Below are 110,479 nucleotides of genomic sequence, written 5' to 3'. Positions count from 1 at the left end.
CGGACGTCGGCCTGGCCGCCCAGCTTGCCCTCGGTGCCCACCTCACGGGCCACCCGGGTCACCTCGTCGGCGAACGACGACAACTGGTCCACCATCGTGTTCACGGTCCGCCCGATGCGCAGGTACTCACCGCGCAGCGGCCGACCGTCGATCTCCAACGCCATGTGCTGGGACAGGTCACCGTCGGCGACCGCCACGATCACCCGCGCGATCTCGGTGGTGGGTCGGCCCAGGTCGTCGATCAACGAGTTGATCGCCCGCTGGCCCTCCGCCCAGGAGCCGTCCAGCCCTTCGTCGTCGAGCCGCTCGGTGAGCCGGCCGTCGCGACCGACGATCCGACTGATCCGCCGCAGGTCGAGGTACTGCCGTTCCTGGAGCGAGACCACCTCGTTGAAGGCGTCCGCCACCTCGCCGGCCGCGCCGGCGCGGCGGGGAAGCCGCACCTTCAGATCGCCGCGACCGATCCGTCGCAGGGCCTCGGTCAACTCACCGAGGAGCGCCTCGTGGTCGGGCGCGGACGGATCCGCCACCGACTGCTTCGCCGTGGTCATCATTCCTCGCTCAACTCGGGGGCGACGGTCCGTACGGACACACCGGCACCCCATATTGTGCCCGCGCGCGCCGTAGTGCCAGGGTGCGCGACCCGCCAGCTTGCATCGATCGCCCGCCGACCCGCCCGATCGGCCCCGGCCGGCACGGCGCATCGCAAACCTCGCCTCGGCTCCCGGACCGGTCGTTTCGCCACGTCGGCCCGCGCGCTGCCTGAGCGACGCGACAGCTTGCGATGCGTGATCGGCTTGGCACCCGGCAGGGGGACGGTGGAGGATACGGGGGTGTCAGCCGAGGCGGGGCCCGCGACGGCCGGGGCCCGGGACGGGGCCGTCCGGCGTGTCCGGCTGCCCGCCGACCGCCGCACGCCGGCCGCCGCCCGCGCCGTGGTCCGCTCGGTGTTGACCGAGTCACACCTGGACGAACTGGCCAACGAGGCGCTGCTGCTCACCACCGAGCTGACCACCAACGCCGTCGAACACGCCGGCACCGAGTTGGACATCGAGGTCGTCGCCGACGAAATCGGGCTGACCGTCACCGTCTCCGACTTCGCCCCCGGCTCGGGCGACGAGCTGACCGTCGGCGACCGCAACGACTCCACCGAGATCAACGAGATCTCCGTGCGCGGCCGGGGCCTGCTGCTGGTCGACCACTTCGCCAGCCGCTGGGGCACGACGTACCTGCCCACCGGGAAGGGCGTCTGGTTCCGGCTCGACCGCCCCGGCGTCGACCCGCCCTCCGCAGGCACCGTCGGCGAGTCGACACCGGCCAGCGCCGGCCCGCAACCCGGCACCGACCGGTCCGCGCCGAGCGCCAGCGCGATGAGCGAACTCATGCAGACCGCCCCCGACCTGTACGGGGACGACCCGCTGCCCGACTTCGCCACCAGCCTGCTCAGCCGGGTCGCCGAGATGGTGGGCGCGGCCGGCGGCGCGATCCGCCTGGACCGGGGCGACGGCCAGGGCCCCCAGGTGCTGGCCCGCTTCGGTCGCCCACCTCGCCCCGGCAGCGAACTCCTCCGGGTGCCGCTGACGGTGCACCGCCCGTACGCCGGGGAGTTGGAGTTGGACGCCGCGCCGTCGGCGTACGCCCGACCGTTGGCGGTGCTCACCGCCGAGCGGCTGTCGCTGCACCTGGAGAACGACCGGTTGCGCCGGGCGGACGTCCGTCGACAGGTGTGGCTGACGTTCCTGGCCGAGGCGAGCGAGCTGCTGGCCCAGTCGTTGGACGTCGACCTGACCATGGCGCTGGTGCCGCAGTTGGTGGTGCCGCGACTCGGTCAGTGGTGCGCGGTGCACACCACCGACGAGTGGGGCCGGCTCCGGCTGGCGGCGGCCAGCCACGCCGACGAGTCGATGCTTCCGCAGTTGCACAAGGTGCTGGCGGAGACCGGCCCGGATTCGATCCAGGCCCGCCTGCGCGAGGCGTCGCGCAGCGCGGCGCAGATCCCGCTGGGCGGGCCGATGGAGGGTTTCGCGGTCCCGCTGATCGCCCGTGGGCAGCGGCTCGGAACCTTGGCGGTGGGGCGCCACCAGCGCCACCGGCACGACCCGGACGAGGTGGCCGTGCTGGAGGACGTGGCCCGGCGGGCCGCCCTGGCCATCGAGAACGCCCGCATCCACGCCGAACGCCGCCGCGTCGCGCAGACGCTCCAGCAGTCTCTGCTGCCGCCGGTGCTGCCGCTGGTGGACGGGATCGGCTTCGCCGCCGAGTACGTCCCGACCGGCGACGACGCCGAGGTGGGGGGCGACTTCTACGACGTGGTGCCGCTGCCCGACGGGCGCTGGCTGGTGGTGATCGGTGATGTCTCCGGCAAGGGTGTCCAGGCGGCAGCGGTGACCGGGCTGGTCCGGGACGTGATCCGGGTGCTGGTCGGCGACGGCAAGCCGTTGCCGGAGGCGTTGGCGCGGCTCAACGAGACACTTGTCGAGCGCGGCGGCGGCCGGTACTGCACGCTGGCGCTGGCGGCGGTGGATCCGGGCGAGGGCGACCAGTTGCACGTCTCGCTGCACCTTGCCGGGCACGACCGGCCGGTGCTGCTGGCCGGGGCGGGCGGCGCCGAGTTCGTCGGCACCGGCGGCACCGCGCTCGGTCTGCTCGACACGATCACGTCGCCGACTGCGGAGATCACGCTCGCCCGTGGCGATTCGCTGATCTTCTACACCGATGGCGTCACCGAACGCCGACGCGGCCGGGAGTTGTTCGGCACCGACCGGCTTCGGGACGCCGCCGCACCGCTGGCGGGCTACTCCGCCGACGTGGTGGCCGCCCGGCTGCGCGCCGCGGCGATCAACTTCTCGGTCGAGCCGCCCCGGGACGACATCGCCGTCCTGGTGCTCCGCAACGACGCGACCTGACCGCCGCGCGGCACCCGCATCTCGGGGCAGCTGAGTAGATTGACGGCCATGTCGAGCGTCGCGCAGGTCTCGTCGTACTCCCGGCCGTTTGTCCGCGCCCTGGTCGTCGCGCAGCTCGCGGCCATCGGCGGGTTCCTCGCCGTGCTTCTGCTCTACCTGGGTCGGATGGCGACCGCCGGCGTCGGCCCGGCCGAGATGCTGACCGGCGCGTACGACCCGAAGGACATTGCCGTCTTCGGGGTGCTGCACCCCGTGGTGGCGGTCCTCTACCTGGCGGGTGCGGTGCTCGGGCTGCCGTTGGCGATCGTCGCGGCGGCGGTGGCCGCCCGGGAGCGCGAGGCCCTGCCGCGGGCGACGAGGACACTGCTGCTGGGCGGGGCGGTTGGCGGCCTGCTGGTGCTGGTGGCCCGTTTCACCCCGCCGCTGCTGGACATGCACCGGTGGTGGATGGACTGACCGCGACCCGGCCTCACAGGCCGCCGGGGAGCCGGCCGGGCGCGAGCCGGTGCTCCGGGTCCAGGTGCCGCTTCGCGGCTCGCAGCTGGGCCAGGCCGGCCAGCTCACCCCAGAGGTCGACCGCCTGGCGGACCGCCGCCGGAGCGGAGACCACCACGCAGCGGCCCTGCCGGGCCAGCAGCACCCCTCGGACGGCGGCCAGGATGGACGCCACCCGGTCGGGTGCCAACGCTCCGGGCAGTGCCGCGTGCACCATGCCCAGCCCGGCGGACCCGCGCACCGGCACCGGCGCGCCGGCGGCGTCGCGCAGCGCGTAGACGGCGGCGTGCAGGTCACTGATCGGCACTTCCAGGCGCAGGGCCGTGTCGCCGGGCGCGAACGGGTAGCGGCGCCACCAGGTCGGCGCGGAGTGGGCGATTGTCGCCTCCCCGTGCAGCAGGCCGACCAGCCGCTCGGCCCGCTCGGTGACCTCGGCGGGGCCGCCCTCCAGCAGCACCACCAGGCTGCCGGCCCGGGACGGGGCACCAGCCCGGCCGGACATCGACGGGTGGCGTTCCCGGGCGGTGGCCGCCGGGTGGCCGGGCGGGTACGGCGTACGGGGGCGGGGGGTGCCTCCGGGCAGGTCCAGCTCGATGGCCGCCGGCTCCAGCCGAGCGGCGAGGATCGTCCGGACCAGGTCGTGCACCTCCAACGGGGTCCACACCGGGCGGGACACCCAGAGCCTGCTCGCCGGCACCGGCTGCACCCTCAGGCTCGCCGACACCAGCACGCCGAGCGCGCCCTGGGAACCGCAGAGCAGGCGGGCCAGGTCGAGCCCGGGCGCGCCGCCGCCGACGCTGATCAGCTCGCCGTCGGCGGCGAGGTAACGCACGCCGAGCAGTTGGTCGCAGGGGCTGCCGTGACGGTGCCGCAGCGGCCCGGCCTCGCCGGCGGCGAGCACGCCACCCAGGGTCGCCCCGGGTGACGGGGCGTCCATCGCGAGCCGCTGCCCGGCGCGTTCCAGGGTGGCCTGCACCGCCCGCAGTGGAGTGCCGGCCCCCACGTCGGCCACCAGCGCGCCGGCCGGCTCGTGACCGATGCCGGCCAGCCGGCCGGTGTCGAGCAGGATGTCGACCTGAACGGGCGTGGCACCCCAGTCGATCTTCGTGCCCGCCCCTCGGGGCACCACCGCCAGGTCGTGTCGGGCGGCCAACCGCAGCACCTCGGCGGCGGCGTGCGGACCACCCGGAACGGCCACCCAACGCGCCGGCCGCCCCGCCACCTCATCGGCGGGACCGGCCAGCCGCGAGAAGGGTGAACCGCAGATCGCCGACAACCGCCGGGTGATCTCAAGGGCGCCGGACCGACCGAGGGAACTCGCTGCTGCCGCCATGTCGGCCATCGTACATGTGTTCGAAAGAGGTGGTGGCGACTATCGGGATGCCGCTGGTCCGGCGCACCGCGGCTGCCGGCCGGTAACGTGGCCGCCGTGACCACCGAGACTGCCCCGCCCGCGGCGAAGCGGGTGCCCAGCGAACGCACCCACCACGGCGACACCGTCATCGACGAGTACGCCTGGCTCGCCGCCAAGGACGACCCGGAGACGATCGCCTACCTGACCGCCGAGAACGCGTACACCGAGGCGCGTACGGCCCACCTGGCCGAGCTGCGCGCCGACCTGTTCGAGGAGACTCGCCGACGCACCCAGGAGACCGACCTGTCCGTGCCGACCCGCAAGGGCGGGCACTGGTACTACACCCGGACGGTCGAGGGGCAGCAGTACGGGGTGCACTGCCGCCGGGCGGTCCGCGACGGCGAGACCAAGCCTCCGGTCAGCGCGGACGGTGCTCCGCTCGACGGCGAGGAGGTGCTGCTCGACGGCAACCTGCTGGCCGAAGGGCACGACTTCTTCTCGCTCGGCGCGTTCGACGTCAGTCCGGACGGCCGCTGGCTGGCCTACTCCACCGACTTCTCCGGTGACGAGCGATTCACCCTGCGCGTGAAGGACCTGACCACCGGCGAGCTGCTGCCCGACGAGGTGCCGGACACCTTCTACGGCACCGCCTGGTCAACCGACGCCTCGGTGCTGTTCTACGTGACGGTCGACGACGCCTGGCGACCGAACCGGGTCTGGCGGCACACCATCGGCTCCCCCGCCGCCGACGACGTGGTGGTCCACCAGGAGGACGACGAGCGGTTCTGGGTGGGGGTGGAGCTCACCCGGTCGGAGAAGTTCATCCTCATCGACGTGCACAGCAAGATCACCAGCGAGGTGCTGGTGATCCCCGCCGGCAACCCGACCGGCGCGCCGGCCGTGATCGCGCCCCGCCGGCAGGGCGTCGAATACACGGTGGAGCACCACGGGCACCGCTTCCTGATCCTGCACAACGAAAACGCCGAGGACTTCGCACTGGCGTTCACCTCGGCGGACGTACCGGGCGACTGGGTGCCGCTGATCGAGCACACCCCCGGCACCCGGCTGGAGGCCGTCGACGCCTTCGCCAACCACCTGGTGGTGTCGCTGCGCACCGACGGGCTCACCGGGCTGCGGGTGCTGCCGGTGGGCAGCGACGACGGGTACGACATCGACTTCCCCGAGCCGCTGTACAGCGTCGGGTTGGACGCCAACCCGGAATACCGCACCGGCCGGGTCCGGCTGCGCTACTCCTCCCTGATCACCCCCGACTCGGTGTACGACTACGACCTGGTCACCCGGCAGATGGTGCTGCTCAAGCAGAAGCCGGTGCTGCCCGGGCCGGACGGCCGACCGTACGACCCGGCCGAGTACGAGCAGCACCGCGACTGGGCGCTCGCCGACGACGGCACCCGCGTGCCGATCTCGCTGGTCTGCCGCGTCGGCACCCCCCGGGACGGCTCGGCACCCTGCGAGCTGTACGGCTACGGCTCGTACGAGGCCAGCATGGACCCGTGGTTCTCGGTGGCCCGGCTGTCCCTGCTGGACCGGGGCGTGGTCTTCGCGGTGGCGCACATCCGGGGCGGCGGTGAACTGGGCCGACGGTGGTACGACCAGGGCAAGCTGCTGGCCAAGAAGAACACCTTCACCGACTTCGTGGCGTGCGCCCGGCACCTGGTCAAGGCCGGCTGGACGGCCAACGACCGACTGGTCGCCCGGGGCGCCTCGGCCGGTGGCCTGCTGATGGGTGCGGTGGCCAACCTCGCGCCGGACGCATTCACCGGCATCGTGGCTCAGGTCCCGTTCGTGGACGCGCTCACGTCGATCCTCGACCCGTCGCTGCCGCTGACCGTCACCGAGTGGGAGGAGTGGGGCAACCCGCTCGACGACCCCGAGGTGTACGCGTACATGAAGTCCTACACGCCGTACGAGAACGTGGCGGCCGTGGACTATCCGGCGATCCTCGCGGTGACCAGCCTCAACGACACCCGGGTGCTCTACTCGGAGCCGGCGAAGTGGATCGCCCGGCTGCGGGCGGTCGCCCCGGGCGGCGACTACCTGCTGAAGACCGAGATGGGTGCCGGGCACGGCGGCCCGAGCGGTCGCTACGACTCCTGGCGCGAGGAGGCGTTCATCAACGCCTGGATCCTGGACCGCCTCGGTCGCGCGTGAGCCACCGACCGAGCATGGCGGCGGTGGCGCGGGATCGCCGGGTCTGGCTGATCCTCGCGCTCGTCGCCGGCCTCCTGGTCTGCTGCTGTTCGGCGGTGGTCGGCGCGCTCATCGCGCTCTCGTCCGGCCTGCTCACCGCCTGAACGCGCCGGGTCGACCTGGGCCGGGGGTGGCCCCCGGGCTCAGGTCGTCCGCAGCTCGTCCATGGCGGTGCTGGCGCGCAGGAAGAGCAGACCGACGCCGATCGTCAGGAGCACCGCGACCACCGCGCCAGCACCGAGCCAGGCCAGGTGCTCCAGAGGCACCGGAACGGCGCGCTGCACGTCGGGGCTGTACACGATCCGGGTGTACTGGTCACGGGTGGCCGGGTCGTCGCAGAGCGCCGCTGTGGCCTCGCAGACACCAGTCGACGAGACCCCCGTCGACACCGTCTCACCGCCGAGCCCTCGGCCGAGCACCGTGCCCACGCTGAGCGCCAGCAGGATCGCCGGCACGGCCGGTGCCAACGCCTGCCAGGCCACCGAACGGCCCAGCGTGGCGCGGGGCACCCCGGTGGCGACCAACGCGGCGTAGGCACGCCGACGGGCGACGATCCCCTCGACCAGCGCGACGATCAGCCCGCCCGCCGCGATCAGGATGGCCACCGCCACCGCGCCGTCGACCAGATCCATCGTGGACAGGTAGAAGGGGTTGCCGCCGAAGTCCGCACCGAGGAGTCGGCTCTGCTCCCGTTCGATCTCGTCCTTGGTGGCGAAGTAGGCGCGCTGTGCGGCTGCGCCCCCGCCGAAGATCAGGGCGGCGAGCAGCGCGGCGAAGGTGCGACTGCCCGCCCACGGGTCGGCCATCAGCCGGCCCGCCGCGAGCAGGGCCGCCGGACGGCGGGCATACCGGCGCAACAACCGCCCACAGTGGTACGAAATCCAGCCGGTGCCGATCACCACCCCGACCATCGCCACCAACGCGCCCACCACGAACAGCATCGGCAGCAGCCACGCCAGCTCTCCGTTGCTGTCCAACCGAAACGCCACCGAGCGGACCATCGCGAACGACACCACGCCGAACCCGATCAGGAGCCCGGCCCACGGGCCTGGACCACGTTCACGGGCCGCCTTGCGGGTCACCCCGAGCGGGCTGGTGGTGACCGTACGCAGCATCAGGGCGGTGGCCAGCGCCGCGACGACCGGCAGACCGAGCACCACGCCGGCCAGCGCGCCGGTCGACGGCAGCACGTCGGTGGGCAGGGCCAGTTGACCTCGCGCGTCCGGGCGGTGCAGCAGATCGCGGCCGACCAGGTAGACACCCAGCCCGGCGAGCGTGCCCAACAGAGCGGCCACGCCGGTCTCCAGCACCACCAACCGGGTGACCTGCCCCGGAGTCGCGCCGGCCAACCGGAGCGCGGCCAACCGACGGTCCCGGGCCGGCGCGCCGAGCCGAGCACACTGACCGGCCAACGCCAGCACCGGGACCATCAGCATCAGCAACGCGAACGCCGTACCGCCGCGCAGGCCGGGCTCCCGCAGCAACGCGTTGCGGTACTGCTCGGACTGCGCCCAGGCGTCACCGGCGGGCTTCTCGATGGCCAGCACGGTGAGCGCCGCGAGCCCGGCCAGCGTCGCCAGCAGGGCGCTGAGCGCGGTGAGCACCACCCGGGCGGTGTCGGTGCGGGTGCCGGCGAGCGCGAGGCGGACCAGCGTCGCCGGTCTCACCGGGCACCGCCGGCCAGCGGCACGTCGAGCCCCAGGCCGGTGTGGTCCACCAGGCCGTCGCGCAGCACGACCTCCCGATCGGCGTACGCGGCGATCCGCGGCTCGTGGGTGACCAGCACGACGGCGGTGCGCTGCTCACGGGCGAGCCGGACCAGTTGGGTGAGGACCTGCTCACCGGTGAGCGTGTCCAGCGCGCCGGTCGGCTCGTCGGCGAAGAGCACCCGAGGTTCGGTCACCAGCGCCCGAGCGGTGGCGCATCGTTGCTGCTGCCCGCCGGACATCTCACCCGGCCGGACGTCGGCCACCTCGGCCACACCGAACCGGTCCAGCCAGGTGAGCGCCGCCGTCCGTGCCTCTCGCCGCCCCGTGCCGGCGAGGAGCAGGGGCAGGGCGACGTTCTCGGCGGCGGTCAGCTCCGCCACCAGTTGCCCGAACTGGAACAGCACCCCGAACTCGGTGCGCCGCAACCGGGACCGGGCCGCCTCCGACCAGGTGTCGATGCGGTGCCCGCGCCAGGTGACCTCGCCGGCATCCGGCCGGAGGATCCCGGCCAGACAGTGCAGCAGGGTCGACTTGCCGCAGCCACTCGGCCCGGTGACGGCGACGATCTCACCCTCGCCCACCTCGAGCGTCACGCCGCGCAGCGCGGGCGTCGGACCGTACGCCCGAACCACGCCGCGAGCCTGGAGTTGCGTCACGGATGCACCTCCCGGTGCCAGTCGGCGACCCGGCCCAGGGTGGCGTGCAGCCACCGCAGATCCGCGTCGAGGTGGGCGATCGCGAAATCGGCCGCGACCACATCACTGAGGGTGGCGTCCGGGTCGGCCTTGACCGTGGTCAGCTCACGCAGCCGTGCGGTATGCGCGGCCCGCTGGGCGACCAGGTAGGACCGGGCCCGATCGACGTCGGCGACCAGCAACGCCACCACGACCTTGGCGAAGAGCGTGCTCGCCACGTACGGCATGGGTGGCTCCACCGTGGAAAGCCACTGGTCCAGCGCGTTGCGCCCCTGGTCGGTCAGCGCGTACGCCGTGCGATCCGGCCCGGCGACGCGGTCCTGCCCGGCGGTCTCCACCAGCCCGTCTCGTTCGAGGCGACCGAGAGTGGCGTAGACCTGCCCGAAGGCCAGCGGTCGCGCCCGCGGCAGCCGCTCATCGTGCGCACGCTTCAGCTCATACCCGTGCCGGCTGCCCCTAGCGAGCAACCCGAGCAGAACATGCGGCGTGGACACCCCGCCCACTATTCACCCAGCGAATACCCAAGTCAACACCCCCACCCCAGACCCCCTCCCCCTGGTGATCAAGAAGTTTGCGTCACCAGCGCGCCGAAACTTGACGCAAACTTCTTGATCACCGAGGGCGCAGGCAGGGGGTGGGTGGGGGTGGGTGGGTGGGGGTGGGTGGGGGTGGGGGTGGGGTTAGGGGGTTTGGGGCCAGGTGGGGGTTCGGCCGGTTTGGGTTAGCAGGTGGGCCAGGTCGGGGACGGGTGCCTCGGTGGGGGTGGGTGGTGGGTCGGCGAAGACGCCCATCTTGCGGGCGGTCGGGCCCAATCGCTCCACCAGCCCGTGCAGCTCGGCCACCGCCTCCGGGGCCGGGTGGTACGGCTGGCCGGTGGCGACCGCGAGATCCCAGCCGTGCACGGTCAGGTCCAGCAGGGCCATCCCGCCGACGACGGGCTGCGGCAGGCCCATCCCCGGTGACACGCCGTCCAGGGTGGACGGGTCCGACCAGGCAACGACCAACCGGTCGGTCTCCACCTCGAACCGGTCCCGCCAGCCGTCGCCCAGGTGGTCGGGCTTGTCGACCCACTCCACCTGTCGCTTGTCGGCCAGCCCCTGAAAGTTGACCACCACCTGGAAGAGGTGGTTGAGCAGATCACGGACCAGGTAGTCGTCGCACGGCGTGGGCAGGTCGAGCTGGTCGTCGGAGATGCCACGCACCACGGCGACGGTTCGCGGCGCGGCGGCGGCCAGCAGATCGCTAGTCTGAGTGGACATAGGGCCAGCGTATGAGGGTGGTCTTGAACAAATGCGACAGCGACCGCGGGGCGACAGCCGGGGAATTCTCGATCCCGGGCACCTGCTGCGCGAGGTGCGCTTCCGGCGACACCTGCCGGCGGAGTCGCTGCGCCCGTGGGTCGAGCACTACTGGTTGATCGACTGGGCGGTGCGTACGCCGTTCGAGCAGCGGGTCGTGCCACACCCGGCGGTGAACGTGGTGTTCCAACGCAACGGCGACGGGCCCGAGTCCGGCGAGGTGGCCGGGGTCGGCAACGATCTGTTTCGGATCACGATCAACGGCACCGGCCGGGTCTGCGGGGTGCAGTTCCGCCCCGGCGGCTTCCACCCCTTCTGGCAGCGCCCGGTCAACGAGCTGACCGGACGTCGGGTGCCGCTGCCCGCCGGCCGACTGGCGGTGCCGGACAGGATGGTGTGCGCGAGCGACGACGATGAGCGCTGCAGGGCGCTGGACACCCTGCTCACCGCCTGGCGGCCGGAACCGGAGCCGGCGGCCGAGGAGGCCGTCCGGCTGGCCGAGGCGATCCGTACCGACCGGACCGTGCGGCGCGTCGACGACTTCGCCGCGCGGCACGACGTCTCGGTCCGCCGGTTGCAGCGGCTCTTCCTGGAGTACGTGGGGGTCGGGCCGAAGTGGGTGATTCGCCGCTACCGGCTCCAGGAGGCTGTCGAACAGGCCGCCGGTGGCCCGTTGAGCTGGGCCGACCTCGCCGCCGACCTCGGCTACAGCGACCAGGCCCACCTGGTTCGTGACTTCACCGCCGTGGCCGGGGTGTCCCCCGCCGCGTACGCCCGCTCGGTGCGCTGAGCAAGCCGACAGCGCTCGGTCAGCGGCGACGCAGCACGACCACGGCGACGTCGTCCTGGATCTCCGGTGGGGCCAGTTCCACCAGCAGCCGGGCGCAGAACTGGTCCAGGTCACCGTCGACCGTCGCGGCGGCCGCGGCCAGCGCGGCCAACCCCTCGTCGATGGTGGCGTCCCGTCGTTCGATCAGCCCGTCGGTGTAGAAGACCAGCGTGCCCCCGGCCGGCACCACGAACTCCAGGTCGGCCGGGCGGGGGGCGCGGACGCCGAGCAGCGGCGCGGAGTGCTGTACGAACTCGACCTCACCGCCCCTGATCAGCAGCGGCGGAAGGTGCCCGGCACTGGCCAGCCGGACCCGTCCGGTCGGCGGGTGCAGCAGCAGGACGCAGAGCGTCGCCAACTCGTTCGGCAGCAGGGTCCGCATCAGCTCGTTGACCCGGTGCAGGATCTCGCCGGGCTGATGCCCCTCGACCGCGTACGCCCGCACCGCGTGCCGCAGCTCGGCCATCACGGTCGCCGCGTGCAGCGAGTGGCCGGCGACGTCGCCGATCGCCAGCAGCAGGTGCCCGTCGAGCATCACCAGCTCGTAGAAGTCGCCACCCACCTCGGTCTGCGCGCTGGCCGGCTCGTAGCGCACCGCGAGGTCGAGGCCGGCGACGGTGGGCAGCCCGCGCGGGAGCAGGCTGCGTTGGAGGGTGACGGCGATCCGGTGTTCCTCGTCGAACGAGCGTTGCGCCTCGACGGCCGCCGCCACGGCCTGGGCCAACTGCTTGAGTACCGGGGTCCGGGCGGTCTGGGTGGCGGTCGGGACCACCACGTACAGCGGGGCCCGGTCCTCGCGCAGCCGGGCGGCGGCGACGGTCACCGTGTCGTCCGTCGGCCAGTCGACGAGCGCCCAGTTCGCCGGGGGCTCCACCCGGACCGTGGCGCCGGTCGGCACCCCGGCGTCGTCGACGACCCACGGCACCACGGCGGCCACCGCGCCGGGACCGGCGCAGATTCCCGCGAGACAGTCACCGTCGAAGGTCTCGGCGATCACTGCGGCCGGGCTCTTGAAGATCTGCGCGGCGCCCTCGGCGGCGGCCTCCAGCAGGCGCGCGAAGGTCGGCGCGGCGTGTACGGCCACCGTCGTGTCGGCCAGCCCGAGCAGCCGCTCGGCGAGCAGTTCGGCGCGCTGCCGGGCCTGGTAGTAGCGCAGCACCGCCCGGGTGGTGGCGATCAACTCTTCCGGTTCGATGGGCTCGGTCAGGTAGGCGTCCGCACCCCGGGTCAGCCCTTGGGCGCGGTCGGCGACGTCCACCGCGTGCGCCGACACGTGGATCACCGGCATCGCCGGGTGCCGCGCCTTGATCTGTTCACAGACCTCGTAGCCGCTGACGTCGGGCAGGCGGACGTCGAGGACCACCAGGTCGATCCGGTCCGCCTCGACCCGCGTCAGCGCCTCGGCGCCGTTCTCGGCCTCCAGCACGCTGAACCCGGCCCGGGTCAGCCAGCTGACCAGCAGGTAGCGCTTGGTACGACTGTCATCGACCACCAGGATGGTCGCCGGCATGCCGTCCACGCCGTCACGCCCTGCCGGCGGGCAGGGAGACGGTGAATGTGCTGCCCTGACCGGGCGCGCTGGTCAGCTCCAGCGTGCCGCCGAGCAGCGTCACCAACCGCCGGGCGTACGGCAGACCGAGGCCGGTGCCACCGACCCGGGTGGCGCCCGGCACCTGGTAGAACTCCTCGAAGATCCGGTCTTGCAGCTCGGGCGCGATGCCCGGCCCGGTGTCGCTGACCTCGAACTGCCAACGGTCGCCGTGCTGGCCGGCGCGCAGTCGCACCTTGCCGTGCTCGGTGAACTTCAAGCCGTTGTGCAGCAGGTTGCGGAGCACCTGGCCGAGCAGCACCTCGTCGGTGCGCAGCAGGGCCGGCGCGGCCGGCTCCTCCACGACCAGCTCCACGTCCGGGCGGGTGGCCAGGGCGCGCAGGGTGCCGCGCAGTTGGCCGAAGACCGGGCGCAGGTCGACGTCGGTCAGGTCCAGCTCGATCCGGCCGGATTCCGCCTTGGCCAGGTCGAGTAGTTCGTTGACGAGGTTGAGCAGGTCCGCGGCGGACGAGCGGATCAGGTCGACCTGACGGCCCTGTTCGTCGGTGAGCGGGTCGGAGGCGGAGTCGGTGAGCAGCCGTCCCAGGCCGATGATCGCGGTGACCGGGGCGCGCAGCTCGTGGCTCACGTTGGCCAGGAACCGGCTCTTCGACTCACTCGCCGCGCGGAGCTGGGCGGACTTCTCGTCCAACTCGGCGTAGAGGGCGACGACACCCCGGTTGGTCTCCTCCAACTCCTCGGTGAGCTGGTTGTAGAGCGCCATCACACCGCGGTTCGTCTCGGCCAGTTCCTCGTTCAGCACGGCCAGCTCGTCGCGTTGACTGCGTACCTCGTCGAGCGCGGCGATGAGCTGCCCGTTCTGCACGGTCAGCTCGTCCAGCGCACTGGCCGGCGCGGTACCGCCGAGTTCCGTACGGAACTCGGCGAGCCGCTGCGGGGTCGGCGTCGGCGCGCTGGCCGGGACTCGTCGGGACATCCTCACGACCGTAACCCCCTCGACGGTCGTCACGCTCAGTGTGTCGACCAGTCGCGAGACCGCGCCGGACTGCGGCTGGTAGCGGCCGTCCGGGAGCGGGGACACCGGGGCCAGGTCGGCGCGCAGGTGGAACCGGCCGTCGACGCCGGTGTCGACGTGGAAGGAGACGTCGGCACCACCGACCGTCCGCAGCAGGTCCCGGGCGACCTCGCTGAGCGCGGTGGCGATCCGCACCTGGTCCTGGTGTTCGAGGCCGACCACCGCGGCCACCTCACGCCCCCGCTGACGGATCACGAAGATGTCCTGCTCGACCCGGAGCGCCATCTGCAGCAGCGGCAGCCCGGCCGCCTCGTCGGTCATTCCCAGGACCTCGCGACCAGCACGCAGGCGTCGTCCCGTCGCACCCCGGCGTCGCGCAGGAGGGTCGCCGCCATGACCAGCGGGGATCGCTCCTCCAGACCGGGGTAGTCGGCCAACCGCCATCGGTCGGCCACCCCGTCGCTGTGCATCACCAGCCGGGCGCCGGGGCGGAACGGGTAGTCGTACTCCCGGATCGTCGGCCGCTGGTGGCCGGCGATGCCGGGCAGCGACACCAGCCCTCGGCGGTGGCCGTCGCCCTCGACGACCAAGCCGGAGATGTTGCCCAAACCGGCGTAGTGCAGCACGCCGGCCGTCGGCGCCAGCTCGGCGACCGCGAGCGCGGCGCCACGGGTGTGCGACATGCTCCGGTGCAGGTGGCCGACGACCGTCGCCGGCGGGCCGGCGGGGGCGTCGCGGAACGCGGCCAGCGCCGCGTCGGTGGCGGCCCCGGCCAGCGGCCCGTGCCCCAACCCGTCGCTGACCAGCACCTGGTGCCGGCCGTCGGCGACCCGGACGGCGTACCCGTCGCCGCTGACCGTCTCGCCGGTCAGCGGTCGGGTGAGGGCCCCGGCCCAGGACGGCCGTGCTGTCTCCGCCGGCCAGACCTGCACGGCGAGGACGGTGCCCCGGCCGGGCAGCGAGTATCCGTCGAACCAGCTGGCCTGCCGGACGATGGCACCCAGACCGATGCCGAGGGTGCCGGTGGTGGAGTGCCCGTCCTGGGACGAGACGGTCAGGTCGGCCATGCCGGGCCCGGAGTCGATGGCCACCAGCTCCACCCCGGCCTGCCCGGCGCGGCGTACCGGCCGGAGCAGCAGGACGCCGTCGTCGGCGTGCTTGACCAGGTTGCTGGTCAGCTCGGCGGCGACGATGGCGAGGTCGGCGATGCGCGCCTCGCCCATCTCCAGCTGCGCGCCGAGACGCTCGGCGGCGCGCCGGACGGCGCTCGCCGCGCTGCTGGCCTCGACCCGAAACCAGATGCCACTGTCAGTGACCGGCTCGGCGCTCACCGCGACCACTTGGTGACCGTGACGCGCGTGCCGCTCTCCGCTGACGTCTCGATCTGGAACTCGTCGACCAGGCGTCGGGCACCACTGAGCCCGAGGCCGAGGCCGCCGCCGGTGGTGTAACCGTCGGTGAGGGCCAGCTCCAGGTCGGGGATGCCCGGCCCGGAGTCGGCGAACACGATCTGCACGCCCTTGCGTCGGCCGTTGTCCACGGTCGTCACCTCGACCGCACCGCCGCCGCCGTACACCAGGGTGTTGCGGGCCAACTCGCTCGCCGCGGTGACCACCTTGGTCTGGTCGACGAGGGACAGCTTGACGGCCACCGCCACGGCACGGACCAGTTGCCGGACGCGCACCACGTCCTCGTCGCTCCGGATCGCCTGCGCCTGCGGGTGGCCCAGGTCGATGCCCGCGGTCACGGCGTGGCCGTCTCGGCGTCCGGATCGTCGTCGAGCTGGAGATCGAGCTCGTCGGCGCGGGCCGCCGCGATCAGCTCCATGCCGCGCTCGACGTTCAGCGCGGTACGGATGCCGTTGAGCGACAGCCCCAGTTCGACAAGGGTGATGGCGACGGCCGGGCGCATCCCGACGACCACCGTCTCCGCGTCGAGCACCTTGGAGATCGACGCGATGGTGGAGAGCATCCGCCCCACGAAGGAGTCGACGATGTCCAGCGCCGTGATGTCGATGATGACGCCGTGGCAACCGGTTGCCACGATCCGCTCGGCGAGATCCTCCTGGAGCTGGACCGCCGTCTGGTCGGACATGTCCAGTTGGATGGAGACGAGCAGGATGTCACCGATCTTGAGGATCGGCACGCGTTCCATCAGGCGTCCCTGCGCGGCTGGCGGCGGGCGGTCTCCACCCCGGTGAGCCGGAGCACGTGGCGCAGCGCGTCGGCGAGGCTCGCCTTGGTGGCGATGTCGCCGAACTCGATGCCGAGCGCCACGATGGTCTGCGCGATCTGCGGGCGGATGCCGGAGATGATGCAGTCGGCGCCCATCAGCCGGGCGGCCACCACGGTCTTCAGGATGTGCTGGGCGACCTGGGTGTCCACCGCCGGCACGCCGGTGATGTCGATGATCGCGTACGGCGAGCTGGTGTCGACCAGGGTCTGCAGCAGCCGCTCCATGACGACCTGGGCCCGGGCCGAGTCCAGGGTGCCGACCAGCGGCACGGCGACGACGCCCTCCCAGAGCTTGACCACCGGCGTGGAGAGTTCCAGCAGCTGCTCGGCCTGGTCGGCGATCAGGCTCTCCCGGGTACGGACGAAGGTCTCGAAGGTGAACAGGCCCAGCTCGTCGACGAGCTTCGAGAAGGCGACGTAGTCGTGCAGCGCGTCCGCGCCGCCGGCCTCCTGCATCAGCTCGGCCAGCACGTCCTTGAGCGCGAAGATGCTGATCGTGGTCTCGGTGGCGGAGAAGCCCTGTCGGGCCCGACCCCGGGACAGTTCGGAGAGCGCGGCGCGCAGTTCGGCGGCGCTGTCGGCGGACAGGTCGATGACGCCCTGCTCGCTGGTGGTGACGATGGCGCGGTGCAGGTCCTGGACCTGTCGGCGCAGCTCTGCCTGGCTCAGTCGGCCCCGCAACGAACTGGTGACGATCTCGGTCCACCGAGTCGTGACCCGTTCGTCCTGCCCGCTGAGCAGCGCGGCGAGCCGACCACTTTCTTCGGTGCTCAACGCCATTTCGAACCCCCTTGACCTGGACCGGGCGGACTCTATCACCGGGGTCTGATCAACTACTTGCCCCGTAGCAACGGAATGACGAGGGCCACCGGATCACGGCTCCCGTTCTGCGTTCGAGCATGGTCGTGGGATACCGTTCCCCCGATAACAGGAGGTCTGGCGAATGTCGTTGACGGTGCACACGGAACAACGCGGTGACGTGGTCGTCGTGTCGGTCGCGGGCGAGCTGGACATGGCCACCGCGCCGCAGCTACAGGACCAGATCACCGACCTGCTCGACAAGGGCCGCAACCGGCTGGTGTTCGACCTGGCGGAGGTCTCGTTCTGCGACTCGACCGGCCTGTCGGTCTTCGTCCGCGCCAAGAACAGCTGCGACGATTCCGGCGGTGTGGTCCGGTTGGCCGCCCCGCAGCGCGGCGTGTTGCGCATCCTTGAGGTGAGCGGGCTGGTCGAGGTGCTGCACACCTACCCGACGGTGGATGAGGCAGTCGCCGGCGAGTCGACGCCGGCTTCCTCCTGACCGCTGCGGTTCGTCACTCGTCCTCGACGTAACGGGGACGAGCGATCGCCATGCCTGCGGTCGTCTGCACGGCGAGGGCGCCCAGCAGGAACCCGAGCGGTGCGGTCCAGCCGCCGGTGGCCTCGTAGAGGATGCCGACCATCAGCGGGCCGAGGGCGGCAATCACGTACCCGGTGCTCTGCGCGAACGCGGAGAGCGCGACCGTCCCCTCCGCGGTACGGGCGCGCAGGCCGATGGCGGTCAGGATCATCGGGAAAGCGCCCTGACCGATCGCCAACAGGGCGACCCAGAGCAGCGCGGCACCGTGCGGTGCGAGCGCCAACCCCAGGTAGGCCAGCGTCGACGCGGTGGTCAGCCCGAGCACCAGCGGACGCAGGCTGCGCAGCCGACCGGCCAGGGTGGGCATCAGCAGCGCGATCGGCACGCCGAGCGCGGTCACCCCGGCGAGCAGCAGCCCGGCCGACTCCGGCTGGTAACCGGCGTCACGGAACAACTGGGCCAGCCAACCCATGATCGCGTACCCGCTGAGCGACTGCGCCCCGAAGTAGATGGCCATCGCCCAGCCGAGCCGGGTCCGCGCCGGCCGGACCCGGGGCGGCGCGGCGGCGACCGCCGTCGGGGTCGCCCGCCGTGCCGCGGCGCGGGTCCGCAGCGCCAGCGGCACCCACGGGAGTACGGCCACCGCGGCCATCGCGGCCCAGATGCCGAGCCCGGCCCGCCACGACCCGAAGGCGTGGGCGATCGGCACCGCGGTGGCGGCGGCCACCGTCGTGCCCACTGTCAACGCCATCGTGTACGCCCCGGTGACCAGGCCGGTGCGGTGCGGGAAGTGCTGCTTGACGAGCATCGGCAGCAGAATGTTGGCGACCGCGATGCCGGACAGCGCCAGCGCGCTGGTGAGCACGAAGATCCAGGCCGAGTCGGTGGCGACCCGGAGCACCTGGCCGACGGCGAGGGCGATCATGGCGACCACCAGCACCCGGGCCGGCGCTACCCGGCGGACCAGCCACGGGGTGAGCGCGCCGAGGCCGGCGAACGCGATGGTCGGCAGGGTGGTGACCAGTCCGGCGGTGACGCCGGAGAGGCCGAGCCCGTCGCGGACCTCGTCGAGCAGCGCGCCGAGGCTCGTCACCACGGCACGCAGGTTGAGTGCGACCAGCAGCATCCCGACCAGCACCAGTGCGCCACCGGTCACCGGGGGCGTCCGCCGGCCGGCGCCGGGGTCCCGCGTCGGGCGGGGGTCGGCGGCGACGGGGGCGGGCGACGCCGGAGCGGCGGTTGGTGGCGGGGTCATGACCGCTAACCTACAATCATGGGATGAATTCGGGACCGGTGATGTAACCAGTGCCACCGTCGGTTGAATTCCCGTCCGCGCCGCCAGTGCCGCCCGGCGACCAGCCGGCCGTGCCGCCGCGCGGCCACCGGGTTCGGCAGACCACCGAGCAGCTCCGCGCCCGGATCCTCGGCGGCGAATGGCCCGTCGGCGGGCGCATCCCCACCGAGCCACAACTGGTCGCCGCGCTGGGCGTCGGACGCAACACGGTCCGCGAGGCGGTCCGCGCCCTGGTGCACGCCGGGGTTCTGGAGTGCCGGCAGGGCTCCGGCACCTACGTGGTGTCCACCGACGAACTGGCACCGGTGGTCGCCCGCCGCCTCGGCGACGACCGGATGACCGAGGTCATCGAGGTACGCCGCGCCTTCGAGGTGGAGGCCGCCCGGCTCGCCGCGCTGCGGCGTACACCGGAGGACCTGGCGGCGCTCGACGGCGCGCTCGCCCGGCGCGAGGCCGCCTGGCACGGGGGCCGGGTCGACGCGTTCGTCGAGGCCGACGCGGCACTGCACACGGCGGTGGTCGCCGCCGCGCACAACAGCATGCTCGCCGAGCTGTACGCCTCGGTCGGCACCGCCCTGCGCAACACGGTCGCCCAGGCCATGGGCGGGTCGCTCACCCCCGAGCGTTACGTCGACCACACCCGGCTGGTCGAGGCGATCCGGGCCGGCGATCCGGGCCGGGCGGCGATCGAAGCTGGCGCATTTCTGGAGCCCGCCGAAGGGGCATAGGTTGTCCCCGACGGAAAAGCGGACACCTCGGGAGTACGAATGCTCAAGGGCTTCAAAGACTTCATCATGCGCGGCAACGTCGTCGACCTGGCGGTCGGTGTCGTCATCGGCGCCGCGTTCACGGGCGTGGTCACCCAGCTCACCAAGTCGTTCCTCGACCCGCTGATCCGGGTCTTCGTGCTGCTCATCACCGGCAGCGACAAGGGCCTGGCCGGCACGGCACCGAAGTTCCGTGGCATCGCGTTCGACTGGATCGCCTTCGTCAACGCGGTGATCACCTTCCTGCTCACCGCGGCGGCGCTCTACTTCCTGGTCGTCTACCCGATGAACCGGCTCGCCGAGCGGCGCAAGCGGGGCGAGGAGCCGCCGCCGGCCGCGCCGAGCGAGGAGGTCAAGCTGCTCACCGAGATCCGCGACGCGCTGGTCTCCGCCGGCCACACCACCCCGGGCCAGCAGCGCGGAGCGCTGGACGACGTGTTGGGCCGCCGTACCGAGCCGCCGACGCAGCGCTGACCCGAACGGAATGCACATCGGCCCCTGTGGGATTCCCGCAGGGGCCGCACCTTCTCGTACGTGTGTTCGATAGAGTCCCGCCATGGAGCAGCGAAAGCACTGGTGGAACGGGAAGTGGGGGCGGCTGGCCCGGCGGGATGTTTTCCTGCGCGTGGACGCCGACCGGTGGCACGTCGAGCAGCGGGCCGGCGGCGCCGAGGGCATCTCTCGTTTCTACGAGTACGGCAGTGCGGACGAGGCCGAGGAGACCGTCCGGGCTCTCCTCGACGGGCCGGACACCTGGCGGGAACTGTCCCCCCGCCCGCCCAGCGGCTGGACCCTTCCGAACACCTGAATGGGCTGCGTGCCGCTGGCGTGGCGGCACGTCGCCCGCCACCTTACGCGGGCCGTGGAGGCGGTATTGCTTTCGACAGTGATGACTCTGAGGCATATTGATGCCGCAGAGTCATCAGGCTCTTCAGGCCCATTGCCTCCCGGCCCATCGCCTCCAGGTCGCTGCCGTAGTTGCTGAGCATCGGACGGATGGGTGGGCGGCGGCGTTTAGTGGCATACCGCCCTGGGAACCGCAGCGGGATGGAGCAGCAGGCGACCATTTCGCGGATCACCACCGGGATGCCGGTGATCGACTCGGCCGGCACCGAGGTCGGGACGGTGGACCTCGTCCAGCGGGGCGACCCGAACGCGGTGACCGTCCAGACACCGACCGCCGACCCGGGCAGCAGTCTGGACGAGCTGATCGAGGCGACCGCTGTCGAGGAGCCGGACGTCCCGGCCGATCTGGCGGCACGGTTGCTGCACACCGGCTACCTGAAGGTCTCGACCGAGCTGACCCGCACCGGCGCGGTCTACGTACCGGCCGACCAGATCGGGTCGGTGGCCGACGGCCGGGTCCTGCTGGCCGTCGGGGTGGCCGACCTGCCGCCCGAGGAGTAGCCCCACGCACTCCCGTCCCCGGCCTCCCGTCCCCGGCCTCCCGTCCCACCGGCCTCCCGTAGTGATCGACTCGGGTTCATGAAAATCGGGGCGTCCGGGGCTCCGGGACAGCCCGACTTCATGAAACCCGAGTGGATCTCCCCAACCCGGCCGGCGCGGGCTGGTCCGACGCGGGGGCGGGCTGGTCCGAGGCGGCCCGCTCGGGCTGGTCCGGCGCGGGGGCGGGCTGGGCCGGCGCAGCCGGCGCGGGGGCGGGCTGGCGGCGGTGGAAGAGCAGCAGCATCAGGCACCCGGCGACCAGGCCCCAGAACGCGCCGCCCACGCCGATCAACGTCACCCCGGACGCGGTCACCACGAAGGTGACCACGGCCGCCTCGCGGGTCGCCGGGTCGGTCACCGCTGAGGCGAGGGCGGTGGCGAGGGCACCCAGTAGGGCCAGCCCGGCGACCGCCTCGATGAGGATCGGTGGGGCGACCGCGACCAGTGTGGTGGCCACCCCGGCCCCCAGGCCGAGCACGGCCAGCCCAGCGCCGGCGGTGACCGAGGCGATCCACCGGCGCTCCGGGTCCGGGTGCGCGTCGGGGCCGGCGGCCAGTGCGGCGGTGATCGCCGCGAGGTTCACCGCGTGCCCGCCGGCCGGGGCGGCGAGCAGGCTGGCCAGGCCGGTGGTTCGCAGCGCGGCGCCGAACGGCGGCCGGTAGCCGTAGCCGACCAGCACCGCCATGCCGGGCACGTTCTGCGCGGCCATGGTGACCAGGAACAGTGGCAGGGCCAGCCCGACCAGGGCGGACACGTTCCAGGCCGGCACGGTCACCGTGACCGACGGGATCAGTGCGGCCCCGGTCAGGCCGGCCGGCGGCGCGGTCAGCGCGATCGCCGCGACCGCCACCACCAGCGCACCGGGCACCGCCCAGCGGCGGGCGAACCGGTGCAGCAGCAACCAGCCGATCACCACCGGCCCGGCCACCACCGGCAGTTCGACGAGCGCGCGGACCGGGGCGGTGCACAGCGGCAGCAGGACCCCGGCGAGCATCGCGCCGGCCACCGGCTTGGGGATGGCGGCCACCGCACGGGCGAGTGGCGGGAACAGCCCGGCCGCGACGATCAGCAGTCCGGAGATGAGGAACGCGCCCACCGCCACCCGCCATCCGCCCGGTGGCGGTCCGGTGGCCACCAGCAGCGCCGCGCCCGGGGTGGACCAGGCCGCGCTCATCGGTATCCGGTACCGCCAGCCCAGCCAGGCGGCGACGAGCCCGCTCGCCACGCAGAGGGCGAGCAGACCGGAGGCGGCCTGCGCGTCCGACGCGCCCGCCGCTCGGAGCCCGGCCAGTACGACGGTGAACGAACTGGCGAAGCCCACCAGCGCGGTCACCACACCCGCCAGCACTGGTTGCACGCGTCCGGCCACGCCACCCCTCCCAACTGTTCCGTTTACGGAACGGAAGCGTGTAGCACGATAGCTGGGTGCCGCATCCACCACCAGCACCACGCCCGGGCCTCGATGTGGATCCCGCCGTCGTCGGACGCCGGGTCCGCGCCCTGCGCGAGGAACAGGGGATCTCGCTGTCCACACTCGCCCGACTCGCCGGCGTCGGGAAGGCCACCCTCTCCGGCCTGGAGAACGGCACGCGCAACCCGACCCTGGAGACACTCTGGTCGGTCACCGCCCAGCTCGGCGTACCGTTCACCGCCCTGCTGGCCGAACCGACGGCCGAGCCCACCGTGCACGGCACCGCGGTCACCGCCACCCTGCTGGAGGTGTTCACCGACACCGACGCGACCTACGAGCTGTACCGGATGCGGGTCGCGCCCGGCGTCGTGCAGCTCTCCCCCGCTCACGCGTCGGGAGTCACCGAACACATCACCGTCTTCGCCGGGGTGCTGCGCGCCGGGCCGGCCGACGCGCCGCTGACCGCCTCGGCCGGTGGTCACCTCCGCTGGGTGTCGGACGTCTCACACAGCTACGCCGCGGTGGGTGACGAGGAGGTCGCGGCCAGCCTGCTGCTGCGCTATCCGCGCCGCTGAGCCCCGCCCGATCGGGCCCGGATCGCCGGCCCGGCGACGAAAATCGCAATCATTTCTCGACCGAGGTAGGAGGCGTAGAGACGAATGCGGGTTGTTCTTGGCAAGCTTGACCCCATGACGCTGATCCTCCGCTCGGTCATCCTCAACGACATCGGCTTGGTGCGCACCAACAACGAGGACTCCGCCCTCGCCGGTGACCGCCTGATCGCGGTCGCCGACGGTATGGGCGGGCTGCCTGCGGGCGAGGTGGCGAGCGAGATCGTGATCCGGATTCTGGACGAGCTGGCTCCGCCGACCGACCCCGACGGCGCCGCCGACGCTCTGCGGGCGGTGGTCAGCACCGCCAACCAGCGCATCCACGCCGCGATCACCGTCGACCCGAGCCGGGACGGCATGGGTACGACGCTCACCGCCGCGCTGCTGGCCGGGGAGACGCTGGTGCTGGCCCAGGTGGGCGACTCCCGCTGCTACCTGCTGCGCGACGGGGAGCTGACCCAGCTCACCCGGGACGACACGTTCGTGCAGGCGCTGGTCGATCAGGGCACGCTCTCTCCCGAGCAGGCCCGCCACCACCCGCAGCGGTCCCTGGTGACCCGGGCCGTGCAGGGTGCCGACACCCCACCCGCGGTCGGTGTGCTCACCGTGGTCCCCGGCGACCGGCTGCTGCTGTGCAGCGACGGGCTCTCCGACTACGTCGAGGACGAGGCCATCGCCGCCGCCCTGGGCATGTACGCCGACCGTCAGCAGTGCGGTGAGCAGTTGGTGAAGCTGGCCCACCACGCCGGCGCACCGGACAACGTCACCGTCGTGGTCTCCGACGTCGTCACCCGCTGACCCACCCGTACGGCCACCCGTAAGGCTCGCCCGGACCGGCCGGTTCGGGCGCTGCCGCCTCAGTAGGTGGTTGTGCCATCTAGCTTGCACCGCTACTGTCCGACCCTGTGGATTCCGACCGACGTGGGCAGTGGCTGCGGGGGGTGCTCGACATCTGCGTCCTGGCCCTGCTGTCCGAAGGCGAGTCCTACGGCTACCAGCTGGCCCAGGCGCTCGACGCGGCGGGCGTCGGGCCGATCCAGGGCGGCACGCTCTATCCCGTGCTGCTGCGTCTACAGAAGACCGGCCTGGTGACCGCGCAGTGGCGGGAGGGCAGCGCCGGCCCGGCCCGCAAGTACTACCGGCTCACCGACGACGGGCACGCCGCGCTCGGCACCGACGGCAGCGCCTGGCTCACCTTCGTCCAGCCGGTGAACGACATCGTCACGAAGGGGGTCACCCGGTGAACGCCGACGATTGGCTGCGGACGCTCACGGTCGAGCTGCACCAGCGCCGGGTCGCGGCGGACGCCGCCCGGCACGTGGTCGCCGAGGCCGCCACCCACCTGCGGGAGGGCGGTGGCGACCCCTGGGTCGTCTTCGGTCCACCCCAGCAGTACGCGGGTGCGGTCGTGGAGAGCATCGGCACCGCGCCCGGGCCGCGCCCCGGGCCGGTCCGGCTGCACGCGTCGGGCCTCACCAAGAGGTACGGCCGGCGCACCGTGCTGCGCGACGCCACGCTGACCGTCCGGGCCGGACAGATCGCCGCCGTCGTCGGCGCGAACGGCTGCGGCAAGAGCACCTTCCTGCGCATCTGCGCCGGGCTGATGTCACCGGACGCCGGCGAGGTGACCGTCTCCGGGCGGCTCGGCTACTGCCCGCAGTCCGGCGGCACTGCCGACTTCCTGCTCGCCGACGAGCACTTCGTGCTGGTCGGCGCCGGTCAGGGCGTGGCCCGTGGGCCGGCCCGCCGCGCCGGTCGGGCGGCGGCCCGTCAGCTCGGTTGGGAAGCGGGCGGGGACGTGCAGGCCCGCCACCTGTCCGGCGGCACCCGGCAGAAGCTCAACCTGACCATGTCCACCCTCAGCGCCCCGGACGTGCTGCTGCTCGACGAGCCGTACCAGGGCTTCGACCAGGGCACGTACGTCAACTTCTGGGATCAGCTGAGCAGGTTGCGCGATGCGGGCACCGCCATCGTCGTGGTCACCCACCTGCTCAACCACCTCGACCGGGTGGACATCGTGCTCGACCTGACCCCGGCCGGAGAGACCGGGTGGCGCGCGCCCGACAACCAGGGAGGTCGCCGGTGAACCGGCTCGTCACCGTCGCCGAGATGACAGTGCGGGAGTTGCTGCGGCGTCGGGGCGTACTCCTGCTGTTGTTGTTGATGCCGTTGACCTTCTACCTGATCCGGCGGGACGCCTACCTCGGGCAGTCGGTGCGTTCGCTGCTGCTCGGCGTGGGTTGGGCGGTGAGCACCGCCGCGCTGTTCGCCACGACCGCGGCGCGGGAGTTGGAGCCGAGGCTGCGGCTGGCCGGCTACCGGCCGCACCACCTCTATCTCGGTCGGATGCTCGGCCTGTGGACGGTGGGGGTGGTCATCTCCGTACCGTTCTTCCTGCTCCCGATGGTCGACGACGCGGACCTGCGGTACGGCGGCCTGGCGGCGGCGATGCTCTGTTCCGTCGCGGTGGCGGCACCGTTCGGGATGCTGATCGGTGCGCTGCTGCCCCGCGAGTTGGAGGGCACGCTGCTGCTGCTCACCGTGGTGACGGTGCAGATGCTGATCGACCCGGCCGGGTCCGGGGCGAGGTTGACGCCGTTCTGGTCGAGCCGGGAGATCGCCACCTGGACGGTGGACCACACCGACCAGGGCTACCTCTCCCGTGGCCTGGTGCACGGGCTCGTCGTCACCGTCCTGCTGGCCCTGGGCGTGGCCGCGGTGTCCAGCGTCCGCCTGCGCCGCCGCCGGCACCTGCGGCACCTGCCGGTCGGCTGACCGCCGCACCAACCGGTGCCGCGGATCGGGCGAATCCGGTTGCTGCAACCCTCGCGGCGGGTTGAGATGGGCGAATGACCATCCGCCGGGTGACCGACGACGACCGTCTCACCACCAGCTTCCCGCTGGCCGCGTACGCCTTCGAGTCCTCGCCGATCAGCGCAACCCGGGCTGCGGAGTTCCGCGACTACCTGCCCTACAACCAGGGCAACCGGACGCTGATCGCCGAGGAGGGCGGCACCACGTTGGCCGCCGTCACGGCCATTCCGATGCGACAGAACCTGCGCGGGACGGTGCTGCCGATGGCCGGTGTCGCCGGGGTGGCGACCCATCCGCTGGCCCGCCGGCAGGGGCACGTCCGGACGTTGCTGCACCAACTCCTCGACGAGATGCGCGACGAGGGTCATTCGCTCAGCGCGCTCTATCCGTTCCGGCCCAGCTTCTACGCCCGGTTCGGTTACGTCGGGCTGCCCAAGCCACGACGGGTCACCTTCACTCCGGCCAACCTGGGCGCGCTGCTTCGGGTGGACCTGCCCGGTGAGGTGGGCTGGGAACGCATCGCCGCCGGCTATCCGGCGTGGCGGGCGTTCACCGAGCGTAACCTCCAGGAACGGCACGGCTTCTCGATCTTCCCGGAGCACCGGGCGGTCGGCATGCGCGACCGAGACGAGTTCTGGCTGCTCACCGCCCGGGTGGGCGGGGAGGTCACCGGCGCGGTGACGTACCGGATCGACGAGCACGGGGGCACCCTGCACGGCAACGAACTTCTGGTCAACGATCCGCTCTCGCGGACGCTGCTGTTGCAGTTCTTCGCCCGGCACGTCGACCAGATCGAGCGGATCACCGTCCAGGTTCCGCCGGACGAATTGCCCGAGCTGTGGCTGACCGACCTGGACGTGCACGTCGAGGCCCGCACGGCCGTGCCGGGTTCGTCCGCGCCGATGGCCCGGCTGCTGTCCCTGGACGCGTTGCGTGGGCTGCCCGCCGGCCCGGGGCGGGTGCGGATCGAACTGACCGGGGACCGTTGGCTGACCGGCACCCACCTGCTCGACGGCACGACCGGCGCGCTGGAACTGGTCGACGACAGCACCGGCCGCGTGCCGACCGCCACGCTCACCGCCGCCGGGCTCTCCGCCCTCGCGTACGGGGTGCTCGACCCGGCCGAGCTGCCGCTACGCGGTCTGGGTGAGGTGCCGGTGGACGCCGCCACCGAGCTGCGCGGCCTCTTCCCCCGCCGGGTGCCGTACCTCTTCGCCGACTTCTGAGCCCGACTCGGGATGGCGTCTTAGCACTGCATTAAACCGGCTCGGCGGATTCGTCGTGGCGCCCTCGCGGCTCCTAGCATCACGGGGTGCGCATGACGTCGCTTGCCGCTCTCCTCGTCCTCGGTGTCGCCACCGCGGCTCTGCCCGCCTGCGCGCCCGACGACCCGGACCCCGCCTTCGAGGTCGGCACGTCCGCGTCGCCGACGCCGCCACCGGCCGCCGGTGCGGCGGAGACGCCGGGGGCGCGCGACGGCCTCGGTGGCCCAGGGGCCAGCGCGAGCCCGAAGCCCGCCAACAAGGTGCTGGCGGCCGGCAACCCGAACGGCAAGGCCACCGTGCCGGCCGAGGCGCGGGCGGTGGACACCTCGAAGCCGACCCGGACCATCGGCACCGGCACCCCGGCGAGCTGCACCTCCGCGGCGGTCGTGAAGGCCGTCGCGGCCGGCGGCGTCATCACGTTCAACTGTGGACCGGCCCCGGTGACGATCAAGATGACCGCCACCGCGAAGGTCCGCAACGCCAACGGGCCGAAGATCGTGCTGGACGGCGGCGGCACCGTCACGTTGAGCGGCCAGGGGCAGCGCCGCATCCTCTACATGAACACCTGCGACGAGGCCCAGGGCTTCACCACCTCGCACTGCCAGAACCAGGACCACCCGCAGCTCACCGTGCAGAACCTGACCTTCGCCGACGGCAACTCCACCGCCCAGAAGGTCGAGGGTGGCGGCGGTGGAGCGATCTTCGTACGCGGCGGGCGGCTGAAGGTGGTCAACTCGCGCTTCGTCCGCAACCGCTGCGACCGCACCGGCCCGGACCTGGGTGGCGCGGCCATCCGGGTGCTCAGCCAGTACGAGAACAAGCCGGTGTACGTGGTGGGCAGCACCTTCGACGGCGGTTCCTGCTCCAACGGGGGTGCGCTGAGCAGCATCGGCGTGTCGTGGGTGGTGCTGAACAGCGTGCTCAGGAACAACGAGGCGATCGGCAACGGGGCCAACCCGGCCAAGTCCGGCACGCCCGGCGGCGGCAGCGGCGGCGCGATCTACTGCGACGGCAACGAGTTCACCGTACGGCTCGCCGGCACGATCATCGAGAACAACAAGGCCAACGAGGGTGGCGGCGCGATCTTCTTCGTGAGCAACAACCGCACCGGCACGATGCGGATCGAGAACTCGACCCTGCGCCGCAACCCCAGCGGCAAGTTCGAGACGCGTGGCTTCCCCGGCATCTTCTTCCTGGGCGCCCGCAACCCCACGGTGACGGGCTCCAAGCTGAGCTGAGGCCGCGTACCTCAGTAGGGGTTTCCCTTGCCCGGCGCTCGGGCGTGCAGGAGGGCGGCGGGGCGGCCCGGCAGGTCCCGCGCACCGGACATCGGTGGGCTGGCCGTGTGGGCGCCGTCGGCCATTCCGGCGAAGAGTTCCCGCAGCGCCGTCAGCGCGCTGATCTTGGGCTGCCAGCCCAGCTCGGTCTCCGCGCGCTCGCTGGACATCAGCGGAGCGTGCAGACCCAGCTGCACCCAGCCCGGGTCGACCGGTTGCAGCCGCGCCCGCCAGGTCAGCGCCGCCGCCGCCCGTAGCACCGGCGCGGCGACCGGCACCGTCCAACCATGGAAGTGCCGGGCCACCAGCTCCGGAGTGAGCACCGGGTCCGCGGCGACATTGAAGGCGCCGCGCACGTCACCCAACACCGCCCGGGTGTACGCGTCAGCCACGTCATCGGCGTGCACCGCCTGCATACGCAACCGGCGGTTCGTGGGCACCAGCGGGATCCGTCCGAAACGCAGCAGCCGCACCGGCGCGAGCGGGCCGAGGAAGTAACGGGTGATCTCCGTACCGGCGACCCGCTGGAAGATCAACCCGGGTCGCATCCGTACCACCCGCAGCGTCGGATGGTCCCGTTCGACGCTGTCCAGCAGCGCCTCCACCTCCGCCTTGTGTTCGCTGTACGACGAACCGGGCACCCCGGTGGCCGGCCACCGCTCACTGATCGGGTGGTCCTTCGGGCCGGGCGCGTAGGTGCCGACCGACGAGGCGTACACCAGGGCCGGCACCCCGGCCTGGAGCACCGCGTTGATCACCGCCCGGCTGCCGTCGACGTTGGTCCGGCGCAACACCCGCTGGTCGTGGCTGGGCTGGATCTGCCAGGCCAGGTGCACCACCGCGTCCGCACCCGCGAACACCTCCGCGAGCTGCCCTGTCGCGCCCGGCGCGCCAATGTCGCACGAGTGCCACTCCACCTGGTCGTACGGCTCGCCGGCCGCCGGACCCGGCAACCGTCGGACCACCCCGGCCAACTCCACGCCCCGCTCCCGGCGCAGCCGCCGCAGCAGCGCCGTACCGACGTTGCCACTCGCCCCCACCACCACGATCCGCATGCCCGACCCCGTACCCGCCCAGCGGCCCGTCAACCGCCCCCGCCGCGCGGGGGCGCGGGCCGGGGCGGGGGCGGGGCGCGCGCGGCGTTGATCGACTCGGGTTCCTGAAAGTCGGGGCCTCCGAGCGCGCCGGACCGCCCGACTTTCAGAACCCCGAGTCGATCAAGGAGGAGTTTCGTCAGGTCCGTGTCGGTGCCGTTGAGCGGTGTCCGCAGGTCGGGCACGCGTCGTCGAGCACCCGTCGACGTACGGTCTGGTGCCGTGCGGCCTGGCCGGCGAGGGCCGCTGCCAGCAGGGCCGCGCCGACCAGCAGGATCGACGCGGTCGTGGTGGCGTACGCCATCGGGGTTGGTCCGCCTCCCTGGCTGCCCCAGATCCCCTGGCTGAGCTGGTCGGCGCCGAACAGGCCGGCCGGCGTGGCGAGCAGCAGGGTCGCCCAGAGGCCGGCGTCGTCGGCTCGCAGCGCCCCGCCGAGCCCGACGAGCAGGACCAGCGCGAACAGCAAACCCCCGGCCATCGCCAGCAGTTCGGGGGTCGAGCCGTACGTGGTGAACATGTTTCCGCCGTTCTCGGCGGCGCTGAATGCCACGGATGCGGCCGTCACACAGCCGGCCGTGAGCAGCGGCAGGCCACGCGCGACCCAACCGGGATGCGACGGCAGCGCGAGCGTGGCCAGGCCGAGCGCGACAGCGGGGACCAGCACGAACAACGGCGGCCCCGGTTGCCCGAGAACGGCGGCCACAGGCGGCACGGCGACAGTCAGCAGCAGACCACCGGCCGCGGCGGTCCGGGCCCAGGACCCCGGCAGCGTCGTGGCGGCGAGACCGACGACCAGCCAGCCCAACCAGATCACCGCGCCGAGGGTCTGGAACGGACCGACCGGGTCCAGCCCCGCGAAGCGCGGGTCTTCGAACTCGACCTGCAAGAGCAGGAAAACGGAGACCGCGACGAGGGCGCTCAACGCGGCGGTCGCGGCCAGCGGGAGGGCCGCGACCAGCCCAAGGGCGCCGTACCCACGCAGTCGCTCCCGAAGCCCGGCGCCGAGCAGGTCGACGGCGTCGTGTGGGGACGGCCAGCGCCGCCCCGGGCCGACGGTGTCGAGGTACGTCCCGACGATCTCGTCGCCCCGCTCGGCCTGATAGTCGCCCGGGTAGGCCCACAGCAGCCGCCGGTAGCGGGACTCCAACGGTGACCCGGCCTGATGCTGCGCGGGGTTGGGCTGGTTCATGCCAGATCTCCGGTCGGTTTCATGCCAGGCCTCCGGTCAGTCGAAGGACGGGGTGGGCGGCCGTACCCGGGATGGTGAGAGGGCCGCGCGCGGTGCCGCCGGCGGTGCGGGTGCCCGCAGGTCGCGCTTGTAACCGCTGCGTGGCCGCCTCGACGTTGCGGCGCAGCCGTTCGGTCTCGGCGGTGAGCACGGACCGGCCCGTTTCGGTGAGCCGGTAGTAGCGGCGCAGCCGCCCCTCGACGACCTCCTCGTGGTCCCGCTCGACCAAGCCCTCGTCGGTGAGGCGGTCGAGTGCGCCGTAGAGGGTGCCGGGCCGCAGCGCCAGCCGCCCACCGGAGAGGGCCGCGACGTCGCTGATGATGCCGTAGCCGTGCATGGGCTCCCGGGCGAGAGCGGTGAGGATCAGAAAGGTGGGTTCCCGCAGTGGCGTGGGTGTGGCCATGGCCTCAATATATCGGTGATGAAGCTATACCGGTGGCAAAGCGGTGCAGAAGTTTTGCAGCGGCGGGGCGTAGATCGGCATCGCTCCGCCAGACCGGGGGCGGACATCAGCCGCTGTGCGGACGGTCGGGTAACCTGAGCGCGCGGGCCGCTAGCTCAATGGCAGAGCTGTGGACTTTTAATCCATAGGTTCAGGGTTCGAGTCCCTGGCGGCCCACTCTCTAGCCCGCCTGAGCTGCAAAAACGCCAGGCAAAGATCATCGGGCACAACCAGGGCACAACCTAGATCCGATCTTGGCCGGTGGAGGGTTCCCGCCGCTGGCCGTCTGCCTGCCGCAGGAGGTTGCCCACCAAGCCGCGCGGGCGGTCCTTTTTCGGCAGCCAATGAACGTAGGTCTCCAGCGTGATCCGCAGGTTCGCGTGCCGTAGCGCCTTCTGCACCTCTTGCGGCTCGACGCCGTTGCTCATCAGCGTGGTGGCGAAGAAGTGGCGCAGGGAATGGAACGTGCCTTCCTTCGGCCATCCGGCCGCCTCGCGCCAGTCCGCCCACAACTCCGACCAGTAGGTGTCGGTCAGTAGCTTCCCCCGGGCCGAGGTGAACAGGACGGCCACCGGACGAGTCAGCCGCTCCCCGGTGGTGATGTCGGGAAGGTCGAACTCGACCGGGCCGACTTCGCTGAGATGTGCGGTCAGTTCCTCGGCGACCACCGCGTCCAGGTCCACGGTGCCAGTGGAACCGCTCTTGGGCGTCGAGAGGTAGAAGCCGCCGAAGTGCTCCGGCGAGTGCCGTAGCTGCTGGACGACGTGCAGCTCTCCACGTTCATAATCGGCGCAGCGCGACCCGGCCTCCATGCCCAAAACCTCACCGAGGCGAAGCCCCTCCCCTGCCCCCAACCACACAGCGGCCCGGAATCGGCGCGGCACCACCTCGGCGAGCTTGAGCACCTGGTCGCCGGTGGGAACCCACTTCGGTGCCCGCGACAAACCACGCAGGATCTGCGCGAGCTTCACCCCGTTGCAGGGGTTGTCCGGAATCACCTTGTCGATAACGGCGGCGTTCATGATGGTCTTGAACAGGCCGAAGTACAGACTGACCGACGACTTCGGCGTGCCGTCATCGAGTAGCCGGCTCAGCCACGCCAGCACGTCAGTCAAGTTGATAGAGCGGATGGCCTTCTCGCCGAAGACGGGCAGGAGATGCTTTCGCAGGTTCTGCGGAATGCGCCGCCGCGTCTCGGTTGCCCAACCGGATTCCCGGGCTTCCCTCCACCGCTGCGCGTACTCGGCGAAGGTCAGTCGAGCTGCTTCCCGCTTCACCCGAACCTCGGGCGCTGCCCCTGAACGGCACTCCAGGTCGAAGGTGTCCGCGTCGCGCTTGAGATGGAATAGCTTCTCGCGGTCTTCGTTGTCGGCGTCGGTGTAGCGAACCCGCCAGCGCTTGCCTCGGCCGTGCCGCTTCGAGGGGATGAACTTCTTGGTGTCCGGGTTGCGTTTTTTCAGGTACCACAGGTCGTCGATTGCCATGTCAGGCCGCCTGGTCTTCCAGCCAGGCCCGGACGTCGGCCGGGTTGTAGCGCAGGTGTCGGCCGACTTTGGAGGCACGTGGTCCGGTTCGGCGGTGCCGCCATTGGTAGAGGGTGCCGACGGGGATGCGGAGGAACGCGGCCGTCTCTGTGATCGACCACAGTTCCGGCGGCGAGGTAGGGGTGGGTGCGGTCATCGTGGCTCCTTTCGGGTGATGGTGATGTAGGTGCGGCTTTCGCCGCTGTAGCCGGCGGGTCGGGTGCTGGTGCGGCAGGTGACCCGGTCGCGGCCGTAGTGGGCGGTGAGCTGAGCGGCGATGGTGGCGGCGTGGGCGGTGACGGTGGCGGTCGGGCCGATGAGTCGGACCGCCACCAGGGGGCGGGGACGTGTGGGCACGGCGTGCTCCTTCCGGTGTCGGTTGGGTGGGTGGGTGGGTTGTTGCGTGCGCTGTGGAGTTGTCAAGGAACGGCTTCACTGGTGTTGACACGTACGTGTCAAGCGGCCAGGGGTTGGACCGCGTGAGCGGCGGTGAGTTCGTCGGCCAGGGCGTCGATGCCGGCGAGGTGTTGTGCGCGGGCCATGGCGGCGGCGGTGTTGGCGAGTAGGGCGTCTCCGGTGGTGATCCACCCGGTGGCTTGGTAGCCGAGTTCGTAGATGACCCGTTCGGTCTGTTCGTCGTCCCAGGTGTGGGGGTGGCCTTCGGTGCGTCGCCAGATGGTGCGTTGGAGGCGCAGGAAGCCGAGGGTGACGGAGAAGGCGCGGCTCTTGGTGGCGATGTGTCCGCCGTAGCCGAACTGGTGCGCCCACCGGCGAAGCCGGTCGTAGTGGGGGTGCTCCCCGAGGTCCCAGCAGGCGCGGATGAGCCGGCCGAGGTGGGTGCCGGGGTCGCCGTGGATCTGGACGGAGAGGTCGTCGACGCGGCGCAGGCTCAGGCCGGTTACCTCGGTGCTCTTGGTGACGTACTTGGCGATGTAGCCGGTGATCTGGGCGAGGTTGACCTCGGTGCCGGGGGCGTTGACGTGCTTGAGGTCCAGGCCCTTGTCGCCCCACGCGATGTGCCAGCCCTGCCGCCCGTTGGCGGGGTGCGGGGCGGAGGTGTAGGCGGTCTTGACGAACGCAGCCCGGACGGCTTGCTCGAACATGTCCCGGGTGATGGCGCGGGGCGGCGGGACGATGGCCTCGGGGCAGTCGGGGTTGTACCCGTCGAGGCGGATCAGAGCGTGGTAGTGGATGACGCCGCGTACCTGGAATTCGTAGACCTTGATGTAGCGACGGCGTAGGTCCACGCCGTGGGTGCGGCCGAGGCGGCGTAGTTCCCGGTCGGCTTGTTGGATGGTGCGGCGCCACAGTTCGGGTGCTTCGTGGTTCCAGACGACTTGGCCGGTGTGGTTGTAGCAGTCCAGGCATAGCGGCTGGCCGAGGTGGGTGTCTGCTGCCTTGTGGCGTTGCCCGCAGCGCAGCTCGACGCCGTGCGGGCAGGTGCGGCCGAAGGGGTGGCAGACCGAGGGCCGGCAGGTGCAGCCGTCCTTCTTGCGGCAGTCCGCCGCGTGAACTTTCACCACCCGGTGGTGCACCGGGCCGAACGATGGTGCGGTGGCGGTCAGGAAGATGGCGATGTGTTCGTTGAGCGGGGGTAGTCCCCATCGGTCGCCTTGGAGGCCGGCTTTGATGAGGTGGTAGGTGTCGCGGCGGTACAGCTCGGCGCAGGACGGGCAGACGGCGGCGCGGCGGTTGCCGCAGGGGGTGTAGATCGCGCCGTCGGGCATGTCCTCGGTGTCGACGGTGGCCATGCGGTTGCCGTCGGCGTCGTTGACGTGGATCTGCCCGGCGAGGCGGATGGGGTGCTTGCAGGCCGACGCGGCGCGGACGTGGCCGAGCCATTCCGGGTAGTCGGGGTCTTGGGCGCGGGCGCGGCCGGACGCGACGGTGCGCGGGTCGTGGCCGCGTACCCACCCGTCGGCGGCGGGGTTGCGCGGGCCGGTGGTGGGGGTGGCCCAGGGCCAGTAGTCGGCGGACTCAGCGCAGGCTCCCGTGCCCGAAACCGTGGTGGTTTCGGGCACGAGAGGCAACGTCGAGGACGTCACGCGGTGGCTCCCACAGGGGTGCCGTTGTGTGCCTTGTCGTTGGTGCTCGATTGGGTGTTGAGGGCCGTCAGGATGTCGGCGGCCGTGGCGGTGGGAATGCGCAGTCGCACAGCGAGCTGGCCGGGGGTGATGGGTTCACCGTGGGCTTTCTCGTGGGCGCTGGCGACGATCCGGGCTCCGGAGAGCAGCGCGGGCGCAGGGCCAGCAGCTACCGCAGGCGCGGCGGGTGCCGGGGTCGGGTCCTTGTCGGTGGTGGCCGGGGTGGGCTCGACCGTCGTCGGGGTGTCGGTGTCCTCGCCAGAGGTGGGCAGGGTTGTGGGTTCGTGGGCAGGTGCGGGGATCGCTTCGGGTGCGGGGTTGGTGGCCGGGGTCGCGGCGGCCGGGCGGACCGTCGGCGAGGCGGGGATGTCGAGTGACGACGCCTCGGCGAGGGTGGCCGACGCAGGTGCCGTGACAGTTTCGGTGGGCCGGATTTTGCGGTTTCCGGTGGCGAGTAGCGCGGCGGTGGCCATGAGCATCAGGCCATCGACGGCGAGGGGACCGAACCAGACGACGAGGGTTTCCTCGTTGTAGTGGTCGAGTAGTCCGGACAGGTGCCGGTAGGACACGAACGCGGCGACCAGGGCGACGGGCGGGAGCCCGACCCAGCGCAGCACGTTCCAACCCCAGCCGGTCGGCCAGGGCGTGCGGGCAAGGATCTCGATGGCGATGAACAGGAACAGTGGCCACACGATCGCGGAGATGACCGCGCCAGGTTCCGGGCTCCAGTTCTGCGGAGCGTCTTTCGGGGCGATGAACGAGTGAGCGATGTTTGCGGCGACGGAGACGGTGCCGCCGGACAGTGCGCCGATGTAGGCGTAGACGCGGCCGTTCTTCGAGGTGGTCATGACGCCGCCTGCGAGGTGGGGGCGGGGTCAGCGAGGGGAGAGAAGGCGATGACGGTGACGTTGGTGCGGCCCCAGCCGCGAATCATCGTGGTGAGCTTGTCGATGTCGTCGTAGCCGGCGATGGGGTCGGCGGGCTGGTACTCGAAGAATTCGAGGGTGTCGCCGTTGGCGGTGGTGTGGGTGAAGGTGACGTAGTAGCGCATGGGCGTGTCCTTTCGGGTTAGCCGCAGTCGAGGCAGGTGCCGGTACGGCGGGGGATGTAGTAGGGCTTGACCTGGCCGCAATCGGGGCAGGTACGCCGCGCGGTAAGCGCCTTGTCGATGGCCGCGCGTTGGGCGGCGGTGGCGGTGCGCTTGGGCATCGCCAGGTCGAGGCGGAACAGGTAGGCGACGCGCTTACCGCGACGCCACATGATTTGCGCGGCGGGGTCTTGGCCGCCAGGGCGCAGCTGTCGGGCGCGAAGCTGACGGCGGGTCAGCAGCCCGTCGGGGGCGAACTTGAACGGGTAGGTCGGCAGGCCGTAGCGCTCGCCGGTCGGGTCGTAGAACACCATCGGGTCCTCCGAGTCGTCGTCGGCCTGGCCGTCGTCACCGGCAGGGGTGCCGGTGGCGAAGGTGGGGTGTTCGTAGGTGTCGCGGTCGATGTCCTCGGGCAGGAACGCCGCCGAGCAGACCGCGCAGACGATCGGGCCTTCCTCGAAGGCGGCCTTGGAGATGCGCAGCTTGCGGGGGCACTCGCATTCGCAGGAGACGCCGTTGTTGTTGTTCGTGCGGGTTTTGCCTTCCCCGGTCGGTTCGGGGTGGCGGTAGAACCGCAGCGCCACGGAGAGGCCGGCGATGGTGGCCTTATAGCGGGCGCGGGTGAGGTCGGTCAGGGTGCAGGGCGAGTAGCCGAGCTTGTCGTCCTTGGTCGTGGACAGGCCGAGTTCGGCCGCGAGGGTGGCGAACTTCTTGTTGTGCCAGCGACCCTGCCGAGAGGTGTCTTGGACGCCTCGCACATCAGCGAGGGCGTGGGTTGCTTCGTGCAGGAGCGTGGTGAACACGGCTTCCGGTTCGCGGGAGAGCCCTTCACCGGAGATGAGGATTTCGGGTAGCTGCTGCTCGCCGGCTTGCCAGCGAAGGGCGGCGAAGTGGCCCCACTTCATGCCCTGACTGGGCTTGGTGGGTGAGCCGGAGCCGACCACGAGAACAGCGGCCGGAACTTCGGTGTGCTGGGCGCGGATGGCCGACCAGGCGGCTTCAAGCGCGCCGACGAGGGCGGCGGTGGAGACGGAGTCTTGACACGTACGTGTCATGTCGGTGATCTGGGCGGCGGTGCTCATGCGGCCCTCCGGATGGTGTGTCGGCGGTAGGCGATGGCGGCGGCGCACAGCGCCTCGATGACGTCGGCCGGTTTGCGGCCGGGCAGGGTTTCCCAGTCGAAGACCGGGGCGTGCAGGCCGGCGTGGCCGACCGCGATGAGGTAGGTGTTGAACCACTCGACGGCGGCGCTGTAGGCGTGCTGGTCGGCGTCGGTGATGCCGGTCAGGTACCAGCGGGGGCGGCCGAACACGGCGGCCCGGATCGCGCCGAGGATCGACGCCGGGTAGGTGCCGGTGCGGTGACAGGCGCACTTGGCGGGGCAGGCGTCGTGGGTGTCGTACAGGTTGGTGGGGGTCCAGCCGTAGCGGCCCAGGTAGAGGGCGGCGCGGTCGAGGACGGCGTGAACGTTGCCGGTCGGCAGAGCGGAGACGGTGCTCATCGGGCGGCCCGCCAGGCGAGGAACCCAGCGCGGGTGGGGTGCTTCTCAGCCCACACGCAGGCGTCGGCGTAGGTTTCGAGGTCGTCCTCGGTGGCGTGGGTCCAGTCGTAGTCGTCGGCGGCATCGCGGACGATGTCGAGGACATCGGCCAGGGTGTGGCCGGCGTGGTCGTTGAAGTCGGCGACGATCTCCCGGTCGGAGGAGCACAGCGCGCCGTAGTAGTTGTGCTCAGGGGTGCGACCGTCGCGCCATAGGTAGTCGGCCAGGTGCCGGAAGGTGCTGTCGCATTCGGCGGTTTCGCCGAGCAGTACGGCCATGCGGTCGCCGTAGACAGCCATCCCGATAGCGCCGGTCACGCAGGCCGGCGGGAAGGCGGTTTCGGTGGTGCAGTCGTAGTAGCTGCCCTGGGTCCAGCCTCGGATTTCGAGGTAGCGGGCGGCGCAGCGCAGGATGTCGGCCGGAGTCAGGTCGGCCAGCGCGCCAGGGATGGTGGGCTGATTTTGGGTAGGGTTCATGGCGGCCACGTCCTTTCGTGGGCGTTGGTTGGTGGCCGGCAGATCGGGCAGCTTTCCTAGGGCAGATCCCGGTCTGTCGGCCGTTCCTCTATCGGTGGTGCAGGTGGAGCCGAAGAGTCACCCGTTGCCGGCCGTCGCTGGCGGCGGTGGGTGCGGAGCGGAAGACGAGCGCGCCAGCGTGGCGGGCGATGGCGGTGAGTGCGGCGATGTCTTCGCCGTCACCGATGAGCACGAGGTCCAGGACCCGAGTCGTCACAGCGGTCCGGGTCTTCATGCCGCGACCTTCGAGGCGGACTCGGCGGGGGCGGCGAGGCCGCTGCGGCGGCGGGTCCAGGTGGCGTAGTCGGCAACGCGGATGATGTCGGCGTCGGTCATGTAGGCGGCCTTCACGCGGTTGGGGATGCCGCCTTCGGCGATGAGGTAGCCCTCGCCCTGGTTGTTCGGGTCGATGCTGTTGGAGGAGAAGCCGCGGGCGTACCAGCCGTGTCCGAGCACGATGTCCGAGGACACGTCGTTGGTGCAGCGGCCGGCGAAGCGCCACGCGAACAGGTCCCGCAGCGACGGCGGGATGATGTCCGACGACGGGCGCTGAGTCGCGGCGGCGACGATGATGCCGACAGCGCGGCCACGGGCGACGATGTCGCGCAGCAGCGCGGCGAACAGATCCTGGTCCTTCTTGTCCCCGGCGGTGGCGGAGAAGTAGGCGATCTCGTCGCAGGCCACGAGGATCTGACCGAACAGGTCGTTGGGGCCGATCTTCCGGCGACGCCGGGCCAGCAGGAACGAGTACCGGTTGTCCATCACCGTCTGCACCCGGCGCAGGGTGCGGATGGCGTGGTCCATGTCCGGGCCGACGAACACGTCGGCGGCGTCCTTCCACAAACCCAGCTCGACCTGCTTCCCGTCAAGCAGGCACAACCGGACGTCCGGGCACAGCGCCGCGTGACCGACGATGGTGTTCAACAGGCTGGACTTGCCCGCGCCGGGCTCGCCGCCGATGAGGATGTTGCGGTAGATCATCGGCAGGTAGGCCGGGTGGCCGAACTCGTCGATGCCGAGGAAGACCGGGTCGAAGATGGACAGGCCCGCGCCGACCGGCACCGTCTGCGGCGCGTTGGGCTGCGGGGGCAGTTCGATGGTGTCCGTGAGGTCCATGGATGGCTCCCGGGGTCGGTTGACACGTACGTGTCAAAGCGGGTGGGGGATGGGAGGGGCGCGGACGCTTGACCCGTCAGGGGTGCGTGGTCCGCGCCGTCCCGGTGCTTAGGCGTAGTCGGAAGGGTCGAACCCGTTCGGGCTCGCGGTGTTGGTGGTGGGGTTGCGCGGCTTGCGCTGGCGGGGAGTGTCGGCCGGCGAAGTGGCCGGCTGGTCCGGCACGTCGGGCAGGTCCAGGCCGACAGGCGGCATGCCCGGTGAGGTGGGAGCGTTCGACGGCACGTCGGTGGGGACGTAGTCCGGCAGTGGCGACACGACGGTGTGTGCCAGGGGTTCGCGGCGGGTGATGTCCAGCCGGATGAACGCGGCGTACTTGCGGCCGGCGCGCATGACGCGGACCTCGTTGGCCCAGCACGCCACCGCGAGTTTCTGCACCTGGCCGTCCTGCTCCAGATCGCGGAGAGACAGGCCGGGGCGTAGCCACACCCAGACCCGTTCGCCGGCCGGGGTCGGCTTGGCGAGCAGGATCAGCGGGAGCGAGCCGTGCCGGTTGGTGGCGATGAACGCCGCGAAGCACAACCGCAGCCGGTGCCGCACGATCAGGCACCACACCCAGGCCATGACCCGCGAACGGATCGGCTTGATGGCGGCGGGGACGCCGACGACCAGGGCGACGATGAGCAGCGAACCCCACAGCGGGGTCGACTGCATCAGCGTGGTCCAGCCGTAGACGGCGGCCAGGCCGAGCAGGATCTCTGGCAGCCAGTGCCAGAACACGCGCAGGACCGGCCACGCCACGATCAGCGCGAACAGCACCGCTCCGAGCACAGCGCCGAGGACGACGCCGAGCAGACCACCCAGGATCGGGTGCATGTACTCAGAGGCCACCGTGGCGGCCAGAAGGCCGACCACACCGAGGGTGACCCAGAACGCGATGATGGCCCGACGACGGTACGAGCGGGCAACCGGCGCTTCGATGACAGTGACTTGACCCCCACGGTTCGACCAGCCGAACGGGGACCTCTGGCTAGACTTGGACACGACAAGTCCTCCCTACCTAGGGACCTTGTTGGACAGGACGCGGGGTCGCAGACGACGCCAATCAACGGCGACCCCGTGTCCACCTCTCGCTTCTGTGGAGCCGAACAGGAACACCGGCCGCTAGACGGCGGCGGTCTCCATCGCGGTCAGCGCCGACGCCCGGAACGCGACACCGGAGCGGACCTTGCCGTCGCGGTCGTTGACCCAGGGCAGCGCCTCCAGGTCCATCGGAACCACCGGCTGACGAACAGCCACCGCCGGCATCACCGGGCTGACCACCGTCACGTTGATGACCTCCGCGCTTCCCTCCGACAGGGCGTAGAGCTGCACCGCCCACATCGGCTGCTTCGTCTCCCGGTCGAACTTCTGCTGACCCGTCTGGTCCAGCTTCGGAACCGGGTTCACCGCGACCTCGTACGACACCCGCGAGGTGTCCAGCAGCAGACGTCCCATGACTGACTCCTTCCGACTGGGGCTCGCTCACCTTGAGCGATTGCCCGTGTTCTATGGGATCAGCCTAGCCCGTACAAAAGTACGTGTCTAGTACTTGAGTACGGGCCATCGACCAGAATCTTGGCACGAAGAAGGGCGCCCCGCTGTGGGACGCCCTTCGGTGCAGTTCGGAACGGGTGACGCTAGCTAGGCCACTCCTACGCGGCGCGCCAAGGCTGCGAGTCGGTCAGAAGGGGTGAGCTCCATCCGTAGAAGGTCGGAAACCATGGTCTCGACCACCGGGTGTCCCTTGACCTGCTCCGGGGTCAGCGCCTCGGCCTGCTCAAGCGCATCGACCGCCTCCGAGACCCTGCGGCGTTGAGTCCAGGCTTGTGCCACGTACATGAGGAGCCGAGCCTGTCGCTCAGACGATAGGACGGACGGGTCGATCCGCTCCGCCGTCCGGAGCGCAGACCCGGCGTCGCCGAGTTCGACTGCCACCGCGACCTCGTGTAGCTGGACATTGGTGGGGCCGAACTCGGTCTCGTAATCGTTGCGGTCGACCCCTAGGAGCTGGGCTGCCTCTCGCGCAACTGCAAGATACTCCTGAGCCCTTTGGTCGTCTCCCATCCGTGCAGAGGCCACAGCCAGTTGCAGGTTCAGTGCGCCGAACAGCGACACGGCCGCCGGCTTGTCCGCCGATGCCTCGGGCTCAAGCGCTGCCGCGGACGACGATGCAGCGCTTATAACCTGTTCGAATTGCCGTCCGCCCTGAAACACCAGGGCGAGGCGGAACGTTCCAGCGGCGACCAATAGCGGGTCTCCGACCTGCTCGGCAACGAGCAGCGCTCGATCGGTTGCGACCCAGGCCGCTTCATGCTGGCCAAGCTTCGATAGTGCGGCTGAGAGGGCGTGGTATGCCGACGCCAGCTCGGTGAGGTACGTCTTTCGCACCTCGCCTGTGGCGGATCGTGTTGCTCTCTCCAAATCCGGCAGGAGGCCCCGCAGCAGCTCGGCTAGGTCTTCGTAACGGGCGGCGTGTGCGTACGTCCAGCACAGCTCGGCTCGCTCGGCCGTCTGGGGCAGGGGAAGCTCTCGGTCCTTGCCGAGGATCGCGGCCATGAGGTAGCTGGTGCTTAGCACCGAACGTAGGGCGGCAGCCGCCGAGGGGACCTCGGCGTTCTCCGGATCCGCAGTGCCCGGGGCTAGTTCGGCCATTGGGATGCCGAGCGCACCCGCAATCCGCTCCAAGATGGAGACCCGATCGATCGAACGTACCCCACGCTCGACCTGCGAAAGCCAAGCCTCAGACCGTCCGATCATCTCGGCGAACTCACGCTGAGAAAGCCCACGCTTCTGCCGCCGCGTAGCTATAAGTCGACCTTGCTCGTTGCTGTCAGGCATTCAGTGAACCGAGGCCCTTGCTAGGCCCGGGCGTTAGGAACTCAACCCGCGCGTCCTGCGTGTACGGTTCGCGCTCCTTGTGGAAGCGGATCACGTGATGCTGCACCTCGTGCGCCTCGAATGCTTCTCGGTCGGCGTAGCACTCGTAGAAGACTCGGGCGAGCGGCGCACCCTCGACAGAATGCGTGGCGTAGATCAGCGTCCCCGGTTCTTGAGCACGGATCTGAATCCCAGTCTCGGCGACAAGCGCGTCAAACGCTTGAGCGCTCTCCTCGTCTTTGAGATCGAATCGCACCACTAGGGCAAACATGCAGCCAACCTTTCTGATCAACCGAGAGTCACGACTCATGTACGCAACTCTAGCCGTACTTCTTTTTGGCCACCCGTATTCTATTACGGATCAGCGTGCCGAGGTAGCCGGCGACAGGGTAAGGTCTGCCCCAAGTGGTACCTCTGTGAGAACTTTCTGTACGAGATCAAGGCGGCCCGCTTCGCAGGCCGCTCGCACCGCCGACCAGGGGCCGACCCAAACGGGCCGCCGATCGGGGACCCCGCGCCCTTAGCGCAAGCGCACGGGCGCACCCCGAACGGTTGCAGCCCCGCCGGCGGTGCGAAACACGAAGAAGCCCCGGGCCGCCACGAGTGAGTGGCAGATCCGGGGCTTCAATGTCGAAGGCGGCGACCAGGCCGTGCCTCCGGCGGGGCGCTCAGACGCTCTGGGATGGCGGTGTCATCCCGACAACCTTCGTCCGGGCAAAGCCGAGCAGCTGGGGCCTGTCTGGCCAAGGTCGTTCAGACAGTGGGGTGCTCCACCTTGGCCAGACAGGCCCCACCCACTCCACGTAGGTGCGGACGAAGGCCGACGGGATGACTAAAGACAGGCAGTGTCACCGTGAACCTACTGACCCAACATCTCGGGATCCTCTTCATCGTCCTGAGGCTTATCATGACGCATCTCAAGTTGCCGCATCTCGCTGCCCCAGTAGTGTTTGATCAACGGAGCCGACACCCCAATTAGTCGCGCCGCTTGCTGCACATAAACGCGAAGATAAGGCATTGTTGCCGGCAAGCCGGCCTCGTGAGCAAACTCATCAAGAACCTCGTTAGGCGGTCTGCTGATCTCCTCAGCTACTTCGAAAATCGCTGCGACGTCACTTCTTATTATTGCCCGCTCGCTACGGATCTCGATTCGAGCGCGGAACGTGAAACCCTCGTCCGATATCCCCTGCTGCACGTGCAGATCCGAGAAACCGTCATCAACGGGGACTTCCTCCGTGTCGAAACCGTCACGCCGCCGCGCCGACACCTCATACACGCGCACGTTTTTAAGGCTGAGTAGAGTGATGAACTCAGCGAAACTGGAGACAGTTTTTGAGGTCATGACGCCAGTTCAATTACGGGACACAGCTCCGTCGGACTGTCCGTTTCATCTATGTCACTGTCGACCGGAGAGGGAATGTGGAAGCTCGCCTCCCAGGACGCGGCGGGGCGGGTCACCTCCACCATCATCCGCAGTCGACCGCCGGTTGCCCTCGCATAGCGCTGGACGGTCGAAAGTCGCGGATCTCCACCCGATCGTTCAAATCTCGATACGGCTGATTGCGTTGTTTCCATCTCGCTGGCCACATCGGCCTGGGTGAGGCCCTGGCGAACCCTCAGGCCAACAAGTGTGTCGACCAGGCGTTCGACACCCTTAGCGTCTTCGAGCATAGCCCGAACGCGAGGATTGTCCGGATCCAGTCCGAGAAGATCGAAAAGTTCGTTCCCCATGTCTTGGCTCCCCTTGGTTGGCCGCTAGCGTATCGCCTATAAGCGATAATCGCACTACCCGCCGTGTCGTGACTTCCAGTCACGAAAACGATCTACAGCGACCTCGACGTGGCGGCTCTCGTTCTGCTGCTGCTTCTGGAAGAAGTGGAGCGCCAGGAGGACGAGGCTGTCCGTCCCCTCCGCAAACGCCAGCCTGAGGCGGCGGTCACCCACCCGGATACGCACCTCAAGCACACCGTCGCGCAGCGGCTTGACATCGCCGGGGCGAGTGCGCCCCTCAGCCACTCGGTCCATGATGGCTTGGACCTTGGCAGCCTCAGCCTTCGTAAGTCTTGATTTGAGGATCTCCTTACGCACAGGGTCTCCCCCTCCAGCGGCCCGGTAAAAGTCCCACTTCCGGGTCATGATCCAACTTCCCGAGGGGCGCAGGACCGGACCTGAGGGCGTGAGCTAGACCACGGCCGAGGCATAACTGACAGCTTGGTCGATGAGACGCTGAGTGTCCAACCCCATGCTGCTGATGGCCTAGACAGCCGAAAGACTCAGCCGAGTAGGCCAAGGCGTGTCCCTACTAGTTGATGCAGTCGATCGGACAAGATGGCTAGCGGATCTTTATGGATGAGAGCTGCACCCACGGCTAGAGGATCGTCTAGTTCATATGGCGCGCGCCCTGAACCGGCAAGCCCTGTCGGACCTGACGGCGACCGTGCCTGGCACCGTTGGTCTCGACAGGTAGCCAGGCGAACTCCGTCGACCGCAGCCGACCGGCACCGCAGTTCAGGGCTTGGGCCACCGTCGGACAGCCTGGAGGCAGGACAACGACGAGTCCGAGGACATGATCGTCCGGCACAGATCCGGCACATCTGAGGCCGAGAAGAGCTGTAAACGGCTGTCAGACATCGGAAGACTTCGCCCAGGTCAGAGTGTCGATCCGCCCGATTCGCCATGATCAATCCGGCACGGGAGGGGTTCAGGGTTCGAGTCCCTGGCGGCCCACTCTCTTGCAGCTCGGCGGCCCCTTGTAGGGCCGCTGTTTTTGTCAGCACGGCGCGTACAGCAGCGAGATGCGGCATCGGTCACGAGTGGGGCAACGGCGCCCGCCCGAGGTACAGTTTTCTGTACCTGACCTGGAGGTCGTCATGCGGACCGTGAACTTCACCCAACTACGCCAGAACCTGGCCGCCGAACTCGACAGCGTCATCAACGACGCGGAGGAAGTGGTGGTGACCCGGTCGGGCCACGAACCGGTGGTCATTGTCCCGCTTGCCGAGTACGAGGCGATGAAGGAAACCGAGTATCTCCTGCGCAACCCGGCCAACGCCGCAGCCCTACGCCGATCGATCGCCGAGCTTGAGGACGGTGACGCGGCCGAGCGGGACCTGATCGACCCGGCCACCGTGCGGGACGTCGCGTGAGGCTCGTCTTCACCGCGACGGCCTGGAGCCAGTACCTCAGCCACACCGACCGAAAGCTGGTCAAGCGCATCAACGATCTCATCGCTGACGTGATGCGCAACGGATACGAGGGCATCGGCAAGCCGGAACCCCTGCGGGGAGAGCTGGCCGGCTTCTGGTCCCGCCGGATCGATCGTGAACACCGGCTGGTGTATCGGATCACCAAGGACGACGTCGAAATCGTCGCCTGCCGGTACCACTACGGCGACCGGTAGTCGGACCGGCGCTGAGCCAGCAGCGCCGACGGTTCCGAGCAGTACGGCGACCTCGGCGGGCAAGTACCAACGCGGGGTGTGGTTTCGGCTCATGCGGCCACCCCCAGCCACGCCTCGTGGGCAAGTTCTTCTCGACCGACGCGCCTGCTCTCGCGTCGCTGCCTCGCGGCGGTGTTGGCTAGCAGTGCGTCACCTTCGGTCAGGCAGCCGAACCCGATGTAGGTGAGAGCGCCAACGGTGATCGTGTCTGACGGTCCGTCGTCCTCTTCGCGTCGATGGGTAGTGCGGGTGTCGCGGAGCAGGCCGAAGATAAGTGAGTAGCGGCGGGATAGCAGGCGAGCCGTGTACTGGCTAGAGGCCGCGCAGGGCCTCGTAAAGGTCCTCGCCGTAGTATGCCCAACAGGACAGAGAACCATCAGCATTAATGCTGCCCATGTACCAGCCGTCATCGGCTACATGAGCGAGGCAAAGACCGCTGAAGCCTAGTACGAGGTCCGGCAAGATCGGGTTGAAGCCCGAGCCTGGCCGCCAGACTGCCGCAGGTTGGTTTGCTGGTAAAACGACGGCAGTTTTGGACCCAGATACATGGCGGATGCGCTCCAAGGTCCAGCCATGAGGGAGGGGCAGAGTCATGCCTCATGATCGCAGTCCTTGCGGAGGTGCAGGCTGGTCCTGCGCCCGCCAGACGTTGGCGGAGTGGCTGACCCGTCGGGGATGCGCGACGCCCCGGTCGCAGTCGTAGGGGTCTGCCAACAGGGGACGCGCGCTCCGGGCATGCCGACCCCAGAGCGCCTCACCAGGACGGCCACACCCCACCGCTTCCGACTGCTGCAGCCCGCTTGACCTTCGGCGGAACTGCACCAGAATCAACCGCCGCGAGTTCGGGACGAAGGGTCAAGCCAGTCCAGGGAGTGGCCGTGAGGTCTCGTCGGCCAACTTGCCCGGACCAAGTCAGATCTCGTCATCAACGTGTGGCGCGCTTTTGTAGACCGCGTAGGCGAACCAGGCGGCATCGCGGGCAACCATGGGGCTCTCACTGGAGATCTTGGTAAATCCGTTCGAGCACTCACCAGTGGTAGCGGAGACGACGAAACAGGTGACGTTCGGCCACCCCGCTTGATTGCAAAAAACGCCGATGTCCTCCAAGATCGCGCCGGTCGCCAGCGGCGCGAGGCCGGGCTGCAACTTCTCGGCGAAGACTGCGTACGTGATCGGCTGGTCGCCCTTAGCTGCGATCTCCTGCAGGACACGCAATCCGTTGACCATGCGGCGCGAACGGGCCTCGTCAAAGCCGGCCCGCTTCACATACTCACTCAGTACGGGGTGCATCGTTTCCTCCAACTCGGCGTGACAGGCGCTTCGTCCGGAGGGCGACCCGGGCTTACCGCGGAAGCGGGTTGGCGACGTAGACGCCCTTGCCTTGCCGCCCGTCGATCAAGCCCTCAGCTTTGAGCACGAGCATGGAGGCGCGGATCACCGTGTTGCTGACTTCGTAGTGCTCGCACAAGGCGGCGAACGAGGGCAACTTGTCACCCGGCTTCAGTTGGCCGGAGCTGATCTGCTCGCGGATATCTCGGGCGACCTGTAGGTACGCAGCTTCAGACATAGGTGGTGCTCCCAGCTTGGCGGCTGGTGCAAGCAGACCACATCCCAGGCTCGACTTACAACGCTATGTGTTGCCAGTCGTTGACTATGCGCACATTGCGTCCTACGTTGCTTGTGGGGTTACCCAGCTTGGCGGCCGGGTCACCCCGCCGTGGGTGCCCTGTCTCCGGACACGGCTGACCGGGTGCCCACGGAACCCCCAGGCGTCGGCGGGAGGCATGGTGACCAGACCAAACGATGCAACTGCCTCAACCGCAGGTGCCGGCCGTGCGAACGGGGATTCCGGACATTGGCAACGGAGGTCGGAGAGTACTCAGCGGCGCGTGACCTACGACGAGTACGTCATCGCAGTGGCGCTCACCCTGGCTCGCCGCCACCGTCCGATCTGGTCCTGGCGGCACTGGCGACGCGTCTGCCGCTGCGGAGTCGACCTGCCATGCCGGAGCCGCCACCGCATCCCGATCAACCGTGGCCACTGGCCAAATCAGGATGGCCCGCAATGACCGCCCACCTCCCGATCACGCCGGCCTGGACCTGCGGTGGCTGCGGCGGCGACTGGCCCTGCCACACCCGCCGTCGGGAGCTGCGAGCCGAGTACGACCGCGCTCCCGTGTCGCTGGCCCTCTACCTGGCGGCGCAACTCGTCGACGCCGCCCAAGACCTGACCCACGTCCCCGCAGGCCACCTGCACCACCGCTTCCTCGGCTGGACCCGATGAGCATCCTGCGACCCGGCGACGAGAAGTTCCACTACAGCGACGGCTCCCACAAGTGGATCCCGCCGGACCCGGACTACGACCAGGAGGTCTGGGACGAGCAGGTCCGCCAGCACAAGCAAGGCCACCTCAAGAACGAGCGCCCGAAGATCCGCATCCAGCGCCTCGTCTGACGCCAGCAATACAGCAGCGAAGTACAGCAGCCGTGCCAGCCGCACCCGGCCGAGAAGCGCGCCAGCAGGCCGGATGACCTCGAACCACACCGCAGAAGACCGGCTCGCCGGCAATCCATAAGTTCAGCGCTCGAAGGCTTGGCGGCCACCGAAGGGACGCCCAGGCCAGATGACCGTGGCTGGTTCTGAACGCATCGTGCGCAGCGTTTTCAGATCACCCGTCGCTAGATCTTCTCGCGCGGCTGCGGGTCGGCGGCCGCGTCGATCGTTCGGCAGGGGCCGTCAGAGTGGGTCGAGGCGACGCTTGAGCAAGCAGAACTCGTTGCCTTCTGGGTCGGCGAGGACGTGCCAGGACGCATCCGCGGGCTGACCGATGTCGACGGGCTTCGCCCCGACGGCCAGGAGGCGCTCAAGCTCGGCGTCCTGATCGCGGTCGGTGGGGTTGACGTCGATGTGCAGCCGGGCATGCCCGTTCTTCGGTTCGTCGCTGCGGATGAGGAAGATCGTCGGCTGCGGGCCGCCGAACCCTTCGCGCGGGCCTATCTCGATGTAGACGCCCTCTTCGCGATCGAGCACTACGAAGTCCAGGATCTCGCACCAGAACCGCGCCAGCACCTCGGGGTCGCGGCACTTGAGCACGAGCTCACCGATACGGCATGCCATTGGCGAAACCTACTCTCAGCGGGGGAGCTGCCAGTGCGGCCGCACGCGGATCACATGGACTCCCGGCAGTGCCGACAAGCTCGCGATCGTACCGGGCGAGGCGAGCAGGGCCGGACGAGGGTGCCCGGCGGGCTGAGCCCTGACGGTCGGCAATCAGCAGGATGCCAGCAAGCATCCGGTCCGTGGCGGCGGCATGGCGCGGCCCAGCTGGGGAATGGTGCAGCAGGTGAGGTCGGCGAGAGGGGACCGCCATGCACGAAATCACCTCACGAGAACAGGACCAGATGCTCAGGTTCATGCGTCGGCACCGAAAGCGGCTGATGTCGTTCCCGAACGCCCGATCTGTTGACATCGGCTTCGAGTTCAAACGCAGGCGCCCTTCGGACCGGCTGGCGATCCGGGTTCACGTCACCCGCAAAATGGCGGACCGGAGTCTCACCCCGTCCGAGCGACTCCCGGACGAGATCGAGGGGGTTCCGGTCGACGTCATCGAGAGCAATCCCGTGCCGAATGCGAGTGTCCGGCATGCCCGGCGCGATCCTGTTGTCGGCGGCATCAACGTCGGAAACCTCAAGGTAGGGGGCCCCGGCACCGGGGATCCGGGGACGCTGGGGTCCATCGTGTTCGAACGGGGGACGCTGCGGCCCATGGCGTTGACGAACTGGCACGTAGCGGTCGCCAGTCCGCCGGTTCCGATGGATCCGATCATCCAACCCGACCCGGTTGCGCCCGACCCGGAACCGCCGAACAACTTCCTCGGTCGCCTGCTGCGGTGGGACCAGGGCCTGGATGCCGCCGTCATCTCGATCGGCGAGCAGGACGGCACCCGCAGCCGAAACGTTTCCACCGACATCGAAGGGCTGCCACTGCCGGCGGCCGGTAGCAAACCGCACGTGGTCGGCCTCAAGGTGCTCAAATCCGGGCTGCGGACCGGAGTCACCGGCGGCACCATCGACGGCACCGACGGCGTCGAGTTCTCGGTCGTTCCCGACGACTTCGAGCTGCCTCAGGGGGTGCTCAGCGATCACGGCGACTCGGGGGCACTGTGGCTGGACCGGAACACCTTCACGGCGGTCGGACTGCACTTCATGAGTATCAGCAGCCCGGAGGTCCGCGCCTGGGGGAGGTCGTTGTCCAGGATCTGCGACACGTTGAACATCTTCGTGTTGGACGTCGCCGCCATCGGCACCCCGTGGATCGGTGGGCACTGCCGGGTGCTCGCCTCCACCCGCGCCCATGCCCCCTGCAACCTACGGATCGTCTATCCCAGCGGACGCACCAGCCACGCCCGAGGGCTGGGTGCGGCAACGGCCGATGCCCAGGGGTTGGTCAGGTGGCAGTGGCGCATCGGGTCGAGCACCAGGCGCAGGCCGGGTGTCCAGATGAGCGCGCATCTGACCCTGGACGGTGAGGGGCATCTCCTCTCCGCTGACCTCGAAGGCGCCACGGACCTCACGGGATGAATGGGTGGGCGGTGGCCGGGGTGAGCCGAGCAGACCACCGCCGACCCGCGTCCGAACGTGCGTCAAGGTCCGCCTGACGTGGCGGGCCGGGCGGCTACGCGCTCCTGCGGGTCAAGCGGACTTGGCCTGCAAGATCGTCGTCGGATGCGCGTCGGCGAGCTTACGGAGCACGGCGCTTTGAAGTCCCGGGCTGCTCCGCTCGCCGTCGGATGGCAAGCTCATGCCTCATGATCCATGACTTCGCCACGGACTATCTGCACCGCCAGCTCAGGTCGAGACGTCAGGCGCTGATCTGGAAGCTCGGTGGGGACGCCGTGAGAAGTCCGGATCGCGTGGAGGTTCGCCCGTGAGGGCGGTCATCGTCGCGGCCGCGGTCGCGTTCATCATCTCCCTGTTCGGCACGCCGGTGGCGATTCGCGTCTTCACCGCGCTCAAGGCAGGCCAGCCGATCCGATCCATCGGGCTCGCCAGCAATCACGGCAAAAAGGGCACACCCACGATGGGTGGCGTCGTCTTCATCGTGGCGACCGTCTTCGCCTACGTCGCCGGGCACATCGCCCTGACCACCCTGCCCGAGCGGCAGATCGCGCAGGAGGGCCCGACAATGACGGCCCTGGTGCTACTCGGCCTGTTCGTCTTCTGCGGCGCGGTCGGCTTCTTCGACGACTTCCTCAAGGTGCGCCAGCGCAACTCCGACGGGCTGTCCGCCAAAGGCAAGTTGCTCGGCCAGGCCATCGTCAGCGCAGGCTTCGGCATCGCCGCGCTCTACGTGCCGAGCACCAACGGCCAGACCGTGGCCAGCGAGCACATCTCGCTCATCCGCGACATCAGCTGGCTCGACGTCGGCAAGGTCGGCGCGGTCATGGTCATCGTCTTCGTGATTACGGCGATGTCGAACGGCGTGAACCTCACTGACGGCCTCGACGGCCTGGCCACTGGCGCGTCGATCCTGGTGCTCGGCGCGTACGCGCTGATCGGCTTCTGGCAGTACCGGCACTGGTGCGCCGACGAGGCGTACGGCCGCGCGAACGACTACTGCTACCAGGTCCGGGATCCCCTGGAGATCGCCATAATCGCGGCGGCGGCGGCCGCCGCCTGCGTGGGCTTCCTGTGGTGGAACACGTCCCCGGCGCGGATCTTCATGGGTGACGTCGGCGCGCTCGGACTCGGCGGCCTGATCGGCGGGCTCGCGGTGGTAACCCGCACCACGCTGCTGTCGATCCTGATCGGCGGCCTCTTCGTCATCATCACGGTCACCTGGGTGATCCAGATCGTCTCCTACCGGACCACCGGTAGACGCGTCTTCCGGATGGTGCCGTTGCACCACCACTTCGAGCTGGCCGGATGGAGCGAGGTCAACATTGTGGTCCGCTTCTGGATCGTGGCCGGCGTCTGCGTGGCGATCGGACTGGGCGTGTTCTACTCGGATTTTCTGGCGGTCATTGGATAAGACCACGCGACAAGCCTTGCCGCGCCACCGACGGTGATCCACCTGGCAGCCGGGCTCCCCACCCGGTTGCCAGCTGATCATTCGTGCATGTCAGCGGCCGTGAGCTACGCGGAATTTCGGGGTGGCTGTGACCGAAGCTGTTCGGGTACCTCTTGCCTCCGGCGTTCCCGCCCGCCGGTCACCCAACTCCCATCGGTGATGAATCTGGCACCTGGCGCTGCGGGCGGACGTAGATATCCTCTTCAGGTGCTGGCCCGTGTGGAGATCGTTGACACGGGTTCGGCACTGCGAAGGGACTATTCGACATGCCCCGTGTGGTACCGGCGGTCAACCGCGCGCTCGACGTTCTCGAACTGTTCCTGGACTGCCCCCAGCTGTCGGCCCGCCAGGTGATGGAGCGGCTCGACCTGCCCCGCACCACGGTCCACGAGCTGCTCGTCACGCTTGAGGCTCGCTCGTACCTGATCTCGGTGCCGGGCCAGCCGGTGCACTATCGGCTGGGCATGCCGTTGTTCCAGTTGGGCGCGGCGTTCGCCGGCCGGCTTGATCTGGTCCGGGAGGCGCAGTGCGTGGCGCGGGACGTGGCCGCCAAGTGTGACGAGGCGGTCCATGTGGCGGTGCTCGACGGCGCCGATGTCATCTACCTGGTGAAGTTTGACAGCACCCACCCTGTTCGGATGGTTTCCGGTGTGGGGTTGCGGCTGCCCGCCCACTGCACGGCCGTCGGCAAGGTGCTGCTGTCTGCCCTGGATCAGGCGGATCTGGACGCCGTCTTGTTGAAGGATCCTCTGCCGGGCATGACTCCGGACAGCATCACCGACCCGGACCGGCTGCGCGAGCACCTCGATCGCGTCCGGGCGGAGAACGTCGCGGTGGACATCGGCGAGTCGGACAGCGCCATGCGCTGTGTCGCCGCGGCGATCCGCGATCATTCCGGTGCCACCATCGCCGCGATGAGCCTGTCCGCGCCGATCATCCGCTGGACGCCACAGGCGCAGGCGGAGTGGACCGGGTTGGTTCGCGAGGGCGCGGCCGTGCTGTCGACTCGGATGGGCTACCGGGCGCGGCCCTGATAGTCCGCCTCCCGTTTTCGGTTCGAAACAACATCGAAACATTGACATTCCTGACGAGGCTGGCCTAGCGTCGCGTCCACTCGATACGAAATCTCGAACTCAGTTCGAAATCTCGAACGGTGGTGGTCCCGTGGCCCGACCGAACTGGAACGTCAGCACTGCTTCCTCGGCCCGGTCGCCGATCACCGCACCCCTCATCGCGCTACCCGGCGAGTGGCACGCGGATTCTCTCGCGCGACCCACTCGGTCGCCAAGGCAGCGCGACGGTGAACGACGGCACGAGCGTGCCCGTCGCCACCGCGGCAAGCCCACGCACTTCGGCAACGAGTAGTACGCGCACGCGCTGATCGATGCGGGCGACAGGTCGGCGGTCGCCCGCACAGGGATACCCGAAGCACACGCACGCCTTCGGTGTGCGGTGGCACGGGGACTTGAAGGAGGCGAATGTCCATGGAGATCAAACCGGTGTCACGGCGCGGCTTTCTGGGGTTGGGGGTGGGAGTGCTCGGCGCGGCCAGTCTGGCCGCGTGCGGGGGCGACTCCGACCCGCCGACCAAGGTGCAGCCGGAAGTTCCGCAGGAGCTCATCGACGCCGCGGCGGCGATGAAGGGCTCCTCGATGGGGATGCTGTCGCAGAAGCTCTACTCGACGGCGGCGAACGACGCCCTCGACAGTTCGATCAAGAAGTTCGCCGACACCACCGGCACGAAGATCGAGAACAGCCTGGTCCAGGCCGACGCCGGTGACGTGGTGGCCAAGATCGACGCCGAGGTCAAGGGTGGGGTGGCCCGCGATCTGGCGTTCATGACCGACTCGCGGTTCGTCGCACAGTTCCACGCGCTGGGCGACCTGGAGGACGTGACGGACGTCGTCCAGGCGCTGACCGCCAAGTACGGCGAACCCTGCGCGGAGGCCAAGAACTTCTGCGTCTTCGACGGCAGGTGGTTCGCGATCCCGTACCACTTCATCGGAATCGGGTCGTTCCTGCGCAAGGACTGGATGCAGGACAAGGGCATCACGCCCAAGGACATCTACAGCTGGGAAGAGCTGCGGGACGTCTGCCTGGAGATCTCCGATCCGGCCAAGCGCCGGTTCGGCTGGGGCATGACGGTGAATCGGTCCGGTGACGGCAACGGCATGATCGAGGCGCTGATCAACGCCTACGGTGGGTCGATCGCCTCGAACGATGGCACCAAGGTCACGTTCAACTCCCCCGAGACGGTGCAGGCGGTGACGTTCCTGGGCGACATCTACACCAATCCCAAGTACAAGCCGATGCTGCCGCCCGGGGTGGCCAGTTGGACCGACACCAGCAACAACGAGAACTGGCTCGCCGGGGTCCTGGGCTACACCCGCAACCAGTTCAGTGTCTACGCGGACTCCCGGACCAAGAAGAACCCGGTGCACGCGAACACCCACGTGTTCTCCGACTGCATCGGGCCGGCGACCGACACTCCCCTGCTGCTCGGCCAGTCGCAGGGCTTCGTCGTCTTCAAGGGTGCTAAGAACCCGGCGCTCGCCAAGCTCCTCGCGCAGTACCTGGTCAGCGCGCCCGCGCTGCTCGGGGTGGCGAAGGAAGCCCCCGGCCTGGTGATGCCCGCCTGGGAGAAGGTCTGGGACGCCGACCCGTTCTTCACCAGCGGCGACGCGGCGTTCCCCATGCTGCGCAAGATCACCGAGCTGTCGCTGCCGCTGAACACGAAGAACGGCCTGGCCTTCCCGCAGAAGGCCAGCGCGGGCCAGCAGGCGGTGGGGTCGGCCTACGTGCTCACCGACATGATGCAGCAGGTCGTCCAGGGCACGGCGCCGGCGCAGGCCGTGACAGCCGCTCACGCGAAGATGGTGCAGATCTTCAACCAGCAGGGGCTGCGGCAGTGAGATCGGTCCGTCCTGCGCGGGTCCCGACGGCGCGGAGATCCTCCCCGCCGTCGGGGCCCGGCTCTCTCACCGCGATCCAGCGGCGGCTGGGTCGTGACTGGCGGCTGGCGGCGCTGTTCCTGACGCCCATGGCCGTGCTGGTCGGCACGCTCGTGCTCGTGCCGATCGGCCGGTCGATGATCACCAGCACCACCGAACGGCACGGGCAGGACACCGTCTTCGTCGGCCTGGACAACTACCTCGCGCTCGTCGGCGACGACCAGTTCCACACGGGCGTGGTGAATTCGTTCGTCTTCACCGCGTACGCCGAGGTGTTCAAGGTGGTGCTGGGGTTGGCCGCGGCCCTGCTGCTGCACCACCGGGTTCGTGGGCGGGCCCTGCTGGCCGGGCTGCTCCTGGTGCCGTGGGTGGTGCCGACGGTGGTGACGGCGTTCAGCTGGCGTTCGCTGCTCGACCCGATCTTCGGCAGCGTCAACACGCTGCTCACCGCCACCGGGATCGGGCCGCTGCTGGCCAGCGTGCACCTGGTCGACAGTTGGCCGGCGGGCTGGCTGTCCGACCCGAATCTGGCCATGCCGTCGGTGATCCTCGTGAACGTCTGGAAGGGTGTGCCGTTCTTCACCGTGTGTTTCCTGGCCGGGTTGAAGGCCATCCCCACGGACCTCTACGAGGCGGCGACCATCGACGGCGCTTCGCCGTGGCAACGGTTCGCCAACGTGACGCTGCCCGGACTGCGCCATGTGATCACCGTGACGGTGACCCTGTCGTCGATCTGGACGTTCAACAACTTCGACCTCATCTGGTTGCTGACCCAGGGCGGTCCGGGCGACGTGACGGCGCCGTACGTGCTCATCGCGTACTCGAAGGCGATCTTGCAATTGCAGTACGGAGCCGGCGCGGCGGTCACACTCGTCATGCTGCCCATCATCGGCGGGTTGGTGTTCGTGCTGGTCCGCCTGCTGCGCCAGGACGGCACCATCAAGCTGCCCCGGCGACGCCGGGTAGCGCGGTGGATCGGGGCGCAGTGGTGGACCGGGACGGGCCGCAAGGCGCTTCCATGGATCGTCACCGCGGTGGTCACCGGTCTGCTCTTCTGGGCGTCGCCACAGATCTTCTGGAAGGCGGCGGTCGTCCTCGCGGTGATTCTGCTGATCGCCGCAGGGGTCGGCCGGGTGGTCTCGGCGCTGCAGTCCCGAGGTGGTCGTCGGGCGTCGTCCGTGGTGTCCGGTCTGGGGTCCGGTGCCGTGCTGGCCGGATTGCTCTTCTTCGCGCTGGGCCCGCTGTACTGGATCGCCGTCACCGCCTTCAAGTCCGAGGGCCAGGTCGTCATGCGCACCGACGACCTGTGGCCAACGCCGTGGACTTTGGAGCAGTTCGGCGCGCTCTTCGACAACCAGCCGTTCGGTCGTTGGTACCTCAACACGCTGCTGGTGTCGGCCGCGTCCACCGCGGTGGCGCTGGTCTGCGCAGCCCTGGCGGGCTACGCGCTGGCCCGGCTGCGGTTCCGCGGGGCGCAGGGCTTCACCGTCACGGTGCTGCTCACCTACGTGATGCCGGGCGCGCTGCTGTTCATCCCGCTGTACCAGATGCTCATCGGCACCCGGCTCAGCGACTCGTTGTGGTCTCTGGTGGTGACGTACCCGACCTTCACGCTGCCGTTCGCCACCTGGCTGCTGGTGGGGTACTTCTCGTCGATCCCCATCGAGCTGGAGGAGGCCGCGCTGGTCGACGGCTGCACCCGGCTCCAGGCGTTCGGCCGGGTGGTGCTGCCCCTCGCGAAGCCAGGGTTGCTGGCGGTCGCGCTCTTCACCCTGACCAACGCCTGGAACGAGTTCCTGTTCGCGTTCGTGTTCATCACGAAGGACGAGTACAAGACGCTTCCGGTGGGGATGCAGTCGATGATCGCCGGAGACGTGGTGCCACAGGGACAACTCGCCGCGGCGTCGCTGCTCGTCAGCATCCCCGTGGTGGTCATGTACGCCCTCGGGCAGCGCTTCCTGACCGAAGGGCTCACCGCGGGGGCGGTGAAGGGCTGATCGGCGCTACCAGGCACCTCAGGTAGGCGATCACCGGGTGGGGGGACGACGAACCCGACGGGTTCGTCGTCCCGGCCCGCCCCAGGGTGCGGATCGCTACGGCGGGGCACGCAGGTCAGCGCCCCGCCGTCACCGACCGATGCGCTTCTCGAACCAGTGGTGGGCGTAGCGCTCGGTGTTGTACGCCTCGATCTCCCGGTAACCGGTCGCCCGGTACAGCGCGATCGCCTCGGTGAGGTTGCGGTTGGTGTCCAGCCGGACGGCTGTCGCACCCCGCTCGGCGGCGTACCGTTCCAGCTCGCCCAGCAGCCGCCGGCCGACGCCGAGCCCGCGTACGGTGTCGGCCACCCACACGCGTTTGATCTCGGCGGGCGCGCCGGGGTGGAGTTTGACCGCGCCGCAGCCGATCGGTTCGCTGTTGAGGGTGGCGAGCAGGAGCACCCCGTTGGGCGGGACGAGCGCGTCGTCGTGGACCGGCTTGCTCAGTGCGGGGTCGAATCCGCCCTCGAACCGTCGCGCGATGTCCCGGACGTACGCCCGCAGGCAGGCGCGGGCCCGCGGGTCGCTCGGCGGGCACGGTTCGATGACCACCATCGACCCGATGAGCAGCCGTTCGACCTCGGCCATCGCGGCAACGAGTCGTTCGCGGCGGGGTTCGCTGAGCGGTTCGAGGATCGAGGCGGCGAGGTCGTCCGACCGCTGATCGAGGTCGGCCCACTGGGTTCGACCGGCGTCGGTGAGCGTGGCGACGCGTACGCGGCCGTCAGCACCGGCCTGGTCGGTCGGCGCCACCTCGATGAGGCCGTCGTTTTCCAGGGTGCGCAGAAGTCGGCTGAGGTGTCCGGAGTCCAGGCCGAGCCGGGCCCGCAGCGCGGCGACCTCGGCACCGGCGGGGCCGATCTCCCAGAGCAGCCGAGCCTGCCCCAATGGACGCCCCTGGGCCATGTACTCGTCGTCGAGCGCACCCACCCGTTGCGTGACCGTCCGGTTGAACCGCCGCACGGCGGCGATGAGAGCCGAGTCCATCTACCTGACTTTAGTCAGGCTTCTCGGCTACGCGCCAGGGGGTGGGCGGTAGGACCGGATGCCGGCGTGGTCCAGCACGACCACCGCGAGCGCCACCCCGGCGGCGACCGCGCTGACCGCCAGCAGCGGCAGTCGCAGCACGGCCGCCGCACCGGCCAGCACGAACAGGGCGACGACCCGAGGCCAGGAGAGTCGCCGGTGGATCGCCGCCGAGAAGAGGATCCGCCCCACCAGGAACAGCGTCGGGCCGCCCAGGATGACCAGGACCGCCGTCAGGTCACCGGTACGCAGGGGATCCGCGATGCTCAGTTCGCCGCCGACGGCGGTGACCACCAACCCGGCGATCATCAGCAGGTGCAGGTAACCGGTGATGACCCCGAGCCAGGACGGGTCGGCGTGCTCGATGGCCGGGCCGAGGCGTTGACCGGCGGGCGTGACGTAGAGCAGACCGATCAGCACCGCGGTGGCGAAGACCAGCAGGAACGCTGCGGTCTGCGCGAGGGCGAGGTCGCTGTCGGCGTACGAGAGACCGGCGACCAGGACCACCTCACCGAGCGCGATGATCATGATTTGCTGGTACCGCTCGGCGAAGTGCTCACCAGCGAGGTGCAGCTCCTGCCGCCCGATCCGGCCCATCCCCGGCGTGGGCCACCCGATGCGCGGGCCGGTGAGGTCGATGGCGAGGGCTAGCAGCCACAGCGGCACCCGCCACTGCGGCAGGAACCCGCCGACCAGCCACGGTACGGCGGAGACGCTGAACCAGCAGAGGATGCGCAGCGCCCGGCTCTGCCGGGGGTGACCGCGTAGCGCGAAGGCGGTGACCGCGCCCCGGGCCAGGTGCACCGAGACGTACGCGCCGGCGAAGAGCAGGCCCCGCCCGTCCAACGCGTGTGGGATCGCCACCCCGGTCAGCAGGCTGCCCAGCGCGGCACCCACCAGCAGCCACCGCACCGCCGGACTCTGCGGGTCGTACCAGTCGGCGAACCAGGTGGTGGTCACCCAGATCCACCAGACACCGGCCAACAGCAGGGCGGTACGCAGTGCGCCGACCACTGTGAGGTCGTGCAGCAGGTGATCGGCCAGCTGGCTGAGCGCGAGCACGAACGCCAGATCGAAGAACAGCTCCAGGAACGAGGCGCTCAGCGGCGAGCCGCCGCCCCGCAGCAACCGTTCGGGTCTGCTCGCCATCGGCCGCTCCTCCCGGTGGCGCGCGCCCTCCGTCCGTCGTACCACCCGGGGTCGGCTACCGGAGGCGAAAGCGGTCAGCTGCGGAAGGGACGACCCACGCGCCCCTCGTGTCGTTGATCCGGCTGCGCCCATGGTCACCGCTGACCACGGTGGGGGCACCCACTCAACGAGGAGGGACGCGCCGATGACCGCTCAACGCGAGACCGTGCAGGTCGACCACGATCTGTTCCGCGCCGTGTACGACTCGCCCGCAGCACTGCCCGGCCAACACCGGTGGACCACCCCGGAGTCGGACGTCCGCCGGCTGGAGAAACTGCTCGGCATACCGGCGCGCAGCATCGGCGCCCCGCTCTGGGTCAGCGGCGACGAACCCGACTGCCCGAAGTGCCGCCGACGCATCACCTGGTACGACATCGTCTCGTCGGCGCTCTCCGGCCTGCACGACAAGGCCATGATCGCCACGGTCATCCTGGGTGAGCGCAAGTACGTCAACACCGAGATCCCGGATGCCATCGCCGGGGTGCGCTGCTCCGACTGTCACACCGCGATCGACGGTCTGCGCAGCTTCAAGTGCCACAACTGGGCGTACGCCTTCGAGGCGCTGGAGGCCGTCCGCGAGCGGATGGCCGGCGGCCCCGCGGCGATCTGAGCCACCGAAAGTCGGAAAGACCACCTGACCTTCGACAGCGGCGGTGCCCTCTGCCGCGTTCCTAGGGTGTCCACGAGGTGACCGGGGTATGAACATGTAGTGAGGTGATGCATGGTCGACTACACCAGCATGGACGTTCCAGAGATCAGCGCCGAGTGGTACAGCGACGTCGTAGACGCCGCCGCCGGCAGCCCCGAGCCGGTGCAGTGGTTCGTCGGGCACGCCACCGAGGGGGTGATCCTGCTGCTCGGCGCGCTGCTGCTGATGGCCGCGCTGAGCCGCCGCTCCGATGGCCCGCACGGCCGGGCGCTCGCCCTGATCGCGCCAGCGCCGGCCCTGCTGGCGTACGTGGGCAGTGAGTTCCTCAAGACCGTGGTGGACGAGGAACGCCCCTGCCGCACCATCGGCCGGGCGATCATCGCGGGCGCCTGTCCACCCCCGGGCGACTGGTCGTTCCCCAGCAACCACGCCACCGTGGCCGGCGCGCTGGCGGTCACCACGTTGCTGCTCTCCCGCCGACTCGGCCTGGTCGCGCTGCCCCTGGCCGCGCTCGCGGCGTTCTCCCGGGTGTTCGTGGGCGTGCACTACCCGCACGACGTGATCGCGGGTGTGCTGTTCGGCGCCCTGGTCGCCGTGGTGGCCACCCCGTTGCTGGCCCGCCCGACCGGCGAGGTGCTCCGCCGCCGGGCCGACCGCGCCGACAGCCCGGCGCCCAAACTGGCCAGCCGCTCCCGCCCCTGACCAGCCGCGCGACGGGTCAGGCCGCCAGCAGGAGGGCAGCCGTGGTGCCGAGCAGCAGGAACGGACCGAACGGCAGGTGGGTGCTCCAGGTGGCCCGGCGCGCGGCCAGCAGGCCCAGACTCACCAGGGCGGAGAGCGCGAAGGTGAGCAGCAGCCCGAACAGCAGCACCGGCCAGCCGTACCAGCCGAGCAGTGCCCCGACGCTGAGCGCCAGCTTCGCGTCGCCCAGCCCGAAACCGCGGCGGCCGAGCAGCAGCGCGGTGCTGGCGAAGAACAGCGCCAGCCCGCTGCCGCCGAGGACGGCCCGCAGCCAGTGCCCCGGGTCGGCGTCGAGCGCGGCCACGCCGAGCAGCAGCCAGGTCCCGGCCGCCGCGGGCAGGGTGAGCCGATCCGGTAGCCGGTGCACGGCCAGGTCGACGAGGATCGCCGGGATCGTCCAGCCCAGCCACCAGATCAACGCCGGCAGCGCCCCGTCGGATGGACCAGCGAACACCAGCAGCACCGCCGTCGCGAGCACGATCAGCTCGACGGTGCCCGGCGGTGGGCCGACCCGGGCGCGGCAGTGGCCGCACCGGGCCGCCGGGCCCAGCGCCGGCCAGGGGCGGGTCAGGCCGACCGGCGCGCCGCAGGCGTCGCAGCCGGTCCGGCTGGGCAGGCCCGGGGGTACGGCGTAGCGCAGCGCGGCCAGGCGCATCAGCGGGCTCACCGCGAGGATCGCCAACACGGTGGAGACCCGGGCGCGGACCACCGGCGTGTCGTGGCCCGCTGGTCGTTCGGGTGGCGGAGCGGGCGTTGCCCGCTGGGCGGGTGTCTCGGTCGTTCCGCCGGATGGTGGGGGCGCCGGGCGCCGATCGGGCTGGTCTTCCCGACCGGGGACGGCCTCGGGGGGACCGGTCAGCGCCATGTCGCCTCCTGTGCGGCCAGGCGTTGGCCCCCGCTGGCGAACACGGATCGTGATTGACAGTTCGCTGTGGTGTAGCGGATGGCGCAGAAAGCGACGTGCCCACCCGGGCTTGCGCGGGTGGTTTCGACAGCTTCCGCAGGGGTCGCCGCGCCGGACGAACTGGCCCGCCAAACCGCCGACCGGACCGTTCGAATGCCGGGATGAGGCCGCGATGTCCACTCGCGCGAACCGTAGCGGGACCTCGGTGAGCGCATTCGACCCGGCGACGCCCCATCAATAACGACCTTTCGCTCGATCATTGCTCGGGGCGGGGTGTGGACACCCATCGCCACCACCTGTCATAACTCAGAGTGTTCAGTTGAATTGCCTCTGTTGCATCGGCGAGCGTCAGCCTATGCTCGCCCCTTGGGTGTGACGCAAGCCTCACCTTCACCATCGGACGACACAGGACCCCGGCATTTGTAAAAGATCCGTAACGGTGAATGCAGAAGCGCGATCAACGCTCCGGATGTGCTGATCCGGGCGCGCTTCCGCATGCCCGACGGCGGTGGACCGTCACCGCACCGGGCGACCACGAGGAGGCTCGACGGTGCGCGGACGGCAGCTCAGACGAGCGGCAATCTGCCTGCTGGCGGTCATCGCGGCGATGCCGCTCACCGCCTGCGCGAGCGGACGGGAAACGGTCGAACGGCCGACGGCAGTCCGCGACAACGAACAGCGGACCGATCCCGACGTCGAACGGCGAGCTGCCGAGAAATCGGCGCTCGACGCGTACTCCGGTTATCTCACGGCCTCGCGCGCGGCGGGCCTGCGCAGTGATCCACGCGCGCCGGAGCTGTCGCGGTTTCTGGGCGACCCACTGCTGACCCGAGTCCGAGTGTCCATTCGCCAGGCTAAGGAGCACGGCGCCATGCGTACCGGGACGCTGAAATCCGACCCGACCGTGACCGCCGTCAGCCTGGACGCGAAGCCGGCCACCGTGGACATCCAGGACTGCCTGGACACGACCGGCTACCGACTGGTCTACGCCAAGGACAAACGCCCGGTCCCGGGCAGCGGCGGCGGCAGACACCTCTCCACCGCCACCGCGACCCGGTATCCGGACGGCCGCTGGTTGATCAACTACGGCGCGACGCACCGGGACCAGCCGTGCTGAGCCGGTCCGCGACGACCCGACGGGCGCTCGCCGGGATCGGCCTCGCGCTCCTGCTGGTGGTCGGTGCGACAGTGCCGGCCGCCGCCCGCCGGGCCGACCCGGGAGCGGGCTGCCCGCCCGACCAACCCGACTGCAGCGTCTGGGACGACGAGCCCGGCAAGCCGGGCGACGGTGGGGGCGGGGGCGACGGTGGGGGCGGCGACGGCGGCGGCGGTGGGGGCGGCGGCGTCTGCCAGTGGAACGAACGCACCGTCCCCTGCTACGACGAGGACCTTGGCTGGTTCAACAACGGCGACGGCTGCTACTACAAGCTGACCGAGGGACCGGAAGACCCGCCCGAGGGTCACCAGTGGTATCTGCAGACCTGCAACGGCGGCGACCTGGGCGCCCAGGACCTGGTCACGCTGGCCGAGCCGCCACCCGGCTTCGGCGCGCCACCCAACCCGGAGGAGCTGGCCCGGCGCGCCCTGGCGTCGATCAAACTGCTGCCAGCCCCGTTGGGCGTCGCGCCCCGCAAGCGCGTCGGCCCCGGCCTGGTCGGCCTGCCGGTGTGGATGTGGTCCGAGAAGAACACGAGCTACTTCGGCCCGATATACGCCGACGAAACCGACCGCGGCCTGCGGGTCGAGATCACTGCCAAGGTCACCGAGATCGTCTGGGACATGGGCAACGGGGACAAGGTCTCCTGCCCCGATGAAGGCACCAGGTACGAGTCGAAGGGCAAGTGGGCGGGCGAACCCTCCCCGGACTGCGGCTACGACAAGGGCTACCAGAAGGCCGGCACCTACCGGGTCACCGCCACCACGTACTGGACGGTGACCTGGAGCGGCGGCGGCGAGAGCGGAGTGATCCCGGTGACCCGGAACAGCGGCACGGTACCGATCCAGATCAACGAACTTCAGGTGGTGACCCGATGAGCCTCGCGACCCGCAACGGGAGCGGATCCGTGGACGCGCCCGTCAACCCGCCCACGGTGGTCCGCCAGCGCCGGGTCCGCCCCGGGCTGCTCGGGCTCGCCGTCCTGCTGATCGCCCTGGGCGGGCTGGGCGCGGCGTTCGCGGTCACCTCCGTCCGGGCCACCGGCAGCTACCTGGCGGTGGCCCGGCCGGTGGAGGTGGGCCGCGAGATCAGCGCCGGTGACCTGGTCACCGTGCAGGTCGCCGGCGGTCAGGGGCTGCGCCCGGTGCCCGCCGGGCGACTCGACGAGGTGGTCGGCAAACGGGCCGCGGTCGCCCTGGTGCCGGGCACGCTGCTCACCCTGGGACAGGTCACCGACGACCCGCTGCTCGGCCCCGGGCAGCAGCAGATCGCACTCGGCCTGAAGACCGCCCAGGTGCCGGCCCGCGAACTGCACCCCGGCGACAAGGTCCTGCTGGTCAGCACCCCGGACAAGAACGCCGACGACAACACCGCCGCCGCCACCCGGTTCACCGCCACCGTCATCGACATGGTCAGCCCGGCCAACGACAACCGGGTCCTGTACCTGGCGCTGCTCACCCGCGACGTACCGGCCGTGGTGGCGCTCGCCTCCCAGGAACGGCTCGCCGTCGTGCTGACCGAGGCGGCCTGAGCATGGCGATCATCGCGCTGGTGTCCGCGAAGGGTTCGCCCGGCGTCACGACCTCGGCGCTGGCCTGCGCGCTGGCCTGGCACCGGCGGCTGGTGGTCGCCGAATGCGACCCGGCCGGCGGGTCGATCCTCGCCGGATACCTCGGTGGCCAACTGGACGGCCCGCGCGGCATCGGCGAGTTGGCCGTCGGGGAGTTGCGCGACGGCAACCTCGAAACCGCGTTCTGGTCGCAGCTGGTCGACCTGGACGCGCCCCGCCGGGAACGACTGCTCCTGCCCGGCCTCGTCGACCCGGCTCAGAGTGGCAGCGTCACCCCGCTCTGGCAGCGCTTCGCCGACTACTTCGACGCCCTCGACCGGGGCACCCCCGGCTACGACGTCCTCGTCGACTGTGGCCGGCTGCACGTGACCGGGCCGCCGTGGCCGGTGCTGCGGGCCGCCTCGGTGGTGCTGTTGGTGACCCGGGCGCACCTGCCGGACCTGTCCGGCACCCGGGCGGTGGTCACCGCGATCGAACGGGACTTCGTCGAGCACCGGGTGCCTCCGGGCACCCTGCGACTGCTGCTGGTCGGCGACGGGCACGGGCGGGCCGAGATCAGCCGCGCCCTGAAACTGCCGGTCATCGCGCGGCTGCCGCACGATCCGCGTACCGCCGGGGTGCTCGCCCTGGGCGGGACCGTACGGGCCGGACGGCCACTGATGCGCGCGGCGGCCGCGCTGGAGGTCCCGGTCGGTGCGCTCGTGGAGCGGCGGCGGGCCCGGTTGGCGTGGCCCGTGCAGCAGGGGGTGCCGGATGCGGTTTGAGCCGGTCTCCACCGATCCGCGCCAACAGCCACCGGGCGTGACCTCCACCGCGCCACCCCTGACCGGGCCGAACGGCCGGCACCACCAGTCCGTGCCGCTGCCGCAGCCGACGCCAGCGGTCACCCCACCGCCGGAGTCGTCGCCTCGACCCCGGGTGGACTTCCAGGTGGTCCGGGAGCTGCGCCGGGAACTCACCGAACGGCTCACCCTCTGGCAGCGCGGCCGGGAGTTCACCGTCGACGAGGAGGACACCGAGCGGGCCCGACTCGCCGTCGCGGTGGTCGCCGCGTACGCGGACTCGGTGCGCCGGGCCGGCACGCCGATGGCCGCCGGTGAGGAACGCCTGCTGCTCGACCAGGTGACCGCCGAGTTGGTCGGGCTCGGCCGGCTACAGACCCTGCTGGTCGACGACACCATCGAGGAGGTGCACATCCTCGGCTGCGACCAGGTACGCATCACCCGGCACGGCGGTGGGGTGGACTGGGCCGAGCCGATCGCCGACAGCGACGCCGAACTGGTGGAGATCCTCCAGGCGGCGGCCCGTCGGGCGGGCGCGACCGAGCGGTCCCTCTCCACGGTGAAGCCCACCCTCGATCTGCAACTGCCCGACGGCAGCCGGCTGGCCGCGGTGTTCCTGGTCAGCCACCGCCCCTACGCGGTTATCCGCAAGCACAACACCCTGGACGTGAGCCTCGACGACCTCGCCGGCGCCCGAGGCGACCTGGACGAGATGATCGACCCGCTGCTGCGCGACTTCCTCCGCGCGGCGATGCGCGCCGGTCTGAACATCATGGTCGCCGGCTTGGCCGGGGCCGGAAAGACCACTGTCATCCGGGCGTTGATGAACGAGATCCCGCCCGACGAGCCGTACGTGCTGCTGGAGGAGAGTCGGGAGCTGCTCCCGGCCCGCCGCCGGGAACGGCACCGGGCGGTGATGAGCTTCGAGGCCCGGGAGGGCCACGGCGAGCGCGGCTTCGACGGCCGTCCCGCCGGTGAGGTGACCATCGCCGACCTGATTCCGCTGTCGCTGCGGATGGGCGTCCTGCGGATCATCGTGGGCGAGGTGCGGTCCCGGGAGATCGTGCCGATGCTCCAGGCGATGACCACCAGTCGAGGGTCGATGTGCACCATCCACGCCCGTACCGCTTCCGGAGTGGGTGAACGGATCGTCGAGCTGGCGTTGGCGCACGGCCGCGAGATGACCGTCGACCAGGCCCGCCGGATGGCCGGCAACGCGCTCGACCTGATCGTCTACGTCACCGTCGAGGACGAGACCGCGATCGGTGGGCGCAAACACCGGTTCGTCTCGCACGTGGAGGAGGTGATCGGAGCCGGTGAAGCCGGTCGGATCACCACCACCACGGTCTTCGGGCCCGGCCCGGACGGTCGTGCGGTCCCCCGGCACCTGCCGGAACGGGTCCGCGACCAGTTGCTGCGGGTGGGGTACGACGCGCGGTTGCTGACCCGGTGGGTCGAGGCCGGTGCCGGTGCCTGGCGGCGACCTCGGCAGACCCGACTGGCCCGGCGGTGATGTGATGCCCGCCAGCCTGGAGTTGATCGCGGTGGTCTCCGGGGCCGCCTGCGTGGCCGGGCTGCTGCTGGCCGTGGTCGCGCTGGTCGGCACCCGCCGACCTCCGGGGCCGGGGCCGGGCAGCGGGCCGGGGATCGCCCGACTGTGGCGCGGGCCGGGGAGCACCCCGGCCGAGCAGCGGGCCCACCAGGCGCTGCTCGTCGCCGCGCTGGTCGCCGGTGCGTTGGCGTTCCTGGTGACCGGGCTGCCGGTGGTGGGGCTGCTGGTGGCGGTGGCGGTGCCCGGCACCCCGTGGCTGTTCGGGGTGGGCAAGGCCGAACAGCGGGCGATCGCCCGGATCGAGGCGGTCGGCGAGTGGACCCGCCGGCTCAAGGACGTCTCCGGCACCGGGCAGGGCCTCCAGCAGTCGATCATCGGCACGATCGGCAGCGTGCCACCCGGCATCGAGGACGAGGTACGGCTGCTCGCCGCCCGTCTACAGGCCGGCTGGATGGCCCGCTCCGCGCTGCTGGCGTTCGCCGACGAGATCGCCGACCCGGTCTGCGACCAGGTGGTCGCGGCGCTGATCCTGCACCTGTCGGACCGGGGCGAGCGGCTGGGTGACGTACTCGGGTCGATCGCCGGCGCGGCGTCGTCCGAGGTGGCGACCCGTCGGGAGATCGAGGCCAAGCGCACCCAGCCCCGGTTCGCGGTCCGCTTCCTCACCGGAATGACCCTGGCGACCCTGGCGTACGGGCTGGTCAACACCGAGTACATCGAGCCGTACGGCACCCCGGTCGGGCAGGTGATCATGGCTGTTCTCGGTGCCACCTTCATCGGCCTGCTGGCCTGGGTGCGGTCGATGAGTCAGCCGCAACGGCCGGCCCGCTTCCTGCCGGTGCCCGACCCGAGCGAGGCGATCGCGTGAGCGAGAGGCGGCTCCCATGATCGTCAACTGGCAGTTGGTCGTGGCGGTCTGCGGTGGCGCCGGCATCGGGTTCGGGGTGTTCCTGGTGATCCGGGAGTTGGTGCCGGCGACTCCGGCGCTGGGCCCGGCGCTGCGCCGGCTGCATCAGCCACCGGGCACCGGCCGCCTCGCCGCGCCCGCGTCCCGGCGACTCGACTGGCTGACCGGGTTGTCCCGCTGGCTGCGCCCGCCGCACCAGCAGTTGGCCCTGATCGGTCAGACCTCCGAGCAGTACACGCTGTCGGTGCTGCTCTCGACCCTGTTCGGGCTGGCCCTGCCGACCCTGCTCGGGGTGGCGCTGTGGGTGCTCGGCATCCCGTTCCCGTTCGTCGTCCCGGTGCTCGGCAGCCTCGGACTGGCGCTGCTGGCCGGCCTGTTGGCGCACCGGGCGGTGCTGACCAAGGCCGCCGCCGCCCGCGACGAGTTCCGCCAGGCGGTCTGCACCTACCTCGACCTGGTGGCGTTGCAGCTCTCCGCGGCGCACGGGCCGGTGCAGTCGCTGGAACGGGCCGCGGCGGTCTGCGACGGCTGGGTGTTCGACCGGCTCCAGGAGTCGCTGCGGATCGCCCAGATGCAGATGCACGCGCCCTGGGACGAGCTGCGCGACCTCGCCGACAAGATCGGTATCCCCGAGCTGGGTGACGTCGGCGCGATCATGCGCTCCTCCGGCAGCGAGGGAGCGCAGGTGCACGAGACCCTGCGCAGCCGGGCCGACTCGCTGCGCGACCAGATCCGTACCGACAACCTCGCTCGCGCCGAGGCGGTGACCAGCAAGCTCGACATCCCGGGCGCGCTGCTCGTCTTCGTGTTGCTCGGGTTCGTCCTCTATCCGTTCGTCGCCCGTCTCTGACCCCCGAAGGAGAACACCATGCCCATCCTCAGCTACCTGCACGTCGTGCTGACGACGCGCCTGGCCGAGCTGCGCCGCGACGGTGAGCGCGGCGACAGCCCGGTGCCCACCGCGGTGATCATCGCCGGCCTGGTCGTGGTCGCCATGGCCGTCACCACGCTGGCCCTGGCCAAGGCCAACAACTGGATGAACGGCATCCCGGACCACACCGACCCGAAGTAGCCGGGATGCGCCGAGCCGTGCTCCCGAGGTGGCACCGGGTGGCAACCGCCGCCCGGCGCCGCCTCGCGGCCGGTGACAGCGAGCGGGGTGCGAACCCGGTGGAGTTGGCCGTGCTGATGCCGCTGATCCTGGTGCTGCTCTTCGCCTCGATCCAGGTCGCGGCCGTCTTCCTCGCCCGGTCGACCGCGTTGAACGCCGCGCAGAGTGGCGTCAACGCGCAGCGGACGTACCAGGCGCGCGACGGCGCCGGGGTGGAGAGCGCCTCCCGCTTCCTACGAGCCGCCGGCGGATGGCTGGTGGGCTGGGACAAGGCCGGCCCGACCTGCGTGACCACCCCGACCGACGTGCCCACCCCGACCGAGGTGACCTGCACGGTGAGCGGACGGTCCCTGTCCGTGGTGCCGGGCGTGGACTTCGCGGTACGGCAGACCGCCCACGGGACCGTGGAGAGGGTGACGACGCCATGACCCGCAGCACCGAGCGCGGCTCGGTCTCCATCGAGGTGGCGGTGCTCGCGCCCGCGTTCATCGCGCTGATGGTGCTCGCCGGTGTGGTCGGGCGCAACGCGGTGGCGGCGGAGGCGCTCGACGCGGCCGCGCACGACGCCGCCCGGGCGGCCTCGATCTCCCGGGATTCCGCCACCGCACAGCAAAAGGCGCTGGAGGCGGCCCAGAAGCAGCTGGACTGGCACGGCCTGGCCTGCGCCAACGACCTGGAACCCACGTTCACCGGCTGGAAGGGTGGCGGCCCAGCCAGCTTCGACGCCGCATTCCGCAGCGACCCGGGTACGGACGCCTCGGTGACGGTGACGATCAGCTGCCTGGTGTCCTTCCGGGACATCACGCTCGGCATCCTGCCCGGGATGATGAGCCAGCGGGAGATCACCGGAGAGTTCACCTCCCCCCTGGACCGTTACCGGAGTCGGCAATGACCACCACCACGCCGGCTGCCAACTCCGCCCCGGCAGGTGAGCACGGCCGGGTGAGCATCTTCCTCGCGGTGACGATGATCGGCGTACTGGCCATTATCGGCCTCTCCTTCGACGCCGCCGGGCAGCTCCGCACCCTGCAACGTGCCCAGAACCTGGCCTCCGAGGCGGCTCGGGCCGGCGGTCAGGCCATCGACCGGGCCACCGCCATCGAGGGCGGGCCGAAGCGGATCGACGAGCCGGAGGCGCGCGTAGCGGTCGCCAGGTACCTGGCCGCCGTGGGCACCTCCGGCCACACCGTGAACTTTCCCCAGGTCGACGGGGAAACCCTGATCCGGGTGACCGTCTCCATCACCTACCACCGCTCGATGCTCGGACCGTTCGTCCGGGCCAGGACGGTCACCGTCACCGGCGAGGCGACCGCGCGTGCCATCACCGCAGGACCGTAGGAAGGAAGGCAGCCATGCCCCTATCGGGTGGGTCCGTCGTACGGCGGACCGGACGGATCCTCACCGGCATCGGCGCGCTGGCCGTGCTCCTGGTGCTGCTGCTCGGCGCGCCGATCGCGCTGCTCGCCTTCGCCGGCAACCCCCTCCCCGATCACCTCCCCACCATCAGCGCGGTGGGCACCGCGCTGACCAGCCGGGACGACGGTCAGCTCTTCCTGCGGGCACTGGCGGTGGCCGGTTGGTTCGGCTGGGCCACGTTCGCCCTCTCCGTCCTCGTCGAGTTGGGCGCGCAGATGCTGCGCCGGCCGGCGCCGAAGCTGCCCGGGATGGGCCGCCAGCAGAGGGCCGCCGCCGCGCTGGTCGGTTCGGTCGCGCTGATCCTGGTCGCCAGCCCGGCCGCCGCCAGCGCCGCGGCGATCTACGGTGCCCCGGCGTACGCGAGTCCGAGCGCACCGGTCGCCACCACGATGGCCGCCCCACCCCGGGTGACGACGACGCCGGACACGGCCGCTCCGGTGTACCGGGTGGCGCGGGGCGACTACCTCGGGGAGGTGGCCGAGCGGTACCTGGACGAGTTCGGCGACTACCGACAGCTCGCCAAGCTGAACAAGCTCGACGACCCGGACCGGATCCGCCCTGGTCAACTGCTCCGACTCCCCTCGGAGGCCACCGACCAGGGGGCCCGGCGGCACGCCACCGGCCGGCTCGTCGACCGGCCCGCAGCGCCGAAGCCGCCCGCACCCCGGCCGGCGCCCGAACCTGCCGCACCGCCGCGGGTGGCCCCGGCACCACCCAGCGGTACGGAGTCAGCGGGCCAGCCACCGGCGATGACTGTCGGTGCGGCCCGGGTCGGTGCGGCCGATCGGGTGAACCGGCCGCTGGCGGTCTCCGCCGTACTGGCGGTGGCGAGCATCGTCGGCGCGCAGATCGGCGCGGTCCTGGGGCTGCGCCGCCGACCGGCCACCGCAGCCGGCGCTCCCCGGCTGGCCGGGAGCGGGGCCGCGTGGGCTGCCAGCCGGGCGGCGGCCATCGAGGGCCCCTCGACACCGGTCGGCGGCGCGACACCGGTCGGCGGCGCGGCACCGGGCGGCGGCGCGGCACCGGGCGGCGGCGCGGCACCGGGCGGCGGCGCGGCACCGGTCGGCGGCGGAATGGGTACCGACAGCCCTGGCGAGTGGAGTGGCGACGACGGCTGGGTCGGCGGCGGCGCGGAAGGCGGGCTGTTCAACGGTGGGCACGGCTTGGACTCCGTACCGGACGGACCGCCGGTCGGCCGCCACCGACGCAGCTGAGGCGATCGACCGGCGCGACGCTGTCGCACGGCTGGCCCTGTTCAGGCTCCGCGTCTGGTGCGGTGGTGTGCCGCCTGTCCGCGGTGACGGCGGCCGGCCAGCACACGGCGACGGTCTGGTCACCCGGCCGCAGCGGAAGCAATTCCTCGGGAAGCGTTGATGCCTGTGAGTCATCAAGATGACCCACAGGCATCAACGTCGAGCGTGTCATTGCCTCCGGGGTCGCCACGGAGCGTTACCGGGCGGGCGGTCAGGGCAGGCGGTCAGGGCAGGCGGGTCTGGAGCACGCCGTTCTGGATCCGGGTGGGCAGGATCTGCTGGTCGTTGCCGGACGGCCCCTGCACGACCTCGCCGCCGTTGAGTCGGAACGCGCTGCCGTGCCACGGGCAGACGACGCAGGCGTGGCCGTCGATCTCCCGCACCTCGCCCTCACCGAGCGGCCCACTCTGATGCGGGCAACGCTCCAACATCACCGTCACCTCGTCACCGTGGCGGTAGAGGATCACCGAGATGTCGTCGTCCACCTCTCGGGTGATCAGGGTGCGTTGCGGCAACGTCGCCATGTCGGCCAGCGAGTGCCAGCCGTCGGTCATCCGGTGCAGCTCGGAGACGCTCTGGTTGACCTGCGCCCCCTGCTTGTACGCCAGGTGACCCCCGATGTACGCCCCGAGACTCACGGTGGAGAGTCCGAAGAGCCCGAGGGCACGGCCCATCGCGTGTCGGCCGGACAGCCGCGCGGCCAACGAGCCGGCGTAGAGCGCCACGCCGACGGTGTTCGCGGCGGCGTGCACGAGGCCGACCCGGCGCTGGTCCCGGGACAGTGCCGCCCAGTCGTTCAGACCGGCGATCGCCGCCGGCACCGCGCTGACGGTGCCCAGCCCGACCAGCACGGTGGCGGGCCGGCGCTGCCCGGGCATGAGGTCCAGGACGGCGGCGCTGATCCACGCGCCGACCGGCACCTGCACCATCGCCGGGTGCAGCGGATGACCGAGGGTCACCCCGTGCAGCAGGTCGCGCAGCCGGCGCGGACGCAGCGTGCCCAGGACCACCTTCTGCAACCGGTCACCCGCGCGGTCCAGCCGGGAGTCCTGCTCAACTTTCGTCAGAAACGCTCGCACGAGTACCGACTTCCCGGCGATCGGCGTCGCAAACCGGTCGGTGGAGACAAACCTGCCCCGGGCCGGCCCACGGCTGCAAGATCGACGGGGATTGTCGGGGTGGGGTGGGGCGGGCATGCTGGCGGGATGGGTGTGCGGGTGGAACGGGCCGGGGCGGTTACCACGGTGGTCCTCGACCGGCCGGCCGCGCGCAACGCCGTCGACGGGCCGACGGCGCGGGCGCTGGCCGACGTCTTTCGGGCCTTCGAGGCCGACCCGGACGCGGCGGTGGCCGTGCTCTGGGGTGCCGGTGGCACGTTCTGCGCCGGCGCCGACCTCAAGGCGATCGGCACGCCGAGCGGCAACCGGGTCGAGCCGGAGGGGGACGGGCCGATGGGTCCGACCCGGATGGTGCTCAGCAAACCGGTGATCGCGGCGATCTCCGGGTACGCGGTCGCCGGCGGGCTCGAACTGGCGCTCTGGTGTGACCTGCGGATCGCCGAGTCCGACGCGACACTCGGGGTGTTCTGCCGCCGCTGGGGAGTGCCGTTGATCGACGGCGGTACCGTCCGGCTGCCCCGGTTGATCGGGGAGAGCCGGGCCATGGACCTGATCCTCACCGGCCGCCCGGTGTCGGCGGACGAGGCGTACACGATGGGGTTGGTCAACCGGTTGGTGCCACCCGGCCAGGCGCGGGCGGCGGCCGAGGAGTTGGCGGCCGAGATCGCCCGGCACCCGCAGACCTGCCTGCGCAACGACCGGGCGGCGCTGCTGGCCGGCGCGGGACGGCCCGAGCCGGAGGCGCTGGCGACCGAGTTGGCGTACGGGATGAACTCGCTGGCCACGGACGCGGTGGCCGGCGCGGCCCGGTTCGCCGCAGGTGCGGGCCGGCACGGCACGACGCCGCCGGAAGAGGGGACCCTCCCGACGGCGTCGACCAGGCGCTAGCTCAGTTGCGGTTGATGGTGAAGGTTGTCGTGGTGTTGCGGATGTCCTGGTAGTTGTTGGTCAACCGCAGGTTGTTGAAGGTGACCGAGCCGACCGCCGGGCCCTGACCGGGTTCCGGCATCTCGTTGGCCCAGACCGCGAAGCCGGACTTCGCGTCGTACGCGTCACCGCTCTTACGGACGCCACTGATCGAGATGTTGGTGAAGACCGTGTCGGTGATCGGGTTCTCCGGCTGCGACCCGTTGTACTTGGTCTGGAACATGATCCCGGTGTACGTCGGGTCGACGATGTCCACGTCGGACACCCGGATGCCCCGGAACTCCTTCGAGGCGGAGAAGACCCAGATCGCCGGGAAGGTCTGGGAGCCCCAGAAATGCCCGCCCGCCCGGATCAGCGAGATGTTCTGGAACTGGGTCGGCGGGCTGGCCCCGAACCCGATGAACGGGTAACCGAAGTCCAACGAGCTGATGGTGATGCCCGAGTACGTCAACATGTCCGCGATGTACAGGTTGCGGAAGATGTTGTTGTAGCCGCCGTAGACCGCCAAACCGGCGGCCCGCCAGGTCAGCGTGGCCGTCAGGTTCTCGAACACGTTGCCGTTGTTGCCGACCGACGCGCCCTGGTCGGTCGCCGAGAAGAGGGCGAACGCGTCATCGCCGTTCGACCGGCCCTCGGAGTTGGTGACCAGGTTGTTGGTGCTGCCGTTGGTAAGGTTCACGGCGTCGGCGAAGGTGTTGCGGAAGCGGCTGTTGCGGATGGTCAGCCCGCTGACGCTCACCCCCCAGTACGCACAGACGGTGTGCTCGACCCAGACGCTGTCCAGCGTCATGTTGTCGACGTCCTTCAGCTCACCCCAGACCTTGCCCGGCCCGTCGATCCGGTTGGTGTAGTTGCCGAAGAACGCCAGGTGCGAGAAGGACGACCCGCTGGCCGAGGACTCCACCCGGAAGCCCGCGTCGGTGTTCTGTTGACCGGTCGGCGTCTGGAAGCGGGTGTACCACATGCCCGCGCCGACAACCGTTACCGGCTTGCCGTACACCTGGAACTTCTGCGCGGTCTCGTACGTGCCGGCCGGCAGGTAGACGCCGACCAGGTTGCCGGTGGTGTCCATCCGGACCGCGTCCAGCGCGTTCTGCACGTCCTGGTGGCTGAAGCCGGACGGCACCCGGTAACGGGCCGGGTCCGGGTTGGCACGCGGTGCGACCAGCTCCAGGTTGATGAAGTCGATCGCGTACGTGGTGGTGTTCGCCGGGTCCTTCTGCAAACGGATCGTGCTGCCGGCCGGAATGGTCGAGTTCAGCATCACGTTCGCCTCGTCGTACAGGTGGCGGGGCGGGCCGGCGCTCGGCGAGTCACTCGGGCTGGCCTCCGAGCCGTACAACCAGATGTGCTTGGAGGTCAGGTTGATCGGCTTGTGCAGGGTGCCGTTGACGTAGATGTTCAGCGTCGAGTCGATGCCTCCGCCACCCGCCGAGTCGGGGATGGAGAAGCGGGTGACCAGGGTGTTGGTCGCCGCCCGGGTGGTCCACTCGACGTACGCGCCGGTGGTGTTCAGGGTCACCGCCCGCCGTCCGGACGCCTCACCGCCGAGGTTGCCGATGTCCCGGTTCGGCCCGACCTGCCCGGCACCGCCGCCGGTCGTGCCGTCCTCGGCCTCGTACATGTCGTACCCGAGGTTGGCGCCGCGCCCCACGAAGAGCGGCCGGTCGGTGGTGTTGTTGGTCTGCTTGACCGGCAGTTCGTTGCCGTCCACGGCGAGCACCACCCGGACGGTGTACTTGCCGTTCGCGGCGGTCCAGGTGCCCAGGTTGACCGGGCCGACCGTCGCACCCGCGTTGATCACCCCGGAGTACGAGCCGGTCAGCGTACGGACCACGGTGCCGGACTCGTTGAGGACGGTCAGGGTGATGCCGTGCGCACCGGACGCGGACGCCTGGTTGCCGGCGTTGCGGATCGACACCGAGAACGTGACCGTGCTGCCGGGCGGCGGGTTGCCCGGTGACCAGTCGACCGCGGAGGCGACCAGGTCGGAGCTGGCCACCGCGCCGACCACCAGCGGGCTGGGGTTGGTGTAGCTGTTGTTGGTGTCGTCGGACTCGACGACGGTGTTCGACTCGTCGACCTTCGCGCTGAGCGGGTAGCTGCCCGAGTCGCGGGTGCCGATGCTGGCGCTGACCGTGGTCGAGGCACCGGCCGCGAGGCCGCCGACCGAGGCCGTGCCGACCCGGGTGGCGCCCAGGTAGAAGTTGACTCCTGTCGCGCCGGAGGCCGCCGAACCCGCGTTACGCACGGTCGCGGAGAGCGTGATGGTGCTGGTCTCCACGGGCGCGGACGGGCTGAACGACATGCCGGTCACGGTCAGGTCCGGGTTCGGCGCGGGGGTGCCGAAGATCTGGAACTCGGCCACCTGCCCGGCCGGGGCACCGGTGTTCGAGGCGATCGAGAGCCGGACGTCGGCCGCCGCGCCAGAGACCGGGATGGTCACCGTGTTGCCGCTGCCCGGGTTGAAGGTGTAGTTCGCCGCGCCGACCAGGGTGGTGAAGCTCGACGAGCCCTGGTCCCGACCGAGCACGGTGATGTTCTGGGTCCGCGTGCCCCAGACCGGGTCCGGGTTGAGCTTCAGCACAACCTGACTGAGGGTGGCGTTCGCGCCGAGCTGCACGGTCAGCGTGCTCGGGTTGCCGTTGCCCTCCCAGTAGGTGGCCACGTTGTTGTCGTTGGCGTTGGTGGCCACGAACGTGTGCACGAACCCGGAGGCGGTGATCGGCTTACCGACGGCCAGGTTGCTGCCGGTGGGCGGGTTGCCGGTGCCGGTCCGGGTCACGGTGTTGCTGTTCGCCGACTGGTTGCCGGCCGCGTCCCTCGCCCGGACGTGGTACGACACCGTGGCGCTGTCCGGCTGGCTGTCGGTGTACGTGAGCGTCGAGCCGCTGACGCTGCCGCGCAACGCGCCGTTGGCGTAGATGTCGTAGCCGGTCACCCCGACGTTGTCGGTCGACGCCGACCAGGTGAGCCGGATCTGCCCGCTGGCCGGCTGGGTGTAGGCCAGGTTGCCCGGGACGCTGGGTGCCTGGGTGTCGGTGCTGCCGGTGGCGCCGTACACCTCGACCTCGGAGAACTGCGCGGCCGGCCAACCGGTGTTCGCGGTGACCTGCACGCGGACGTAGCGGGTGCTGGCGGCGGTGAAGCTGACCGTCGCGGTGTTGCCGCTGCTCGGGTTGAACGTGTAGCCGGCGGACGCCTTCAGCGTGGTGAAGGACGAGCCGTTGGTCGAGCCGAGCACCGACAGCGTCTGCGTACGGGTCTGCCAGTCCGACGAGGGCGGCAGCTTCAGCACCACCCGGTCCACGTTGACCGTGGCGCCCAGGTCCGCCTGGATCCACTGCGGGAAGGCGTTGTTGGCGCTCTCCCAGTAGGTCGACGCGTTGCCGTCGTTGGCGTTGCCCGCCACGTAGTTCTGGTTGTGGCTGCTGGCCGTCATGGTGGCGGAGAGCCCGGCGAGCATGGCCACGCGCGCGGCGGCGGCGACCGGGTCGACCGCCGGTGCCGCGCTGGCCGTGGGGGTGACGACCGGGGCGGTGGCGAGGAGCATTCCGGCGAGCGCGCCGGCGAGCAACCGGCGGGCCGGGCGATGGTGGGTGGCCCGGGGGACGGGGCCGCCGGTCGGCGAAGTGTCTGGTCTCGTGTGGTTTCTTGACATGGGGTCGCTACACCTCTTTCGGGGGTGGGTGCGGTGCGTTGCCCGGCGACGGGTGCAGGGGGTACGCCGTCGCGTGACACGTTGCCCCTCGGTTCTCCTTCCTCCCCCGGCAGGTGGGGGCTGGTGGGTGGTGGTGCCGGCGGCGGGACGGGACCGCCGGCACCACGACGGTCAGGTCAGGACAGGCCCGTCCGCCACATCGGGGGTACGCAGCCAGACTGCGGTGTCGGACGGCAGCAGTCCGTCGTCGAGCGGCCCGCTGGCGAGCAGCAACTCCCCCTGGGCCGGCATCGGCACCGGCCCGGCGGAGAGGTTGACCAGGCAGGTGAAGCCACCGCCACGGCTGAACGCGAGCACCCCGTCCGGGGCGGGCAACCAGGTCAGCTCACCGTCACCGAGCGCCGGCTCGGCCCGCCGGGCCTGGATCGCCGACCGGTACAGCTCCAGCATCGAGGCCGAGTCGCCGGTCTGCGCCTGGGCCGTGCGGTCCTTCCAGTCCGCCGGCTGCGGGAGCCAGGGCGCGGCCGCACCCTTGGGGCTGAACTCGAACGGCGGCTCGTCCCCGGCCCACGGCAGCGGTACGCGGCAGCCATCCCGCCCCGGGTCGATCCGGCCGGACCGTTCCCACATCGGGTCCTGACGCAGCGCGTACGGGATGTCCTCGACCTCGTAGAGGCCCAGCTCCTCGCCCTGGTAGATGTAGGTGGCACCGGGCAGCGACAGGGACAGCAGCGCGGCGGCGCGGGCCCGGCGGGTGCCCAACTCCAGGTCGGTGGGGATCCCCTCGCGCTTGGCGGCGAAGCTGAACCGGGTGTCCGCCCGACCGTAGCGGGTGACGTGCCGGGTCACGTCGTGGTTCGACAGGACCCAGGTGGCCGGCGCGTTGACCGGCGCGTGCGCGCTGAGCGTCCCGTCGATGCTCTCCCGCAGCGCCGTGGCGTCCCAGGCGCAACCGAGGAAGTCGAAGTTGAACGCCGCGTGCAACTCGTCCGGGCGCAGGTAGTTGGCGAACCGCTGCCGGTCCGGCAGCCACACCTCACCGATCAGCGCGCGGTCGGCGTACTCGTCGGCGACCCGACGCCAGCCCCGGTAGATCTCGTGCACCCCGTCGAGGTCGTGGAACGGGTGCGGCTCGTCCTCGCGGACCTCGGGCAGCGTCCCGTCCTTGACCAGCAATCCGGCCGAGTCGATCCGGATGCCGTCCACCCCCCGGTCGAACCAGAACCGCAGGATGTCCTCGAACTCCTGCCGCACCCGGGGGTGGTCCCAGTTGAAGTCCGGCTGCTGCGGGGCGAACAGGTGCAGGTACCAGTCGCCGGGGGTCCCGTCCGGATTGGTGGTGCGGGTCCAGGTCTCGCCGCCGAACTCGCCGATCCAGTCGGTGGGCCGTTCGTCACCGTTGGGGCCCCGGCCGGGTCGGAACCAGAACAGGTCCCGCTCGGGTGCGCCGGGCCCGCCGGCGAGCGCGGCCTGGAACCAGGGGTGCGCGTCGGAGCAGTGGTTCGGCACCACGTCGACGATGGTCCGGATGCCCAGTGCGTGCGCCTCGGCGATCAGCGCCTCCACCTCGGCCAGGCTGCCGAAGACCGGGTCGATGTCACGGTAGTCGGAGACGTCGTAGCCGGCGTCCGCCATCGGCGAGGGGTACCAGGGACTGAACCAGATCGCGTCGACGCCGAGCGCGGACAGGTGGTTGAGCCGGGACCGGATGCCGGCGATGTCACCGATGCCGTCGCCGTTGCCGTCGGCGAAGCTCCGGGGATACACCTGGTAGATCACGGCTCCCCGCCACCACGGACTTCTGTCAGCTGTGGACACGAGCACCTGCTTTCTGCGTCAGTACGTCGGCGGGTTCGCCGGACCTGGTCATGTGTCGGGCGAACGGTCGTTGTTCGCCGCGCGGGAGGATGCGCTGGTGGCTATCCCTTGATGCTGCCCGTGGTCAGACCGGACATGATGTTCCGTTGGAAGATCAGGAAGATGATGACGGTCGGGATCGCGGCGATGACCGACGCGGCGATCACGACGTTCATCGGTGTGCCGCCGGCGAAGGCGTAGATGCCGACGCTGACCGTCCGGGTCTCGGGTGAGGGCATGACCAGCTTGGGCCAGAGGAAGTCCTTCCAGACCGTGGTCACGGCGAAGATCGAGACTACGCCGAGGATGGGCCGCGACAGCGGCAGGATGATCGACCAGAGGGTGCGCAGTGACGTCGCCCCGTCCATGAGGGCGGCGGCCATCAACTCCTCGGGGATCGAGTCGAAGAACCGCTTCAACAGGAAGATGTTGAACGCGTTGGCGACCAGGGGCAACCAGATCGCGAACGGTGAGTCCAGCAGGTTGATGTGCACGATCGGCAGGTCGATCACGGTCACGTACTGCGGAACGATGAGGACCATCGCCGGGATCATCAGGGTTCCGAGCATCAGGGCGAGGATCGCGTTGCCGAAGATCGGCCGAAGCTTGGACAACGAGTACGCGGCCGCGGTGTCGAGGACGAGTTGGAACAGCACCGCACCGATGGCGTAGTAGAACGTGTTGAACAGCAGCTTGGCGAGGGCCAGGTTGTTCCACGCGTCGATGTAGTTCTGCGGCTGCGGATCCTTCGGGAACAGCGAGGGTGGGGTCTGCGCGATCTCCTGGCCGGACTTCAGCGCGCCGGTGACCATCCAGTAGAGCGGCCCGAGGAAGACGAGCGTGAAACCCACCACGACGACGACCAGCAGCGTCCAGTAGACGACCCGGCCGCGCCCCCGGCTGATCTGGGTCTGGGAGATGAGGGTCCGGGTTCCGGAATCCTGTGCCATTCCTCGCCGTCCTAGTCCTGTTTCGCAGTCAGTCGCACGTACACGGCGGAGAAGCCGGCCAGCACCACGAGCATGATCACGCCCAGTGCGGCGGCGCCGTTGAGGTCGTTCTGGAAGAACCCGTGCTGGTAGATGAGGTACGCCACCGAGGTCGCGGAGTCCTCCGCGCCCGCACCGTTGGCGAGGATCAGCGGCTCGATGAAGAGCTGCATGGTGGCGACGATCTGCAACATCGCCAGGAGCGCGAGGATCAGCCGGGTCTGCGGGATGGTCACGTGCACGATCCGCCGCCAGATCCCGGCCCCGTCCAACTCAGCGGCCTCGTAGAGCTCGCCGGGAATGTTCTGCAACGACGCCAGGTAGATCAGCACCGCGCCGCCCATGTTCATCCAGGTCGACGCCACCACCATGGCCGGCATGGTCATCTCGGGCGACTGCATCCACTGCGAGGTGGGCAGGTGCAGCGCCTTGAGGATCGCGTTGAACAGCCCCGCCTCGCTGGGGTCGTACGCGTAGAACTTGAAGAGGAACAGCGCGGACGCCGGCGGCAGCATCACCGGCAGGTACACGAGGATCCGCAGGTAACCCTTGCCGTGGCGGAACTCGTTGAGCAACACCGCCACGAAGAAGGGCACCACGTAGCCGAGGGCGAGCGCGAGCACGGTGAAGTAGAACGTGTTCTGCCAGGCCGTCCAGAAGCTCGGGTCGGCGATGATGCGGGAGTAGTTGTCCCAGCCCACCCAGGTGGTCTCGCCACGCCGGGTGCGCTGGAAGCTCATCACGATGCCGCGGATCATCGGGTACCAGGAGAAGACGACGAAGCAGAGCACCGCACCGATCAGGAAGGCGTGACCGGTGAGGTTGTCCCGTACCTTGCGGCCGAGGCTCGTGCGCTGCGGCCTCGTCGAGTACGGCGACGGCGGGCGGCCCGGTTTCCTGGGGGTCTCCGGGACGGTGGTGATCGCCAAGGCAACTCCTGGGTGAGTCGGTGACGTCGACGACGCGGTGCGAACGGGGTGGGGGCCGGCTCGGCGTACCGGCCCCCACCCCGGTCGGTCAGCTCTCGGCGGTGAGGAGCTGGTTGACCTTCTCCTCGGCGGTCTTGAGCAGGGCGTCGATGTTGGAGTTCGGGTTGGTCAGCACACCGGACATCGCGGCGTCGAGCACCGCGTAGATGGCCTGGGCGTTGCGCGGCTCACCCTTGATCGGGACCGGGGTCGCCTCGAAGAGCGCGAAGTTCGACGTGTCGACGTTCGCGTTCGCCTTGCGCAGCTCCAGCTCCTGCTTCTGGGCGTCACTGCCGTTGGCGAAGAGCAGCGGCTGGGGCAGACCCACCGGGTAGTTCTGCGGCTTGGCCCGGACGTAGTCGAACTGACCCTTGCCCGGGGTGAGCTTCTGGTAGGCGATCCACTTCAGACCGGCCTTGACCTGCTCGGGAGTGAGGTCCTTCTTGAAGAAGTAGCCTTCGCCACCACCGAGCGTCCCCTTCGCCGCGCCGTCCTGGCCGGGCAGCGGGGCCATCGCCCAGTCCTGGAACTTGCCCTGGAACTGGCTGACGATCGCCTGGGTGGCGTCCGGCGCGCCGATGAACATGCCGACCTTGCCCGCGCCGGCGTTCGTCAGCAGGTCACCCCACTGGAGCAGCTGACGGGCACCCATGCTGTTGTCGCCGTACCGCATGTCCTTGAGGTTCTGCAGGACCTGCTTGCCCATGGCGTTGTTGAAGTCGGCCTTCTTGCCGTCCTCGGTCAGCACCCGACCGCCCTGCGAGTAGAGCAGGGAGGTGAAGTGCCAGCCACCGGTGTTGCCGGCGCTGTACTCCGAGTAGCCGGCGATGCCGTTGCCGAGCGCGGAGATCTTCTTGGCGGCGTCCCGGACCTCGGCCCAGGTCTTGGGCGGGTTGTTCACGTCCAGCCCCGCCTGCTGGAACAGGACCTTGTTGTAGACCAGGCCCATCGAGTAGTTCTTCACCGGGACGGCGTAGAGCTTGCCGGCGTCGGTGAAGACCTCCTTGAGCGCGGGGTCGACGCTGTCCCAGGTCGGGATCGTGTCCTTGTTGGCGTACTGGCCGATGTCCATCGCCTGACCGGAGTCGAGCACCTGCTGGAGATCGGTCATGTACCCGTAGAACACGTCGGTCACCGTGCCGCCGGCGAGGCGGGCGGTGAAGTCCGGCGGGTTGTTGCACTGCTCGCCGACGCTGACGCTCTTGATGGTGATGTCCGGGTTCTGCTTCTGGAACTCGGCGACGTCGTCGTTCCAGTTCTTCAGCAGCTCCTTCTGGGCGCCGACCGGCTGGCAGTCGACCGTGATGGTGACCTTGCCGCCTGCGGTCGAGTCGCTGTCGTCGCTCTTCGTGGAGCACGCCGTGAGGCTGAGCCCCAGGCCGGCCACGAGCGCGACCGCCGCAGCCTTTCGGTATTGCGGTACGGACATCTGTCCATCCCTTCGGGAACGGGTGTCTCCAATGACCTTCGCTGATCTGCGGTGATACGACCTGACGCCCAGTAGCTGCGTCGGAGCCAGGTGTGAGTGGAGTCACTGTAGCGAGGCCGACCCATTTCAGCAAGGTATCGACCTTGTGCCGAAAGGACACGACGTGATTACGACAGATGTTGGCAAGACCCTGAAAGTGACCCGGTTTGCTGGATATTGACGCCTTATGCCCGGTCACTCAACCCGGTCGGTGCCGACCGCGGCGAGCAACGACGAAAACGGCCGCCGACCGCGAGAAGCGGTCGACGGCCGAAGCGTCGTGCGGTTGTGGCCCCTAGCGGCCGGGGGCGGGCGCGGTCGAGCCCCGCACCACCAACTCCGGCTCGAACAGCAACTCGTCCTGGAGGACGCCGGCACCCTCGATCTGGGTGACCAGCAGATCCACGGCGGCCTGCCCCATCGTCTCGATCGGCTGCCGCACCGTGGTCAACGGCGGATCGGTGCACGTCATGAAGGCGGAGTCGTCGTAACCCACGACCGACACGTCGGTCGGCACCGAACGCCCCAACCGCCGGGCCGCCCGGATCGTGCCCAGCGCCAGCACGTCGCTGGCGCAGATGATGCCGGTCACGCCCCGCTCGACCAGCTTGGTCGCGGCGACCCGCGCCCCCTCCATCGAGAAGCTGGAGCGCTCGACGCACTCAGCGTCGCCCTCGTCCCAGCCCGCCGCCTGGATCATCGCGTCGAGCTTGCGTCGGGACGGCACGTGCCCCTCCGGGCCGAGCACCATCCCGATCCGCTCGTGCCCGAGCGAGCGCAGGTGCCCGTACGCCTGCTCCACCGCCACCGCGTCGTCGGTGGACACCCGGGGGAAACCCAACTCGTCCACACCCGCGTTGACCAGCACCACCGGCAGCCCTCGGTCGGTCAGCCGACGGTAGTGGTCGTGTTTGGCGTCGGCGAGCGCGTACGAGCCACCGGCGAAGATCACTCCGGAGACCTGGTGGTCGAGGAGCATCTCCACGTAGTCCATCTCGGACACGCCACCGATGGTCCGCGCGCACAGCGCCGGGGTGTAGCCGCGCTGGGCCAGAGTGCCGGTGACGACCTCGGCCAACGCCGGGAAGATCGGGTTCTGCAACTCGGGCAGCACCAGCCCGACCAGCCGGGCCCGTTCGCCGCGCAGCTTGGTCGGCCGCTCGTAACCGAGCACGTCAAGCGCGGTCAGCACGGCGGTCCGGGTCGCCTCGGAGACGCCGTCCCGGCCGTTGAGCACCCGGCTGACGGTGGCCTCGCTGACGCCCGCCTTCTTGGCAACTTCAGTCAACCGCTTGGTCACGGCCGCAATCGTACGTCACGGCTATGAAAGAAATGAACAGCGAACTGCGCACCATTTGCTGGCCGGCTGCCTCATTCTTCCCTTCGCCCACCAAATTGCCGCGCTCACCCATCCCGGAGGTGGCGCTGGAGTCAGATCAGCCCTACCGCGCGTTGCGGCACCGGGTGGATCAGTCGATCATGCGCGACGTCCTGGTGGCCCGCCGCCCGGCCTGAACGGCCCGCACCTGCGCCCTCGCCGCACCATGCGCCACCCGTCCGGGTGCCCATGGTCTCCGTCGCCGCACCATGCGCCACCCGTCCGGGTGCCCATGGTCTCCCTCGCACCCTTTGCTCTGCACCCGCGGAGGCGACACTCACGGTCTGTAGCTGGTGCCTCCGCGGGTGCAGAGCAAAGGGCGGACAACTGGGTCCTCGACCCCGCGGACCCAGCGAGGCTCTGTACCGCACCTCACCTGCTCAGCCCGCTGTGAAAACGAGGCCCGGCGCGGGGCGCCGCAGCGCGGGGCGCGGAGCACTCGTCAGGACAGGTCGCGGAGGGCGTCGCCGATGGCCCGGTGGAAGGTCGGGTACGCGTAGATCATGTGCCGGAGCTGGCTCAGCGGCACCGCCGCGTGCACCGCCACCACCAGCGCGGACAGCACCTCGCCGCCGGCCGGGCCGACCGACGTCGCGCCGACCAGCACCCCCTGGTCGGCGTCCGCGACGACCTTGATGAAATCGCCGTCGCCGACCCGGTGGATCCAACCTCGGGTCGAGCTGCCGAGCTTGGTGAAACCCACCTGCACGTTGATGCCGCGTTCGCGGGCCTGCCGCTCGGTGAGCCCGACCGCGCCGATCTCGGGATCGGTGAAGGTCACCCGGGGCAGCGCGCGGTAGTCGGCGCGCGGGACGGTGCCGGCGGACCCGCTCGACCCGCTGGCGGCCAACGAGCTGGACGCGCCCATCGCCCCGCCGACCACGCTGGCGGTGCCGCTGGCGTCCGCCCCGGCCGTCGCTTGCCGGGCGCGAGCCAGGATGTCGGCGATCACGATCCCCGCCTGGTACATGGCGATGTGGGTGAAGGCACCCTCGCCGGTCAGGTCACCGACCGCCCAGACGTGCTCCGTGACGTGCAGACGGTCGTCCACCGGCAGGTACCGCTGGTTGGTGTCCAGGCCGATCGTGTCCAGACCCAGCTCGGCCAGCTTGGCCTTGCGCCCGGTCACCACCAGCAGCCGGTCGGCGGTGAACTCCACGCCGCCACCACCGTGCAGGGTGAACCTGGTCCCGTCGTGCTCGACCCGTTCGGCGCGTACCCCGGTGTGAATCTCCACGCCGTCGGCGCGCAGCGCCGCGGCGGCCACCTCGGACGCCTCGGGTTCCTCGACGGCCAGCACCCGGTCGAGCGCCTCGACCACGGTGACCCGGACCCCGAAGCGGACGAAGACCTGCGCCAACTCCAGACCGATCGCACCGCCACCGAGCACGAGCAGCGAATCGGGCAACTCCTCGACCTCGATCGCCTGGTGGTTGGTCCAGTACGGGGTGTCCGCCAGCCCGTCGATCGGCGGCACCGACGGGCGGGTGCCGGTGCCCAGCACCACGCCGTGTCGGGCCTCGAACACCTGGTCGCCGACGCGAACCCGGCGCGGACCGTCGAGCCGGCCGCTGCCCCGCACGAGCCGGCCGCCCTTGCCGATGAACCGCTCGGCCGCGACCGTGTCGTCCCAGGTGTCGGTGGCTTCCTCGCGGATCCGCTTGGCCACCGGCGCCCAGTCCGGTTGGACCTGCGCGGCCCCGGCGAGCCCGTCGACCCGGCGAGCCTCGGCGAGCGCGTTGGCCGCTCTGATCATCATCTTGCTCGGGATGCAACCCCAGTACGGGCACTCCCCGCCGACGAGATTCCGTTCGACGCCAACGACGCTCAGGCCGGCCTCGGCGAGCCGTTCGGCCACCTCCTCGCCGCCAACCCCGAGCCCGACCACGACCACATCCACCAGCTCCGGCTCCGCCACACCGAACAGCATCCCCCAGCGACACCGCCCCGACCACCAGGGCCGATGAAAAGTCGACGCGCTCACCGGCCCGGACGCTTACCGTGACCGGATGGACGCACGCTTCGCTCCCGTCCGGGACTGCTTCCACGATCTGTTCACCGCCGGGCGGGAGACAGGTGCCGGCCTGACCATCTGGTACGACGGGCAGCCGGTCGTGGACCTGATCGGCGGCTCCCGCACCGACCCTGGACCGGGCGGCGAGCCGTGGCGGCCGGACACGCTGGTGAACGTCTACTCGGTCGGCAAACCGGTGGCCGCGCTCTGCCTGCTGATGCTCGTCGACCGGGACAAGGTCGATCTCGACGCGCCGGTGGACCGGTACTGGCCGGAGTTCCGCACCCCCGCCACCGTGCGTCAGGTGCTGTCGCACACCGCCGGGCTTCCGGCTTTCCCGGTGCCCCGGCCAGCCATCGCGGTCGCCGACTGGGCGCTGCTCACCGGCGACCTGGCCGCCGCCGACCCCGAGTGGTCGCCGGGCTCGGTCGCCGGGGAACACGCCTGGACGTACGGGCATCTGGTGGGCGAGCTGGTCCGGCGGGTCGACGGTAGGTCGGTGGGTCGGTTCCTGGCCGAGGAGATCGCCGACCGGTGGCAGCTCGACCTCGGCTTCGGGCTGACCGAGGCGGACCAGCGGCGCTGCGCGGACCTGCGCTACGGCGACCCGCAGTGGCCGAGTCGGAAGCTCGGCGAGCCGGGCTCGCTGCGGGCGCGCGCGATGGGCAACCCGGCCGGTGGCCTGGACCTGGCCGTGGTGAACAGCCCGCTGTGGCGGGGCGCCGAGATGCCGGCGGTCAATCTGCACGCCACCGCGTCCGGGCTGGCCCGGCTCTACGCCGGTCTGCTGGCCGGCGGCATCCTGGACGGCGTCCGGCTGTTCAGCCCGGACCTGATCGCGGAGACGACCCGGGTCCAGTACGACGGGCCGGACCTGGTGCTGGACCGTCCGGCCCAGTGGACGCTGGGCATGCAGCGGGAGCCGGACGGCAGCTGGGGCATGGGCGGTGTCGGCGGCAGCGGCGCGTGGGCCGACCCGGAACGCGGGTACGCCTGCGCGTACGCCACGGCCCGGTTGGACGAACACGACCGCGTCAACGAGCTGGCCGACGTCCTGCACTCGGTGCTCTGAAGGGCGGTCATCGGCTCTGCGGGTGGATCCTCGGCCCGGGGATGACGACCGGCGTACCGGTCGAGCTGAGCAGGGCCCGCGCGGCCACCGCCATCCGTCGCCGCTGCGGCACCACGGCCCGCCGGACGAAGACGTCGTAACCTTGCGCGGCCACCTCGTCGAGGATGCCGCCGTAGAGCGCGTACGCGGTGCGCATGCAGGCCTGCGAGGCGGGCGCCAGCATGGTGACACCGGGTGCGGCGGCGGCGTAGTGCGCCTGGGCGCGGGTCACCTCGTACTCGATCAACTCGCGGATGCGCGGCGTACCGCGGCCTCGCGCGCGGGCCTCGGCCAGGTCCTCGCGGGTGACCCCGAACTTCGCCAGGTCCTCGTCCGGCAGGTAGGTGCGGCCCCGGTCGAGGTCCTCGGCGACATCCCGGATGAAGTTGGTGAGCTGGAAGGCGAAGCCGAGTTGCCGGGCCGGCTCCCGGGCCGCCGCCGGGTCGGAGCTGCCCAGGATCGGCAGCATCATGGTGCCGATGACCGCTGCCGAGCCCTCCATGTAGTCGAGCAGGTGGTCGTAGGTCGGGTACGCGGTGACGGTGAGGTCCATCGCCATGCTTTTCAGAAACGACGCGAAGTCGTCCCGGTCGAGATCGAAGACCGCGATCGTGTGCAGCACGGCCGGCAGCAGCGGGTCATCGACCGGTGCCCCGTGCAGGCCGGCCATGAACTGCCCGGCCCAGTGGTCCAGCAGAGCGGCCCGCTCGGCCTGGGGCAGGTCCTCGGTGCGGTCCACGATCTCGTCCGCGTACCGGGTGAACCCGTAGAGGGCGTGCACGTGCCGTCGTTTCCAGGCGGGGAGCAGGCGGGTGGCGAGATAGTAGGTGCGGCCGTGGCGTTTGTGCAGCTCACGGCACCGGCCATAGGCGGCGGCGAGATCAGGTTCCACTGAACCTCCTCCAATTATCGACGCACCAATCGACGCAGCTCGTAGCTTAAGGTACGCTCAGCCGCATGGCCAACGACGCAGTGGCGGGCAACGTGACCCGCGTAGCGCCGGCGGGGCCGGGAGACGGGGACGATCCGGTCCGCGCCGTTCTGGCGGCTTATACCCACGATCTGGTCACGGCGATCGACGAGACGCTGAACACTTTCCTCACCGCCGAGGTGGACGCCCTCAACGACATCGACGCATCGATGGGTCGCTTCGCCGCCACCGCGCGGGAGGCCGTGCTCACCGGCGGCAAACGGATCCGCTCCACGTTCGCCTACTGGGGTTGGCGCGGGGCGGTCGGCGCCACCGCGGCGCTGCCGCCCGTGCTGCCCGCGCTGGCCGCGCTGGAGCTGCTGCACACCTTCGCGCTGGTGCACGACGACGTGATGGACGCGTCCACCACCCGCCGGGGCCGACCCACCGCACACGTCGCGCTCGCCGACCAGCACATCGCCGCAGGCCTCCGGGGCGATCCCGGCCGGTTCGGTGAGGCCGTCGCCGTGCTCATCGGCGACCTCTGCATGGTCTGGGCCGACCAGTTGCTGGCGCACGCCTCGGTGCCGTCGACCCGACTCCTCGACGTGCGTCGCTGCTACGACCAGATGCGGGTGGAGACGGTCGCCGGGCAGTACCTCGACGTGCTCGGCGAGAACGACCCGGCGAGTTGGTCGGTCGACCGGGCGCTGCGGGTGGCCCGCTACAAGACCGCCAGCTACACCGTCCAGCGACCACTGCTCTTCGGGGCCTGCCTGGCCGGAATACCCGCCGACGATCCGCTGGTCTCCGCGTACACCCGCTATGGGCTGGCCGTCGGCGAGGCGTTCCAGCTCCGCGACGACCTGCTCGGTGTCTACGGCGACCCGGCGGCCACCGGCAAACCGGCCGGCGACGACCTCCGCACCGGCAAACCGACCACACTGCTCGTGCTGGCCCGCGAGCTGGCCACGCCGGCCCAGCTCACGGCGTTGGAGCGGGCCGCCGACGGGCCGGTCGACACGCTCGCCGGGCTGGTCGCCGAGACCGGCGCGGCGGCCCGGGTGGAGGAGATGATCACCGAGCGGGTGAGCGACGCGCTGACCGCGCTCGACGCCGCACCCGTGGACCAGACGGCGCGGACCGCGCTGACCGGGCTGGCCACCGCCGCTACCAACCGGCGGGCCTGATGGGCGACTGGAACGAGGAGGTGGTCACGTGCGGACGGTGACAGGACGGACGGACCGGGTGGTGGTCGTCGGGGCCGGGCTGGGTGGGCTGGCCTGCGCGCTGCACCTGGCCGGTGCCGGTCGACAGGTGACCGTGCTGGAGCGCGAGCCCGTGCCCGGCGGGCGGGCCGGACGCCTCGGCGTGGACGGCTACGAGTTCGACACCGGCCCGACCGTGCTCACCATGCCCGACCTGATCGCCGAGGCGCTCGGCGCGGTCGGCGAGGAGCTGCGCGACTGGCTGGACCTGACCCCGCTCGACCCTGCCTACCGGGCGTACTACCCGGACGGCTCGACTCTCGACGTGCTCACCGACACCACCCGGATGGCCGCCGAGATCTCCCGGGTCTGCGGGCCGTGTGAGGCCGACGGCTACCTGCGGTTCGTCGAGTACGCGCGGGAGCTGTGGCGGCTGGAGCGCACCGACTTCATCGAGCGCAACCTGGACGCGCCCACCGATCTGATCACCGGCAACCTGCTCAAGCTGCTCGGCGGCGGCGCCTTCCGCCGCCTCCAGACGAAAATCAACCAGTTCTTCCGCGACCCGCGTACCCAGCGGATCTTCTCCTTCCAGGCGATGTACGCCGGCCTCGCGCCACACGACGCGCTCGCCATCTACGCGGTCATCGCGTACCTCGACTCGGTGGCCGGCGTCTACTTCCCGCGCGGCGGCATCCACGCGGTCTCCAGGGCGATGGCCGGCGCGGCCGAGAAGCACGGCGTGCAGATCCGCTACGGCACCACGGTGACCCGGGTGGAGACCGCGAACGGTCGGGCCACCGGCGTGCTCACCGCCGACGGTGACCTGGTGCCGGCGGACGTGGTGGTGCTCAACCCCGATCTGCCGGTCGCCTACCGGGACCTGCTGCCCGCCGCGCCGAAGCGCCGGCTCACCTACTCGCCGTCCTGCGTCGTTCTGCATGTCGGCTCCCGACAGGGCTATGCGAAGATCGCCCACCACAACATCCATTTCGGCCGCGCGTGGAAGGGCACCTTCGATGAGGTCATCCGGCGGGGTGAATTGATGACCGATCCGTCGCTCCTGGTCACCAACCCGAGCCGGACCGACCCCGCGGTGGCCCCAGCGGACCGGCACACCTACTACGTGCTCGCCCCGGTGCCCAACCTGCACCGGGCGCCGTTCGAGTGGCGTGGCGACCTGACCCAGCGCTACACCGACCAGCTGATCGGCACCCTGGAGGAGCGCGGCTACGTCGGCTTCGGCGCCGGGGTCGAGGTGCTGCGCGCGATCACCCCTGCCGAGTGGGAGGAGCAGGGGATGGCCGCCGGCACTCCGTTCGCCGCCGCGCACACCTTCTTCCAGACCGGCCCGTTCCGCCCGTCGAACCTGCACCGCGACCTGTCGAACGTGGTGTTCGTCGGCTCCGGGACGCAGCCCGGGGTCGGCGTGCCGATGGTGCTCATCTCCGGCAAGCTCGCCGCCGGCCGAATCACTGGGGAAGGCCGATGAGCGCACGTGAGGAACATCTCGTCGAACTCGTCGACGAGACCGGCAAGGCGCACGGCGAGACGACCGTCGCGGCCGCGCACCAACCGCCGGGGCGGCTGCACCGGGCCTTCTCGGTGTTGCTGGTGGACCCGGACGGCCAGGTGCTGCTCCAGCGTCGAGCCGCCGTCAAGACCCGGTTCCCGCTGCGCTGGGCCAACTCCTGCTGCGGGCACCCCCGTCCCGGGGAGTCGCTCGCCGAGGCGGCCAACCGACGACTGGGCGAGGAGTTGGGCACGGGCCCGGTCGAGCTCACCGAGGTCGGCACCTACGTCTACTACGCCGAGGACCCGGCGACCGGCCGGGTCGAGTTCGAGTACGACCACGTACTGCGAGGCGAGTTCCGGCCCAGCGCCCCGCTACTGCCGGACCCGGACGAGGTGGCCGAGCTGCGGTGGGCCGACCCCACCGCGCTGGAGGCCGAGTTGGCGCTCGACCCCCGGTCGTACGCACCCTGGCTGGGCGGGGTGGTGAACCGGCTGCTCCGCCCCGCGGGGTCCCGGTCTGACGCAATCGGGCCGGGCACGACCCCGCCCGGCTGGTCGGCGGACAACACGGCGGAGCGGTCGGGTGGTCGATGAGGCACTGAGCGCGGGCGCGGTCGCACGCAGGCTGGGGGTCGCGGTGACAACCCTGCGCACCTGGCACCAGCGCTACGGGCTCGGGCCCAGCGAACACATCCCCGGCCACCACCGCCGGTACACACCCACCGATCTGGCCCGCCTGGAGATCATGCGCCGGCTCACCGCCGAGGGCGTGAGCCCCGCCGAGGCGGCCCGCTGGGCCCGCCAGGCACCGGACCCGACACCCAACGGCGCCAGCGCGACCGCCCGGATCCACCCGACCGGCCGTGACGGCGGCGGCACCATCCCGGTCGGCCGTGCCGCCCCGGCAGCCCGTGGCCTGGCCCGGGCCGCCATGCGGCTGGACGCGGCGGCGATCAGCGAGACGATCGCGCACGCCCTGGGCACCGGCGGAGTCGTCGCCACCTGGGACGGCCTGCTGCGCCCGGTGCTCGCCGGCATCGGCGAACGCCACGCCGCCACCGCCGGCCTGATCGAGGTGGAACACCTGGTGTCCCGCTGCGTCTCGGAGGCTCTCGCGGCGGCCAGCCGGGCCAAGGTCCCCACCGGACCGGCCCGGATCCTGCTCTCCTGCGCCGACGAGGAACAGCACACCCTGCCGCTGGAGGCGTTGGCCGCGGCGCTCGCGGAGGCCGGCGTCAGCTACCGGATGCTCGGCGCACGGGTGCCGGTCGCCGCCCTCGTCGAGGCGGTCAACCGGACCGGTCCGGCGGCCGTGGTGCTCTGGTCGCACACCCGGGCCACCGCCGACCCGGCCCAACTCAGCGCGCTGCTCGCCGCGCCCCGACGCCCGTTGCTGGTGCTCGCCGCCGGTCCCGGCTGGCAAGCCGACACCCTGCCCGCCGGGGTGGTGCGACCGGTGGAGCTGGCCGAAGCGGTCTCGCTCTGCGCCGCCGTCCGCGACTCCCTGGACCAGTCGAGGCGTGACTGATCGCACTGTCGCCAGCTGGCGAGGTGAACTACCGTCGGGCGGGTCCGCCGACCCCGACCCTCCGGGAGCAAGCAGATGCAAGCCCGCGCCGTCCTGGCGTCCGTCCTCGCCATGGCGCTGTTTCTGTCCGGCTGCGCGCAGCGGCACCGCACCATCGCACGCGCCAGCGCGCCAGCACCGGTGGAATCGACCACGTCACCCACCCCGACACCGCACCCCAGCGTCACCAAGCCGGCCAAGCCGCCACTGCGGCCGCTGCCGGCCAAGCTCCCCGCCGGCCTGGGTCGCAACACCGGCGTACGACCGGTGGCCCTGACGTTCGACGACGGGCCCAGCCCGACCTGGACACCGAAGGTGCTCGACCAACTACGTGCCGCGAAGGTGACCGCGACCTTCTGCGTCGTCGGTCGCGAGGTGCAGCGCCACCCGGAGCTGGTCCGGCGGATCGTCCGGGAGGGACACCAGCTCTGCAACCACAGCTGGCGACATGACCTCGACCTGGCCCGGCGACCTGTCGCCGAGATCCGGGCCGACCTGGACCGCACCAGCAAGGCCATCCAGAAGGCCGCCCCCGGCGCGAAGGTGTCGTTCTACCGGCAGCCCGGCGGCCGGTGGACGTCGGAGGTGATCGCAGTGGCCAAGAGCCTCGGCATGCGCCCGCTGCACTGGTCGGTCGACCCACAGGACTGGGACAAGCCGAGCGCCGCGACCATCGGCAAGCGAGTCCACGCCGCCACCCGCCCCGGCGGCATCGTTCTGCTGCACGACGGAGGCGGAAACCGGGCCGCAACGCTCGCCGCCTGCCCGAAGTTGATCGCCGACCTGAAGCAAAGATTCGGCATCGCCCGACTCCGCTAGAACCGCTCTGACCTGCGGTTATAACTCGTCCCAAGCCCCCGCCCATACCGATTTTGTCGACCGACCAGGCATCACGTATGCTTTTGAAGCCTCCGGCGGGGCCGGATGGGAGCAAGTCCGCTTGAAGTTGCGAATATGCAATGATGGCGGGGCCGCCCTCATCGTCTAGCGGCCCAGGACGCCGCCCTTTCAAGGCGGTAGCACGGGTTCGAATCCCGTTGGGGGCACGACCGGCGCAAGCCGGAGCAACACAAGCTAGGTCCTGTGGAGCAGTTGGAGTGCTCGCCGCCCTGTCAAGGCGGAGGTCGCGGGTTCAAGTCCCGTCAGGACCGCAGCGCTGACGCCGCGCCCCGCGCGGCGTTCTGCGTATCGGAGCAGGTCGCCCTGCCACCGGTTCGTCCGGTCGCCGGGTAGCATGAGCCGAGCAACACGGCCAGGTAGCTCAGTTGGTACGAGCGTCCGACTGAAAATCGGAAGGTCGGCGGTTCGACCCCGCCCCTGGCCACATAGCCTTTCGCCGGGCTACAGAGGTCCCCACCAGCGGATACGCAGGTGGGGATCTTGCTGTTTCCGGCGGTATCTCTCACTCCGTGTGGCGGGGCGGCATCCGGAGTCCCGCGGTCCGGAGGGCTCGACTGGGCAATCCGGCGACCTGCCCGCGCCCGGCCCACCCCGGCGCCGGAAAGCCGCATGATCGACTCGGCTTCCTGAAAGTCGCGGTGTTGCCGGCGTCGGGACACCCCGATTTCCAGAAAGCCGAGTCGATCATGTGGTGGCGACGTCAGCGGTCGACCGCCCAGCGACGGCCGCGCCTCCGGGCGGGGTCAGCGGTCGGGGCCGTCCCGCGCGGGGTCAGCGGTCGGGGCCGTCCCGCGCGGGGTCAGCGGTCGGGGGCCGTCCCGCGCGGGGTCAGCGGTCGGGGGCCGTCCCGCGCGGGGTCAGCGGTCGGGGCCGTCCCGCGCGGGGTCAGCGGTCGGGGCGGTCCTGCGGGCGATGCTGCGCAACGCCGCCCTGGATCGCCTCCCACACGCTGCGTCCGGCCTGTCGCAGCGTCTCCCCGGCCTGCTCGGCGAGCTGGGCGGCGTTGTGGGCTGCGTTCTGCGCGGCAGCCTGCGCCGCGGCCGACAGACCGCCGTCACCCCCGCCGGACGGGCTCGGACCCGGCGCAGCCGACTGGTTGGGCCGGTCGCCGGATCGCCCGGTCGGGCCCTCCGGCCCACGGAACTCCGAGTGCCGCCCCTCCGAATGCCGCCCTTCAGGGTGCCAACTCTCCGGGCGCTTGCTCTCCGGGTGGGCCTGCTGGGCTGGGCCAGGGCCGCCAGCTAGCGGCCCCGGCCCGCCGGCTAGCGGCCCCGGGCCTCCGGCCGTCGGCTCCGAGCTGACCGGACCCGGTCCGGGCCGACCCGGCTGTGGTCGACCACGACCAGACCGATCGACACCCCACCGACCGAAACCGGGCCGATCGGCACCCGACCGATCAAGCCCTGGCTGGCCGGGGCTTGATCGGTCGCGGTCGGCGACAGCACCCACCGCGCCCACCTGCTGACCAGACTCAGTCACCCCGTTCGAGCGCCGCGCCGGCGCCCGCACCTCAGCAGCGCCCGGCGCCCGCGCCTCAGCAACCCCCGGCGCCCGCGCCTCAGCAACCCTCGCCGCCTCCGCCGCCAACTGCTGGGCGCTGCGGTGGGCGTCGTCAACGGTGGTGCGGGCGAGCGCCTCGATGAGGTCAGGGTTGTTGTCGAGCGTCTCGAGCGCTCGTCCCAGGATTCTGGTCAGCTGCTCCAACCGCACCCGCAGCTGCGCCTCAGCGTTCACCCCGTTGACGTTCAACTCGGCGCCGCTGATGTGCACCCGTACACCGGCGTCGACCTGGAGCAGGTTGGCCACCCGGGCCCGCAGCGACAGGTCGGCGTCCAGACCGTCGACCGCCAGCCGGATCGAGTCGACCGAGACCTTCGGAATGTCGAGCAGGACGTCCGGCTCCGGGTTGTCGACGTTCCGGGCCGGCTCTGGTTGCTGCGCGTTCTCGCTCATGCTCTCCCGCCCGCCTGCACAGAGTCCCGGTCGACCGCCGGTTACCCGCTTTCCGGCGGGGCATCCCGTCCGTGACGAGTCGACGACCCTCTGTCTGGAACCGGGCACCGCGCGAAGCTGCACAGCCGGGCATCAGCCGGTATGGTCCGGGCCTATGGGACAGGAATTGACTGATCCGGCCGACATCCGGCAGGACGTCGACCAGTTCTCGCTCCGGTGCGGCCTCCTCGTCCCAAGCTCCGCCGAGCACGCGTTCGCGGTCTTCACCGACGAGCTGACTGACTGGTGGGTCACCGAATACACCTGGTCCGGCCCGGACGCGTTGGCGGAGCTGGGCATGGAGCCGCGGGCGGGTGGCATGCTCTACGAGTTGGGCCCGTACGGCTTCCGCGCCGACTGGGGACGGGTGCTCACCTGGGATCCGCCGCGCCGGCTGGTCTTCGTCTGGCAGATCGGCCCCGACCGGGCGCCGGTGCCGGACCCGGCCCGGGCGAGCGAGGTCGAGGTGCTGTTCCACTCGGAGGGGCCGGAACGCACCCGGGTCGAGCTGGAGCACCGGCACTTCGACCGGCATGGTGAGGCTGCCGAGGGTTACCGCAAGGCGCTCACCGCCGGCTGGCACGAGCTCCTCACCCGGTACGTCGCCTCGGTGTCGCGGCACCGCCCCACCGCGACGGCCTGACGGCACACCGGGTCAGCGGCCGAGCCGCCGATCAGCAGCGGCACCGCCGAGGTTCCGGCCACCGAGGTTGGCGCGTTCGCCGGCCTCGGCCCCCGAGCCGAAGCCGGTGCCGCCCAGCCGGCGTGGCGGCGCGGTGCGCAACCGCGGGTACTCCTCGGTGAGCCGTCGCTGCACCCGGTCGGACCGGTCGGCCAGCACCAGCGCCATCGACGGTGTGCCCGACTCGCTGGCCGCTGCCGTCTCGGCCGCCCAGAGTCGGCCGCCGACCACCTCCGCGAAACCGGCCAGCCAGGAGCGGCGGAAGGCGGCGGGGTGGTCGTCCGCGGGCACCTCGGTGGCGGCCAGGCCGTGCGCCGCCTGCACGAGCAGTGAGGTGAAGAGCAGGTCGACCCGTTCCAGGTCGCTGGCGAAGCCGAAGAGGTGCAGCGAGAAGCCGTTGCCTCGCCGCCGGCGTACGCAGCGGCAGCGCAGCGGCTCGCTCACCGCGGCGAGCAGGCCGACCTTGTCGCGGGCGTACGGGGCGACGACGTCCAGCACGCGGTCACCAACCGGGTCGGTGGTCGGGTCCCGGGCGGCGAGCAGCGCCCGGTCCACGCCGTAGCGAGCGATCAGCTCGGTCGCCTTGGCGGTGAACGCGGCCGACTCGGCCGGCGTGCAGGCCGGATCCTCGGCCTGGGCCAGCAGCTTGCGCACCTTGCTGAGCATGGCCTCGGACATGGCTACAGAGCTACCACACGGGCCGGACATCCTCGGGGCCGCGCCGGAATCAATCGATACGTATCATCGTCACGGCCAGATGATCAGTCCGATACGGACGGTCAGTCACCCGCTCCCGGAGGAACGAACGTATGCCATCTCCGACCGCTCGTCTGCTCGCCGTCGCCACGACCGCCGCCCTGCTCGCCGTCGGCACGCCCGCACAGGCGGAGCCGACAACACCGACCCCACCGGTCAGCTCCGGGCTGAATGCGTTCGCCCCGCTCGCCACCTGTTACGGCGGGGCGGTCCGGTCGTACTTCGAGACCGGCCGCTACGGGGGCTCGGCCGGCGAGTACCGCACCACGACACGCTGCCGCGACATCAACGTCCGCAACGCGAGTGTGTACGCCACCGAAGCGTGCGTGATATTCGTCGACAAGACGAGCGCCTGCAACTACTGGACCTACCTGCCGGCCAACTCGGGCTGGATCACGGTGGCGACGAACGTCCGGGACGGCGTCAACTTCCGGGTCCGCTTCGAGAACCTGCGGTACGAGTACGAGCCGCTGATCGCGTACCACGCGTTCTGACTGACCCGCGCGGTCGCGGCGTCCGCCCCCCGACGGACGCCGCGACCTACCGGCACGTCACCCGGCGCGGGCGCTCATTCGGCGCGGCTGCGCAGGGTGGCGATCGTCGAGCCGGCGAGCGTGAGCAGGCAGTCGGGGAGCAGCCCGTCGGCCGCCGCCGCGCCGAACAGCGCCTCACCGGTCGGTTCGTCCCGATTGGCGTACGCGCTGACGAAGCGGGCCACCCAGCGGGTGTCGTACCCGGCCTGGTCGATCCCGGGAAAGTCGAGCGCCGCCCCGCTGGCCGTCGGCGCGTCGCCGAGCATCGTCGCGGCCAGGCACCAGGCGACCCCGTACGCGCCGCTCAGGCCGGCCCGGTCGACGACCGCGTCGAATGCTCCCACCACCGCATCTCCATCGCCGGTCAGCGCCGAGCGGAGCACGGCGGCCGCGTCATCGAACGTCTGCTGTGGTAGGTCCGTCACTCAGCGCACAGTAGGACGGGCGGTCAAGCCCACCAACGACCGTCACTGTCCGTGTTCAATGCGAGCGACCTGCGCATTACGCCACCTCCACGGTCCCGCCGCCGGCCTCGGCACGCTAATGTGCGCAGCGGACCTTCGCCGGAGGAAGGACGACCATGTTCGATTCACGCCGCTCGCGGGTAGCCACACTGGCTGCCTGCGCGACGATCCTGCTCGCCACAAGCGCTTGCGGGGATGACAAGCCCGAAGAGGCGAGCGCCCAACAGGTGCGCCTTTACGGCACGGACGGCAACATGCTCAACTCCTATCCTGCGGAGTTGAAGGAACGGGCGAGTCTCGTCGACGGGATGAAGGGCACCACGCCCCTCGTTCCGCTGCCGGATGACTTCAAGACCCGGCTACGGGCCGTCGATCCGGCGCTGACGGACTACGTGTACTCCGCCGAGACGTACGACGCGGTGGTGATCGCCGTGCTCGCCGCCCAGTTGGCTGGGAGCACCGACCCGGCCGCCATCACGAAGCAGATCGTCGCCGTTACCAACGACGGGCAGCGCTGCGAAGATCCGGCCAGCTGCCTCGCCCTGGCCCGCAACGGGCAGGACATCGAGTACCGCGGCGTGTCGCTGACCCGGGCGGGCTTCACCGACAAGGGTGAGCCGGCCACCGCGAGCTACGCCACGCTGACCTTCGACGGGCAGCAGATCAACGACGGCAAGACCGAGTTCGTCGGGGCGGGCATCGAGTCGGCGGCGAGCACCAAGACGCCGCCGAAGCCGAAGAAGCAGCGCGCGGGCGGCGACCCCGACCAGGAGCCGCTGATCCTGGGCGGCCTGTTGCCGAAGACCGGTGACCTCGCTATCGCCTACCCGCCGATGGCCGCTGGCGCCGAGCTGGCGATCCGCGAGATCAACGCCGCTGGTGGCGCGCTGGGCAAGCCGGTGACCTGGCTTGACGGCGACGACGGGACCAGCCCGACGGTGGCCAAGGCGACGGTGGCCAAGCACGTGACGGACGGCGTCAGCGTGATCATCGGCGCGGGTGGTTCGGGCATCTCCCGGGCCGTGCTGCCGGACGTGGTGCAGGCCGGGAAGATCCTCTTCTCCCCGTCGAACACCGACAGCAGCCTGACCGACGCGGACGACCAGGGTCTCTACTTCCGCACCGCCCCGCCGGACAGCCTCCAGGGCCGGGCGCTGGCCGACGTCATCCTCCGCGACGGGTCGCAGAAGATCGTCATCGTCGCCCGCAAGGACTCCTACGGTGAGGGCCTCCAGGCCACCGTCCGCGACGAGCTGGAGAAGGCCGGTGTCGCCGTCGACCGGCTCAAGCTGATGACGTACGAGCCGCCGGCCGACGCGAAGGCGCCCCCGGTCGACTTCACCGACGGCGCGAAGGAAGTCAAGGAGTTCGGCGCGGACGCCGTACTGATCATCGGGTTCGGTGAGTCCGCCCAGGTGATCCGCAGTCTGGCCGACGCCGGGGTGCAGATCCAGCAGTAACCCGGCCGCAGACCCACGACGGCCGCACCGGCTTCCCGCCGGTGCGGCCGTCTCTGGTTCGTGGGGATCAGCGCGGTCGGCGGCGCTCCAGGAACTCGGTCATCCGGCGGTGCTTCTCCTCGTCCTCGAAGAGCACCGCCTGGCTGACCAGGTCGAGATGCGGATGCGCGGCGGCGGGTGCGTCCACCGCCAGCTTGGTCAGCCGCACCGCCAACGGGGAGCCCAGGGCGATCTCGTCCAGCACCGCGTGCGCCACCGTGAGCAGCTCGCCCGGCTCGTCCACCACCCGGTTCACCAGGCCGATCCGCAGCGCCTCGGCGGCGTCCACCCGCCGGCCGGTGAAGAGCAGCTCCTTGGCCCGACCCTCACCGATCAACGCGGGCAGCCGGTGGGTCGCGCCAGCACCGGCCAGGATGCCCAACCGCACCTCCGGCTGACCGAAGACCGCCCGGGCCGTGCACACCCGCAGATCGCAGGCGTACGCCAGCTCCGCGCCACCACCCAACGCCGGTCCGTCGACGGCCGCCACGGTCGGCATCGGCAGCGCCCGGATGCGGGCGAAGGCGGCCGAGTTGATCGCGGCGAGGGCATCCGTGCGACCCCGTTCACGCAGCTGGCTGATGTCGGCGCCACCGGCGAAGATGCCCGCCGCACCACCGGTGAGCAGCAGCAGACGCGGGTGCGCCTCCAACTCGGCGCAGACCTGGTGCAGCTCGGCGATCAGGTCGGCATCGATGGCGTTGCGCTTCTCCGGCCGGTCCAGGGTGACCACCAGCCGGTCCGGCCGTTCCTCAATCCGCAACCCGCTCACTGTTTGACACCGCTTTCCCAGCGGTAGAAGCCCTGCCCGGACTTCTTACCCAGCCGCCCGGCGGCCACCATCTCGACCAGCAGCGGCGGCGGCGCGAAGCGGTCCCCGTACGCGGCCTGGAGGGTGCGGGCGATGTCCAGCCGCACGTCGAGGCCGACCAGGTCGGTGAGCTCCAACGGCCCGATCGGATGCCGGTAGCCGAGCACCATGGCCTTGTCGATGTCGGCCGGGCTGGCCACCTCGTCGGCCACCATTCGGATCGCCTCCAGCCCGAGGGTGACCCCGAGCCGGCTGGTGGCGAAGCCGGGCATGTCGCGTACGACGACGGGGTCCTTGCCCAGCCGCTTGGCGAGCGCGACGGCCGCGGCGGTGGTCTCCTCGGCGGTGGCCGGGCCGACCACGATCTCCAGCAGGGCCATCGCCCAGACCGGGTTGAAGAAGTGCAGGCCGAGGAAGCGCTCCGGCGCGTCCAACTCGGCGGCCAGCTCACCGATGGCGATGCTGGAGGTGTTGCTGCCCAGCAGCGCCGGGCGCAGCGCGGCGGCTTCCCGCAGCACCGCACGCTTCAGGTTGAGGCGCTCCGGCACCGCCTCCACGATCACCGCAGGAGCGGGAGCCACCTCGGCGAGGGTGGGGCGGAGCGTCACCAACTGCCGGTTCGCGGCGGCCTCGTCGGCGCTCAGCTTCCCGCGCTGCACCGCCCGCTCCCACAGCTCGGCGAGCCGGTTCAGCGCGGCCGCACCCCGGCCGGGGTCCACCTCGACCAGCTCGACGGCGTGCCCGGCGCCAGCCGCCACGTACGCGATGCCGAGCCCCATCGTGCCGGCACCGACGACCACGAAACGATCGCTCATCACGCCTCCCTGTCCCCTCCGCCGGCGCGCGGGATCCCCGCCACGCCGACCCGGGTGTCCCGCCCGTTCCGCTCGCTCATGGTGCGACCCTAGACAGCGCGACGACCCGGCCCATGCGTGGGGGAGCGCCGGATCGGGTAATGACGGCCCGTCAACCAAGGGAAGGACCGCATCGACATGAGCCAGGCACCGGAGAGCGTCACCGACGGAGAGATCGTGGAGACCCGGGGCGACGAGCGGGTCGAGCTGCTGCGCGCCGACACCAACAACGACGGTCAGACCGACGTGTGGGTGGTGGACACCGACGGCGACGGCAAGGCCGACCTGTTCCAGTTCGACACCGACGGTGACGGCAAGGTGGACATCACCATGGTCGACATCGATGAGGACGGCACCCCGGACGAGGTGGTCGACGGCGACGGTGGTCTCCCGCCCGAGCAACTCCCCCCGACCGTCCAGGTCTGAGACGTACGACGGCCCCTGCCTCCGCCCGGCGGACGCGGGGGCCGTCGGCACTCAGTCGACGAGGCGCAGCGTGGCCAGGTAGTACGGGGCGTCGCGGTCGTCCACATCGGTCAGCCGCCAGCCGGTGCCGTGCACCAGGCTGGCGAACTCGTCCGCCGAGCAGACCAGGTAGTCGAACCATTCAGTGCTCAACTCGCGGTAACGCAGCCGCAGCCGCAGCTGGCCACCGAGCCGGCCACGCCGACGGTTGCGCTCGTGGTAGCCGGTGTGCAGCGGGTCGCGGGTGCCGTACGGGTCGGTGCCCTGCGCGATGATCTGCGCCCCCGGTCGGGCCAGTGCGGCGAGCGCGGCCAGGAACGCGGGAGCGCGCTCCCGGCCCTCGAACAGCCCGAGGTTGTTGCCGAGCAGCAGGAACGTGTCGTAGCGCGGGCCGTCTCCGAGGTGCGTGTCGACGGTGCCGTGCACCAGTCGCCGGACCCCGCGTCGACGGCTCACCTCCAACGCGCCCGCGGAGGTGTCCAGCCCGGTGACGGGTACGCCGCGCTCCTGGAGCAGCAGCGCGATCCGGCCGGCTCCGGTGCCGATGTCCAGCGTCTCGCCGTACGTGCGGTCCACCGCGCGGTGGTCGTACGGCTGCCACTGCGCCGGCGCGTCCAGGTAGTGCGCGGCCGGCGCGCCGTTGATCAGACCGTCGTCCCGTTCGATGATCTCGATGACCGGTCGCGGTAGTCGACCGCCGACCAGGGGTCGCGGGCCCACCCCGGTGGCCACGGCGAGCGTGTCCCGCAGCAGTTCGCCGATCACGTCACCGATTAGAGGCTCAACCGTCACGGCGTTCACGCTATCCGGCCACTCAGTGGCCCGCGCCGGCCGTATCCTGGCGGCGTGACCACGCTGGACCGGCTGTCGGCCGAGAAGTACATCCTGCTCACGACCTTCCGCAAGGACGGTCGGGCGGTGCCGACCCCGGTCTGGGCGGTACGCGACGGTGAGGCGTTGGCGGTCTGGACCCGGGCGGACTCAGGCAAGGTGAAACGGATCCGCAACAACGGCGAGGTGACCGTTGCGCCGTGCGACGTGCGGGGCCGGCCACACGGGGCGGAGGTGTCAGCGCACGCGACGATCTACGGGGGCTCAGACACCGGTCGGGTCCGCGACCTGCTCAAACACAAGTACCGCCTGCTCGGTCGGCTGAGCCTGCTGGGCAGCCGGTTGCGGCGCGGCGAGGGCGGCACGGTCGGCATCCGGGTGACGTTGGCCGAGTCGCGGCGTTGACCCCCGCAACCGCGTCGGGGCATGGAAAGGGGCGGCGGATCGAGATCCACCGCCCCTTTCCGAAAAGCTGTTGCCGGCTCAGTCGCCCTGCCGCTGCTGCGGGATCTGGCCCTGCAGCAGCGCCCTGACCTCCGACTCGCGGTACCGACGGTGGCCACCCAGGGTGCGGATGGCACTGAGCTTGCCAGCCTTGGCCCACCGGGTCACCGTCTTCGGGTCGACCCGGAACATCGACGCCACCTCGGCCGGCGTGAGTAGCGGCTCTGGTTCGTGCGTTCGCGATGCCATCGGTCACTCCTCCACATGTATAGACATCGGCCGGGGTCCCGCCGGCCGACGCGTCTCCCATGGTCCGGCTAGTCCCCGATGTCCGACATGGGCCGAACGGATGAAGGTCCCTAGACGGACGGATGAACCATGCCCGATTTTTACGACTTTTACACGGCAGAAACTACCTTATTCGGACTCATGATCACGGTTCGTGATGCGTCAACTACGAGCGCAACTCACCTTGGGAGCGCTCCTCGGGTGATATGCCCTAGTTGCACCGCTCCAGCAGCTGCACCGCGCGCCACCGGGCCACCAACTTGTCGTACGCGGCGGACGCCTCCTCGGCTTCGCCCCGGGACAACCCCGCGAGGCCACCGGCAACCAGCTCAGGCGAGTCGTCCGCAGCGAGGGTCTCGTCGGAGAGCAGGTCGACCAGACCGCCGTAGTCCAGCTCGACCACGGACCGCGGATGGAACTCCTCCAGCCAGCGCGCCGCCTCCTCCACCGCCTCGGTGATCGGCGCCTCGCCCACCGACTTGCGCAACACCGACAACGCCCGCGACGAGCGGCGTCGAGCCTTGGAGATCTCGGTGCGGTAGCGCAGCGACCGCCGGCCCGGCTGGGTGACCAGGTCCCGCTCGACCGGGTCGAACAGCACGAACCACCGCAGCGGTACGCCCCAGGTGGCGATCTGCTCGTGCACCCGGGGCACCCCGTGCTCCAGCACCCGGGCGCCACTGCGCCAGTCGTCCACCACCGCCCTGGCCTGCCCGGCGAGCACCGGCGGCACGAAGGCGTCGGCGAGCACCGAGGGCACCCCGTCCCGGGCGCTGAGCGCCGCCTCGGCGACGCGGATCCGCAGGTTCCACGGGCAGACCAGCAGGCTGTCGTCCGTCTCCAGGACGTACGCCTCCTCCGGCAGGTCGGGCAGCCGGGTCCAGCCGGCGCCCAACGCCTCGATCACCGCCGTCCGCTGCCGACCGGGCCCCTCGACCGGGGCGATCGCGCGACCCTCCGAGACGTAACGGCGCCAGTAGCTCTGCCGGTCTCGGTCGAAGGCGGCCAACGGTTCGTACACGCGCAGGTAAGAAGCGAAGAGCGACGGCACCGCGCGATCCTCCCACGAACCACGCCCGTACGCGCTCAGCGGCGGGGGGTACGCGCGCCGCAACGTGGGACGGCGGCGGCGCGTCGAGCACCCGCACGACGGCCGATACTAGGCTCGATCTCACCGGCAGCATCCCCGCCGGGGTCCACCAGGTCCGCGTTCCACAAGGACGCACACCATCGTAGGAGCAAACCATGGGCGTATTCGCGAGCACCGACGATCCGGTATCAACCGGTCACGAACAGGTCGTGTTCTGCCAGGACAAGCAGAGCGGCCTGAAGGCGATCATCGGGATCTACTCCACCGCGCTGGGCCCGGCGCTCGGCGGCACCCGCTTCTACCCGTACGACAGCGAGGACGACGCCCTCGCCGACGTGCTGGACCTGTCCCGCGGGATGGCGTACAAGAACGCGCTCGCCGGGCTCGACCTGGGCGGCGGCAAGGCCGTCATCTGGGGTGACCCGGAGCAGATCAAGAGCGAGGCGCTGCTGCGCGCGTACGGCCGGTTCGTGGAGTCGCTGGGCGGCCGCTACTACACCGCCTGCGATGTCGGCACGTACGTGGCGGACATGGACGTGGTGGCTCGGGAGACCCGCTACGTGACCGGGCGCAGCGTGGAGCACGGCGGTGCCGGTGACTCGTCGATCCTCACCGCCTGGGGTGTCTTCCAGGGGATGCGGGCCGCGTCCGAGCACGTGTGGGGCACCCCGAGCCTGCGGGGTCGGCGGGTCGGCGTGGCCGGCCTGGGCAAGGTCGGCAAGTACCTGACCGGGCACCTGCTGGAGGATGGCGCCGAGGTGGTCGCCACCGACGTCAACCCGAGGGCGCTCGCCTGGGTCCGCACCAACCACCCGCAGGTCACCCTCGTCGACGACTCCAGCGCGCTGGTCGCCGCGGACATCGACGTGTACGCGCCGTGCGCGCTGGGCGGCGCCCTGAACGACGACACCGTGCCGGCGTTGCGGGCCAAGGTGGTGACCGGGGCGGCGAACAACCAGCTCGCTCACCCGGGCATCGAGAAGCTGCTGGCCGACCGGGGCATCCTCTACACCCCGGACTACGTGGTCAACGCGGGCGGCGTCATCCAGGTGGCCGACGAGATCGAGGGCTTCAACTTCGAGCGGGCGAAGCTGCGGGCGACCCGGATCTACGACACCACCCGCGAGATCCTGCACCTGGCCGACGCGGAGGGTGTGCCGCCGGCGGTCGCCGCCGACCGGCTGGCGGAGCGGCGCATGGCGGAGGTCGGCCGGCTGCGCGCGATCCACCTGCGCTGAGCGTTTCCGGGGGCGGATCGACGAGATCCGCCCCCGGGCCCCCGGTGCCGCGGTTGCTGGGTAAGCTGAGGCCGGGTCGATTTTGGTGCGGTTTGTCCGGTGTCACGGGTGCTAACCGTTCCGCTCCTTACCCGGTACACTGGGTGACGGCCGGATCGACGCGACGCGCAGAGCCGGCCGACGGTAACCCGAGGTGCCGAACGATGGCATCCCCATGTACCGTAAGAGCCACGAGAGATGCCTGACGTCATCGGGGCCCGCCTTCGGGCTGCCCCGCATTCTGTGCGAGGGGGTCGAGCCATGGGGCGCGGCCGTGCTAAGGCCAAGCAGACGAAGGTGGCGCGGGAGTTGAAGTACCACTCCCCGAACACCGACCTCACCGCCTTGCAGCGCGAACTGGCGGGTGCTGGTAAGTCTGAGCACCACTTCGACGACGACTCTAAAGAGTTCGTCGACGACGATGATGAGGATCACGCGGACGACGATCCGGATCCCTGGGTCCGTCCGACCCGCTGACCTCTCGACGCAACTGAGCACGCGGTAACCTCCGCGTGCTCACGCACGTCCCGTGCAGGTGCAGTCGCCGACGATCAGGGGCCTGCCCGACCGGAGTCACTCCGGCCGCTCGACAGGCCCCTGACCACGGCTACCTCAGCGCGGGCGGTTGTTCCAGTTGTAGAACGTCGGGATGTTCTCGAAGTGGTTCCACGCGCAGACCGCGCTGGAGCCGTCCCCGCCCGACACCTCCGAACGCAGCCGCCGTGCGTCCTCGGCCTCCTGGAGCAGGGCGACGAGCGCGGGACCCGCGTCCCGCACCCGTTCGGTGACTCCGTCGTCCGCTTCGCGCTCAGGCCGCCGGTGACTGGTGGTCTCGGGCATGCTCCAACACTCCCTCCAATAGGCGGATCTTGCTGTTGCGGCAGTGCTCGGTCTCGGTACCGTCGAAACGCCCCAGCTCGAAGTAGCGGTTGGCGGCATGGCCACCGCCGCAGAAGCCGAAGTACGGGCAGGACGCCCGACACGCCTCCACCCCGGCCAGGAACTCCCCCACCCACGGCGTCGCCGCCGCGGTGCCGAGGATCTGCGCCAACGGGGTCGTCAGCACGTTGCCGCTGCTGAAGTCGCCGTAATGGGGGTCGGTGAAGCCGGCCAGCTCCGGGGAGAGCACGATCACCGAGCCGTCGTGACCGATCGTCGGAATCGGGTCCAGGTGGCGGGGCAGCACCCCGTCCGCCGAGTTGTCGAGCACCGCCGCGGCATAGCGCAACGACCACTCGATCTCGCGGAGGTGGATCCGGGGCTCCCGACGCCACGCCCCGACCAACTCCGCCCAGAACGCGGACACCGCCGACGGGTCGTGGCGGTTGTCGCGGGTGTTGACCCCCTCGGTCTCCTCGATGTTGATGCCCAGGACGTCACAGCCCAACTCGAGGAAGTAGTCGTACAGCTCGGTGGCGAGCCCCGGCTCCGGTCGGGACACCACGGCCAACGCGGAGAAGGGCAGACCACGCCGGCGCAGCGCCGCGATGCCGTGCACGATCCGGTCGTACGCCGGCTGACCGGCCCGGTTGACCCGGTCCCCGTTGCGGGCCCGGGGCCCGTCGACGCTGACGCTCACCCGCATCCTGTGCCGGACGAAGAAGTCGCACCAGTCGTCGTCGATGAGGGTGGCGTTGGTCTGCACGTGGTGCTCGACCTCCGGCCCGAACGGCGCCATCAGATCGGCCAGGTGCTCCCGACCGGCGGCCAGGGGTTCGCCGCCATGCCACACCACGGAGAAGCGACCGTTCGCCGCCCAGGGCTTCACCGCGACCGCGACCGCCTCGGCCACCGCCACCGGCATCCGGCGGTCGGTGGCCCGAAACGGCAGGTAGCAGTACGCGCAGTCGAGATTGCAGAGGGTGGTGGGCTGCATGACGACGTACGACGGGACGGCGGCCAGACCGCGCATCCCGCTGAACGACTGTCCCCGAGCAGCCATCGCCCTCCTCCGCCTAGCCTGAGGGTGCCCTTCAGGCTAGGCGGCATTGGCCACTCGGGTGAAGCCCTGATCAGGTGCCCGTACGATCACCGGAAAGTGATCATCCTCGGGTGTGCTGACCGACCATCTGCACGTTGCCGGTGCCCTCGATGATCTCGCCGGCCTGCCACGCCTCGACGCCACGGCCGGTCAGGGTGGCCAGCGCCCGGTCAGCGTCCTCGGCCGACACGATCGCGAACATGCCGACGCCCATGTTGAAGGTCGACTCCATGTCCTGGTCGTCGATCCGACCCTTCGACTGGATCAGGTCGAAAATCGGCTGGGGCTTCCAGGTGGACCGGTTGACCACCGCGTCGACGTGCTCGGGCAGCACCCGCACCAGGTTGCCGGGGATGCCGCCGCCGGTGATGTGGGACAGCGCCCGCACCTCGGCCTCGGCGATCAGCTTGAGGCAGTCCTTGGCGTAGATCTTGGTCGGGGTGAGCAGCTCCTCACCGAGGGTCCGCTGCCGACCGAAGTCGTCGATCACGATGTCCAGACGCATCCGGGCCGCGCCGAGCAGCACGTGCCGGACCAGCGAGTAGCCGTTGGAGTGCAGGCCGGAGGAGCGCATGGCGATCACCACGTCGCCCACCTCGACCCGCTCGGGGCTGAGGATGTCGGCTTCCTCGACCACGCCCACACCGGTCGCGGAGATGTCGTACTCGTCCGGGCGCAGGACGCCGGGGTGCTCGGCGGTCTCCCCGCCCAGCAGCGCGCAGCCGGCGTAGCGGCAGCCGTCGGCGATGCCCGCGCCGATCTCGGCGACCTTGTCCGGAACGACCTCGCCGGTGGCGATGTAGTCGAGCAGGAACAGCGGCTCGGCGCCGCAGGCCACCAGGTCGTCGACGACCATCGCGACCAGGTCGATACCGACCGTGTCGTGAATGTCCATCTGCTGGGCGATCACCAGCTTGGTGCCCACCCCGTCGGTGGAGGACGCCAGGATCGGGCTCTTGTACTTCTTCGTGTCCAGCCGGAACAGGCCGGCGAAGCCACCGAGGTCACCCAGCACCTCGGGGCGGCGGGTCTGGCGCACCTTCGACTTGAGCAACTCCACCGCGCGGTCGCCCGCGTCGATCGAGACGCCGGCGTCGGCGTACGAGACCGAGCGTTTGCGCGCCTGGCGGCCAGCGCCGCCCGTCCACGGCTGGCGGTCGCCGCCTGCGCCGGTCGGGCTGCTTCCTGCGCCGCTGCGCTCGGACACGTGCGTCACGGTTCTCCCCTTTGGTTCTCGGTGCCGCCGGCGGTAGCCGGGCCGCGCCGGTTGGTGCTACGGGCGGTTTGCGGTAACGCCACCCGGAGTGGCGACGGACGAGCCATTGGTGGGCGGGGTCTCCAGCGCCGAGTTGGCGACGCGTCGACCCACCCCTTCAAGCACGTGCTTGCCGATCAGGTTGCCGGCCGGCAGCTCGATCGGGTACTCCCCATCGAAACACGCCCGACACAGCCGGGACTTCGGCTGCTCGGTCGCCGCGATCAGGCCGGGCAGCGAAACGTAGCCCAGCGTGTCGGCGCCGATGGAGCGCCGGATGCCGTCGTTGTCCAACCCGTTGGCCAGCAGTTCCGCCCGGGTGGCGAAGTCGATGCCGTAGAAGCACGGCCAACTGACCGGCGGTGAGGAGATCCGGACGTGCACCTCCAACGCCCCCGCCTCGCGCAGCATCCGGACGATGGCGCGCTGAGTGTTGCCGCGCACGATCGAGTCGTCCACGACCACCAACCGCTTGCCCCGGACGTTCTCCCGCAGCGGGTTGAGCTTGAGGCGGACGCCGAGCTGACGCAGGGTCTGCGAAGGCTGGATGAAGGTGCGACCCACGTACGGGTTCTTCATCAGGCCGGCGCCGTAGGTGATGCCGGACTCCTCCGCGTACCCGATCGCGGCCGGGGTGCCCGACTCGGGCACCGGAATGACCAGGTCGGCCTCGACCGGGTGCTCCTTGGCCAACTGCCGGCCGATCTGCACCCGCGCCGCGTGGATGTTGCGCCCGGCGATCGTGGCGTCCGGGCGGGCGATGTAGACGTACTCGAAGAGGCAGCCCTTCGGCTCCGGCACCGCGAACCGGGTGGAGCGCAGCCCGTTCTCGTCGATGGCGATCAGCTCGCCCGGCTCGACCTCACGCACCACGCTGGCACCGACGATGTCCAGTGCGGCCGTCTCGCTGGCAACGACCCAGCCGCGCTCCAAGCGGCCGAGCACCAGCGGGCGGACGCCGTGCGGATCGCGGGCCGCGTACAGGGTCGACTCGTCCATGAAGACGAAGCTGAACGCGCCGCGCAGCTGCGGCAGCACCTCCAGCGCGGCCGCCTCGACCGACAGATCCGGTCGGCTGGCGAGCAGCATCGTCACCAGCGAGGTGTCGTTGGTCGACCCGTCCGCGATGAGGCCGCGCTCGGCGACCTCCTTCTCCAGGTCGGTCGTGTTGACCAGGTTGCCGTTGTGGGCCAACGCGATGGTCGTGCCGGAGGTGGTCGACCGGATCGTCGGCTGGGCGTTCTCCCAGTTCGACGCGCCGGTGGTGGAGTAACGGGCGTGCCCGATCGCCAGGTGACCACGCAGGCTCGCCAGGGTGGGCTCGTCGAAGACCTGCGCCACCAGGCCGAGGTCCTTGTAGACCACCACGCCGGAACCATCGCTCACCGCGATGCCCGCAGCCTCCTGGCCGCGGTGCTGGAGGGCGTAGAGGCCGAAGTAGGTCAGATTGGCAACCTCTTCGCCAGGGGCCCAGACGCCGAAGACGCCACAGGCGTCCTGGGGGCCAGGTCGTTGGGGGTCAAGGTCGTGGCTCAGCCGGCCGTCGCCTCGGGGCACCTACCGCTCCCTCATGCTGGTCTGGACCGGCCGGGCGGGGATCACGGGCGGATCCACACTCCTCTGCCGGGACCACTGTCATCGCCTGACAGTGTACGCGAATCGCTGTCAATACAGAAAGTCACGATCCCCCTGCGCTCCGTTACGCAGAGTGGGACATCGGGATGACTAGAGGGGCAGATACGCCGAGAGGTCCGCACGATTGCCGCTCATCTGAACGCGACCGTCGGTGACCGCCTCCGCCCAGCCAATCCTGCCGGTAGCCAGCTCCAGCCAGGTATTCGGGGCCATCTCCACCACATTTGGTGGGTTTCCTCTGGTGTGTCGAGGCCCCGGTACGCACTGGATCGCCCCGTATGGTGGAACGCGCACCTCCACCGAACGGCCGGGGGCGCGCTCCGCGAGGACGGCCAACATCGACCGGACCGCCTCTCGGAACACCGACCGTTCGGGTGCACGCCCCTCGTCGAGCGCTGACAGAACGGCCGTAACGGCAGCGGACTTACTGTGCGGAGAGGACACGACGGGACGATACGACCCCCGCGCCAGACACGCGACGCTGGCCCTGGGTCGCGCTCATGCAGTCGGACAAGGCATAGTTGCCGACGGCGTATTCGTACCGTGATGATCCCCGGCCCGGCGCCCCGCCGGTCAGAGGGACGTCAGCCCGGAAGGCGGTGGACGTGTCAACACACCGACGTGCCTGGAAGCAGCGGGCCGGTGTGGTCGTAGCGCTGGTTGCCGGCGCTCTGCTCGCCGTCCCCGCCACGCCAGCAATGGCCGCAAAGGTCACAGCGGACAAGGATGCCGTAACCCTCGACTCAGGTGGCAGCGCCAGCGTAGCGCTCCAGGTGACCCCGGACCTCGGTGAGAGCTCGACCGAAGTCACCGTCACCGGCCTTCCGAGTGGAGTCAGTTGCGGAGGATGCGGCGAGGTCAACTTCCCGGCTGGAGTGCCAACCGCGCAGCCAGTGTCGATCACGCTGACGGCGGCTGCCAATGCTCCGGCGGCGAACAACACGCGAGCGTCGATCCGGGTCAGGGGTGATTCCGTCACCATCAGAGTCACCGTCAAGGCGGCCGCTCCGCCGACGCCGCCGCAGACCCAGACCGTGCGGTCGATCTCCGGCAAGGTGATCTCGCAGGCCGACAGCAAGGCGGTCGCGAACGCAGTGGTCATGCTGCGCGACAGCACCGGCCGGCAGTTCGACACCACCAGCAACGGCAGCGGCGACTTCCGTTTCACCGGTACCAGCGACAAGCCGATCGCGCCGGGCCGGATCGATCTGGGCGCC

General features: G+C 70.5%; 116 protein-coding genes, 4 tRNA genes and 3 pseudogenes (2 of these 123 cut by a window edge). 59 read left to right on the top strand and 64 right to left on the bottom strand.

Annotated elements, in window-relative coordinates; translation table 11 throughout:
• A protein-coding gene (locus EV382_RS26855; protein WP_130406351.1) for a HAMP domain-containing protein crosses the window boundary here: on the bottom strand, positions 1 to 551 show its 5' end (the start). 3,817 nt of this gene lie to the left of the window's left edge; only the first 551 of its 4,368 coding nucleotides appear in the window; its start codon is at positions 549 to 551; its stop codon lies beyond the left edge, outside the window.
• A gap of 282 nt (positions 552 to 833) precedes the next feature.
• Here EV382_RS26855 and EV382_RS26850 point away from each other — a divergent pair, with 282 nt between their 5' ends.
• Entirely contained in the window at positions 834 to 2,906 is a 2,073-nt protein-coding gene (locus EV382_RS26850) for a SpoIIE family protein phosphatase (RefSeq protein ID WP_130406349.1), read from the top strand.
• 48 nt (positions 2,907 to 2,954) lie between these two features.
• Positions 2,955 to 3,362 (top strand): hypothetical protein, encoded by a 408-nt coding sequence (locus EV382_RS26845; RefSeq protein ID WP_130406347.1) that lies wholly within the window; start codon positions 2,955 to 2,957, stop codon positions 3,360 to 3,362.
• A gap of 13 nt (positions 3,363 to 3,375) precedes the next feature.
• Here the strand turns inward: EV382_RS26845 and EV382_RS26840 are convergent, their stop codons facing one another.
• A complete protein-coding gene (locus tag EV382_RS26840) occupies positions 3,376 to 4,734 on the bottom strand; it encodes an FAD-binding oxidoreductase (protein ID WP_130406345.1) in 1,359 nt (452 codons plus the stop codon).
• Positions 4,735 to 4,830: 96 nt separating this feature from the next.
• Here EV382_RS26840 and EV382_RS26835 point away from each other — a divergent pair, with 96 nt between their 5' ends.
• Positions 4,831 to 6,927, top strand: a complete 2,097-nt coding sequence (locus EV382_RS26835) for a S9 family peptidase (RefSeq protein WP_130406343.1) — start codon at positions 4,831 to 4,833, stop codon at positions 6,925 to 6,927.
• A 182-nt stretch (positions 6,928 to 7,109) separates the two neighbouring features.
• Here EV382_RS26835 and EV382_RS26830 read toward each other — a convergent pair whose 3' ends face one another.
• The 4 genes from EV382_RS26830 to EV382_RS26815 all read right to left on the bottom strand — a co-directional run bounded on the left by EV382_RS26830 (position 7,110) and on the right by EV382_RS26815 (position 10,629).
• A complete protein-coding gene (locus EV382_RS26830; RefSeq protein ID WP_130406341.1) occupies positions 7,110 to 8,633 on the bottom strand; it encodes an FtsX-like permease family protein in 1,524 nt (507 codons plus the stop codon).
• A complete protein-coding gene (locus tag EV382_RS26825; protein ID WP_130406339.1) occupies positions 8,630 to 9,331 on the bottom strand; it encodes an ABC transporter ATP-binding protein in 702 nt (233 codons plus the stop codon). The genes EV382_RS26830 and EV382_RS26825 overlap by 4 nt, the downstream gene beginning before the upstream one ends.
• A complete protein-coding gene (locus EV382_RS26820) occupies positions 9,328 to 9,864 on the bottom strand; it encodes a PadR family transcriptional regulator (RefSeq protein ID WP_130406337.1) in 537 nt (178 codons plus the stop codon). Before EV382_RS26820 ends, EV382_RS26825 begins: the two co-directional genes overlap by 4 nt.
• A gap of 186 nt (positions 9,865 to 10,050) precedes the next feature.
• Entirely contained in the window at positions 10,051 to 10,629 is a 579-nt protein-coding gene (locus EV382_RS26815; protein WP_130406335.1) for a TIGR03086 family metal-binding protein, read from the bottom strand.
• Positions 10,630 to 10,660: 31 nt separating this feature from the next.
• Here EV382_RS26815 and EV382_RS26810 point away from each other — a divergent pair, with 31 nt between their 5' ends.
• A complete protein-coding gene (locus tag EV382_RS26810; RefSeq protein ID WP_130406333.1) occupies positions 10,661 to 11,458 on the top strand; it encodes a helix-turn-helix domain-containing protein in 798 nt (265 codons plus the stop codon).
• Between the two features lie 19 nt (positions 11,459 to 11,477).
• Here the strand turns inward: EV382_RS26810 and EV382_RS26805 are convergent, their stop codons facing one another.
• From EV382_RS26805 to EV382_RS26780, 6 genes are read right to left on the bottom strand one after another with little or no spacing between them, the layout of a single operon-like run.
• Positions 11,478 to 13,007: a SpoIIE family protein phosphatase gene (locus tag EV382_RS26805; protein ID WP_208758501.1), complete on the bottom strand. Its 1,530-nt coding sequence runs from the start codon at positions 13,005 to 13,007 to the stop codon at positions 11,478 to 11,480.
• 13 nt (positions 13,008 to 13,020) lie between these two features.
• Entirely contained in the window at positions 13,021 to 14,382 is a 1,362-nt protein-coding gene (locus EV382_RS26800; RefSeq protein ID WP_130406329.1) for a sensor histidine kinase, read from the bottom strand.
• Positions 14,379 to 15,401 (bottom strand): SpoIIE family protein phosphatase, encoded by a 1,023-nt coding sequence (locus EV382_RS26795; RefSeq protein ID WP_425271938.1) that lies wholly within the window; start codon positions 15,399 to 15,401, stop codon positions 14,379 to 14,381. Before EV382_RS26795 ends, EV382_RS26800 begins: the two co-directional genes overlap by 4 nt.
• On the bottom strand, positions 15,389 to 15,808 hold the full coding sequence (locus EV382_RS26790; RefSeq protein ID WP_130406327.1) for an ATP-binding protein: 420 nt from the start codon (positions 15,806 to 15,808) through the stop codon (positions 15,389 to 15,391). Before EV382_RS26790 ends, EV382_RS26795 begins: the two co-directional genes overlap by 13 nt.
• A complete protein-coding gene (locus EV382_RS26785; RefSeq protein ID WP_130406325.1) occupies positions 15,805 to 16,215 on the bottom strand; it encodes an STAS domain-containing protein in 411 nt (136 codons plus the stop codon). The genes EV382_RS26790 and EV382_RS26785 overlap by 4 nt, the downstream gene beginning before the upstream one ends.
• Positions 16,215 to 17,075: an STAS domain-containing protein gene (locus EV382_RS26780; RefSeq protein ID WP_130406323.1), complete on the bottom strand. Its 861-nt coding sequence runs from the start codon at positions 17,073 to 17,075 to the stop codon at positions 16,215 to 16,217. Before EV382_RS26780 ends, EV382_RS26785 begins: the two co-directional genes overlap by 1 nt.
• Positions 17,076 to 17,238: 163 nt before the next feature.
• On the opposite strand from EV382_RS26780, the gene EV382_RS26775 reads away from it, so the two are divergent.
• Positions 17,239 to 17,595 carry an STAS domain-containing protein gene (locus EV382_RS26775; RefSeq protein WP_130406321.1) on the top strand — a complete coding sequence of 119 codons (357 nt, stop codon included), beginning with the start codon at positions 17,239 to 17,241 and terminating at the stop codon, positions 17,593 to 17,595.
• A 13-nt stretch (positions 17,596 to 17,608) separates the two neighbouring features.
• On the opposite strand, the gene EV382_RS26770 is transcribed toward EV382_RS26775, so the two are convergent.
• Complete coding sequence (locus EV382_RS26770) at positions 17,609 to 18,889, bottom strand: MFS transporter (RefSeq protein ID WP_130406319.1); 1,281 nt, start codon at positions 18,887 to 18,889, stop codon at positions 17,609 to 17,611.
• 86 nt (positions 18,890 to 18,975) lie between these two features.
• On the opposite strand from EV382_RS26770, the gene EV382_RS26765 reads away from it, so the two are divergent.
• The 4 genes from EV382_RS26765 (at position 18,976) to EV382_RS26750 (ending at position 21,102) form a co-directional block, all read left to right on the top strand.
• Positions 18,976 to 19,656, top strand: coding sequence for a FadR/GntR family transcriptional regulator (locus tag EV382_RS26765; RefSeq protein ID WP_130409227.1), 681 nt, complete (start codon positions 18,976 to 18,978; stop codon positions 19,654 to 19,656).
• Between the two features lie 39 nt (positions 19,657 to 19,695).
• Positions 19,696 to 20,169, top strand: a complete 474-nt coding sequence (gene mscL, locus EV382_RS26760) for a large conductance mechanosensitive channel protein MscL (RefSeq protein ID WP_130406317.1) — start codon at positions 19,696 to 19,698, stop codon at positions 20,167 to 20,169.
• A gap of 82 nt (positions 20,170 to 20,251) precedes the next feature.
• Complete coding sequence (locus EV382_RS26755; RefSeq protein WP_130406315.1) at positions 20,252 to 20,503, top strand: hypothetical protein; 252 nt, start codon at positions 20,252 to 20,254, stop codon at positions 20,501 to 20,503.
• A 239-nt stretch (positions 20,504 to 20,742) separates the two neighbouring features.
• Positions 20,743 to 21,102, top strand: a complete 360-nt coding sequence (locus EV382_RS26750) for a hypothetical protein (RefSeq protein WP_130406313.1) — start codon at positions 20,743 to 20,745, stop codon at positions 21,100 to 21,102.
• A gap of 118 nt (positions 21,103 to 21,220) precedes the next feature.
• On the opposite strand, the gene EV382_RS26745 is transcribed toward EV382_RS26750, so the two are convergent.
• Positions 21,221 to 22,510: a benzoate/H(+) symporter BenE family transporter gene (locus EV382_RS26745; protein WP_130406311.1), complete on the bottom strand. Its 1,290-nt coding sequence runs from the start codon at positions 22,508 to 22,510 to the stop codon at positions 21,221 to 21,223.
• A 56-nt stretch (positions 22,511 to 22,566) separates the two neighbouring features.
• On the opposite strand from EV382_RS26745, the gene EV382_RS26740 reads away from it, so the two are divergent.
• The 7 genes from EV382_RS26740 (at position 22,567) to EV382_RS26710 (ending at position 28,480) form a co-directional block, all read left to right on the top strand.
• A complete protein-coding gene (locus EV382_RS26740) occupies positions 22,567 to 23,127 on the top strand; it encodes an XRE family transcriptional regulator (protein ID WP_244236823.1) in 561 nt (186 codons plus the stop codon).
• Between the two features lie 114 nt (positions 23,128 to 23,241).
• Positions 23,242 to 23,961 (top strand): PP2C family protein-serine/threonine phosphatase, encoded by a 720-nt coding sequence (locus EV382_RS26735; RefSeq protein WP_030332349.1) that lies wholly within the window; start codon positions 23,242 to 23,244, stop codon positions 23,959 to 23,961.
• A 107-nt stretch (positions 23,962 to 24,068) separates the two neighbouring features.
• The gene (locus EV382_RS26730; protein ID WP_130406309.1) at positions 24,069 to 24,407 is read left to right on the top strand and encodes a PadR family transcriptional regulator; all 339 of its coding nucleotides are present in this window, start codon (positions 24,069 to 24,071) and stop codon (positions 24,405 to 24,407) included.
• Complete coding sequence (locus EV382_RS26725) at positions 24,404 to 25,249, top strand: ATP-binding cassette domain-containing protein (protein ID WP_130406307.1); 846 nt, start codon at positions 24,404 to 24,406, stop codon at positions 25,247 to 25,249. Before EV382_RS26730 ends, EV382_RS26725 begins: the two co-directional genes overlap by 4 nt.
• On the top strand, positions 25,246 to 25,938 hold the full coding sequence (locus EV382_RS26720) for a hypothetical protein (RefSeq protein ID WP_130406305.1): 693 nt from the start codon (positions 25,246 to 25,248) through the stop codon (positions 25,936 to 25,938). Before EV382_RS26725 ends, EV382_RS26720 begins: the two co-directional genes overlap by 4 nt.
• 74 nt (positions 25,939 to 26,012) lie before the next feature.
• Positions 26,013 to 27,203 (top strand): GNAT family N-acetyltransferase, encoded by a 1,191-nt coding sequence (locus tag EV382_RS26715; protein WP_130406303.1) that lies wholly within the window; start codon positions 26,013 to 26,015, stop codon positions 27,201 to 27,203.
• A 92-nt stretch (positions 27,204 to 27,295) separates the two neighbouring features.
• Positions 27,296 to 28,480, top strand: coding sequence for a hypothetical protein (locus tag EV382_RS26710; RefSeq protein WP_130409223.1), 1,185 nt, complete (start codon positions 27,296 to 27,298; stop codon positions 28,478 to 28,480).
• An 11-nt stretch (positions 28,481 to 28,491) separates the two neighbouring features.
• Here the strand turns inward: EV382_RS26710 and EV382_RS26705 are convergent, their stop codons facing one another.
• From EV382_RS26705 to EV382_RS26695, 3 genes and pseudogenes are all read right to left on the bottom strand, one after another.
• Complete coding sequence (locus EV382_RS26705; protein ID WP_130406301.1) at positions 28,492 to 29,574, bottom strand: NAD-dependent epimerase/dehydratase family protein; 1,083 nt, start codon at positions 29,572 to 29,574, stop codon at positions 28,492 to 28,494.
• A 178-nt stretch (positions 29,575 to 29,752) separates the two neighbouring features.
• Positions 29,753 to 30,802, bottom strand: coding sequence for a GlsB/YeaQ/YmgE family stress response membrane protein (locus tag EV382_RS26700; RefSeq protein ID WP_130406299.1), 1,050 nt, complete (start codon positions 30,800 to 30,802; stop codon positions 29,753 to 29,755).
• Positions 30,803 to 30,890: 88 nt separating this feature from the next.
• Positions 30,891 to 31,244 (bottom strand): annotated as a pseudogene (locus EV382_RS26695) (PadR family transcriptional regulator); the annotation flags it as partial.
• 144 nt (positions 31,245 to 31,388) lie between these two features.
• Here EV382_RS26695 and EV382_RS26690 point away from each other — a divergent pair.
• Positions 31,389 to 31,460: transfer RNA gene (locus tag EV382_RS26690), tRNA-Lys, on the top strand.
• A gap of 65 nt (positions 31,461 to 31,525) precedes the next feature.
• Here EV382_RS26690 and EV382_RS26685 read toward each other — a convergent pair.
• The 18 genes from EV382_RS26685 to EV382_RS26600 all read right to left on the bottom strand — a co-directional run bounded on the left by EV382_RS26685 (position 31,526) and on the right by EV382_RS26600 (position 44,152).
• Positions 31,526 to 32,767 carry a tyrosine-type recombinase/integrase gene (locus EV382_RS26685; RefSeq protein ID WP_130406295.1) on the bottom strand — a complete coding sequence of 414 codons (1,242 nt, stop codon included), beginning with the start codon at positions 32,765 to 32,767 and terminating at the stop codon, positions 31,526 to 31,528.
• Position 32,768: 1 nt separating this feature from the next.
• The gene (locus tag EV382_RS26680) at positions 32,769 to 32,963 is read right to left on the bottom strand and encodes a helix-turn-helix domain-containing protein (RefSeq protein WP_130406293.1); all 195 of its coding nucleotides are present in this window, start codon (positions 32,961 to 32,963) and stop codon (positions 32,769 to 32,771) included.
• Positions 32,960 to 33,163 carry a hypothetical protein gene (locus EV382_RS26675; protein WP_130406291.1) on the bottom strand — a complete coding sequence of 68 codons (204 nt, stop codon included), beginning with the start codon at positions 33,161 to 33,163 and terminating at the stop codon, positions 32,960 to 32,962. Before EV382_RS26675 ends, EV382_RS26680 begins: the two co-directional genes overlap by 4 nt.
• Before the next feature lie 98 nt (positions 33,164 to 33,261).
• The gene (locus EV382_RS26670; protein WP_244236822.1) at positions 33,262 to 34,827 is read right to left on the bottom strand and encodes a replication initiator; all 1,566 of its coding nucleotides are present in this window, start codon (positions 34,825 to 34,827) and stop codon (positions 33,262 to 33,264) included.
• Positions 34,828 to 34,847: 20 nt separating this feature from the next.
• Positions 34,848 to 35,738: a hypothetical protein gene (locus tag EV382_RS26665; RefSeq protein WP_130406287.1), complete on the bottom strand. Its 891-nt coding sequence runs from the start codon at positions 35,736 to 35,738 to the stop codon at positions 34,848 to 34,850.
• Positions 35,735 to 35,941 carry a hypothetical protein gene (locus EV382_RS26660; protein ID WP_130406285.1) on the bottom strand — a complete coding sequence of 69 codons (207 nt, stop codon included), beginning with the start codon at positions 35,939 to 35,941 and terminating at the stop codon, positions 35,735 to 35,737. Before EV382_RS26660 ends, EV382_RS26665 begins: the two co-directional genes overlap by 4 nt.
• Positions 35,942 to 35,958: 17 nt before the next feature.
• Positions 35,959 to 36,291: an RRQRL motif-containing zinc-binding protein gene (locus tag EV382_RS26655; protein WP_130409221.1), complete on the bottom strand. Its 333-nt coding sequence runs from the start codon at positions 36,289 to 36,291 to the stop codon at positions 35,959 to 35,961.
• A gap of 764 nt (positions 36,292 to 37,055) precedes the next feature.
• On the bottom strand, positions 37,056 to 37,478 hold the full coding sequence (locus EV382_RS26650; protein WP_130406283.1) for a DUF6197 family protein: 423 nt from the start codon (positions 37,476 to 37,478) through the stop codon (positions 37,056 to 37,058).
• Positions 37,475 to 37,993: a DUF6197 family protein gene (locus tag EV382_RS26645; protein ID WP_130406281.1), complete on the bottom strand. Its 519-nt coding sequence runs from the start codon at positions 37,991 to 37,993 to the stop codon at positions 37,475 to 37,477. The genes EV382_RS26650 and EV382_RS26645 overlap by 4 nt, the downstream gene beginning before the upstream one ends.
• A gap of 88 nt (positions 37,994 to 38,081) precedes the next feature.
• On the bottom strand, positions 38,082 to 38,267 hold the full coding sequence (locus tag EV382_RS26640; RefSeq protein ID WP_130406279.1) for a hypothetical protein: 186 nt from the start codon (positions 38,265 to 38,267) through the stop codon (positions 38,082 to 38,084).
• A complete protein-coding gene (locus EV382_RS26635; RefSeq protein ID WP_130406277.1) occupies positions 38,264 to 39,148 on the bottom strand; it encodes an FtsK/SpoIIIE domain-containing protein in 885 nt (294 codons plus the stop codon). The genes EV382_RS26640 and EV382_RS26635 overlap by 4 nt, the downstream gene beginning before the upstream one ends.
• 108 nt (positions 39,149 to 39,256) lie before the next feature.
• Positions 39,257 to 40,189 (bottom strand): hypothetical protein, encoded by a 933-nt coding sequence (locus EV382_RS26630; RefSeq protein ID WP_130406275.1) that lies wholly within the window; start codon positions 40,187 to 40,189, stop codon positions 39,257 to 39,259.
• 120 nt (positions 40,190 to 40,309) lie between these two features.
• Positions 40,310 to 40,642: a hypothetical protein gene (locus tag EV382_RS26625; RefSeq protein WP_130406273.1), complete on the bottom strand. Its 333-nt coding sequence runs from the start codon at positions 40,640 to 40,642 to the stop codon at positions 40,310 to 40,312.
• Between the two features lie 186 nt (positions 40,643 to 40,828).
• Positions 40,829 to 42,025 (bottom strand): helix-turn-helix domain-containing protein, encoded by a 1,197-nt coding sequence (locus EV382_RS26620; RefSeq protein ID WP_130406271.1) that lies wholly within the window; start codon positions 42,023 to 42,025, stop codon positions 40,829 to 40,831.
• The gene (locus EV382_RS26615; RefSeq protein ID WP_130406269.1) at positions 42,018 to 42,335 is read right to left on the bottom strand and encodes a putative quinol monooxygenase; all 318 of its coding nucleotides are present in this window, start codon (positions 42,333 to 42,335) and stop codon (positions 42,018 to 42,020) included. Before EV382_RS26615 ends, EV382_RS26620 begins: the two co-directional genes overlap by 8 nt.
• Before the next feature lie 588 nt (positions 42,336 to 42,923).
• Positions 42,924 to 43,406: a hypothetical protein gene (locus tag EV382_RS26610; RefSeq protein ID WP_130406267.1), complete on the bottom strand. Its 483-nt coding sequence runs from the start codon at positions 43,404 to 43,406 to the stop codon at positions 42,924 to 42,926.
• Positions 43,403 to 43,795: a helix-turn-helix domain-containing protein gene (locus EV382_RS26605; protein WP_130406265.1), complete on the bottom strand. Its 393-nt coding sequence runs from the start codon at positions 43,793 to 43,795 to the stop codon at positions 43,403 to 43,405. The genes EV382_RS26610 and EV382_RS26605 overlap by 4 nt, the downstream gene beginning before the upstream one ends.
• A 54-nt stretch (positions 43,796 to 43,849) precedes the next feature.
• Complete coding sequence (locus tag EV382_RS26600; protein WP_244236821.1) at positions 43,850 to 44,152, bottom strand: type II toxin-antitoxin system RelE/ParE family toxin; 303 nt, start codon at positions 44,150 to 44,152, stop codon at positions 43,850 to 43,852.
• 782 nt (positions 44,153 to 44,934) lie between these two features.
• Between EV382_RS26600 and EV382_RS26595 the strand changes: the two genes are divergently transcribed.
• Entirely contained in the window at positions 44,935 to 45,210 is a 276-nt protein-coding gene (locus tag EV382_RS26595; protein WP_130406263.1) for a type II toxin-antitoxin system Phd/YefM family antitoxin, read from the top strand.
• Positions 45,207 to 45,464 carry a Txe/YoeB family addiction module toxin gene (locus EV382_RS26590; protein ID WP_130406261.1) on the top strand — a complete coding sequence of 86 codons (258 nt, stop codon included), beginning with the start codon at positions 45,207 to 45,209 and terminating at the stop codon, positions 45,462 to 45,464. The genes EV382_RS26595 and EV382_RS26590 overlap by 4 nt, the downstream gene beginning before the upstream one ends.
• Before the next feature lie 89 nt (positions 45,465 to 45,553).
• On the opposite strand, the pseudogene EV382_RS33895 reads toward EV382_RS26590, so the two are convergent.
• The 3 genes and pseudogenes from EV382_RS33895 to EV382_RS26570 all read right to left on the bottom strand — a co-directional run.
• A pseudogene (locus EV382_RS33895) lies at positions 45,554 to 45,793 on the bottom strand (replication initiator); the annotation flags it as partial.
• Positions 45,794 to 46,415: 622 nt separating this feature from the next.
• Positions 46,416 to 46,793, bottom strand: coding sequence for a hypothetical protein (locus EV382_RS26575; RefSeq protein ID WP_130406259.1), 378 nt, complete (start codon positions 46,791 to 46,793; stop codon positions 46,416 to 46,418).
• Between the two features lie 52 nt (positions 46,794 to 46,845).
• Positions 46,846 to 47,070, bottom strand: a complete 225-nt coding sequence (locus EV382_RS26570) for a winged helix-turn-helix domain-containing protein (protein ID WP_110562742.1) — start codon at positions 47,068 to 47,070, stop codon at positions 46,846 to 46,848.
• Positions 47,071 to 47,568: 498 nt separating this feature from the next.
• Here EV382_RS26570 and EV382_RS26560 point away from each other — a divergent pair, with 498 nt between their 5' ends.
• A complete protein-coding gene (locus EV382_RS26560) occupies positions 47,569 to 47,787 on the top strand; it encodes a flavin reductase (RefSeq protein WP_130406255.1) in 219 nt (72 codons plus the stop codon).
• The gene (locus EV382_RS32930; RefSeq protein WP_165435871.1) at positions 47,784 to 47,957 is read left to right on the top strand and encodes a hypothetical protein; all 174 of its coding nucleotides are present in this window, start codon (positions 47,784 to 47,786) and stop codon (positions 47,955 to 47,957) included. Before EV382_RS26560 ends, EV382_RS32930 begins: the two co-directional genes overlap by 4 nt.
• Before the next feature lie 282 nt (positions 47,958 to 48,239).
• Here the strand turns inward: EV382_RS32930 and EV382_RS26555 are convergent, their stop codons facing one another.
• Complete coding sequence (locus tag EV382_RS26555; RefSeq protein WP_130406253.1) at positions 48,240 to 48,620, bottom strand: VOC family protein; 381 nt, start codon at positions 48,618 to 48,620, stop codon at positions 48,240 to 48,242.
• Positions 48,621 to 49,267: 647 nt separating this feature from the next.
• On the opposite strand from EV382_RS26555, the gene EV382_RS26550 reads away from it, so the two are divergent.
• The 5 genes from EV382_RS26550 to EV382_RS26530 all read left to right on the top strand — a co-directional run bounded on the left by EV382_RS26550 (position 49,268) and on the right by EV382_RS26530 (position 56,520).
• The gene (locus tag EV382_RS26550) at positions 49,268 to 50,083 is read left to right on the top strand and encodes a chymotrypsin family serine protease (RefSeq protein WP_130406251.1); all 816 of its coding nucleotides are present in this window, start codon (positions 49,268 to 49,270) and stop codon (positions 50,081 to 50,083) included.
• Positions 50,084 to 50,429: 346 nt separating this feature from the next.
• Positions 50,430 to 51,533 (top strand): phospho-N-acetylmuramoyl-pentapeptide-transferase, encoded by a 1,104-nt coding sequence (mraY, locus tag EV382_RS26545; RefSeq protein WP_130406249.1) that lies wholly within the window; start codon positions 50,430 to 50,432, stop codon positions 51,531 to 51,533.
• 305 nt (positions 51,534 to 51,838) lie between these two features.
• Positions 51,839 to 52,606: an IclR family transcriptional regulator gene (locus tag EV382_RS26540; RefSeq protein WP_130406247.1), complete on the top strand. Its 768-nt coding sequence runs from the start codon at positions 51,839 to 51,841 to the stop codon at positions 52,604 to 52,606.
• Between the two features lie 450 nt (positions 52,607 to 53,056).
• Complete coding sequence (locus EV382_RS26535; protein ID WP_130406245.1) at positions 53,057 to 54,484, top strand: extracellular solute-binding protein; 1,428 nt, start codon at positions 53,057 to 53,059, stop codon at positions 54,482 to 54,484.
• Between the two features lie 128 nt (positions 54,485 to 54,612).
• A complete protein-coding gene (locus EV382_RS26530; RefSeq protein WP_244236820.1) occupies positions 54,613 to 56,520 on the top strand; it encodes an ABC transporter permease in 1,908 nt (635 codons plus the stop codon).
• 129 nt (positions 56,521 to 56,649) lie between these two features.
• On the opposite strand, the gene EV382_RS26525 is transcribed toward EV382_RS26530, so the two are convergent.
• Together EV382_RS26525 and EV382_RS26520 are read right to left on the bottom strand one after the other, a co-directional pair.
• The gene (locus EV382_RS26525; RefSeq protein ID WP_130406241.1) at positions 56,650 to 57,546 is read right to left on the bottom strand and encodes a helix-turn-helix domain-containing GNAT family N-acetyltransferase; all 897 of its coding nucleotides are present in this window, start codon (positions 57,544 to 57,546) and stop codon (positions 56,650 to 56,652) included.
• Between the two features lie 27 nt (positions 57,547 to 57,573).
• Positions 57,574 to 58,734, bottom strand: coding sequence for a low temperature requirement protein A (locus tag EV382_RS26520; RefSeq protein ID WP_165435870.1), 1,161 nt, complete (start codon positions 58,732 to 58,734; stop codon positions 57,574 to 57,576).
• Positions 58,735 to 58,918: 184 nt separating this feature from the next.
• Between EV382_RS26520 and EV382_RS26515 the strand changes: the two genes are divergently transcribed.
• On the top strand, positions 58,919 to 59,383 hold the full coding sequence (locus EV382_RS26515; RefSeq protein ID WP_130406237.1) for a hypothetical protein: 465 nt from the start codon (positions 58,919 to 58,921) through the stop codon (positions 59,381 to 59,383).
• Between the two features lie 111 nt (positions 59,384 to 59,494).
• Positions 59,495 to 60,124, top strand: a complete 630-nt coding sequence (locus EV382_RS26510) for a phosphatase PAP2 family protein (RefSeq protein ID WP_130406235.1) — start codon at positions 59,495 to 59,497, stop codon at positions 60,122 to 60,124.
• Between the two features lie 16 nt (positions 60,125 to 60,140).
• On the opposite strand, the gene EV382_RS26505 is transcribed toward EV382_RS26510, so the two are convergent.
• A complete protein-coding gene (locus tag EV382_RS26505; protein ID WP_244236819.1) occupies positions 60,141 to 61,028 on the bottom strand; it encodes a prepilin peptidase in 888 nt (295 codons plus the stop codon).
• Positions 61,029 to 61,617: 589 nt separating this feature from the next.
• On the opposite strand from EV382_RS26505, the gene EV382_RS26500 reads away from it, so the two are divergent.
• The 12 genes and pseudogenes from EV382_RS26500 to EV382_RS26445 all read left to right on the top strand — a co-directional run.
• Positions 61,618 to 62,184, top strand: a complete 567-nt coding sequence (locus EV382_RS26500) for a hypothetical protein (RefSeq protein ID WP_130406233.1) — start codon at positions 61,618 to 61,620, stop codon at positions 62,182 to 62,184.
• Positions 62,178 to 63,101 (top strand): hypothetical protein, encoded by a 924-nt coding sequence (locus tag EV382_RS26495; protein ID WP_130406231.1) that lies wholly within the window; start codon positions 62,178 to 62,180, stop codon positions 63,099 to 63,101. The genes EV382_RS26500 and EV382_RS26495 overlap by 7 nt, the downstream gene beginning before the upstream one ends.
• Positions 63,098 to 63,754 carry an SAF domain-containing protein gene (locus EV382_RS26490; RefSeq protein ID WP_130406229.1) on the top strand — a complete coding sequence of 219 codons (657 nt, stop codon included), beginning with the start codon at positions 63,098 to 63,100 and terminating at the stop codon, positions 63,752 to 63,754. The genes EV382_RS26495 and EV382_RS26490 overlap by 4 nt, the downstream gene beginning before the upstream one ends.
• 2 nt (positions 63,755 to 63,756) lie before the next feature.
• Positions 63,757 to 64,557 carry a CpaE/TadZ family protein gene (locus tag EV382_RS26485; protein ID WP_130406227.1) on the top strand — a complete coding sequence of 267 codons (801 nt, stop codon included), beginning with the start codon at positions 63,757 to 63,759 and terminating at the stop codon, positions 64,555 to 64,557.
• A complete protein-coding gene (locus EV382_RS26480; protein WP_130406225.1) occupies positions 64,547 to 66,088 on the top strand; it encodes a TadA family conjugal transfer-associated ATPase in 1,542 nt (513 codons plus the stop codon). Before EV382_RS26485 ends, EV382_RS26480 begins: the two co-directional genes overlap by 11 nt.
• Positions 66,089 to 66,092: 4 nt before the next feature.
• A complete protein-coding gene (locus EV382_RS26475; protein WP_130406223.1) occupies positions 66,093 to 66,995 on the top strand; it encodes a type II secretion system F family protein in 903 nt (300 codons plus the stop codon).
• A gap of 19 nt (positions 66,996 to 67,014) precedes the next feature.
• Positions 67,015 to 67,884 carry a type II secretion system F family protein gene (locus EV382_RS26470; protein ID WP_425272004.1) on the top strand — a complete coding sequence of 290 codons (870 nt, stop codon included), beginning with the start codon at positions 67,015 to 67,017 and terminating at the stop codon, positions 67,882 to 67,884.
• 18 nt (positions 67,885 to 67,902) lie between these two features.
• Positions 67,903 to 68,106 (top strand): hypothetical protein, encoded by a 204-nt coding sequence (locus tag EV382_RS26465; RefSeq protein ID WP_130406219.1) that lies wholly within the window; start codon positions 67,903 to 67,905, stop codon positions 68,104 to 68,106.
• 5 nt (positions 68,107 to 68,111) lie between these two features.
• Positions 68,112 to 68,573: a TadE family protein gene (locus EV382_RS26460; protein ID WP_130406217.1), complete on the top strand. Its 462-nt coding sequence runs from the start codon at positions 68,112 to 68,114 to the stop codon at positions 68,571 to 68,573.
• Positions 68,570 to 69,037 (top strand): TadE/TadG family type IV pilus assembly protein, encoded by a 468-nt coding sequence (locus EV382_RS26455; RefSeq protein WP_130406215.1) that lies wholly within the window; start codon positions 68,570 to 68,572, stop codon positions 69,035 to 69,037. Before EV382_RS26460 ends, EV382_RS26455 begins: the two co-directional genes overlap by 4 nt.
• On the top strand, positions 69,034 to 69,483 hold the full coding sequence (locus EV382_RS26450; protein WP_130406213.1) for a pilus assembly protein TadG-related protein: 450 nt from the start codon (positions 69,034 to 69,036) through the stop codon (positions 69,481 to 69,483). Before EV382_RS26455 ends, EV382_RS26450 begins: the two co-directional genes overlap by 4 nt.
• Positions 69,484 to 69,497: 14 nt before the next feature.
• Positions 69,498 to 70,551, top strand: a pseudogene (locus tag EV382_RS26445) (LysM peptidoglycan-binding domain-containing protein); the annotation flags it as partial.
• Positions 70,552 to 71,038: 487 nt separating this feature from the next.
• Here EV382_RS26445 and EV382_RS26440 read toward each other — a convergent pair.
• Positions 71,039 to 71,893, bottom strand: a complete 855-nt coding sequence (locus EV382_RS26440) for a Rieske (2Fe-2S) protein (RefSeq protein ID WP_130406211.1) — start codon at positions 71,891 to 71,893, stop codon at positions 71,039 to 71,041.
• 126 nt (positions 71,894 to 72,019) lie between these two features.
• On the opposite strand from EV382_RS26440, the gene EV382_RS26435 reads away from it, so the two are divergent.
• A complete protein-coding gene (locus EV382_RS26435; protein WP_130406209.1) occupies positions 72,020 to 72,820 on the top strand; it encodes a crotonase/enoyl-CoA hydratase family protein in 801 nt (266 codons plus the stop codon).
• Position 72,821: 1 nt separating this feature from the next.
• Here EV382_RS26435 and EV382_RS26430 read toward each other — a convergent pair whose 3' ends face one another.
• From EV382_RS26430 to EV382_RS26405, 6 genes are all read right to left on the bottom strand, one after another.
• The gene (locus tag EV382_RS26430) at positions 72,822 to 76,520 is read right to left on the bottom strand and encodes a discoidin domain-containing protein (protein WP_244236818.1); all 3,699 of its coding nucleotides are present in this window, start codon (positions 76,518 to 76,520) and stop codon (positions 72,822 to 72,824) included.
• A gap of 171 nt (positions 76,521 to 76,691) precedes the next feature.
• Positions 76,692 to 78,338, bottom strand: coding sequence for a glycoside hydrolase family 13 protein (locus EV382_RS26425; RefSeq protein ID WP_130406207.1), 1,647 nt, complete (start codon positions 78,336 to 78,338; stop codon positions 76,692 to 76,694).
• A 101-nt stretch (positions 78,339 to 78,439) separates the two neighbouring features.
• A complete protein-coding gene (locus EV382_RS26420; RefSeq protein WP_130406205.1) occupies positions 78,440 to 79,327 on the bottom strand; it encodes a carbohydrate ABC transporter permease in 888 nt (295 codons plus the stop codon).
• Between the two features lie 11 nt (positions 79,328 to 79,338).
• Complete coding sequence (locus EV382_RS26415; RefSeq protein ID WP_130406203.1) at positions 79,339 to 80,295, bottom strand: carbohydrate ABC transporter permease; 957 nt, start codon at positions 80,293 to 80,295, stop codon at positions 79,339 to 79,341.
• Between the two features lie 88 nt (positions 80,296 to 80,383).
• Complete coding sequence (locus tag EV382_RS26410; protein WP_130406201.1) at positions 80,384 to 81,763, bottom strand: ABC transporter substrate-binding protein; 1,380 nt, start codon at positions 81,761 to 81,763, stop codon at positions 80,384 to 80,386.
• A 334-nt stretch (positions 81,764 to 82,097) separates the two neighbouring features.
• Positions 82,098 to 83,102, bottom strand: a complete 1,005-nt coding sequence (locus EV382_RS26405) for a LacI family DNA-binding transcriptional regulator (protein ID WP_130406199.1) — start codon at positions 83,100 to 83,102, stop codon at positions 82,098 to 82,100.
• 32 nt (positions 83,103 to 83,134) lie between these two features.
• On the opposite strand from EV382_RS26405, the gene EV382_RS26400 reads away from it, so the two are divergent.
• Positions 83,135 to 83,317, top strand: coding sequence for a hypothetical protein (locus EV382_RS26400; protein WP_130406197.1), 183 nt, complete (start codon positions 83,135 to 83,137; stop codon positions 83,315 to 83,317).
• A gap of 305 nt (positions 83,318 to 83,622) precedes the next feature.
• Here EV382_RS26400 and EV382_RS26395 read toward each other — a convergent pair whose 3' ends face one another.
• Complete coding sequence (locus EV382_RS26395; RefSeq protein WP_130406195.1) at positions 83,623 to 85,110, bottom strand: dihydrolipoyl dehydrogenase family protein; 1,488 nt, start codon at positions 85,108 to 85,110, stop codon at positions 83,623 to 83,625.
• A 79-nt stretch (positions 85,111 to 85,189) separates the two neighbouring features.
• On the opposite strand from EV382_RS26395, the gene EV382_RS26390 reads away from it, so the two are divergent.
• Entirely contained in the window at positions 85,190 to 86,266 is a 1,077-nt protein-coding gene (locus tag EV382_RS26390; RefSeq protein ID WP_130406193.1) for a serine hydrolase domain-containing protein, read from the top strand.
• Positions 86,267 to 86,273: 7 nt separating this feature from the next.
• On the opposite strand, the gene EV382_RS26385 is transcribed toward EV382_RS26390, so the two are convergent.
• Positions 86,274 to 87,197 carry a phytoene/squalene synthase family protein gene (locus EV382_RS26385; protein ID WP_130406191.1) on the bottom strand — a complete coding sequence of 308 codons (924 nt, stop codon included), beginning with the start codon at positions 87,195 to 87,197 and terminating at the stop codon, positions 86,274 to 86,276.
• Positions 87,198 to 87,262: 65 nt separating this feature from the next.
• Here EV382_RS26385 and EV382_RS26380 point away from each other — a divergent pair, with 65 nt between their 5' ends.
• The 8 genes from EV382_RS26380 to EV382_RS26345 all read left to right on the top strand — a co-directional run bounded on the left by EV382_RS26380 (position 87,263) and on the right by EV382_RS26345 (position 92,829).
• Positions 87,263 to 88,405, top strand: a complete 1,143-nt coding sequence (locus EV382_RS26380; protein ID WP_130406189.1) for a polyprenyl synthetase family protein — start codon at positions 87,263 to 87,265, stop codon at positions 88,403 to 88,405.
• Between the two features lie 28 nt (positions 88,406 to 88,433).
• Positions 88,434 to 89,915: a phytoene desaturase family protein gene (gene crtI, locus EV382_RS26375; RefSeq protein ID WP_130406187.1), complete on the top strand. Its 1,482-nt coding sequence runs from the start codon at positions 88,434 to 88,436 to the stop codon at positions 89,913 to 89,915.
• Positions 89,912 to 90,532, top strand: coding sequence for an isopentenyl-diphosphate Delta-isomerase (idi, locus tag EV382_RS26370; protein WP_130406185.1), 621 nt, complete (start codon positions 89,912 to 89,914; stop codon positions 90,530 to 90,532). The genes crtI and idi overlap by 4 nt, the downstream gene beginning before the upstream one ends.
• Positions 90,522 to 91,466: a MerR family transcriptional regulator gene (locus EV382_RS26365; protein WP_130406183.1), complete on the top strand. Its 945-nt coding sequence runs from the start codon at positions 90,522 to 90,524 to the stop codon at positions 91,464 to 91,466. The genes idi and EV382_RS26365 overlap by 11 nt, the downstream gene beginning before the upstream one ends.
• A gap of 75 nt (positions 91,467 to 91,541) precedes the next feature.
• Positions 91,542 to 92,324, top strand: coding sequence for a polysaccharide deacetylase family protein (locus EV382_RS26360; RefSeq protein WP_130406181.1), 783 nt, complete (start codon positions 91,542 to 91,544; stop codon positions 92,322 to 92,324).
• Between the two features lie 154 nt (positions 92,325 to 92,478).
• A tRNA-Glu gene (locus tag EV382_RS26355) sits at positions 92,479 to 92,551 on the top strand.
• A 31-nt stretch (positions 92,552 to 92,582) separates the two neighbouring features.
• Positions 92,583 to 92,656, top strand: a tRNA-Asp gene (locus tag EV382_RS26350).
• A 99-nt stretch (positions 92,657 to 92,755) separates the two neighbouring features.
• Positions 92,756 to 92,829: transfer RNA gene (locus tag EV382_RS26345), tRNA-Phe, on the top strand.
• A gap of 461 nt (positions 92,830 to 93,290) precedes the next feature.
• Here EV382_RS26345 and EV382_RS26340 read toward each other — a convergent pair.
• Positions 93,291 to 94,358, bottom strand: a complete 1,068-nt coding sequence (locus EV382_RS26340) for a hypothetical protein (RefSeq protein ID WP_130406179.1) — start codon at positions 94,356 to 94,358, stop codon at positions 93,291 to 93,293.
• A 154-nt stretch (positions 94,359 to 94,512) separates the two neighbouring features.
• On the opposite strand from EV382_RS26340, the gene EV382_RS26335 reads away from it, so the two are divergent.
• A complete protein-coding gene (locus EV382_RS26335) occupies positions 94,513 to 95,040 on the top strand; it encodes an SRPBCC family protein (protein WP_130406177.1) in 528 nt (175 codons plus the stop codon).
• A gap of 12 nt (positions 95,041 to 95,052) precedes the next feature.
• Here the strand turns inward: EV382_RS26335 and EV382_RS26330 are convergent, their stop codons facing one another.
• Positions 95,053 to 95,757, bottom strand: coding sequence for a DUF2786 domain-containing protein (locus tag EV382_RS26330; protein ID WP_130406175.1), 705 nt, complete (start codon positions 95,755 to 95,757; stop codon positions 95,053 to 95,055).
• 131 nt (positions 95,758 to 95,888) lie between these two features.
• Between EV382_RS26330 and EV382_RS26325 the strand changes: the two genes are divergently transcribed.
• Positions 95,889 to 96,329: a hypothetical protein gene (locus EV382_RS26325; protein ID WP_130406173.1), complete on the top strand. Its 441-nt coding sequence runs from the start codon at positions 95,889 to 95,891 to the stop codon at positions 96,327 to 96,329.
• Between the two features lie 74 nt (positions 96,330 to 96,403).
• Here the strand turns inward: EV382_RS26325 and EV382_RS26320 are convergent, their stop codons facing one another.
• Complete coding sequence (locus EV382_RS26320; RefSeq protein WP_130406171.1) at positions 96,404 to 96,793, bottom strand: hypothetical protein; 390 nt, start codon at positions 96,791 to 96,793, stop codon at positions 96,404 to 96,406.
• A gap of 155 nt (positions 96,794 to 96,948) precedes the next feature.
• On the opposite strand from EV382_RS26320, the gene EV382_RS26315 reads away from it, so the two are divergent.
• Positions 96,949 to 98,292, top strand: coding sequence for an ABC transporter substrate-binding protein (locus tag EV382_RS26315; RefSeq protein WP_130406168.1), 1,344 nt, complete (start codon positions 96,949 to 96,951; stop codon positions 98,290 to 98,292).
• Between the two features lie 67 nt (positions 98,293 to 98,359).
• On the opposite strand, the gene EV382_RS26310 is transcribed toward EV382_RS26315, so the two are convergent.
• Together EV382_RS26310 and EV382_RS26305 are read right to left on the bottom strand one after the other, a co-directional pair.
• Positions 98,360 to 99,103 (bottom strand): enoyl-CoA hydratase/isomerase family protein, encoded by a 744-nt coding sequence (locus EV382_RS26310; protein ID WP_130406166.1) that lies wholly within the window; start codon positions 99,101 to 99,103, stop codon positions 98,360 to 98,362.
• Positions 99,100 to 99,957, bottom strand: coding sequence for a 3-hydroxyacyl-CoA dehydrogenase family protein (locus tag EV382_RS26305; RefSeq protein WP_130406164.1), 858 nt, complete (start codon positions 99,955 to 99,957; stop codon positions 99,100 to 99,102). The genes EV382_RS26310 and EV382_RS26305 overlap by 4 nt, the downstream gene beginning before the upstream one ends.
• A gap of 177 nt (positions 99,958 to 100,134) precedes the next feature.
• On the opposite strand from EV382_RS26305, the gene EV382_RS26300 reads away from it, so the two are divergent.
• On the top strand, positions 100,135 to 100,422 hold the full coding sequence (locus tag EV382_RS26300; RefSeq protein WP_124777665.1) for a hypothetical protein: 288 nt from the start codon (positions 100,135 to 100,137) through the stop codon (positions 100,420 to 100,422).
• 51 nt (positions 100,423 to 100,473) lie between these two features.
• Here the strand turns inward: EV382_RS26300 and EV382_RS26295 are convergent, their stop codons facing one another.
• Positions 100,474 to 101,253, bottom strand: a complete 780-nt coding sequence (locus EV382_RS26295) for a class I SAM-dependent methyltransferase (RefSeq protein WP_130406162.1) — start codon at positions 101,251 to 101,253, stop codon at positions 100,474 to 100,476.
• A gap of 54 nt (positions 101,254 to 101,307) precedes the next feature.
• Here EV382_RS26295 and EV382_RS26290 point away from each other — a divergent pair, with 54 nt between their 5' ends.
• Positions 101,308 to 101,697: a PPOX class F420-dependent oxidoreductase gene (locus EV382_RS26290; protein ID WP_130406160.1), complete on the top strand. Its 390-nt coding sequence runs from the start codon at positions 101,308 to 101,310 to the stop codon at positions 101,695 to 101,697.
• Positions 101,698 to 101,775: 78 nt separating this feature from the next.
• On the opposite strand, the gene EV382_RS26285 is transcribed toward EV382_RS26290, so the two are convergent.
• Positions 101,776 to 101,985 (bottom strand): BldC family transcriptional regulator, encoded by a 210-nt coding sequence (locus EV382_RS26285; RefSeq protein ID WP_007073996.1) that lies wholly within the window; start codon positions 101,983 to 101,985, stop codon positions 101,776 to 101,778.
• Positions 101,986 to 102,235: 250 nt separating this feature from the next.
• A complete protein-coding gene (locus EV382_RS26280) occupies positions 102,236 to 103,075 on the bottom strand; it encodes a DUF8083 family protein (protein WP_130406158.1) in 840 nt (279 codons plus the stop codon).
• Positions 103,076 to 103,269: 194 nt separating this feature from the next.
• Between EV382_RS26280 and EV382_RS26275 the strand changes: the two genes are divergently transcribed.
• Both EV382_RS26275 and EV382_RS26270 read left to right on the top strand, forming a co-directional pair.
• Positions 103,270 to 104,352 (top strand): Leu/Phe/Val dehydrogenase, encoded by a 1,083-nt coding sequence (locus tag EV382_RS26275; protein ID WP_130406156.1) that lies wholly within the window; start codon positions 103,270 to 103,272, stop codon positions 104,350 to 104,352.
• A 300-nt stretch (positions 104,353 to 104,652) separates the two neighbouring features.
• The gene (locus EV382_RS26270; RefSeq protein ID WP_030332207.1) at positions 104,653 to 104,868 is read left to right on the top strand and encodes a DUF3073 domain-containing protein; all 216 of its coding nucleotides are present in this window, start codon (positions 104,653 to 104,655) and stop codon (positions 104,866 to 104,868) included.
• Positions 104,869 to 105,003: 135 nt separating this feature from the next.
• Here the strand turns inward: EV382_RS26270 and amcA are convergent, their stop codons facing one another.
• From amcA to EV382_RS26245, 5 genes are all read right to left on the bottom strand, one after another.
• Entirely contained in the window at positions 105,004 to 105,231 is a 228-nt protein-coding gene (gene amcA, locus EV382_RS26265; protein ID WP_130406153.1) for a multiple cyclophane-containing RiPP AmcA, read from the bottom strand.
• Entirely contained in the window at positions 105,200 to 106,303 is a 1,104-nt protein-coding gene (gene amcB, locus EV382_RS26260; protein ID WP_341870192.1) for a cyclophane-forming radical SAM peptide maturase AmcB, read from the bottom strand. Before amcB ends, amcA begins: the two co-directional genes overlap by 32 nt.
• 130 nt (positions 106,304 to 106,433) lie before the next feature.
• On the bottom strand, positions 106,434 to 107,588 hold the full coding sequence (gene purM / locus EV382_RS26255) for a phosphoribosylformylglycinamidine cyclo-ligase (protein ID WP_130406149.1): 1,155 nt from the start codon (positions 107,586 to 107,588) through the stop codon (positions 106,434 to 106,436).
• A gap of 57 nt (positions 107,589 to 107,645) precedes the next feature.
• Positions 107,646 to 109,184, bottom strand: a complete 1,539-nt coding sequence (gene purF / locus EV382_RS26250; protein ID WP_130406147.1) for an amidophosphoribosyltransferase — start codon at positions 109,182 to 109,184, stop codon at positions 107,646 to 107,648.
• Between the two features lie 168 nt (positions 109,185 to 109,352).
• Positions 109,353 to 109,706, bottom strand: a complete 354-nt coding sequence (locus tag EV382_RS26245; RefSeq protein WP_130406145.1) for a sterol carrier family protein — start codon at positions 109,704 to 109,706, stop codon at positions 109,353 to 109,355.
• Positions 109,707 to 109,960: 254 nt separating this feature from the next.
• On the opposite strand from EV382_RS26245, the gene EV382_RS26240 reads away from it, so the two are divergent.
• Positions 109,961 to 110,479, top strand: partial view of a carboxypeptidase-like regulatory domain-containing protein gene (locus EV382_RS26240; RefSeq protein ID WP_130409211.1) — the start only. Its footprint extends 1,452 nt past the window's final position; 519 of the gene's 1,971 nt are visible here — the first part of the coding sequence; the start codon lies at positions 109,961 to 109,963; the stop codon falls past the right edge of the window.

It is taken from the genome of Micromonospora violae, assembly GCF_004217135.1.
GTDB lineage: Bacteria > Actinomycetota > Actinomycetes > Mycobacteriales > Micromonosporaceae > Micromonospora > Micromonospora violae.
Note: the sequence above shows the minus strand (reverse complement) of the source record. Positions and strands in the feature narration are given on the sequence as shown.

Excerpts from the sequence above, each read along its gene's own strand:
- EV382_RS26655 (WP_130409221.1), bottom strand. The coding sequence starts at position 36,291 with ATGGTGTTCTACGACCCGACCGGCGAGCGCTACGGCCTGCCGACCTAC.
- EV382_RS26275 (WP_130406156.1), top strand. The coding sequence starts at position 103,270 with ATGGGCGTATTCGCGAGCACCGACGATCCGGTATCAACCGGTCACGAA.
- EV382_RS26640 (WP_130406279.1), bottom strand. The coding sequence starts at position 38,267 with ATGAAGACCCGGACCGCTGTGACGACTCGGGTCCTGGACCTCGTGCTC.
- EV382_RS26710 (WP_130409223.1), top strand. The coding sequence starts at position 27,296 with ATGACGTCGCTTGCCGCTCTCCTCGTCCTCGGTGTCGCCACCGCGGCT.
- EV382_RS26515 (WP_130406237.1), top strand. The coding sequence starts at position 58,919 with ATGACCGCTCAACGCGAGACCGTGCAGGTCGACCACGATCTGTTCCGC.
- EV382_RS26530 (WP_244236820.1), top strand. The coding sequence starts at position 54,613 with ATGGCCGTGCTGGTCGGCACGCTCGTGCTCGTGCCGATCGGCCGGTCG.
- EV382_RS26285 (WP_007073996.1), bottom strand. The coding sequence starts at position 101,985 with ATGGCATCGCGAACGCACGAACCAGAGCCGCTACTCACGCCGGCCGAG.
- EV382_RS26540 (WP_130406247.1), top strand. The coding sequence starts at position 51,839 with ATGCCCCGTGTGGTACCGGCGGTCAACCGCGCGCTCGACGTTCTCGAA.
- EV382_RS26715 (WP_130406303.1), top strand. The coding sequence starts at position 26,013 with ATGACCATCCGCCGGGTGACCGACGACGACCGTCTCACCACCAGCTTC.
- EV382_RS26605 (WP_130406265.1), bottom strand. The coding sequence starts at position 43,795 with ATGGGGAACGAACTTTTCGATCTTCTCGGACTGGATCCGGACAATCCT.
- EV382_RS26615 (WP_130406269.1), bottom strand. The coding sequence starts at position 42,335 with ATGTTTGCCCTAGTGGTGCGATTCGATCTCAAAGACGAGGAGAGCGCT.
- EV382_RS26555 (WP_130406253.1), bottom strand. The coding sequence starts at position 48,620 with ATGGCATGCCGTATCGGTGAGCTCGTGCTCAAGTGCCGCGACCCCGAG.
- EV382_RS26330 (WP_130406175.1), bottom strand. The coding sequence starts at position 95,757 with ATGTCCGAGGCCATGCTCAGCAAGGTGCGCAAGCTGCTGGCCCAGGCC.
- EV382_RS26455 (WP_130406215.1), top strand. The coding sequence starts at position 68,570 with ATGACCCGCAGCACCGAGCGCGGCTCGGTCTCCATCGAGGTGGCGGTG.
- EV382_RS26635 (WP_130406277.1), bottom strand. The coding sequence starts at position 39,148 with ATGGACCTCACGGACACCATCGAACTGCCCCCGCAGCCCAACGCGCCG.
- EV382_RS26465 (WP_130406219.1), top strand. The coding sequence starts at position 67,903 with ATGCCCATCCTCAGCTACCTGCACGTCGTGCTGACGACGCGCCTGGCC.
- EV382_RS26435 (WP_130406209.1), top strand. The coding sequence starts at position 72,020 with ATGGGTGTGCGGGTGGAACGGGCCGGGGCGGTTACCACGGTGGTCCTC.
- EV382_RS26535 (WP_130406245.1), top strand. The coding sequence starts at position 53,057 with ATGGAGATCAAACCGGTGTCACGGCGCGGCTTTCTGGGGTTGGGGGTG.
- EV382_RS26680 (WP_130406293.1), bottom strand. The coding sequence starts at position 32,963 with ATGACCGCACCCACCCCTACCTCGCCGCCGGAACTGTGGTCGATCACA.
- EV382_RS26755 (WP_130406315.1), top strand. The coding sequence starts at position 20,252 with ATGGAGCAGCGAAAGCACTGGTGGAACGGGAAGTGGGGGCGGCTGGCC.
- EV382_RS26510 (WP_130406235.1), top strand. The coding sequence starts at position 59,495 with ATGGTCGACTACACCAGCATGGACGTTCCAGAGATCAGCGCCGAGTGG.
- idi (WP_130406185.1), top strand. The coding sequence starts at position 89,912 with ATGAGCGCACGTGAGGAACATCTCGTCGAACTCGTCGACGAGACCGGC.
- EV382_RS26840 (WP_130406345.1), bottom strand. The coding sequence starts at position 4,734 with ATGGCGGCAGCAGCGAGTTCCCTCGGTCGGTCCGGCGCCCTTGAGATC.
- EV382_RS26810 (WP_130406333.1), top strand. The coding sequence starts at position 10,661 with ATGCGACAGCGACCGCGGGGCGACAGCCGGGGAATTCTCGATCCCGGG.
- EV382_RS26305 (WP_130406164.1), bottom strand. The coding sequence starts at position 99,957 with ATGAGCGATCGTTTCGTGGTCGTCGGTGCCGGCACGATGGGGCTCGGC.
- EV382_RS26340 (WP_130406179.1), bottom strand. The coding sequence starts at position 94,358 with ATGAGCGAGAACGCGCAGCAACCAGAGCCGGCCCGGAACGTCGACAAC.
- EV382_RS26520 (WP_165435870.1), bottom strand. The coding sequence starts at position 58,734 with ATGGCGAGCAGACCCGAACGGTTGCTGCGGGGCGGCGGCTCGCCGCTG.
- EV382_RS26550 (WP_130406251.1), top strand. The coding sequence starts at position 49,268 with ATGGCGTTGACGAACTGGCACGTAGCGGTCGCCAGTCCGCCGGTTCCG.
- EV382_RS26815 (WP_130406335.1), bottom strand. The coding sequence starts at position 10,629 with ATGTCCACTCAGACTAGCGATCTGCTGGCCGCCGCCGCGCCGCGAACC.
- EV382_RS26780 (WP_130406323.1), bottom strand. The coding sequence starts at position 17,075 with ATGGCGTTGAGCACCGAAGAAAGTGGTCGGCTCGCCGCGCTGCTCAGC.
- EV382_RS26845 (WP_130406347.1), top strand. The coding sequence starts at position 2,955 with ATGTCGAGCGTCGCGCAGGTCTCGTCGTACTCCCGGCCGTTTGTCCGC.
- EV382_RS26390 (WP_130406193.1), top strand. The coding sequence starts at position 85,190 with ATGGACGCACGCTTCGCTCCCGTCCGGGACTGCTTCCACGATCTGTTC.
- EV382_RS26785 (WP_130406325.1), bottom strand. The coding sequence starts at position 16,215 with ATGGAACGCGTGCCGATCCTCAAGATCGGTGACATCCTGCTCGTCTCC.
- EV382_RS26705 (WP_130406301.1), bottom strand. The coding sequence starts at position 29,574 with ATGCGGATCGTGGTGGTGGGGGCGAGTGGCAACGTCGGTACGGCGCTG.
- EV382_RS26400 (WP_130406197.1), top strand. The coding sequence starts at position 83,135 with ATGAACAGCGAACTGCGCACCATTTGCTGGCCGGCTGCCTCATTCTTC.
- EV382_RS26315 (WP_130406168.1), top strand. The coding sequence starts at position 96,949 with ATGTTCGATTCACGCCGCTCGCGGGTAGCCACACTGGCTGCCTGCGCG.
- EV382_RS26450 (WP_130406213.1), top strand. The coding sequence starts at position 69,034 with ATGACCACCACCACGCCGGCTGCCAACTCCGCCCCGGCAGGTGAGCAC.
- EV382_RS32930 (WP_165435871.1), top strand. The coding sequence starts at position 47,784 with ATGAGCATCCTGCGACCCGGCGACGAGAAGTTCCACTACAGCGACGGC.
- EV382_RS26700 (WP_130406299.1), bottom strand. The coding sequence starts at position 30,802 with ATGAACCAGCCCAACCCCGCGCAGCATCAGGCCGGGTCACCGTTGGAG.
- EV382_RS26410 (WP_130406201.1), bottom strand. The coding sequence starts at position 81,763 with ATGTCCGTACCGCAATACCGAAAGGCTGCGGCGGTCGCGCTCGTGGCC.
- EV382_RS26620 (WP_130406271.1), bottom strand. The coding sequence starts at position 42,025 with ATGCCTGACAGCAACGAGCAAGGTCGACTTATAGCTACGCGGCGGCAG.
- EV382_RS26770 (WP_130406319.1), bottom strand. The coding sequence starts at position 18,889 with ATGACCCCGCCACCAACCGCCGCTCCGGCGTCGCCCGCCCCCGTCGCC.
- EV382_RS26645 (WP_130406281.1), bottom strand. The coding sequence starts at position 37,993 with ATGAACCCTACCCAAAATCAGCCCACCATCCCTGGCGCGCTGGCCGAC.
- EV382_RS26475 (WP_130406223.1), top strand. The coding sequence starts at position 66,093 with ATGCCCGCCAGCCTGGAGTTGATCGCGGTGGTCTCCGGGGCCGCCTGC.
- amcB (WP_341870192.1), bottom strand. The coding sequence starts at position 106,303 with ATGCGCGGTCTGGCCGCCGTCCCGTCGTACGTCGTCATGCAGCCCACC.
- EV382_RS26485 (WP_130406227.1), top strand. The coding sequence starts at position 63,757 with ATGGCGATCATCGCGCTGGTGTCCGCGAAGGGTTCGCCCGGCGTCACG.
- EV382_RS26800 (WP_130406329.1), bottom strand. The coding sequence starts at position 14,382 with ATGACCGACGAGGCGGCCGGGCTGCCGCTGCTGCAGATGGCGCTCCGG.
- EV382_RS26525 (WP_130406241.1), bottom strand. The coding sequence starts at position 57,546 with ATGGACTCGGCTCTCATCGCCGCCGTGCGGCGGTTCAACCGGACGGTC.
- EV382_RS26460 (WP_130406217.1), top strand. The coding sequence starts at position 68,112 with ATGCGCCGAGCCGTGCTCCCGAGGTGGCACCGGGTGGCAACCGCCGCC.
- EV382_RS26625 (WP_130406273.1), bottom strand. The coding sequence starts at position 40,642 with ATGGGACGTCTGCTGCTGGACACCTCGCGGGTGTCGTACGAGGTCGCG.
- EV382_RS26610 (WP_130406267.1), bottom strand. The coding sequence starts at position 43,406 with ATGACCTCAAAAACTGTCTCCAGTTTCGCTGAGTTCATCACTCTACTC.
- amcA (WP_130406153.1), bottom strand. The coding sequence starts at position 105,231 with ATGCCCGAGACCACCAGTCACCGGCGGCCTGAGCGCGAAGCGGACGAC.
- EV382_RS26750 (WP_130406313.1), top strand. The coding sequence starts at position 20,743 with ATGGAGCAGCAGGCGACCATTTCGCGGATCACCACCGGGATGCCGGTG.
- EV382_RS26570 (WP_110562742.1), bottom strand. The coding sequence starts at position 47,070 with ATGTCTGAAGCTGCGTACCTACAGGTCGCCCGAGATATCCGCGAGCAG.
- EV382_RS26395 (WP_130406195.1), bottom strand. The coding sequence starts at position 85,110 with ATGCTGTTCGGTGTGGCGGAGCCGGAGCTGGTGGATGTGGTCGTGGTC.
- EV382_RS26335 (WP_130406177.1), top strand. The coding sequence starts at position 94,513 with ATGGGACAGGAATTGACTGATCCGGCCGACATCCGGCAGGACGTCGAC.
- EV382_RS26650 (WP_130406283.1), bottom strand. The coding sequence starts at position 37,478 with ATGAGCACCGTCTCCGCTCTGCCGACCGGCAACGTTCACGCCGTCCTC.
- EV382_RS26735 (WP_030332349.1), top strand. The coding sequence starts at position 23,242 with ATGACGCTGATCCTCCGCTCGGTCATCCTCAACGACATCGGCTTGGTG.
- EV382_RS26775 (WP_130406321.1), top strand. The coding sequence starts at position 17,239 with ATGTCGTTGACGGTGCACACGGAACAACGCGGTGACGTGGTCGTCGTG.
- EV382_RS26575 (WP_130406259.1), bottom strand. The coding sequence starts at position 46,793 with ATGCACCCCGTACTGAGTGAGTATGTGAAGCGGGCCGGCTTTGACGAG.
- EV382_RS26560 (WP_130406255.1), top strand. The coding sequence starts at position 47,569 with ATGACCGCCCACCTCCCGATCACGCCGGCCTGGACCTGCGGTGGCTGC.
- EV382_RS26490 (WP_130406229.1), top strand. The coding sequence starts at position 63,098 with ATGAGCCTCGCGACCCGCAACGGGAGCGGATCCGTGGACGCGCCCGTC.
- mscL (WP_130406317.1), top strand. The coding sequence starts at position 19,696 with ATGCTCAAGGGCTTCAAAGACTTCATCATGCGCGGCAACGTCGTCGAC.
- EV382_RS26300 (WP_124777665.1), top strand. The coding sequence starts at position 100,135 with ATGAGCCAGGCACCGGAGAGCGTCACCGACGGAGAGATCGTGGAGACC.
- EV382_RS26665 (WP_130406287.1), bottom strand. The coding sequence starts at position 35,738 with ATGACCACCTCGAAGAACGGCCGCGTCTACGCCTACATCGGCGCACTG.
- EV382_RS26685 (WP_130406295.1), bottom strand. The coding sequence starts at position 32,767 with ATGGCAATCGACGACCTGTGGTACCTGAAAAAACGCAACCCGGACACC.
- EV382_RS26805 (WP_208758501.1), bottom strand. The coding sequence starts at position 13,007 with ATGCCGGCGACCATCCTGGTGGTCGATGACAGTCGTACCAAGCGCTAC.
- EV382_RS26325 (WP_130406173.1), top strand. The coding sequence starts at position 95,889 with ATGCCATCTCCGACCGCTCGTCTGCTCGCCGTCGCCACGACCGCCGCC.
- EV382_RS26595 (WP_130406263.1), top strand. The coding sequence starts at position 44,935 with ATGCGGACCGTGAACTTCACCCAACTACGCCAGAACCTGGCCGCCGAA.
- EV382_RS26480 (WP_130406225.1), top strand. The coding sequence starts at position 64,547 with ATGCGGTTTGAGCCGGTCTCCACCGATCCGCGCCAACAGCCACCGGGC.
- EV382_RS26380 (WP_130406189.1), top strand. The coding sequence starts at position 87,263 with ATGGCCAACGACGCAGTGGCGGGCAACGTGACCCGCGTAGCGCCGGCG.
- EV382_RS26430 (WP_244236818.1), bottom strand. The coding sequence starts at position 76,520 with ATGTCAAGAAACCACACGAGACCAGACACTTCGCCGACCGGCGGCCCC.
- EV382_RS26420 (WP_130406205.1), bottom strand. The coding sequence starts at position 79,327 with ATGGCACAGGATTCCGGAACCCGGACCCTCATCTCCCAGACCCAGATC.
- EV382_RS26360 (WP_130406181.1), top strand. The coding sequence starts at position 91,542 with ATGCAAGCCCGCGCCGTCCTGGCGTCCGTCCTCGCCATGGCGCTGTTT.
- EV382_RS26270 (WP_030332207.1), top strand. The coding sequence starts at position 104,653 with ATGGGGCGCGGCCGTGCTAAGGCCAAGCAGACGAAGGTGGCGCGGGAG.
- EV382_RS26660 (WP_130406285.1), bottom strand. The coding sequence starts at position 35,941 with ATGCGCTACTACGTCACCTTCACCCACACCACCGCCAACGGCGACACC.
- EV382_RS26505 (WP_244236819.1), bottom strand. The coding sequence starts at position 61,028 with ATGGCGCTGACCGGTCCCCCCGAGGCCGTCCCCGGTCGGGAAGACCAG.